Source organism: Sporosarcina sp. Y838 (assembly GCF_056786515.1).
Window position 1 is genome coordinate 1 of the sequence record NZ_JBXCJD010000007.1, and the last position, 112007, is coordinate 112007.

149 protein-coding genes, 5 pseudogenes and 2 riboswitches (1 of these 156 running past the window's edge) are annotated in these 112007 nt (G+C 38.6%); of the genes and pseudogenes, 138 read left to right on the forward strand and 16 right to left on the reverse strand.

The features are described 5' to 3' along the window. Positions 1–445: 445 nt before the first annotated feature. The gene (locus tag AC1TO4_RS11190) at positions 446–1336 is read right to left on the reverse strand and encodes a sulfurtransferase (RefSeq protein WP_482105370.1); all 891 of its coding nucleotides are present in this window, start codon (positions 1334–1336) and stop codon (positions 446–448) included. Positions 1337–1522: 186 nt separating this feature from the next. Here AC1TO4_RS11190 and AC1TO4_RS11195 point away from each other — a divergent pair. The 4 genes and pseudogenes from AC1TO4_RS11195 to AC1TO4_RS11210 all read left to right on the forward strand — a co-directional run bounded on the left by AC1TO4_RS11195 (position 1523) and on the right by AC1TO4_RS11210 (position 3971). Then, a pseudogene (locus AC1TO4_RS11195) lies at positions 1523–2016 on the forward strand (SDR family NAD(P)-dependent oxidoreductase). A gap of 325 nt (positions 2017–2341) precedes the next feature. Further along, complete coding sequence (locus AC1TO4_RS11200; protein WP_482105535.1) at positions 2342–2908, forward strand: recombinase family protein; 567 nt, start codon at positions 2342–2344, stop codon at positions 2906–2908. Then, positions 2908–3117, forward strand: a complete 210-nt coding sequence (locus AC1TO4_RS11205; protein ID WP_482105371.1) for a hypothetical protein — start codon at positions 2908–2910, stop codon at positions 3115–3117. Before AC1TO4_RS11200 ends, AC1TO4_RS11205 begins: the two co-directional genes overlap by 1 nt. A 182-nt stretch (positions 3118–3299) precedes the next feature. Further along, positions 3300–3971 carry a GntR family transcriptional regulator gene (locus tag AC1TO4_RS11210; protein ID WP_482105372.1) on the forward strand — a complete coding sequence of 224 codons (672 nt, stop codon included), beginning with the start codon at positions 3300–3302 and terminating at the stop codon, positions 3969–3971. Positions 3972–4036: 65 nt separating this feature from the next. On the opposite strand, the gene AC1TO4_RS11215 is transcribed toward AC1TO4_RS11210, so the two are convergent. Beyond that, positions 4037–4258, reverse strand: coding sequence for an IS66 family transposase (locus AC1TO4_RS11215; RefSeq protein WP_482105373.1), 222 nt, complete (start codon positions 4256–4258; stop codon positions 4037–4039). Between the two features lie 216 nt (positions 4259–4474). Between AC1TO4_RS11215 and AC1TO4_RS11220 the strand changes: the two are divergent. The 54 genes and pseudogenes from AC1TO4_RS11220 to AC1TO4_RS11485 form a co-directional block, all read left to right on the forward strand. Next, a pseudogene (locus AC1TO4_RS11220) lies at positions 4475–4692 on the forward strand (transposase); the annotation flags it as partial. Between the two features lie 1098 nt (positions 4693–5790). Continuing rightward, positions 5791–6657 (forward strand): alpha/beta fold hydrolase, encoded by an 867-nt coding sequence (locus tag AC1TO4_RS11225; protein WP_482105374.1) that lies wholly within the window; start codon positions 5791–5793, stop codon positions 6655–6657. After that, entirely contained in the window at positions 6657–8126 is a 1470-nt protein-coding gene (locus AC1TO4_RS11230) for a 4-hydroxyphenylacetate 3-hydroxylase family protein (protein WP_482105375.1), read from the forward strand. The genes AC1TO4_RS11225 and AC1TO4_RS11230 overlap by 1 nt, the downstream gene beginning before the upstream one ends. A gap of 229 nt (positions 8127–8355) precedes the next feature. Further along, complete coding sequence (locus AC1TO4_RS11235; protein WP_482105376.1) at positions 8356–9696, forward strand: MFS transporter; 1341 nt, start codon at positions 8356–8358, stop codon at positions 9694–9696. 26 nt (positions 9697–9722) lie between these two features. Continuing rightward, entirely contained in the window at positions 9723–10193 is a 471-nt protein-coding gene (locus AC1TO4_RS11240) for a flavin reductase family protein (RefSeq protein ID WP_482105377.1), read from the forward strand. A gap of 385 nt (positions 10194–10578) precedes the next feature. Beyond that, on the forward strand, positions 10579–11532 hold the full coding sequence (hpaD, locus tag AC1TO4_RS11245) for a 3,4-dihydroxyphenylacetate 2,3-dioxygenase (RefSeq protein ID WP_482105378.1): 954 nt from the start codon (positions 10579–10581) through the stop codon (positions 11530–11532). Positions 11533–11739: 207 nt separating this feature from the next. Then, positions 11740–11997, forward strand: a complete 258-nt coding sequence (locus AC1TO4_RS11250; protein ID WP_482105379.1) for a GntR family transcriptional regulator — start codon at positions 11740–11742, stop codon at positions 11995–11997. Positions 11998–12046: 49 nt separating this feature from the next. Then, a pseudogene (locus AC1TO4_RS11255) lies at positions 12047–12409 on the forward strand (FCD domain-containing protein); the annotation flags it as partial. An 81-nt stretch (positions 12410–12490) separates the two neighbouring features. Beyond that, positions 12491–13366 carry an acetaldehyde dehydrogenase (acetylating) gene (locus AC1TO4_RS11260; RefSeq protein WP_482105380.1) on the forward strand — a complete coding sequence of 292 codons (876 nt, stop codon included), beginning with the start codon at positions 12491–12493 and terminating at the stop codon, positions 13364–13366. Positions 13367–13383: 17 nt separating this feature from the next. Next, a complete protein-coding gene (gene dmpG / locus AC1TO4_RS11265) occupies positions 13384–14394 on the forward strand; it encodes a 4-hydroxy-2-oxovalerate aldolase (RefSeq protein WP_482105381.1) in 1011 nt (336 codons plus the stop codon). A gap of 427 nt (positions 14395–14821) precedes the next feature. Beyond that, positions 14822–15295: a flavin reductase family protein gene (locus AC1TO4_RS11270; RefSeq protein ID WP_482105382.1), complete on the forward strand. Its 474-nt coding sequence runs from the start codon at positions 14822–14824 to the stop codon at positions 15293–15295. Positions 15296–15319: 24 nt separating this feature from the next. Then, positions 15320–16135 (forward strand): FAD synthetase family protein, encoded by an 816-nt coding sequence (locus AC1TO4_RS11275; protein WP_482105383.1) that lies wholly within the window; start codon positions 15320–15322, stop codon positions 16133–16135. A 24-nt stretch (positions 16136–16159) separates the two neighbouring features. Further along, positions 16160–17011, forward strand: coding sequence for an alpha/beta fold hydrolase (locus AC1TO4_RS11280; protein ID WP_482105384.1), 852 nt, complete (start codon positions 16160–16162; stop codon positions 17009–17011). A gap of 115 nt (positions 17012–17126) precedes the next feature. After that, entirely contained in the window at positions 17127–17918 is a 792-nt protein-coding gene (locus tag AC1TO4_RS11285; protein WP_482105385.1) for a 2-keto-4-pentenoate hydratase, read from the forward strand. Positions 17919–18948: 1030 nt separating this feature from the next. Next, complete coding sequence (locus tag AC1TO4_RS11290; protein ID WP_482105386.1) at positions 18949–19182, forward strand: hypothetical protein; 234 nt, start codon at positions 18949–18951, stop codon at positions 19180–19182. Between the two features lie 95 nt (positions 19183–19277). Further along, positions 19278–19481, forward strand: coding sequence for a hypothetical protein (locus tag AC1TO4_RS11295; RefSeq protein WP_482105387.1), 204 nt, complete (start codon positions 19278–19280; stop codon positions 19479–19481). A gap of 263 nt (positions 19482–19744) precedes the next feature. Beyond that, entirely contained in the window at positions 19745–19969 is a 225-nt protein-coding gene (locus AC1TO4_RS11300; protein ID WP_482105388.1) for a hypothetical protein, read from the forward strand. Between the two features lie 572 nt (positions 19970–20541). Further along, positions 20542–20685 carry a hypothetical protein gene (locus tag AC1TO4_RS11305; RefSeq protein ID WP_482105389.1) on the forward strand — a complete coding sequence of 48 codons (144 nt, stop codon included), beginning with the start codon at positions 20542–20544 and terminating at the stop codon, positions 20683–20685. Positions 20686–20755: 70 nt separating this feature from the next. Then, the gene (locus tag AC1TO4_RS11310; protein ID WP_482105390.1) at positions 20756–21049 is read left to right on the forward strand and encodes a hypothetical protein; all 294 of its coding nucleotides are present in this window, start codon (positions 20756–20758) and stop codon (positions 21047–21049) included. 26 nt (positions 21050–21075) lie between these two features. Further along, a complete protein-coding gene (locus tag AC1TO4_RS11315) occupies positions 21076–21249 on the forward strand; it encodes a hypothetical protein (RefSeq protein WP_482105391.1) in 174 nt (57 codons plus the stop codon). Positions 21250–21302: 53 nt separating this feature from the next. After that, positions 21303–21470 (forward strand): annotated as a pseudogene (locus AC1TO4_RS11320) (hypothetical protein); the annotation flags it as partial. Between the two features lie 23 nt (positions 21471–21493). Further along, on the forward strand, positions 21494–21799 hold the full coding sequence (locus AC1TO4_RS11325) for a hypothetical protein (RefSeq protein ID WP_482105392.1): 306 nt from the start codon (positions 21494–21496) through the stop codon (positions 21797–21799). A gap of 604 nt (positions 21800–22403) precedes the next feature. Next, on the forward strand, positions 22404–22787 hold the full coding sequence (locus AC1TO4_RS11330) for a YhjD family protein (protein ID WP_482105393.1): 384 nt from the start codon (positions 22404–22406) through the stop codon (positions 22785–22787). Further along, a complete protein-coding gene (locus AC1TO4_RS11335; RefSeq protein ID WP_482105394.1) occupies positions 22787–22990 on the forward strand; it encodes a LexA family protein in 204 nt (67 codons plus the stop codon). Before AC1TO4_RS11330 ends, AC1TO4_RS11335 begins: the two co-directional genes overlap by 1 nt. Continuing rightward, on the forward strand, positions 22991–24253 hold the full coding sequence (locus AC1TO4_RS11340; RefSeq protein ID WP_482105395.1) for a Y-family DNA polymerase: 1263 nt from the start codon (positions 22991–22993) through the stop codon (positions 24251–24253). 12 nt (positions 24254–24265) lie between these two features. Then, positions 24266–24595, forward strand: coding sequence for a YolD-like family protein (locus tag AC1TO4_RS11345; RefSeq protein WP_482105396.1), 330 nt, complete (start codon positions 24266–24268; stop codon positions 24593–24595). A gap of 490 nt (positions 24596–25085) precedes the next feature. Further along, positions 25086–25979, forward strand: a complete 894-nt coding sequence (locus AC1TO4_RS11350; RefSeq protein WP_482105397.1) for a DUF6744 family protein — start codon at positions 25086–25088, stop codon at positions 25977–25979. Positions 25980–26004: 25 nt separating this feature from the next. Then, positions 26005–26199 carry a hypothetical protein gene (locus AC1TO4_RS11355; RefSeq protein WP_482105398.1) on the forward strand — a complete coding sequence of 65 codons (195 nt, stop codon included), beginning with the start codon at positions 26005–26007 and terminating at the stop codon, positions 26197–26199. Between the two features lie 85 nt (positions 26200–26284). After that, positions 26285–27451 (forward strand): AAA family ATPase, encoded by a 1167-nt coding sequence (locus AC1TO4_RS11360; RefSeq protein ID WP_482105399.1) that lies wholly within the window; start codon positions 26285–26287, stop codon positions 27449–27451. A 79-nt stretch (positions 27452–27530) separates the two neighbouring features. Continuing rightward, a complete protein-coding gene (locus AC1TO4_RS11365; RefSeq protein WP_482105400.1) occupies positions 27531–28973 on the forward strand; it encodes a VWA domain-containing protein in 1443 nt (480 codons plus the stop codon). A gap of 162 nt (positions 28974–29135) precedes the next feature. After that, positions 29136–29456: a hypothetical protein gene (locus tag AC1TO4_RS11370; protein ID WP_482105401.1), complete on the forward strand. Its 321-nt coding sequence runs from the start codon at positions 29136–29138 to the stop codon at positions 29454–29456. Positions 29457–30486: 1030 nt separating this feature from the next. Further along, the gene (locus tag AC1TO4_RS11375) at positions 30487–30717 is read left to right on the forward strand and encodes an indolepyruvate ferredoxin oxidoreductase subunit alpha (RefSeq protein ID WP_482105402.1); all 231 of its coding nucleotides are present in this window, start codon (positions 30487–30489) and stop codon (positions 30715–30717) included. A gap of 169 nt (positions 30718–30886) precedes the next feature. Then, on the forward strand, positions 30887–31852 hold the full coding sequence (locus tag AC1TO4_RS11380; RefSeq protein ID WP_482105403.1) for a ribonucleotide-diphosphate reductase subunit beta: 966 nt from the start codon (positions 30887–30889) through the stop codon (positions 31850–31852). 14 nt (positions 31853–31866) lie between these two features. Then, positions 31867–32028 carry a DUF1059 domain-containing protein gene (locus AC1TO4_RS11385; RefSeq protein ID WP_482105404.1) on the forward strand — a complete coding sequence of 54 codons (162 nt, stop codon included), beginning with the start codon at positions 31867–31869 and terminating at the stop codon, positions 32026–32028. Between the two features lie 297 nt (positions 32029–32325). Beyond that, positions 32326–33723 (forward strand): glutamine synthetase family protein, encoded by a 1398-nt coding sequence (locus AC1TO4_RS11390; protein WP_482105405.1) that lies wholly within the window; start codon positions 32326–32328, stop codon positions 33721–33723. A 22-nt stretch (positions 33724–33745) separates the two neighbouring features. Next, positions 33746–35602, forward strand: a complete 1857-nt coding sequence (locus tag AC1TO4_RS11395) for a helix-turn-helix domain-containing protein (RefSeq protein WP_482105406.1) — start codon at positions 33746–33748, stop codon at positions 35600–35602. Between the two features lie 14 nt (positions 35603–35616). Then, a complete protein-coding gene (locus AC1TO4_RS11400) occupies positions 35617–36357 on the forward strand; it encodes a gamma-glutamyl-gamma-aminobutyrate hydrolase family protein (RefSeq protein ID WP_482105407.1) in 741 nt (246 codons plus the stop codon). After that, complete coding sequence (locus AC1TO4_RS11405; protein WP_482105408.1) at positions 36347–37816, forward strand: aldehyde dehydrogenase family protein; 1470 nt, start codon at positions 36347–36349, stop codon at positions 37814–37816. Before AC1TO4_RS11400 ends, AC1TO4_RS11405 begins: the two co-directional genes overlap by 11 nt. A gap of 36 nt (positions 37817–37852) precedes the next feature. Continuing rightward, the gene (locus tag AC1TO4_RS11410) at positions 37853–39025 is read left to right on the forward strand and encodes an iron-containing alcohol dehydrogenase family protein (protein WP_482105409.1); all 1173 of its coding nucleotides are present in this window, start codon (positions 37853–37855) and stop codon (positions 39023–39025) included. Between the two features lie 108 nt (positions 39026–39133). Next, positions 39134–40618 carry an APC family permease gene (locus tag AC1TO4_RS11415; RefSeq protein WP_482105410.1) on the forward strand — a complete coding sequence of 495 codons (1485 nt, stop codon included), beginning with the start codon at positions 39134–39136 and terminating at the stop codon, positions 40616–40618. A gap of 28 nt (positions 40619–40646) precedes the next feature. Next, positions 40647–41750, forward strand: a complete 1104-nt coding sequence (locus tag AC1TO4_RS11420; protein WP_482105411.1) for a M20 family metallopeptidase — start codon at positions 40647–40649, stop codon at positions 41748–41750. Then, positions 41751–42782 (forward strand): NAD(P)/FAD-dependent oxidoreductase, encoded by a 1032-nt coding sequence (locus AC1TO4_RS11425; protein WP_482105412.1) that lies wholly within the window; start codon positions 41751–41753, stop codon positions 42780–42782. A gap of 365 nt (positions 42783–43147) precedes the next feature. Continuing rightward, positions 43148–44287: an alanine dehydrogenase gene (gene ald, locus AC1TO4_RS11430; protein ID WP_482105413.1), complete on the forward strand. Its 1140-nt coding sequence runs from the start codon at positions 43148–43150 to the stop codon at positions 44285–44287. A gap of 243 nt (positions 44288–44530) precedes the next feature. Then, positions 44531–44731: a hypothetical protein gene (locus AC1TO4_RS11435; protein WP_482105414.1), complete on the forward strand. Its 201-nt coding sequence runs from the start codon at positions 44531–44533 to the stop codon at positions 44729–44731. A gap of 308 nt (positions 44732–45039) precedes the next feature. Next, complete coding sequence (locus tag AC1TO4_RS11440; RefSeq protein ID WP_482105415.1) at positions 45040–45648, forward strand: hypothetical protein; 609 nt, start codon at positions 45040–45042, stop codon at positions 45646–45648. Between the two features lie 1063 nt (positions 45649–46711). Beyond that, entirely contained in the window at positions 46712–46927 is a 216-nt protein-coding gene (locus AC1TO4_RS11445) for a hypothetical protein (RefSeq protein ID WP_482105416.1), read from the forward strand. A gap of 58 nt (positions 46928–46985) precedes the next feature. Next, positions 46986–47183, forward strand: coding sequence for an XtrA/YqaO family protein (locus tag AC1TO4_RS11450; RefSeq protein ID WP_482105417.1), 198 nt, complete (start codon positions 46986–46988; stop codon positions 47181–47183). A 140-nt stretch (positions 47184–47323) separates the two neighbouring features. Then, positions 47324–47848, forward strand: a complete 525-nt coding sequence (locus AC1TO4_RS11455) for a hypothetical protein (RefSeq protein ID WP_482105418.1) — start codon at positions 47324–47326, stop codon at positions 47846–47848. A gap of 106 nt (positions 47849–47954) precedes the next feature. After that, positions 47955–48155, forward strand: a complete 201-nt coding sequence (locus AC1TO4_RS11460; protein ID WP_482105419.1) for a hypothetical protein — start codon at positions 47955–47957, stop codon at positions 48153–48155. Further along, entirely contained in the window at positions 48112–48471 is a 360-nt protein-coding gene (locus tag AC1TO4_RS11465) for a sigma factor-like helix-turn-helix DNA-binding protein (RefSeq protein ID WP_482105420.1), read from the forward strand. Before AC1TO4_RS11460 ends, AC1TO4_RS11465 begins: the two co-directional genes overlap by 44 nt. Before the next feature lie 262 nt (positions 48472–48733). Continuing rightward, the gene (locus AC1TO4_RS11470; RefSeq protein ID WP_482105421.1) at positions 48734–48991 is read left to right on the forward strand and encodes a hypothetical protein; all 258 of its coding nucleotides are present in this window, start codon (positions 48734–48736) and stop codon (positions 48989–48991) included. Between the two features lie 555 nt (positions 48992–49546). After that, a complete protein-coding gene (locus tag AC1TO4_RS11475; RefSeq protein WP_482105422.1) occupies positions 49547–49696 on the forward strand; it encodes a hypothetical protein in 150 nt (49 codons plus the stop codon). Positions 49697–50012: 316 nt separating this feature from the next. Next, positions 50013–50969 carry a hypothetical protein gene (locus AC1TO4_RS11480; protein ID WP_482105423.1) on the forward strand — a complete coding sequence of 319 codons (957 nt, stop codon included), beginning with the start codon at positions 50013–50015 and terminating at the stop codon, positions 50967–50969. Positions 50970–51070: 101 nt separating this feature from the next. Next, positions 51071–51424, forward strand: a complete 354-nt coding sequence (locus AC1TO4_RS11485; protein WP_482105424.1) for a hypothetical protein — start codon at positions 51071–51073, stop codon at positions 51422–51424. Positions 51425–51760: 336 nt separating this feature from the next. On the opposite strand, the gene AC1TO4_RS11490 is transcribed toward AC1TO4_RS11485, so the two are convergent. Together AC1TO4_RS11490 and AC1TO4_RS11495 are read right to left on the reverse strand one after the other, a co-directional pair. Further along, positions 51761–52915, reverse strand: a complete 1155-nt coding sequence (locus AC1TO4_RS11490) for a tyrosine-type recombinase/integrase (protein WP_482105425.1) — start codon at positions 52913–52915, stop codon at positions 51761–51763. 110 nt (positions 52916–53025) lie between these two features. Then, positions 53026–53226, reverse strand: coding sequence for a hypothetical protein (locus AC1TO4_RS11495; RefSeq protein ID WP_482105426.1), 201 nt, complete (start codon positions 53224–53226; stop codon positions 53026–53028). 154 nt (positions 53227–53380) lie between these two features. Here AC1TO4_RS11495 and AC1TO4_RS11500 point away from each other — a divergent pair, with 154 nt between their 5' ends. Then, complete coding sequence (locus tag AC1TO4_RS11500; protein WP_482105427.1) at positions 53381–53599, forward strand: hypothetical protein; 219 nt, start codon at positions 53381–53383, stop codon at positions 53597–53599. Here the strand turns inward: AC1TO4_RS11500 and AC1TO4_RS11505 are convergent. The 6 genes and pseudogenes from AC1TO4_RS11505 to AC1TO4_RS11530 all read right to left on the reverse strand — a co-directional run bounded on the left by AC1TO4_RS11505 (position 53591) and on the right by AC1TO4_RS11530 (position 57081). Beyond that, positions 53591–54010 (reverse strand): hypothetical protein, encoded by a 420-nt coding sequence (locus tag AC1TO4_RS11505; RefSeq protein ID WP_482105428.1) that lies wholly within the window; start codon positions 54008–54010, stop codon positions 53591–53593. The genes AC1TO4_RS11500 and AC1TO4_RS11505 overlap by 9 nt on opposite strands. Continuing rightward, positions 53970–54434, reverse strand: coding sequence for a hypothetical protein (locus AC1TO4_RS11510; RefSeq protein WP_482105429.1), 465 nt, complete (start codon positions 54432–54434; stop codon positions 53970–53972). Before AC1TO4_RS11510 ends, AC1TO4_RS11505 begins: the two co-directional genes overlap by 41 nt. A gap of 127 nt (positions 54435–54561) precedes the next feature. After that, a pseudogene (locus AC1TO4_RS11515) lies at positions 54562–54690 on the reverse strand (excalibur calcium-binding domain-containing protein); the annotation flags it as partial. A 619-nt stretch (positions 54691–55309) separates the two neighbouring features. Then, positions 55310–56131 (reverse strand): hypothetical protein, encoded by an 822-nt coding sequence (locus AC1TO4_RS11520; protein WP_482105430.1) that lies wholly within the window; start codon positions 56129–56131, stop codon positions 55310–55312. Positions 56132–56169: 38 nt separating this feature from the next. Next, entirely contained in the window at positions 56170–56613 is a 444-nt protein-coding gene (locus AC1TO4_RS11525) for an ImmA/IrrE family metallo-endopeptidase (RefSeq protein ID WP_482105431.1), read from the reverse strand. 18 nt (positions 56614–56631) lie between these two features. Continuing rightward, complete coding sequence (locus AC1TO4_RS11530; RefSeq protein WP_482105432.1) at positions 56632–57081, reverse strand: helix-turn-helix domain-containing protein; 450 nt, start codon at positions 57079–57081, stop codon at positions 56632–56634. A gap of 156 nt (positions 57082–57237) precedes the next feature. Here AC1TO4_RS11530 and AC1TO4_RS11535 point away from each other — a divergent pair, with 156 nt between their 5' ends. Continuing rightward, positions 57238–57471: a helix-turn-helix transcriptional regulator gene (locus tag AC1TO4_RS11535; RefSeq protein ID WP_482105433.1), complete on the forward strand. Its 234-nt coding sequence runs from the start codon at positions 57238–57240 to the stop codon at positions 57469–57471. Positions 57472–57617: 146 nt separating this feature from the next. After that, entirely contained in the window at positions 57618–57908 is a 291-nt protein-coding gene (locus AC1TO4_RS11540) for a helix-turn-helix transcriptional regulator (protein WP_482105434.1), read from the forward strand. Positions 57909–58098: 190 nt separating this feature from the next. Here the strand turns inward: AC1TO4_RS11540 and AC1TO4_RS11545 are convergent, their stop codons facing one another. Next, positions 58099–58263 (reverse strand): YjzC family protein, encoded by a 165-nt coding sequence (locus AC1TO4_RS11545; protein ID WP_482105435.1) that lies wholly within the window; start codon positions 58261–58263, stop codon positions 58099–58101. Between the two features lie 70 nt (positions 58264–58333). On the opposite strand from AC1TO4_RS11545, the gene AC1TO4_RS11550 reads away from it, so the two are divergent. The 21 genes from AC1TO4_RS11550 to AC1TO4_RS11650 all read left to right on the forward strand — a co-directional run bounded on the left by AC1TO4_RS11550 (position 58334) and on the right by AC1TO4_RS11650 (position 69412). Continuing rightward, positions 58334–59041, forward strand: coding sequence for an ORF6C domain-containing protein (locus AC1TO4_RS11550; protein ID WP_482105436.1), 708 nt, complete (start codon positions 58334–58336; stop codon positions 59039–59041). A 150-nt stretch (positions 59042–59191) separates the two neighbouring features. Continuing rightward, the gene (locus AC1TO4_RS11555) at positions 59192–59470 is read left to right on the forward strand and encodes a helix-turn-helix domain-containing protein (protein ID WP_482105437.1); all 279 of its coding nucleotides are present in this window, start codon (positions 59192–59194) and stop codon (positions 59468–59470) included. 10 nt (positions 59471–59480) lie between these two features. Then, entirely contained in the window at positions 59481–59645 is a 165-nt protein-coding gene (locus tag AC1TO4_RS11560; RefSeq protein ID WP_482105438.1) for a hypothetical protein, read from the forward strand. A gap of 190 nt (positions 59646–59835) precedes the next feature. Then, positions 59836–59961, forward strand: coding sequence for a hypothetical protein (locus AC1TO4_RS11565; RefSeq protein ID WP_482105439.1), 126 nt, complete (start codon positions 59836–59838; stop codon positions 59959–59961). Beyond that, the gene (locus tag AC1TO4_RS11570; protein ID WP_482105440.1) at positions 59958–60140 is read left to right on the forward strand and encodes a hypothetical protein; all 183 of its coding nucleotides are present in this window, start codon (positions 59958–59960) and stop codon (positions 60138–60140) included. The genes AC1TO4_RS11565 and AC1TO4_RS11570 overlap by 4 nt, the downstream gene beginning before the upstream one ends. A gap of 96 nt (positions 60141–60236) precedes the next feature. After that, positions 60237–62210: a hypothetical protein gene (locus tag AC1TO4_RS11575; RefSeq protein ID WP_482105441.1), complete on the forward strand. Its 1974-nt coding sequence runs from the start codon at positions 60237–60239 to the stop codon at positions 62208–62210. Beyond that, entirely contained in the window at positions 62211–63140 is a 930-nt protein-coding gene (locus AC1TO4_RS11580; RefSeq protein ID WP_482105442.1) for a recombinase RecT, read from the forward strand. Next, positions 63141–63842: an MBL fold metallo-hydrolase gene (locus AC1TO4_RS11585; RefSeq protein WP_482105443.1), complete on the forward strand. Its 702-nt coding sequence runs from the start codon at positions 63141–63143 to the stop codon at positions 63840–63842. A 30-nt stretch (positions 63843–63872) separates the two neighbouring features. Further along, positions 63873–64718: a hypothetical protein gene (locus AC1TO4_RS11590; protein ID WP_482105444.1), complete on the forward strand. Its 846-nt coding sequence runs from the start codon at positions 63873–63875 to the stop codon at positions 64716–64718. Further along, the gene (locus tag AC1TO4_RS11595; protein WP_482105445.1) at positions 64669–65541 is read left to right on the forward strand and encodes an ATP-binding protein; all 873 of its coding nucleotides are present in this window, start codon (positions 64669–64671) and stop codon (positions 65539–65541) included. Before AC1TO4_RS11590 ends, AC1TO4_RS11595 begins: the two co-directional genes overlap by 50 nt. After that, entirely contained in the window at positions 65538–65690 is a 153-nt protein-coding gene (locus AC1TO4_RS11600) for a hypothetical protein (RefSeq protein WP_482105446.1), read from the forward strand. Before AC1TO4_RS11595 ends, AC1TO4_RS11600 begins: the two co-directional genes overlap by 4 nt. After that, the gene (locus tag AC1TO4_RS11605; protein WP_482105447.1) at positions 65687–65830 is read left to right on the forward strand and encodes a hypothetical protein; all 144 of its coding nucleotides are present in this window, start codon (positions 65687–65689) and stop codon (positions 65828–65830) included. Before AC1TO4_RS11600 ends, AC1TO4_RS11605 begins: the two co-directional genes overlap by 4 nt. Beyond that, on the forward strand, positions 65827–66054 hold the full coding sequence (locus AC1TO4_RS11610; protein ID WP_482105448.1) for a hypothetical protein: 228 nt from the start codon (positions 65827–65829) through the stop codon (positions 66052–66054). Before AC1TO4_RS11605 ends, AC1TO4_RS11610 begins: the two co-directional genes overlap by 4 nt. After that, positions 66051–66545, forward strand: coding sequence for a single-stranded DNA-binding protein (gene ssb, locus AC1TO4_RS11615; protein ID WP_482105449.1), 495 nt, complete (start codon positions 66051–66053; stop codon positions 66543–66545). Before AC1TO4_RS11610 ends, ssb begins: the two co-directional genes overlap by 4 nt. Positions 66546–66574: 29 nt before the next feature. Beyond that, positions 66575–66832: a hypothetical protein gene (locus AC1TO4_RS11620; protein WP_482105450.1), complete on the forward strand. Its 258-nt coding sequence runs from the start codon at positions 66575–66577 to the stop codon at positions 66830–66832. Between the two features lie 21 nt (positions 66833–66853). Further along, positions 66854–67018: a hypothetical protein gene (locus AC1TO4_RS11625; protein ID WP_482105451.1), complete on the forward strand. Its 165-nt coding sequence runs from the start codon at positions 66854–66856 to the stop codon at positions 67016–67018. Next, positions 67015–67407, forward strand: a complete 393-nt coding sequence (locus AC1TO4_RS11630; RefSeq protein ID WP_482105452.1) for a replication terminator protein — start codon at positions 67015–67017, stop codon at positions 67405–67407. Before AC1TO4_RS11625 ends, AC1TO4_RS11630 begins: the two co-directional genes overlap by 4 nt. 30 nt (positions 67408–67437) lie before the next feature. Then, positions 67438–68148, forward strand: coding sequence for a hypothetical protein (locus AC1TO4_RS11635; protein WP_482105453.1), 711 nt, complete (start codon positions 67438–67440; stop codon positions 68146–68148). 51 nt (positions 68149–68199) lie between these two features. Continuing rightward, positions 68200–68712, forward strand: a complete 513-nt coding sequence (locus AC1TO4_RS11640) for a Holliday junction resolvase RecU (RefSeq protein WP_482105454.1) — start codon at positions 68200–68202, stop codon at positions 68710–68712. Between the two features lie 12 nt (positions 68713–68724). Next, complete coding sequence (locus AC1TO4_RS11645) at positions 68725–68853, forward strand: hypothetical protein (protein ID WP_482105455.1); 129 nt, start codon at positions 68725–68727, stop codon at positions 68851–68853. A 400-nt stretch (positions 68854–69253) separates the two neighbouring features. Then, a complete protein-coding gene (locus AC1TO4_RS11650) occupies positions 69254–69412 on the forward strand; it encodes a hypothetical protein (protein ID WP_482105456.1) in 159 nt (52 codons plus the stop codon). A gap of 45 nt (positions 69413–69457) precedes the next feature. On the opposite strand, the gene AC1TO4_RS11655 is transcribed toward AC1TO4_RS11650, so the two are convergent. After that, positions 69458–69673: a hypothetical protein gene (locus AC1TO4_RS11655; protein ID WP_482105457.1), complete on the reverse strand. Its 216-nt coding sequence runs from the start codon at positions 69671–69673 to the stop codon at positions 69458–69460. Between the two features lie 94 nt (positions 69674–69767). Between AC1TO4_RS11655 and AC1TO4_RS11660 the strand changes: the two genes are divergently transcribed. The 45 genes from AC1TO4_RS11660 (at position 69768) to AC1TO4_RS11880 (ending at position 104945) form a co-directional block, all read left to right on the forward strand. Then, a complete protein-coding gene (locus tag AC1TO4_RS11660) occupies positions 69768–69932 on the forward strand; it encodes a DUF6877 family protein (RefSeq protein WP_482105458.1) in 165 nt (54 codons plus the stop codon). Between the two features lie 14 nt (positions 69933–69946). Next, positions 69947–70162 carry a helix-turn-helix domain containing protein gene (locus tag AC1TO4_RS11665; RefSeq protein WP_482105459.1) on the forward strand — a complete coding sequence of 72 codons (216 nt, stop codon included), beginning with the start codon at positions 69947–69949 and terminating at the stop codon, positions 70160–70162. Between the two features lie 59 nt (positions 70163–70221). Continuing rightward, the gene (locus tag AC1TO4_RS11670; RefSeq protein ID WP_482105460.1) at positions 70222–70419 is read left to right on the forward strand and encodes an XtrA/YqaO family protein; all 198 of its coding nucleotides are present in this window, start codon (positions 70222–70224) and stop codon (positions 70417–70419) included. After that, positions 70416–71285: a DNA-processing protein DprA gene (locus tag AC1TO4_RS11675; RefSeq protein WP_482105461.1), complete on the forward strand. Its 870-nt coding sequence runs from the start codon at positions 70416–70418 to the stop codon at positions 71283–71285. Before AC1TO4_RS11670 ends, AC1TO4_RS11675 begins: the two co-directional genes overlap by 4 nt. Positions 71286–71287: 2 nt before the next feature. After that, positions 71288–72409: a phosphoribosyltransferase gene (locus tag AC1TO4_RS11680; protein ID WP_482105462.1), complete on the forward strand. Its 1122-nt coding sequence runs from the start codon at positions 71288–71290 to the stop codon at positions 72407–72409. A gap of 132 nt (positions 72410–72541) precedes the next feature. Further along, the gene (locus AC1TO4_RS11685) at positions 72542–73060 is read left to right on the forward strand and encodes a sigma factor-like helix-turn-helix DNA-binding protein (protein WP_482105463.1); all 519 of its coding nucleotides are present in this window, start codon (positions 72542–72544) and stop codon (positions 73058–73060) included. 156 nt (positions 73061–73216) lie between these two features. Further along, a complete protein-coding gene (locus AC1TO4_RS11690; protein ID WP_482105464.1) occupies positions 73217–73654 on the forward strand; it encodes a hypothetical protein in 438 nt (145 codons plus the stop codon). A gap of 72 nt (positions 73655–73726) precedes the next feature. After that, positions 73727–74557 (forward strand): terminase small subunit, encoded by an 831-nt coding sequence (locus AC1TO4_RS11695; protein ID WP_482105465.1) that lies wholly within the window; start codon positions 73727–73729, stop codon positions 74555–74557. Next, positions 74554–75858 carry a PBSX family phage terminase large subunit gene (locus tag AC1TO4_RS11700; RefSeq protein WP_482105466.1) on the forward strand — a complete coding sequence of 435 codons (1305 nt, stop codon included), beginning with the start codon at positions 74554–74556 and terminating at the stop codon, positions 75856–75858. The genes AC1TO4_RS11695 and AC1TO4_RS11700 overlap by 4 nt, the downstream gene beginning before the upstream one ends. A gap of 2 nt (positions 75859–75860) precedes the next feature. Beyond that, on the forward strand, positions 75861–77381 hold the full coding sequence (locus tag AC1TO4_RS11705; protein WP_482105467.1) for a phage portal protein: 1521 nt from the start codon (positions 75861–75863) through the stop codon (positions 77379–77381). Then, on the forward strand, positions 77378–78280 hold the full coding sequence (locus AC1TO4_RS11710) for a phage minor head protein (RefSeq protein ID WP_482105468.1): 903 nt from the start codon (positions 77378–77380) through the stop codon (positions 78278–78280). The genes AC1TO4_RS11705 and AC1TO4_RS11710 overlap by 4 nt, the downstream gene beginning before the upstream one ends. A gap of 58 nt (positions 78281–78338) precedes the next feature. Next, entirely contained in the window at positions 78339–79616 is a 1278-nt protein-coding gene (locus AC1TO4_RS11715) for a hypothetical protein (protein ID WP_482105469.1), read from the forward strand. Positions 79617–79737: 121 nt separating this feature from the next. Continuing rightward, entirely contained in the window at positions 79738–80853 is a 1116-nt protein-coding gene (locus AC1TO4_RS11720; RefSeq protein WP_482105470.1) for an XkdF-like putative serine protease domain-containing protein, read from the forward strand. Positions 80854–80869: 16 nt separating this feature from the next. Next, positions 80870–81790, forward strand: coding sequence for a phage major capsid protein (locus tag AC1TO4_RS11725; protein ID WP_482105471.1), 921 nt, complete (start codon positions 80870–80872; stop codon positions 81788–81790). A 14-nt stretch (positions 81791–81804) separates the two neighbouring features. After that, positions 81805–81978 (forward strand): hypothetical protein, encoded by a 174-nt coding sequence (locus AC1TO4_RS11730; protein ID WP_482105472.1) that lies wholly within the window; start codon positions 81805–81807, stop codon positions 81976–81978. A 6-nt stretch (positions 81979–81984) separates the two neighbouring features. After that, complete coding sequence (yqbG, locus tag AC1TO4_RS11735; RefSeq protein WP_482105473.1) at positions 81985–82371, forward strand: protein YqbG; 387 nt, start codon at positions 81985–81987, stop codon at positions 82369–82371. After that, the gene (locus tag AC1TO4_RS11740) at positions 82368–82712 is read left to right on the forward strand and encodes a DUF3599 family protein (RefSeq protein WP_482105474.1); all 345 of its coding nucleotides are present in this window, start codon (positions 82368–82370) and stop codon (positions 82710–82712) included. The genes yqbG and AC1TO4_RS11740 overlap by 4 nt, the downstream gene beginning before the upstream one ends. Next, positions 82709–83209 carry an HK97 gp10 family phage protein gene (locus tag AC1TO4_RS11745; protein WP_482105475.1) on the forward strand — a complete coding sequence of 167 codons (501 nt, stop codon included), beginning with the start codon at positions 82709–82711 and terminating at the stop codon, positions 83207–83209. Before AC1TO4_RS11740 ends, AC1TO4_RS11745 begins: the two co-directional genes overlap by 4 nt. 11 nt (positions 83210–83220) lie before the next feature. Continuing rightward, entirely contained in the window at positions 83221–83661 is a 441-nt protein-coding gene (locus tag AC1TO4_RS11750) for a phage portal protein (RefSeq protein WP_482105476.1), read from the forward strand. Beyond that, positions 83658–83864 (forward strand): YqzN/YkzM domain-containing protein, encoded by a 207-nt coding sequence (locus AC1TO4_RS11755; protein ID WP_482105477.1) that lies wholly within the window; start codon positions 83658–83660, stop codon positions 83862–83864. Before AC1TO4_RS11750 ends, AC1TO4_RS11755 begins: the two co-directional genes overlap by 4 nt. Beyond that, positions 83861–85210, forward strand: coding sequence for a phage tail sheath family protein (locus tag AC1TO4_RS11760; RefSeq protein WP_482105478.1), 1350 nt, complete (start codon positions 83861–83863; stop codon positions 85208–85210). Before AC1TO4_RS11755 ends, AC1TO4_RS11760 begins: the two co-directional genes overlap by 4 nt. 24 nt (positions 85211–85234) lie before the next feature. Further along, complete coding sequence (locus tag AC1TO4_RS11765) at positions 85235–85681, forward strand: phage tail tube protein (RefSeq protein WP_482105479.1); 447 nt, start codon at positions 85235–85237, stop codon at positions 85679–85681. Between the two features lie 148 nt (positions 85682–85829). After that, entirely contained in the window at positions 85830–86240 is a 411-nt protein-coding gene (locus AC1TO4_RS11770) for a phage tail assembly chaperone (RefSeq protein ID WP_482105536.1), read from the forward strand. A gap of 29 nt (positions 86241–86269) precedes the next feature. Next, a complete protein-coding gene (locus AC1TO4_RS11775) occupies positions 86270–86419 on the forward strand; it encodes a hypothetical protein (protein ID WP_482105480.1) in 150 nt (49 codons plus the stop codon). Between the two features lie 18 nt (positions 86420–86437). Continuing rightward, entirely contained in the window at positions 86438–89815 is a 3378-nt protein-coding gene (locus AC1TO4_RS11780) for a phage tail protein (protein WP_482105481.1), read from the forward strand. Beyond that, positions 89808–90452, forward strand: a complete 645-nt coding sequence (locus AC1TO4_RS11785) for a LysM peptidoglycan-binding domain-containing protein (RefSeq protein ID WP_482105482.1) — start codon at positions 89808–89810, stop codon at positions 90450–90452. The genes AC1TO4_RS11780 and AC1TO4_RS11785 overlap by 8 nt, the downstream gene beginning before the upstream one ends. Beyond that, positions 90449–91516 carry an XkdQ/YqbQ family protein gene (locus AC1TO4_RS11790; protein ID WP_482105483.1) on the forward strand — a complete coding sequence of 356 codons (1068 nt, stop codon included), beginning with the start codon at positions 90449–90451 and terminating at the stop codon, positions 91514–91516. The genes AC1TO4_RS11785 and AC1TO4_RS11790 overlap by 4 nt, the downstream gene beginning before the upstream one ends. Beyond that, the gene (locus AC1TO4_RS11795) at positions 91513–91914 is read left to right on the forward strand and encodes a DUF2577 domain-containing protein (protein ID WP_482105484.1); all 402 of its coding nucleotides are present in this window, start codon (positions 91513–91515) and stop codon (positions 91912–91914) included. Before AC1TO4_RS11790 ends, AC1TO4_RS11795 begins: the two co-directional genes overlap by 4 nt. Positions 91915–91927: 13 nt before the next feature. Next, on the forward strand, positions 91928–92329 hold the full coding sequence (locus AC1TO4_RS11800) for a DUF2634 domain-containing protein (RefSeq protein WP_482105485.1): 402 nt from the start codon (positions 91928–91930) through the stop codon (positions 92327–92329). A 1-nt stretch (position 92330) separates the two neighbouring features. Next, positions 92331–93344, forward strand: a complete 1014-nt coding sequence (locus AC1TO4_RS11805) for a baseplate J/gp47 family protein (RefSeq protein ID WP_482105486.1) — start codon at positions 92331–92333, stop codon at positions 93342–93344. Further along, the gene (locus tag AC1TO4_RS11810; RefSeq protein ID WP_482105487.1) at positions 93341–94297 is read left to right on the forward strand and encodes a hypothetical protein; all 957 of its coding nucleotides are present in this window, start codon (positions 93341–93343) and stop codon (positions 94295–94297) included. Before AC1TO4_RS11805 ends, AC1TO4_RS11810 begins: the two co-directional genes overlap by 4 nt. A gap of 11 nt (positions 94298–94308) precedes the next feature. Then, positions 94309–94830 (forward strand): hypothetical protein, encoded by a 522-nt coding sequence (locus AC1TO4_RS11815; RefSeq protein WP_482105488.1) that lies wholly within the window; start codon positions 94309–94311, stop codon positions 94828–94830. 16 nt (positions 94831–94846) lie between these two features. Next, positions 94847–96910, forward strand: a complete 2064-nt coding sequence (locus tag AC1TO4_RS11820) for a DUF4815 domain-containing protein (RefSeq protein WP_482105489.1) — start codon at positions 94847–94849, stop codon at positions 96908–96910. An 11-nt stretch (positions 96911–96921) separates the two neighbouring features. Next, positions 96922–98040, forward strand: a complete 1119-nt coding sequence (locus tag AC1TO4_RS11825) for a choice-of-anchor R domain-containing protein (RefSeq protein WP_482105490.1) — start codon at positions 96922–96924, stop codon at positions 98038–98040. Positions 98041–98054: 14 nt separating this feature from the next. Further along, positions 98055–99995, forward strand: a complete 1941-nt coding sequence (locus AC1TO4_RS11830) for a hypothetical protein (protein ID WP_482105491.1) — start codon at positions 98055–98057, stop codon at positions 99993–99995. A 169-nt stretch (positions 99996–100164) separates the two neighbouring features. Continuing rightward, positions 100165–100743, forward strand: coding sequence for a serine O-acetyltransferase (locus AC1TO4_RS11835; RefSeq protein ID WP_482105492.1), 579 nt, complete (start codon positions 100165–100167; stop codon positions 100741–100743). 313 nt (positions 100744–101056) lie between these two features. Continuing rightward, positions 101057–101563, forward strand: a complete 507-nt coding sequence (locus AC1TO4_RS11840; RefSeq protein ID WP_482105493.1) for a hypothetical protein — start codon at positions 101057–101059, stop codon at positions 101561–101563. 99 nt (positions 101564–101662) lie between these two features. Then, positions 101663–102172 (forward strand): hypothetical protein, encoded by a 510-nt coding sequence (locus tag AC1TO4_RS11845; protein ID WP_482105494.1) that lies wholly within the window; start codon positions 101663–101665, stop codon positions 102170–102172. 141 nt (positions 102173–102313) lie between these two features. Further along, on the forward strand, positions 102314–102517 hold the full coding sequence (locus AC1TO4_RS11850; protein ID WP_482105495.1) for a hypothetical protein: 204 nt from the start codon (positions 102314–102316) through the stop codon (positions 102515–102517). A 72-nt stretch (positions 102518–102589) separates the two neighbouring features. After that, entirely contained in the window at positions 102590–103003 is a 414-nt protein-coding gene (locus AC1TO4_RS11855; protein ID WP_482105496.1) for a hypothetical protein, read from the forward strand. Continuing rightward, positions 102979–103377 (forward strand): hypothetical protein, encoded by a 399-nt coding sequence (locus AC1TO4_RS11860; protein WP_482105497.1) that lies wholly within the window; start codon positions 102979–102981, stop codon positions 103375–103377. The genes AC1TO4_RS11855 and AC1TO4_RS11860 overlap by 25 nt, the downstream gene beginning before the upstream one ends. A gap of 18 nt (positions 103378–103395) precedes the next feature. After that, positions 103396–103644 carry a phage holin gene (locus AC1TO4_RS11865; RefSeq protein ID WP_482105498.1) on the forward strand — a complete coding sequence of 83 codons (249 nt, stop codon included), beginning with the start codon at positions 103396–103398 and terminating at the stop codon, positions 103642–103644. A 1-nt stretch (position 103645) separates the two neighbouring features. Next, positions 103646–103768 (forward strand): hypothetical protein, encoded by a 123-nt coding sequence (locus AC1TO4_RS11870; protein ID WP_482105499.1) that lies wholly within the window; start codon positions 103646–103648, stop codon positions 103766–103768. Continuing rightward, positions 103761–104531: an N-acetylmuramoyl-L-alanine amidase family protein gene (locus AC1TO4_RS11875; protein WP_482105500.1), complete on the forward strand. Its 771-nt coding sequence runs from the start codon at positions 103761–103763 to the stop codon at positions 104529–104531. Before AC1TO4_RS11870 ends, AC1TO4_RS11875 begins: the two co-directional genes overlap by 8 nt. A gap of 138 nt (positions 104532–104669) precedes the next feature. After that, positions 104670–104945 (forward strand): hypothetical protein, encoded by a 276-nt coding sequence (locus AC1TO4_RS11880; RefSeq protein WP_482105501.1) that lies wholly within the window; start codon positions 104670–104672, stop codon positions 104943–104945. 89 nt (positions 104946–105034) lie between these two features. Here the strand turns inward: AC1TO4_RS11880 and AC1TO4_RS11885 are convergent, their stop codons facing one another. From AC1TO4_RS11885 to AC1TO4_RS11895, 3 genes are read right to left on the reverse strand one after another with little or no spacing between them, the layout of a single operon-like run. Further along, entirely contained in the window at positions 105035–105394 is a 360-nt protein-coding gene (locus tag AC1TO4_RS11885; protein ID WP_482105502.1) for a hypothetical protein, read from the reverse strand. A 4-nt stretch (positions 105395–105398) separates the two neighbouring features. Continuing rightward, positions 105399–105950 carry a hypothetical protein gene (locus AC1TO4_RS11890; RefSeq protein ID WP_482105503.1) on the reverse strand — a complete coding sequence of 184 codons (552 nt, stop codon included), beginning with the start codon at positions 105948–105950 and terminating at the stop codon, positions 105399–105401. After that, the gene (locus AC1TO4_RS11895) at positions 105947–106258 is read right to left on the reverse strand and encodes a hypothetical protein (RefSeq protein ID WP_482105504.1); all 312 of its coding nucleotides are present in this window, start codon (positions 106256–106258) and stop codon (positions 105947–105949) included. Before AC1TO4_RS11895 ends, AC1TO4_RS11890 begins: the two co-directional genes overlap by 4 nt. Positions 106259–106437: 179 nt before the next feature. Between AC1TO4_RS11895 and AC1TO4_RS11900 the strand changes: the two genes are divergently transcribed. From AC1TO4_RS11900 to AC1TO4_RS11915, 4 genes are read left to right on the forward strand one after another with little or no spacing between them, the layout of a single operon-like run. Then, the gene (locus AC1TO4_RS11900; protein WP_482105505.1) at positions 106438–106659 is read left to right on the forward strand and encodes a transcriptional regulator; all 222 of its coding nucleotides are present in this window, start codon (positions 106438–106440) and stop codon (positions 106657–106659) included. Positions 106660–106662: 3 nt separating this feature from the next. Next, entirely contained in the window at positions 106663–107037 is a 375-nt protein-coding gene (locus AC1TO4_RS11905) for a YhjD family protein (RefSeq protein ID WP_482105506.1), read from the forward strand. 5 nt (positions 107038–107042) lie between these two features. Continuing rightward, positions 107043–107306, forward strand: coding sequence for a YolD-like family protein (locus AC1TO4_RS11910; RefSeq protein ID WP_482105507.1), 264 nt, complete (start codon positions 107043–107045; stop codon positions 107304–107306). A 1-nt stretch (position 107307) separates the two neighbouring features. Beyond that, positions 107308–107646: a YolD-like family protein gene (locus tag AC1TO4_RS11915; protein ID WP_482105508.1), complete on the forward strand. Its 339-nt coding sequence runs from the start codon at positions 107308–107310 to the stop codon at positions 107644–107646. A 53-nt stretch (positions 107647–107699) separates the two neighbouring features. On the opposite strand, the gene AC1TO4_RS11920 is transcribed toward AC1TO4_RS11915, so the two are convergent. Next, the gene (locus AC1TO4_RS11920; RefSeq protein ID WP_482105509.1) at positions 107700–108125 is read right to left on the reverse strand and encodes a stress protein; all 426 of its coding nucleotides are present in this window, start codon (positions 108123–108125) and stop codon (positions 107700–107702) included. Positions 108126–108626: 501 nt separating this feature from the next. On the opposite strand from AC1TO4_RS11920, the gene comGC reads away from it, so the two are divergent. The 7 genes from comGC to gcvT form a co-directional block, all read left to right on the forward strand. Further along, the gene (gene comGC / locus AC1TO4_RS11925; protein ID WP_482105510.1) at positions 108627–108926 is read left to right on the forward strand and encodes a competence type IV pilus major pilin ComGC; all 300 of its coding nucleotides are present in this window, start codon (positions 108627–108629) and stop codon (positions 108924–108926) included. After that, positions 108913–109350 (forward strand): prepilin-type N-terminal cleavage/methylation domain-containing protein, encoded by a 438-nt coding sequence (locus tag AC1TO4_RS11930; RefSeq protein WP_482105511.1) that lies wholly within the window; start codon positions 108913–108915, stop codon positions 109348–109350. The genes comGC and AC1TO4_RS11930 overlap by 14 nt, the downstream gene beginning before the upstream one ends. Further along, positions 109343–109642 (forward strand): hypothetical protein, encoded by a 300-nt coding sequence (locus tag AC1TO4_RS11935; RefSeq protein ID WP_482105512.1) that lies wholly within the window; start codon positions 109343–109345, stop codon positions 109640–109642. The genes AC1TO4_RS11930 and AC1TO4_RS11935 overlap by 8 nt, the downstream gene beginning before the upstream one ends. Further along, the gene (gene comGF / locus AC1TO4_RS11940; protein ID WP_482105513.1) at positions 109627–110076 is read left to right on the forward strand and encodes a competence type IV pilus minor pilin ComGF; all 450 of its coding nucleotides are present in this window, start codon (positions 109627–109629) and stop codon (positions 110074–110076) included. Before AC1TO4_RS11935 ends, comGF begins: the two co-directional genes overlap by 16 nt. Next, entirely contained in the window at positions 110057–110236 is a 180-nt protein-coding gene (locus AC1TO4_RS11945; RefSeq protein ID WP_482103061.1) for a hypothetical protein, read from the forward strand. The genes comGF and AC1TO4_RS11945 overlap by 20 nt, the downstream gene beginning before the upstream one ends. A 30-nt stretch (positions 110237–110266) precedes the next feature. After that, complete coding sequence (locus AC1TO4_RS11950) at positions 110267–110782, forward strand: shikimate kinase (RefSeq protein WP_482103062.1); 516 nt, start codon at positions 110267–110269, stop codon at positions 110780–110782. Positions 110783–111007: 225 nt separating this feature from the next. Beyond that, a riboswitch (glycine riboswitch) is annotated at positions 111008–111099 on the forward strand. Between the two features lies 1 nt (position 111100). Then, a riboswitch (glycine riboswitch) is annotated at positions 111101–111178 on the forward strand. Between the two features lie 56 nt (positions 111179–111234). Then, a protein-coding gene (gene gcvT, locus AC1TO4_RS11955) for a glycine cleavage system aminomethyltransferase GcvT (protein ID WP_482105514.1) crosses the window boundary here: on the forward strand, positions 111235–112007 show its 5' portion. 325 nt of this gene lie beyond the right edge of the window; the window shows 773 of its 1098 coding nt (coding positions 1–773); the start codon lies at positions 111235–111237; its stop codon lies beyond the right edge, outside the window.

Below are 112007 nucleotides of genomic sequence, written 5' to 3' on the forward strand. Positions count from 1 at the left end.
TTTGGAGGGCTATTTGTCATGCACAAAATAGTATATCATAAGATTAATAGTAATTTTAAAGAAAAATATTGACATCCTATTAGCTGGTTTAGTTGAAGAAGGACGAAGAAAAAGTTACTTAAAGAAACAAAAACGCTTAATTTTTCTCAGTGTTTTTTTGTTGAATAAGTACCATGTCTCCCATCTTCAATTCCCTTCAATTTGACTACTGAATTAGCAACAGTTTTAACACGATATTTTCACCTTACAATAATTATTGTAGGTCGTGTAATACGTGCGTCGAATTGGATGTTGAAATAGTTGTGCTTTGTGTTTAAAAGTTGATGCATAGGTATTTTAAAGACCGCTAATTCATATGCGAATTAGCGGTCTATTTCGAACTTTATTTTTTACCAGTGAACTGAACGGGTTACATTGACAGCTCCTAATGCTTTTTTGCGTTTATTTATTCTGTGACTAGCGGACAAGTTGTATCTAGTGCCCATTCATTCAAAGAACCGTCATAAATCGCTACATTTTCTTGACCTAGCTTATTCAATAGCAAGGCATTCCACGTTGCTGCAATCCCTCCACCACAATATGTAATAACGGTTTTGTTAGGATCTAATGCATCAATCGCAGAAAATGTTTTTCGTAATGTTTCATCATCGAACAGTAATCGTGTTTCAGGATTTGAATGGCTTCCGAAAAACACATTATGACTTGTTGGAATATGCCCTTTACGTCCATACGTATTGGTTTTTCCCGAAAAGCTGTCAGGTGATAGGCTATCGATTAAGACGACACGATTATCTTCAATGCCAGCACGAACCTGTTCTTTATTGACAACGAGTTCTGGACGGCGCGAATATGTGAATTTTCCATCTGGATAAGAAGTAGTTTCAGTCGATACTGGACGGCCTTCTTGTTTCCATTTCACAAGTCCACCATCTAAAACAGCAACGTTATCAAAACCTTCATATTTTAATTGCCAGCGAAGACGGGATGCCCAGTAAGACGCGATGACATCAGCATTCGCCAATGCACCACGGTCATAAATGACGACATACGTTCCTTCACCAACACCAAGTCTTTCGACTTCTTCTACAAATTGATCCCGACTTGCTAGTGTCATAGGGAGTGGATTTTCATGGTCTGAGAAATTCTTTAAAATATCCGCAAAAACGGCACCCTCAATATGCTCCTCATCAAACGCCTCTTGCCCGGACCATAATCCAGGTTGATCATTCTTATCTGGCACACTCAAAAAAGTAGATGCATCTATCAAACGTAAATGAGGATCATCCAAGCGTTCATGCAACCAATCGCTATCAACAATTAAAGGAACATTTGTCATAAAATCTCTCCTATACTTATCGTATTATTTTAATAGTTTAATTCTAACATGAGCAGATATACAGTTCAATTTATTGAAGAAAACCAATGTTGGTCTTTTGACGAAGTAATAAAAAACCATCCAAAACAAAATCGGATAAGCAGCTCTCATTTAAAAAACGACGGAAAATTTTAGTTATATGGGTCAATTAACGTTTTAGTGAACAACGCTGGAATTCCTGGACCAGCAAAAGATATTACCGAACTGGAAATTGATGAATATTTAACGACTATTAATGTTGATCAACACGGTGTATTTTATGGTTTGAAAGCTTTAATACCCCATATGCTTGAAACAGGTGGAGGATCAATAGTAAATATTTCTTCTGCTGCAGGCATTAGACATCCTGAGGGGACACCAAATGTTGCCTACACAACTGCTAAACATGCTGTAATTGGATTAACTAAAGCAGCAGCAGTAGAATTCGGAGGTAGAAATATTAGAATTAATGCTGTATGTCCTGGTTCAGTTTTAACTCCATTAATGAAGAACAGTTAAAACAACTAGGAAGTGCATCCCCAATGGGAAGATTTGGAGAAACCGAAGAAATATCAGATACTGTAGTTTTCTTAGCTTCAGATAAATCATCCTTTATTAATGGTGCTTCTCTGGTTATTGATGGTGGACAAACAGTCAAATAACAAAAATTTAACTAGTTAAATCGGATTTAGTTCCCAGGGATTGGCACAATTCATGACATTTCCGTTTTTCTACATAAACAACAAAGTGACCTCTGTATTAAAGTTACTGGTTTTTTTAGATTCTATGCAAAATAAAGCTTAAAATCGATGCAATTTATCTTTTAAAGTGACACTTTATCGGCTTCTTTTACATTATAAAAGGTGTCGTAACCTTTAAGTATTGACACCACTTTGTCGATGCAGTAGTATCAAGGTATCAAGCGGTGTCTCAACTGGGCGCCATAAGTAAACCGCAAAAAAGGGGCTAATACATATGAACAAGGCTATAAAATATGGATATGCAAGGGTTAGTACAGTGGCACAAGATTTAGAGGCACAGATTCAGACATTGGAAAGTGAAGGTTGCCACAAAATCTACTCTGAAAAGTTCACAGGAACAAAGGCAGACCGTCCTCAATTTGTAGAGTTACTTTCATTGCTGAAAAAAGGCGATACATTAGTGGTCACTAAACTAGACCGTTTTGCAAGATCTGCAGAAGATGGAGTAAATTTAATAAAGGAACTTCTTTCAAAAGGAATCAAGGTTCACATATTAAATATGGGGCTTGTAGAGGATACATCAATGGGCAGATTAATTTTAAGAATGCTATCAGCCATTGCGGAATTTGACCGTGATATGATTGTTGAACGATTAGCAGAGGGCAAAGCCATTGCGAAGCAGAATCCTGATTTCCGTGAAGGTAGACCGAAGAAATTTACTAAAAAGCAAGTAGCACACGCTTTACAGCTATTGGAAGTGAATTCCTATACACAAGTAGGAGAAATTACAGGGATTTCTAAAAGCACACTAATCCGTGCCAAAAGAGAAGTAGCTAGAGGGGGCAGATTGTGATGGCCAAGAAATCACTTTTAGATTATCAATGGGAGTATGAAAGAATCATCCATGCAGATCAACCAAGAAGAGATATTCTACTGGCTGGTTTAATGACTGAAATGGAGAAACAATTCAAGATCCCAGTGTTGAGGAATGAAATGTGGAAACAAGTGGATATAAAGGTAATAGCGATGTATCGCAAGTTAAGTATTACAAGATCATTGTGAAGGTCGGCGAAAACTGATCTTCTTTTTTTGTGCAGATTGTGTATCAAAGGGATCTGTACTCAGAACTAAACGTTCGCAATTTAGTAAATGGTATTGAAATATGCTAAGATATTAGATAGAAATAGGTATGAGTTATGTATTGAAAGTATTAAAAAAATCATACAATTAAAGAGGGCGTCGGAATGGAAGAATTATATAGAGCTTTTCAAAAAGCACCAGTTATGAAATCGATGCAAGTTTATGAACAATTTAAAAAAGAATTATATACAGGTAAATGGGATTTTGGAGAAGAAATATTTGTAAATGAATTAATTGAAAAGTTTAATGTTTCAAGAAGACCCGTAATGGATGCGTTGAAATTGTTGCAGACCGAAGGATTTATTGAAATAATTCCTCAGTCCGGTTGTAAGGTAGTAGATTATTCAAAAGAGGAAGTTTTAGATCAACTTTTACTCAGTTCTGCCCTTGAGGCACTGGGGGCCGAATTAGCTGCGAAAAACCATACTTCTGATGAAATCAATTCTCTTTATAATTTTCAGGAACAGGCCAAAGAAGATTTTGAAAAGTTTGATGAGAAGGCTTATTATTTTGAGTATAATCGAAAGTTTCATGTTTATGTAATATTAATGGCACGGTCTAGAAGAGTCCAAAGACAATGTGTACAATTATGGGATTTAAATGATTTTTATCTTTTGAACTCACTAGATAAATTCAAGTTTAATACTGTCGAATTGTTGAATGAACATGATCAAATCATTGCGGCTATACAAGAAAGAGATGCGATTAAGGCTAAAAACATAATGGAAAGGCATATTCGTTCCTATATGGAAAGAATGAACGAACAACTTCCTTAAATATACGTAAAACGTTGGATTGTACAAGAGTAATTCAACGTTTTAAGGTAACTACTTAGGTAGACTTAAAGAGAAGAGTTTCCGGATTGGTTTGAAATAAGGGAGGCAAGTACTTCGAAATTCTGTTTGCGGAGAGTTGAAACGAAGCCACGGATTCGCGCAAATCGCTCAGCACCTTCGATTGTGCGGAAGGATCCTGAAATCATTTGTTTTACTCTCATCATTCGAATATCTCGTTCTGCCAAACTGTTATCAAAAGGTACGCAATTATCTTGAATAAACCGCAAAATAGCGGTTTGGAGTCGGAAACAAGTGAAAGTGAAGTTTGTTCAGTGTTATAATTTGAATTAGTAATCTTTGGAGTGCACATAAAAAGTCGTCCCTTCTAAATGTTGGTGTGGTAACTTACATTTCACAAGAAGTGACGCTTTTTTTGTACCCATTTTTTAGAAACGAAAAAGGACTGTCCACAAAGTCATTCTTGATGACTTTTGGGACAACCCCCGCCTGCTTTGCTATGTACAGCCACAGCCACGGATTACAAGAAGTTCGCCAAAAAATAAAGGGATTCTAGCACGAGACGGTAAATGAACGTCAAAAACAACGTGTTAAGAAGGGTATCTACCACATCCAACATGCCAACAACTTCCACAATCGTTTAAAGGCTTGGATGATACGAATTCAAGGAGTCGCCACTAAGCATTTTGACAACTACCAATTCATTTTACTTAACTAGGTGAAGTATCTGTAAAATTTATAGAATAAGTTAAGTTTGGGATAAAATTGTTCAAGTACTATATCTAGAATTCTAAGAAATGTTTTCGATATCTATCCGTGAATATTGATATCAACTTGTAATCGAATCATTATATAATTAAAAAATTATGGCTGAAGGTTTCCAAAACATACAAAAGGAGCATCTTTCCAAATAGCGAAATGAGTAAGTGACGAAAAACCTCTGAGACAAAAGGGGACTCCCTCAAGTTGTTGAAATCTTATTATTATATTTTCACAATAGGCAACATAAAATCGGTATATGTTCAGATTATTAAGGAGAGATTGATTAATTAGTTTTAATAGTATAATATATGATTATTACAACTAATATATTAGTCGCGGGTAGTGTCTCGAAGCAAAATTGAAAAGAATTTTCGAAATCATTGATAAATTTAACGAAGATCGGACATCGATTTTGCTTGTTGAACAAAACGCCCACATGGCATTAGAAAAATTAGACTATGCTTATGTATCGGAAAATGGTTATGTAGCAGTAAAGGTAAAGTATAAGGAATTTAAAAATGAATTTGTTACTTTAGAAATGTTACTTTGAAAAAATGTTAAGGATTATTCACCTAGATAAGCTATTGTGAAAGCGTTGTCAATAGCTTTTACTATTGTTTTCCAAACTATAGATAGAATACTTTAAATTGATTGACATATCAAAACTAATATATTAGTATTTAAGTTATCCGATATTGCACTCAATAAGCAAAGTTGGAGTTTGCTATTAGAGAACAAAACTCATAGTTGTTTTGGGAACTAAATTTTCATTGAGCAAGGAGGTAATAAAATTGGCATAAATAAATTTATCTGATGATTAATACTAGTTTCGTATAATCATTTTAATCTTTGAATGTGAAAGATGGAGACCCTGGAAATCGTTAGGATCCACATTAAATTGAAATAGGGAATAGAATTTTAGAGGGCTCGTCAGTGATTTAATGCATAGGTAGAGTAGTAGCAGTCAATTCGTTTTATGAAAAAGTGACGATAATTTAATTCACATAACCAAAAATATAGACGAGAGAAGGAGAAGTTAATGTCTAAGTATGATGTGAGTATTTGGAATGAGTTAGCGGGGACAGAGTTTAAACAGTACTATATTGATGCGAATGGCGTAAGTACTAGAATTGTCGAGGCGGGAACAGGCGAACCACTGGTTTTATTACACGGTGTTGGAGGACATATTGAGGCATATGGTAGAAATATTAAAAGTTTAAGTGAACATTTCCGGGTTATTGTTTTGGACATGCTTGGACACGGATATACTGGAAAACCCGATTATCCATACACATTGAATGAGTATAGTGAGCATTTATTAGCAGTTTTTAAAGAACTTTCTTTTGATGAAGTCCATTTGTCTGGTGAATCCTTGGGAGGATGGGTATCTGCCTGGTTTGCAGCCCGTCATCCAGAATATATAAAGACGTTACTATTAACTACGCCGGGAAATATCAAAGCTAGACCGGAAGTTATGAAAAAGTTGAAGGAATCTACATTGAAAGCAGTATTAGAAGCGAACCATAATACAGTACGTGCAAGACTCGAATTTTTATTTCATGACACGAATTTTGTTACGAAAGAATTAGTGGAGTCTCGATATAAGATTTATACACAACCGGAACTTAAAGAAGCAATTCAGAATATTGTTGTGCTACAAGATTGGGAAGTTCGCAAAAACTTTATGTGGGAGCCTGAGTGGACACACAAAATTACTGCACCAACTTTAATCATAATGACTGATCACGATCCGACAGCTACCGTTGAAGATGCGGAATACCTTCAGGGACTTATTCCGAACTGCAAGATGCATGTAATTAAAGATGCTGGTCATTGGCCGCAATGGGAAAAACCAAAAGAGTTTAATGAGCTACATATTGAATTTGCTAAAGGAGTGCTTGTATAATGACTGCAATTAAAGGTATAGACTACTTGGAACGTTTAAAAAACAATCCACCTGAAACATGGATGGGTGATGAAAAAATTACCAACCCGACTACGCATCCGCTTGTTGCTCCACCGGCAATATCAATTTCAAAACTCTATGATTTACAATGGGAGCCTGATAAAAAGGATCACATGCTGTATACGAATCCAAATACGGGTGAATTGACTGGGACTCAATTTTTAGTTCCAAGATCAAAAGAAGATTTGAAAAAAAGAAGGTTAATGCATCAAGAGTGGGCTAAAGCAACATATGGTTTCATGGGTCGCTCAACCGATTTTATGAGTGCTATGCTATTGGGCTGGTACGCGAATGCAAATTTCTTTGGTGAATATGCAAACAACGTAAGAAATTATTTCGATTATATTCGGGAAAATGATTTATTTTTAACACATGTACTCATTAACCCACAAGTAGATCGTAGTCAACCGCCATCTAAGCAGCCAGACGAATTTACTTATCTCGGGGTGGTTAAAGAAACAGAAGAGGGAATTATTGTACAGGGTGCAAAAATGATGGCAACCGCAGGCCCTTATGCAGATGAAGTGCTCGTTTTCCCATTCGTTAATCAAAATGTAGGCTCTGAAGATTATAAATATGCTATTTCGTTTGCTGTGCCAATGTCTACTCCCGGCTTAAGAGTAATTGCTCGGGAATCCTACGTGAAAGAATCTAAAATCGATAATCCATTAGCGAGCCAGTTTGATGAACTTGATGGTATTTTAGTTTTTGATAATGTATTAGTACCATGGGATCGGGTGTTTATAAACCAAGATCCGGCAAGAATAAATGAAGTTCTAAGTTATACAAGTCTTTATACAGGTCATCAATCGACAATACGTTTAATGACAAAGCTACAATTTGTTGCTGGCCTAGCCATGAAGGCGACTGATATAGTTAAAACCAATGTTTTTCCTCAAGTGCAAGACCTAATGGGTGAAATAACAACGTATATAGAGCTATGTAGATCCGCAATTATATCTGCTGAAGAAAACGCGGAACCAAATGAACAAGGCATCTACATTCCTGATTTCAGACCTTTAAGTGCAATTCGAAACTCTGGAAATCGTTGGTATCCGCGTGTGAGAGAAATACTGCAATTAATTTTAGCCGGAGGACTAATGTATCAGCCAGCTTCACTGAGTGTATTAGATAGTCCAATTAAAGAAGATATTGAAAAATATTTTAGGGGTGCAGATGTTTCAGCAAGAGAGAAAATCCAAATTTTTAAAATAGCCTCTGAATTGACCGTATCTGCCTTTGGATCTCGTCATGAGTTGTACGAAAGATATTATGCTGGTGATCCATTCTTCCTAAGAATTAACTCACAATATAAAAACTATGATAAGTCGGAATGTTTATCTCTCATTGATGGTTTGCTTCATCAGATTAATACAGAAGATACTAAGGTAACAAGTAATATATTATGAGGTTAGCTCTTTTACACGGTGCATCCTGTTAAAAGAATGCGCATAAATACTTATATATCAAAGGTTTTGACTTGTAATTCTAGTTCGAAAGTTGATTTGTTATTTCATGAATACACCTTCTCAGATTGTTAATACTAAGATGCTAATGTATTAGAGTTCAATCTATATTCTTTATGTAAGCGCTTTTTCATCAGTTTAAGAATATAAGTTCAAACAAAGGGGTGCTTGAATGTATCAAATCGATGTAAGAAAAACTTTAAATGAATCAAAGTTTTCAAGGTTTCATTTAAATGTTCTGTTGTGGGGTTTAGTAATTCTAATATTCGATGGCTTCGATCTCGTTGTATTTGGAGCGGTTGTTAGCTCTATAATGGATGAGTGGTCTTTAACAGCGGTAGAAGCCGGAGCTTTAGGCAGTTATGCGACATTCGGTATGATGATTGGCGCAGCAGTCTTAGGGACTTTATCAGACAGGTTTAGCCGAAAAAAGGTAATTTTATTTTGTGTAATTTTATTTAGCTTGTTTACTCTTATTATTCCTTTCTCGACGACACCTACAATGTTCGGAATATTCAGGTTCATAGCAGGTTTAGGATTAGGTGGAGTTATGCCTAATATTATTACGCTAATGGGGGATTACGCACCTGCCAAGAAAAGAGCATTTCTAATCACAGCGATGTGTAGTGGATATGGTATTGGAGGGGTATTATCTTCAATATTATCAATAAATTTGATAGATAGTTTTGGATGGCAGTCTGTCTTTTATATTGGAGGTATACCACTTTTACTGGTACCTTTCATGATAAAGTTTTTACCGGACTCTCCGCAGTCTTATATGCGTGAAAATAAAGCCTTCAAGCTAGGAAAGCATTTAGAAAAAATAGAACCAGAATTTAAGTTCGAAAAAGAGTCACAGCTAGTATTTTCAAATTCCTATGAAAGAAAAGTACCTATATTAGATTTATTTAAAGATAAACGTGCAGTCAGTACAATAATGCTTTGGGCTAATACCTTTATGCTACTGGTAGTACTTTATGGATTAAACACTTGGTTGCCTAAATTGATGCAAAATGCAGGTTTTGCTTTAAATGCGGGAATATTACTACTTTTAGCAATGAACTTTGGAGGAATAGTAGGCTCACTTCTAGGAGGCTGGTTATCTGATAAATATAGTCCTAAAAACGTTTTAGCTTGTTTTTATTTTATGGGAATAATGTCGTTAGTTGTTTTAAGTTTTAATCCAAGCATTGTGATTACTTATATTTGTGTTGTTTTTGCTGGTGCAGCATCTATTGGATCTCAAATTATTGCTAATGCATTTGCGAATAGTTATTATCCAGCCCATATGAAATCAACAGGCTTGGGTTGGTCTCTAGGGGTAGGTCGCTTAGGTGCGGTAGTAGCACCAATATTGGGTGGGGTTTTAGTATCTTTAAATTTAAGTATGCAGTCTAACTTTTTAATGTTTACAATCCCAATGCTAATCGCAATGATTTGTATATTCTTTGTCAAAACTAAACAGGAAAAAACAGCTTTGGTTTCTAAATTGAAGGAAACAGAAGTTCTATAATAATAATAATAACAGGAGGTAAAATAATGAATGATCGTTTATATAGGGATGCAATGGGGAAGTTTGCAACAGGTGTGACAGTGATTTTAACAGAAACAAGTGAGGGTATTCACGGTATGACAGCTAATGCATTTATGTCAGTATCTTTAGATCCAAAATTAATTGTCATATCAGTGAAAAATAATGCTCGCATATTACCAAAAATTGAAGAGGCGGGATCTTTTTCAGTCAATATTTTAGTTGCGAATCAAGAAGAGGTGTCTAAAGCTTTCGCCGGGCAACTGAAGGATCAGACAGTTGAATTTGAACGTCTATCGAATCAACCTATTATCCCTGGAGCTTTAGCACAAATTGTGTGTGAAGTTGGAAATACTCATGTTGAAGGTGATCATACTTTATTTATTGGAAGAGTAAAAGATATTGTTTTAAACGAAGGAGAGCCATTGCTGTTCTTTAGTGGGAAATATCAGAAATTACTTGAATTAGAACAAGCATAAAAAGATAACACCCTAGAACGCTATATTTTTGTAGAAAAAGGTATGATTCGCACAGCTTTTAGACTAATAGTTCCTGCTGCAGATGTAGATATTGTATAGAAATATGCTTAAAGAAGTTAATTAAATGACAATTTGGACAGGTTTATCAAATTTAGAATTTCAATAATACTATGTTTAAATCGAAACTTATTAGTGAAAAAATTCAGAATTATAATGGACGAATTGTTTTGGTTTCATGTAAGATACAAATTAATTACTTGTAAACTAATATATCAGTTGATTGGAAAGCGATTACATTGTTTCAAAGGAACATATTACTTTCTATTTACTTTTTCTAATATACTAGTGCGCAATTGGATGATGAAAAATTGGGAGGATGAGATTGATGATTTTACGTTTAGGGTTCTCAGAATTATATGTAACAAGTTTAGAAAAGTCTAGACACTTCTATGTAGATACACTGGGTTTTATTGAAGTAAAACAGATTGGTAAAAGTCTATATTTAAGAGGTGTGGAAGAGTTTGATGAATATTCATTAATTCTTACAGAAAATTCTTACGCGGCACTAGCAAACTTTGGTTTACGCGTATCCTCACCGGAGTATTTAAAAGAATTGCAGACGTGGCATGATGAACAAGGAATTCCAAATGAGTATGTAGAAGAGGGGCTTCATGATGGTCTTGGCGCATGTTTAAAAGTTGCGGAGCCTAGTGGTCATCCAGTCGTATTTTACCATTCTATAAAGCAAATTGATTACCGAGATGAAAATGGAAAGCTTATATTGCCAATGCGAAATTTACAAAAATTTAATGGCATTCCACCTGTTAAAATTGATCACATGAACTTACGTGTAACAGATGTAGATAAGGCATTAGAATACTGGCAAGCATTAGATTTCAGTATTTCTGAATATGTACAAGATGAAAATGGTAAGTTTGCTGCATGGACACGTCGAGCTGCAACGACGCATGATGTTGCTTTGGTAAAATCCTCTAAACCTGCCCTTCATCACACGGCTTATCTCGTAGATGGTGTTATGGGTGTTGTTCGTACAGCGGATTTACTTGCCGATGCGGGTTATCGTGAATCAATTAACTATGGACCAGGTCGTCATGGCACAACGAATGCATTTTTCTTATATATTCGTGACCCAGATGGTCATCGTATGGAAATTTATTCGAATGACTATAGTCGAGATCTTGATGCGAAGCCAATTGGTTGGTCAAAAGAAGAATTTGATTCCTATGGCCGTTTGTGGTGGGGTTCGGCGGCGCCAGATAGCTTCTTTGAAACAACAGAACTAAATCGCGATTGGATTAAAAGCGCTGTGAAGCAATAATTCGTGAGAAATAGAGGTATGAACCAGTAAGATGGGGAGTACCTCCTTTCTATTTTAGAAAAAAACGATTTCAATGTGAAAATCCCACTAGAATCTACTGTCTGCATCTCATACTTTCCTCTATTGGGATTTTGCAATTTATTGAAATTTTCATTATTTAGTTAAAATTATGAATGAAAACAGATTGTATTTTGAAAGTAGACATAGATGGAGGAAGTATATAAACAATTAAAATCAAATTCGCATCTAAAATCTGTTCAAGTGTATGAGGAGTTAAAGGAAGTGCTCATTATGGGCCACTGGCGTTTTGATGAAAACATTAAAGTAGAAGAATTGAATGAAAATTATGACGTGTCGATACGGCCAGTAATGGAAGCTTTGAAAGTATTGGAAATGAAGGGTTTATCGAGATTGTGCCACAGCATTGATGTCGCGTTGTGGGTTACTCGAAGAAAGAGGCAATAGAAGTCATTATGCACGCTCTGCTGTTGAGATGTTTTGAGTTGAACTTGCAGCCTTAAATCATACAGAGTTTGAGATGAGACAGTTTAAAGTCTATCAACAAATTAGCGAATCACCACAGCTATTATATGATAAACACTTTTACTTAAACTATAATCGTGAATTTTATGAGCATATTCCCATGATGACTCACTCCAAAAAGATTAAAGATTATATTTTGCAAATCTGGGGTTTAAACGATTTTTACTTAGTAAATTTATTTGATCATTTCCCATGGGATTTACAGTCTTCTTTAAAGAATCATTCTCAATTACTAGAAGCGATGGAGTCGAGAGACGTTAATCGAGCGAAGAAAATATTGGCGGATCATTTTGATTCGTTCATAAGACAGCATTTAGAGGCATTGCCCGGCTAAATCTATTATTGGTGATATTTAACGAAACAAATCTTTATTGTCTACAGACGAAATTATAGGAAAAGAAGGGGGCGAAGGCTCGTGGGAAAAGTTAAAGTAGCAATTCTTGGATCAGGTAATATCGGTACCGACCTGATGTTTAAACTTGGACGTTCCAATCTCTTAGAACTGACAACAGTTATTGGCATTGATGAAAATTCTGACGGTCTACGCAAAGCGAAAGAACTAGGATATGAGGTAATATCTACGGGAATAGATGGTTTTTTAGAAAGGAAGGAGCTAGCGGAGTTTATCTTTGATGCAACCTCTGCAAAGGCGCATATTCATCATGCAAAGCTGTTGAAAGAAGCCGGCAAACGAGTGTTAGATTTGACACCGGCAGCTATTGGACCAGCCGTAATTCCAGCAGTAAATATTGGTGAGAATTTAGCTGCTGAAAATGTAAATCTAGTGACATGCGGTGGCCAAGCAACGATTCCAATGGTTCATGCGATCAATCGTGTTCAATCTGTTAAATACGCAGAAATTGTTGCGACTATTTCCAGTAAAAGTGCAGGTCCCGGTACACGTGCCAACATCGACGAATTCACACTAACCACTGCTAGAGCGATAGAAACAATTGGTGGAGCAACAAAAGGAAAGGCAATCATAATTTTAAATCCCGCAGAGCCACCGATTATGATGCGTGATACAATTCATTGCCTATTAGATGGAGAAATAAGCGAGGAATCGACCATCATCGATTCAATTCGTGAAATGGAGAAGCAGGTACAGAAGTATGTGCCAGGCTATCGCTTAAAACAAGATCCACTCATTGACGGAAATCAAGTGACCGTGTTTGTTGAAGTTGAAGGATCTGGCGATTATTTGCCCTCGTATTCTGGAAATCTAGATATCATGACAGCTGCAGCCGTGCAAGTGGCGGAAGAATGGGCGACAAAATTGGTGAAAAGTTAAGAGAGGGGGTAAGGACAATGAATAAAGATGTAATTATTACCGAAGTTGCACTACGCGATGGAAGTCATGCAGTTAAGCACCAATTTACAGTAGATCAAGTAGTAAACATCGTGAAAGGTCTTGATGATGCGAACGTACCCTATATAGAAGTAGCCCATGGAGATGGGTTAGCAGGTTCTTCTTTGCAGTATGGTCTATCATTAACAGATGAAATGGAACTAATTGAAGCAGCTGCTGCAACAGCGAAGAACGCCAAAATTGCTGTATTATCAATACCGGGAATCGGAACGCGAGCTGAGTTAAAACAAGCTGCAGAACTAGGGGCAAAGTTAGCGCGTATTGCTACGCATGTGACAGAAGCGGATGTTTCATTACAGCATCTAACATTTGCAAAAGAATTAGGCATGGAGGCAGTTGGGTTTTTGATGATGTCCCATATGGCATCAACCGAAAAACTAGTTGAGCAAGCCCGTTTGATGGAAAGTTACGGTGCAGATACTGTCTATGTGGTAGATTCCGCAGGCGCATTATTACCAAACCAAGTGGCAGATCGAATCAAGGCTTTAAAAGATACTTTACATGTAGAGGTAGGTTTCCATGCCCATAATAATTTATCTTTAGCATTAGCTAATACACTAGTAGCCATTGAACAGGGAGCTACTCGAATTGATGGAAGTATTCGTTGTTTAGGAGCAGGCGCAGGAAATACCCAAACAGAAGTATTGGCGGCTGTTCTCGACAAAATGAATATCCAGACGGGGATAGACATTTATAAATTAATGGATGTTGCAGAATACATTGTAGCGCCTATTTTACAGAAACCCCAAGAGATTACAAAAGATAGTTTAGTACTAGGGTATGCAGGTGTATACTCTAGCTTCATGTTACATGCGCAAAGAGCTGCAGAGAAATTTGGTGTGGACTCTCGGGATATTTTGATAGAACTTGGAAAACGAAAAGTAGTCGGCGGGCAAGAAGATATGATTTTAGAAGTAGCTGCAGAAATAAAACTATTGCAAAAGGCATAAACAACATAATAACTCGTTTAAAAAACTCTCCTTAGAAAATTCGGGTAAGAGGATTTTCAATCTATTCTATGTTGAATCAACAGGGAGTCTAATCTCTCCGTCGATTCAAATTTAGCCTCCGGTCGAGGTTACAAATTTTGAAAGAAGTTAGTTGCAAACAGATGAAGAGACTTTATGCTCAGAATTCTTTGCTATTCGTACACATATCATCAAAATCTGTACAGACATTGCAGTATGTTCATTATTAACATTGGGTGGCGGAGCGCTTACAAAGGCGGCAAGATTGAGTTATTCATCCGTGATATGTTATCAGTCGCAACACATAAGACAGTATTATACGAAGACTCAGTTGCTGCATACGGTTTAGAACTATTTAGATTAGGGCGGAATACGCGGCTAATAAAATCTCTGAAGGGAGGTTATTGAATTGGACAATCATAAATTTCGAGCAGCAATGGGGAAATTTGCAACAGGTGTAACAGTGATTGCAACCCAGCATGAAAATGAAGTACATGGCATGACAGCGAATGCATTTATGTCTGTCTCATTAGAACCAAAACTTGTTGTCATTTCAATTAAAGAAAATGCACGGATGTTAAGTAAAATTCAGGAGAGCAAAATGTTTTCAGTTAACATTTTGGCTGCTGATCAAGAAGAAATTTCAAAGGTTTTTGCAGGGCAAATAAAAGAGCGTCACGAGGTACCGTTTGACTTATTAGACGACAAACCAGTTATTCCTGGGGCTATTGCACAAGTTGCTTGTGATGTATCGGCGGTGCATGTAGAAGGAGATCACACGCTGTTCATCGGGAAGGTCACTGCCATTGAATTAGAAGATAAAGATCCATTATTATTCTACAACGGTAGCTATCAAACATTGGCAGAAGCAGTGAAAATCTAACTATCGAAAGTGAGGCGAGGCTGTATGGAAACAATCTATATAAACCAAGATAACCTAAATGAATGGCAGGGAAATTCGCCGCAGCAAATTATGGCGCTTGGTTATTTTGATGGACTTCATGCGGGACATTGTCAGGTGATTGAAACGGCGAAACTAGAAGCTATGCGCCAGAATAAAAGATTAGCGGTTATGAGCTTTACACCTCATCCAAAGTACGTATTATCAGATGGTAAGGTGCAAGTACCGCATTTAATGACACTCTGTGCAAAACAAAGCAAGCTAGAACAGCTTGGTGTAGATACTCTTTATATTGTGGATTTCACAAAAGAGTTTGCAGCCTTATCTCCTCAGCAATTCGTGCATGATTATCTCGTAAATCTAGGAGTTGTCCATGCAGTCGCTGGTTTTGATTTTTCGTATGGTTTTAAAGGTGCTGGTCATCTAGATCGATTAGCAGCTGATTCTGGAGGCAAGGTCACTGCCACCAAGGTACCTAAAGTAGAATATGCAGGTGAAAAAATAAGTTCGTCCTGTATTCGTGGTAAGATTTCTAATGGATTGGTGAATGAAATGCCACATTTATTAGGACATTATTACAAAATACGAGGTCATTGGGATGGTGTCGAACTGCAAGCAAATGCGTATTGTATGCTGCCTTCCGCTGGTCGGTATGAAGCCGTCATCAATGCAAACGGCAACACGATTCAAATGGAAATCATCGTGAAGGATGATGGGGATTTGATTACACCTAGAAGACTACCATTGAACTTTGTGGGAAACATTTTGATTGAGTGGCGACAACAAATCTATGTACATGAAAAAGTGGCACAATTAATTTAATTTTAAGTAGGAGGAGTTTAGTAAATGACAATCTGGACAGATTTAGCAAATATTGAGTTTAAATTACATTATGTAAATGCAAATGGTGTTAGAACACGTGTGTTAGAAGCGGGAGAAGGCACACCACTTATTCTCTTACATGGTACAGGTGGACATATTGAAGCTTATGCACGTAATATTCCTGAGTTGAGCAAACATTTCCGTGTGATTTGTATTGATATGCTTGGTCATGGCTACACAGATAAGCCAGACTATCCATATGGCATTGATAAATATAGTGAACACCTACTCGATTTGATTAAAGCGATGGATTTAGACCGGGTTTACTTATCTGGTGAGTCACTCGGCGGGTGGGTAGCTGCATGGTTTTCAGCTGAACATCCAGAATATGTGATTTCACAAGTGTTGAATACACCAGGAAATGTGAATAGTAAACCAGAAGTTATGGCGGCGCTAAAGGCTTCTACTTTAAAAGCAGTACTTGAAGCGAATTATGAGAATGTTAAAACGAGACTAGAATGGCTCATGTATGACAAGAGTCAAGTAACAGATGAGTTAATTAAAAGCCGTTATGATATTTATACACAGCCTGAGTACCAAAAATCTGTACACAATATCGTCTATTTACAAGAAGTTGAGCCACGTAAGAAATATATTTGGGATCCTTCTTGGTGTGGTGAAATCACAATTCCAACTTTACTTGCGTGGACCGATCATGACCCTACATCAACGGTAGAGGAAGCGCAGCCAATTAGAGATATGATTCCTAATTGCGAATTTACTGTTATTGAGAATGCTGGTCACTGGCCGCAATGGGAGCAAATTGAAGCTTTCAATAACGTTTTAATAGACTTTTTATTACAACCTGTAAAGTAATTAATAGTTTACGTATTATTTTCTATGAATAGATACATTTTTTATGAGTGAGGTGAAGATAGGGGATTTCCTAACCTTTATGTTCCCCTCCATTTTACTAAAGGGGGAATTATGCATGCTAATTAATACAAATACTATTGATCAAGCTTATCATCACCTAGTACAAGCGGAAAAGCTCCATCAATCGGTGTCTCCTATAACCGAACTCCTTCCAGAGTTTACAATTGATGACGCTTATCATACACAGCTCAAAGTAATCGATTATAAATTGGATCAGGGCGCTAAAATCTTAGGTAAGAAAATAGGATTAACTTCGTTAGCGATGCAACAACTATTAGGAGTCGATCAGCCAGATTATGGACATCTTCTTGATAATATGGAAGTAGAAAACAAAGGGGTGGTCAAGTTGAGCTCCTTGTTCGAACCGAAAATCGAAGGAGAAATTGCATTTGTTTTAAAAGAAGATTTATGTGGTCCAAATGTGACAGTTGAAGAAGTTTTTGCGGCGACAAATTATGTTGCACCCTCTATAGAAATTGTAGATAGTCGTATTAAGGATTGGAAGATAACGCTTGAAGATACAGTAGCTGATAATGCATCTTGTGGGTTGTATCTACTAGGAGATTCGAAAATAAATATTCAACAGATCGATTTACCAAGCGTTAGCATGCAACTGTTGAAAAATGGAGAAGTGATAAACGAAGGAACAGGTAAAGATGTGTTAGGGCATCCAGCAACTTGTGTAGCTTGGCTAGCGAATAAATTACATGAATACGGTGTCACATTGAAAAAAGGAGAAGTCATTTTATCCGGTGCTCTATCGGCAGCCGTTGTTGCGGAACCAGGCGATACATTTACTGCAAAATTTGCAGAGTTAGGAGAAGCAACAATTCATTTTGTAGAATAGATTAATTTGGGATGTTCAAGGTAGCATTTCATGCGAATGAAAATAAATGTAAAATAAAAAAGGGAGGTTCTCTCACACTTGTATTGGGTCCGGTCATTTTAGTGGGATTTTTTTCAAAAAACGATCATGGAAAAGTACAAGAGTGATTTATGACACTAATATCATTAGGTAGATTAGTAGGACCGAATGCCACTGGTGACTTTTCTGTTCAAAAAGAAACTTGAGTCAGTATTAAATAGGATCAACAAAAGGGGGATTACCGTACGAAATAACCCAGAAAACTTATAGTTTCAATGTATTGAAGGAATGATCGAGTTACTAGAAGCTAAATTCGGTGAGAAGGTGGAGGCCACGGTGTTCTGCCCATCATGGGGAAATGAAGATAAAATGTACATAAGCTTGTGAAAGCGACCCGTCCACAGATTCAATTGTGGGTAGGTCGCTTTTTTTATTTGCCTATTTTACGAATTGCACTTTAAATATGATAATCAACGTGTTTATGATTACTGGATGCTTCGTGATGTCAATTCCGTTCGGGAAGTCGCAAATAAACGAGTGAACGTTCGAAAAGTGGTTATATATATTTACGAACTATTTTTTGCACTGTATTTGAATAGAAACACATTGTTCGTTAATGTGTACTTTTGCGAACGGTAAGCCATATTCAAAATAAGTCTCTATTAATTTACGTGTTATCTTATATTTAAATGGTAAAGTAAAAAGAGAGTATTTAAAATTTTTAAAGCTTTGGACGCCTAAATTGTTATATGAGTAAATAACTTGAATTGTTTATTGAACAAAGAGAGATGATACTTTTGAGTGAAAGCAGAAAGTAAGATTTTAAAAAAAGACAGGTAGTGAATTAGCTCTTGATACCTTCCTAAACGTTGGAAGCGAGGCAGGAGCAAATATTGCAAAGGAATCTTTCGCTAGCGCAGCAGGAGATTTTGCTCTGGATGCCGTAAGCTCATTTATTCCAGGACTTTCAGGGGCAATTCAAAATTTTAAGCGAGCTCGTTTTGAGAGAAACATGAAAAAAGTAACCGAAGAATTGAATTCCAAGTTAGATGAAGTCCATTTGAATTTAGAATCCAAGACACTTAAACAAAGAGAACAAATTGATGAATTATTTCAATATATGTTGGATGCAGCAATGGACGCACAACAAGAAGAAAAAATTGAATATATGGTTAATGGATTCGTTAATATTACTGAAAATCATTTTATAACCGAAGATTTTTTTAAACTTATTTTGACGTTTTAAAAGAACTTAGAATGATTGATATTTCAGTATTAAGGTTAATGTATTCATCTCGTTATTTTTTTGATTAAGAATCAAGAGAGACATTTTATGATGTAATGGATAGACATGGTATTACTTATGAGCAATACGAAGCTGTGCGAAGCAATCTACTGAGAATTGGCTTGTTGACGACAAAAACAGACCTTCATGTCGCAGACGATATTAAAGAAATTTCGAAAACATTTAAAGACATATTCTCATATTTGGAAAAGTTAACAGCATCAAAACCAGGTCGTTTATCTAAATTAAAAGAACCATAACTTAAGTCAAAAGAACAACTAGAGATTTCTAAGTTCGGACTCAATTTCGTGAAATTATTCTTAGAGTTAGAACACTCAGTAACTGAATAAGAATTGAAAGTAAAGTAGAGGCGCATTTTTTTCTAACTGCAGTTTAGTTTAATAATTTTCGAAGGGCTTTTGTTTTATGTGAATCAGGGAGATTGCAGTAGGACTCAACTACGTAGTAAGGAGGAGTTCTTTTCCTTCTGTCGAATATTGGAAGATAGAGGGGAGGGGATTCTATGATTTTCGGTGAAGAGGATTTATCGCAATATAATTCAGCAAAATCGCCATGGTTCAATATAGCGACTAACGGTAAAGTTGATATCGGTATTGAACAAGGTTATATCCAAAAAGTCGGTTTGACTTCCGAAGGAATGTACAAAATGGTAGATGATTGGTTAAACAGCATCCACGGATTGTCAAGAGAACAGAGGGGAAATCTTATTAACAAACTTGAAAAGTAATAGGCAAGAACGTCCTCTACTGAGGACGTTCTTTTTTGTGAAGCATGTGGAATGAGATGGTGAGGACCGTGGTATGAGATTCATTGTTAGAAAAAGAAATTTTGAATCTTCATCATCATCATAAATATTGCTGTAGATAGGCTTTACATTACTGTCCTGGATAAATTAACAGAGATACTCAAGTGCAGAGCCGTGAAACTATCTCGCTATTGAAGAGAATGAATGAAGCTTAATGGAGTTTATGCAACGGAAAGAGGGTAAATAAACAATGTGTCTAAGAGTGCTTTATCTCGAATTACTAATCTGGAAGGTAGAAGAGGGAGTCGATGATAGGGCTGAGAAGGATCGTATTGGAGTTTTGACTGAATATGAATTAGAAGTCATTGTAGAGAAGGCGTGTATCAGGTAGCAAACTCAGCCTGTTCAAAGTTATATGACGGGTTAGCAAAACGCTTTATATGTGAATTTGAAGGAGATTTAGGAAGCAATCGATATGAGTTTGAACAATTGAACAGAAACTAACAACTAATATTAAAGGAGATTATTTCAAATGAAAAACTATGAGATGAAAATTGAACATCAAATTTAAATTGCTGAATTGGGTATATGAGCGTAAGGCTGATAATGGTAAACGTTTCGGAGGACGATGGTTGATGAGTGGCATAACGCTGAGTGTCGTAGGTATTTATGCAGTTATTGGATTGATGATGTGGTAATTGATGGTAGGGCAAACTTGAAGGTCAGGTGAGAAGTGAAAACTATAAAACTAAAAGGGGATTATTAAAAATGAATGTAAACTTAAAAAAGGTAGAAATGAAAGAGATATTGGATACGGTTGTTACCAGAATTGATAATCTAGAAAACTTAATGGTGGGAAGTGGATTAATGACAATGAATGAATTTAATCGAGATATATTGAAACCTATTATTGTCGGATTTGAAGATATGGAGAAAAATCTAATCGGCATTGAGTGCGATACGGAAGACACTCTTAAAGATATGAAAGAAACGTATGGTGATAGTGGGCTTGAAATGATGAAATTTGCGATGATGCTTAACAGATTAAAAGAAAATAATTGAATGATGCAGATAGGAAGGCATTGATTATGAATGCATTTGGAGCTGTTCATGAGGATTATGGGAATGTATTTAAGATGATTAAATCAGATAATGAAAAGGGGAATGGTGATATCTCTGATAAAAAAGAGAAGATCGTTGTCATGAATGAAAAAGAGGTTGAACATTCGGAAGGATTGGGATGTTATTTTTTGGTTATTTGATTTCATTAATTTGAGGGAATACAAAGGAGCAATCAGAAAAACACTTTAATCGACCAGTCTATCGTGAGATGAGAGCAAAAATGCGTTTTGGTGATGTATTAGTAGTTCATGACCTTAGTAGGTTTGGTAGAAATAGGTATAGATACGATGCACTTAAAATAATGGGGCAGGATTGTTTAATAGTGGGGGTTCCTGAAGAGAGGATTTTTTTAAAATTATGAAAAAAATTAGAGTGGAGGTAATTATGAAATATTTTAATAAAGTGGAAAATCCTGAACATCCATATCAAGTTTTTAAGCCTCAGAAATATGAAATACCATTACAGGAAATAATGCTCATTAAGAAACATCAAACGGAATGGGTAACCTATGCCTTATATAGTGAAGAAGGGATAGTCTATTTACTAACAAATGTTTCGGTTATGAATAATTGTTTATGCGGTGATGCCGACTATGGTGAACCATATTGTAAAATTGAAGAGATTAATAATTACTCTTTGGCTACATTAGATAAGGATGCTTACAACTGGTATATGACCCAAGCGAGATAATTGAAGTTTGTATTCATGTTGTATTAAAGCTAAATGGCCTATGATTTCTACGATTGTCTGGGTGACAATTATGGCTGTTACTAACGTGCTAACTTTGCAAAGCAATAATGGCATATCTGACGGGCAATTACGAATCGGCCAAAAAAGTGGAACTGGATTAACCGGAAACAGGAGTATGTAGTGTTAACCTCGCATCAACAAAACAAGAACAATCTTGCTGTAATGCAACATCTAGTTGTTAAGGATACTTTAATGGAATAACAAGGCGAATCCAACACTTAATAAAGAGCCCACTTCTGGTAACTCTTGTTAAGTGTTTATTTGCCGTTGCAATACGAACATACATTCCGTATACTAATTAAAAGAGGAGGGAACAGATGTGCGTGTTGAATTGATTAAGTCGATGGATCGGAATTATGTCTTAGATATGATGTATATATCAAAAGACGGTGAAATAAGCAAACGTAGAATCAAGGTGCTACAGGTGGGTGAGGTATCATTCCGAGCCTATTGTCATCTTCGCGGGTCCAGAAGAACTTTTACGATTGATAACGTGCTAGCGCTTGTTCCCATCGTATATAAAGAAAGCCTGGTGATTTAAGTCGTGCGATTCATTCCATCTGAGGCAATACCTTATTTCGAAAACATGATTTACTTACCGATAATAATTACTGTATTGGAGAAGGATCGTGGTGAAATCGAAATTGGTTCATTCAAATTGAAAAAACCTTATGTCGATATTATTGAAGGTGCACTAAAGGCTGCAAGGCATGAAATGAAAGAAACGAATATATATTTGAAGCGTAATAAAATGAAAGTAATTAAAAGGCTGAATGATGGAACGTTTACAGAGTACCTATTCATGCACGAAGGTCACGAAGAGCGACGGAAATATTTAAACATACGGTTACGAAACAGAACCGAGGAATTGATAAGCATTTATTTTACGAAGTCCGAAGAACACCATACCAAAGGAGCTGTTATTTAGTGAGCGAACGTCAAAGAAATATTTTAGAATACATTAAAAGATACACAGCAGAAAACCTATATCCACCAACGATTAGGGAAATTGCTACAGCAGTCGGACTCAAATCGCCATCCACAGTTCACGGTCATTTAGATAGGCTGAGGGAAAACGGGTATATAAACTTTGTTAATTCATCACCACGCACTTTGACAGTAGTTAGTTAAATGAATCCGATATATAAGGGGCAACCAAATAAACAAATCGCCTGTATTGATATGTTGAGCTTCTATGCGAGCTGCATGGCTACGTTGCACAATTTAGATGTTCGTACTGTGCCAATCGCGGTCGTCGGAAACCTACAACAAAAAGGTTCAGTCGTACTTGCGGCCAGTCCCGCTATGAAAAAGAAATTTCGTATAAAGACAGGTAATCGATTATTTGAAATCCCTAGCCATCCCGAAATCCGTTTGTTTGAACCAAAAATGTCGTATTTCCTCAAAATGTCGATGGCAATCACACATATCCTTCACAATTACGTGCCTGCAGAGGCTATACATGTCTACTCGGTCGATGAATCGTTTATTGACCTAACGGGAACCGAAAAGCTCTGGGGTGACCCGGTGGAAACAGTTAAGGATATACAAGCAGAAATACTGGAAACGCTAAATTTACCATCAACGGCTGGGATGGGGCCAAATATGTTATTGGCAAAATTGGCACTGGATTTGGAAGCAAAGAAAACAGGTTTTGCGAAGTGGGAATTTGGGGATATACCGTCGAGGCTATGGCCTGTTGCCCCGTTGAGTGAAATGTGGGGAATTGGTCGACAGACGGAGAAAACTCTAAATGATATGGGTATCTTCTCAGTTGGCGATCTCGCGCACACATCGCTTGAACGGCTCGAGAAAAAGTTTGGTGTAATGGGAAATCAATACTATCATCACGCCTGGGGGATTGACCTGTCCGAGTTGGGCGCACCTCTGTTGGAAGGTCAAACGAAGAGCTATGGCAAGGGTCAAACGCTTTACAGGGATTATGTAACCCGCGAATCTGTACTTGTGGTTATTCTAGAAATGTGTGAGGATGTTTCTCGGCGTGCGCGAGAAGCAAAAAAAGAGGGCAGGACCGTTCATCTCGGAATAGGATACAGCAAACATTCTTCAGGTGGTGGATTCAGTCGATCTATTTCAATAGAAGAAGCTACAAATGATACTATGAAAATTTACCGAACTTGCATGGCTCTATTCGATAAATTTCACGATGGCCGTCCAGTAAGGAAAGTCACGATCTCGATAACAAATTTAGAAGACGAAACATCAATGCAGCTAAGCTTATTCGACCATAATAAGTTGCGGAATCGAACATTAGGCACTGTGATGGATGATCTCCGGAATAGGTACGGCTCTACAGCAATACTAAGGGCCGTTTCACTCACTGAAGATGGTACGGCAATTGGACGTTCGAAGTTAGTTGGAGGACACAAGTAATGGAGGATTAGAATGATTCGTGATCGCGGAAATATCAAATGGACCGCTATGATGCTACCTGAGCATATAGTTGAATTGAGAAATTGGATGGATAAGGACCACTACATTGAACGTCCAGAATTAAGCGAGTGGGACCTTCAGTCAATACAAGAGGAAATCGAAGTGGCGACTAATCGTAAATGCCAAACGCTCGTAAAGACTTGGAAGGATGGAAAAGTCAATGAAATGGGCGGTGTAATAGAAGGAATTGATTTGCGGACTGAGTGTATTATATTTGACGATCCATTTGGGACGTACAAAATTCTGGTTTCGGATATCATCGGGGTGCAATGTGAGGAATAAAATTGAAATGATCAATCCTGTTCAGTGGTTTGTCTTTTATTCACATTAGGCAACAATGATTTTCCACAAGTTTGCGATGGGCAAACGGTTTTGTTAGTCTATATGTATATTCTTTAAATTATTAAGTCACTGCTTCCACTAGTGAAAGTCGTTACACTTTTTGCATTTGCGGAAAGAGACTCGGCACAAATGTTCAGCCTTTATATTCCTAATTTATAGGAAAAGTTAGGCAGACGTGTTACACGTCAATAAATTACATTGCATATCAAAAGTGATACTTACGCATATTGCGTGAACTATATTAAAACCGATTTTTCCTATTCAGGAGATGTCGGTTTTTTGCATTCAAAAAGGTATTGAAGGGAGATGGTAGAGGATCTATTGAAATATGAAAATAGGGTTATTTTAAAACGTATTTACTTAGCAATCGCTAGGTATAAATGCGTTTTTTTATTTATTTAAAATACAAAAATAGAAAGGGTTGTTAGGTATGTCGATTAATCTTGATAATATGACGGCTGTCCAAAACAAGCAACAAGACGGTATTCTAGGGCATTTAATGTGGTTCTCGGTTGGTAAGCAATTAATCAAAATGGATGATTTGGAGCGAGCACTTATTCAGTCAGGATTGCCTGTTGAATGGATGCCGAACGCGATTCGTCCAGCCGATGCTTTCCGAAGAAGTACTAAAGAGATAGTGACTAGAAAGTCTACTGGACATGCTGGGGTATTCAAGAACTTCCTTATACGTGAAGTGTTCTCGGACAAGAGCCATGTGCAAAGAAACATTGTAGTGGAAACAGTAAACCAGGCAGGTAAACGTCTTGATTACAACAGTGAGGCGGGCGTAATCACGCTAGATAAGCAGAATAGTTCTCTAACTTTTATTACGGAGAATGAAATTGCAAAAGAGTTGTGCTTTGAAGCAGAGCGTAATTTCAATATTTATAAAGACCATTATTCAGCCCAGCAAGTAAGAGTAATGGTTAGTAAAATACTTCAATCTCTAGCACCCACTCCGGTGCGACCAAACGGGGGTGTGTACTTCGTTCCTGATTCACATACGGAAGGGTTGAATCAGCTTGTAAGCTTCACGTCCTCTCTTGAGAACAGTGAGGGGTTCAAGATACCCGTTGTGAATACATTCGATAACCGACAAATGGTGAACACGAAGCTAAATGACCATTTAGAATCAATTTTACATGATTGTATGTCGAGTACAGGGCTGAAAAAGGGACAAGTGAAAGAGATTATTGAAAATGCGAAGTCTGTAATTGCGAACTATCGTAATTACAAAAGCATTGTCACCAATGAAGCAGATTTACTACAAAATAAAATCATGACAATCCGAGCTGCGGTTTCAAAAATGGTTGCGGATCTTTAAAAAGTATTGGAATGGAGAGATTAAAATGACTGAGTTTTATCAAACAATAATGGGGAGAAAATTCTACGAAAGAGATGTTGTTGATTGTGTGCAACATATTAAAAAGATTGCTCATCAGCTCGAACGCTTAAATGAATTAAAAGAACAGGAATTGCAGATGAAAATGCGTGAGCTTTCATTAAAAGAACAAGAATTGTTTATTCTTTCATCGAAATACTGAGGAGGATTCTTAATAGGGAAGTACGGTTGCAATTGGGGCCGGCTTCCTTTTCTATTTAAACTAAAAATCAAAGGGGTTATTTAAAATGACAAATACTAACTTTACAAAGCTAATGGAAATCAAAAATGCACTAAATGCAAAGTTTTTCGAGCGTGAGCAAGAAGTAGAAGGAATTCTTGTCGCTCTGCTCTCTAGGCAGCACATGCTGATGATTGGACCTGCTGGAACTGCGAAATCGGCATTGTCGGTTGAGTTGGCCAAAATCGTACAGGGAACAGAATATTTCCAGTGGTTGCTGACAAGGTTCAGTACACCTGAAGAGGTATTTGGTCCCCTATCGCTTAAAGACCTTGAACAAGGCGTGTACAAGCGAAATACAGCAACTAAAATGCCAGAAGCTAATCTGGTATTTCTAGATGAAATTTTCAAGGCGAATTCAGCTATTTTGAACAGCTTGCTAACGCTAATAAATGAAAGAATCTTCTATAATAATGGAACGCCAGTAAAGGTTCCTTTGATGTCAGTCATTGGAGCTTCAAATGAATACCCAGATGAAGGAGAGGGCCTTGAAGCTCTTTTTGATAGGTTTCTACTTCGGTTCGAGCTAGACTACATTGCTGATGAAACGAATTTTGTTTCTATGATGAAGGGGACTGGTCAAAATCAACCGATGCCATCTATGACAATGGAAGAATTGATTCAACTTCAGTTTTTTACTGATATGGTTACAATTCCTGATGAAGTCTATGAAACACTTTCAAAAATTCGTAATAAATTGCGCGATGAAGGAATCCGTCCTTCTGACAGACGTTTTAAACAGTCGCTTTCGGTGCTTCAAGCGAAGGCTTTGATTGACCAAAGGCAAGTTGTACAAGTAGATGATATTGTCATCTTAGAAAATGCACTATGGGAATCAGTTGATCAAAAGGATACCGTATCGCTCATTGTTCGTAGTCATGCACAAGATGTAGTGACTCGTGCCATTGATTCCATACAAAATGAAGCAAATGAAGTGTTCAATTCCATGCTGAAGGATAATTCGACTGATGCAGGAATGGAAGCTACCCAGAAAATGAAGGCATTGGTGAATGACTTGAATAAGCTTAAGAAACATAATCAAGGCCGATCTATGGATATCGAACCAATACTCGATAAAGTAAAATTGATGCAACAAGAAATCCTGGACAGCATTTTAGAGCCCATGGATTTTAAGAATTCAAATGAAAAGCAAACAGTAGAGATGCCGTTTTAAAAATTGATGAAATAAGAGTTGAAATGTCTAGGGACTTCCTTAGGCATTTCTTTTAAAATAAAGAAAGGAAGTGTTCTTCATGAGAAGAAATACAATTCAAAATGAAAATCGTTCTGTATTAAATACAGACGCATTCGATAAAAGGCGTTTTAGAGAAATTTATGAGATGTCACAAGGACTTCAGAAGATAAGTGATGAGGGAGAGTTACCGACGTTCGAGCCATTACTTGCTGACATTTGGGCTTCCTTATATAAGATGAAACCTGAAATGACGAAAGAGGAAGTTGCCGCGGATCTTCAAGTCAACAAATCACTGATGGAAAAAATCATGTCAGATGATTCCTTCGACAGTTATAGAAGCTTCACACGTTTGGATGATTTATCGTCAGCCATCGGCACTGTGAAATTCGGGGAGAAGACAAATCAATGGCTAGTTGACCAAAAAGAGCAGGATGAAGACCTACAAAAACAGATGCAGGAAATCCAGGTGATGCAAAGTCAACTTCAAAAGCAGGAACAACAAAATGGGGTTGGAAATGGTAGAGAGAAGCTACATGAGGAATTAAAAGAAGCAATGTCAGACTTAGATGGGCAACTTCAACAGACGTTGGAAAATAACAGCCATAGCTTCTCCCAAGCTATGGAACAAGCAATGCAGGAAACGAAACAGACGAAAGATAGCTTAAAATCATTACTTGGGGGCACGAGTGCTGGTAGTGGTGACGCAGAACTGAAAAAAGTTCCTTTACGGGACCAAATTTCATTAGCTGAAAAAATTGCATCTAATAAACAGATGAAAGAAATTGCAGATTGGGCTGGTCGATTTAAACAGATTGCCCGTAGAAAGCAGAAATCCAAGCATAGTGATTCAATGGAAAGAAGTGGGGTTACTTTAGGCAACGATATTGAGCGGCTGTTGCCGATGGAATTGGGCTTATACACACATCCCTTAACGAAGATCGACTTCCTACGTCGCTTTGTGGAAGGACAGACGATGATGTATGAACAGAAAGGGCATGAGGTATTGGGGAAAGGTCCAATCGTGCTTTGTCTAGATCAGTCAGGGAGTATGCACAAGCTAGATACCCAATCAAAAGGGTTTACGTTAGCTCTTATGTCGATTGCGAGAAAACAGAAAAGGGATTTTTGTTTAATCTTGTTCTCTACTCGGACAAAGATCATTAAATATGAGAAAGGGAAAATTAAAGGTTCAGATATGGTTAATCTTGCTCAAACCTTCTTAAGTGGAGGTACGAACTTTGCACTGCCTCTTGATAAGGCGATGAATGTCATAAACGAAAGTCGTTTTAAACAAGCAGATGTTTTGTTTGTTACGGACGGCGAAGACAGATTAAGGGATTCATTTTTAGAAGCATTCAATAAGAAGAAAAAAGAGAAAGCCTTCAATGTACTTTCCCTTGTAATAGGTAGTAGTACAAATACGGTGACACAGTTTTCCGATAAAGTTGTCCAAGTTATGGATTTCGATGATAAGGGAAGTTTTACTGCGTTTGAAATCTAAAGAATAAAACTTTATTCGCACTGCCCTTAGGGTAGTGCTTTTAATTTTTTATTAATCAAGAGATTCTAATATTTTATTAACTTTCATCGTAAAGAACATTTGGCATCATTAATAAGAGGGTTTTTAGTGCTAAATATAGAATAATCTGAATTAGGGGGAGTGATGAAGAACTTGAAAACCGTAGATCAAGCAAAAAAAGAAATTGAGATTCTACAAGGATTTGTTGATTTAGTTGAATCCTTCCATCCGAAGACGTTGGAAGAGCAAATTATTAAGGAGTACGCATACATAGGTAGTGTTGAAAAGGTTGCGAATAAAGTAAATGAATTGGGTTATTCGAATGATGGTCAACCTTTTGAGAAAGAAGATATATCGAACATTATCAAAAGTAGACCTACGGGTGATCTGCATAAATTGATTAGGTCAGGATACTTAAAAAAGACGAGACATTTACGAAGTAAAGTTGAAAAGTATAGTTGGTAGGATAAATCGAAAAGACTATCAAATAGTATAATCCCTGAATATCATCAGAAACAGCTCAATCCTATAAGGTCATCGAGGAACGACTTCTTACATAGATATTTGGGATAGGTCCAATAATGCTTTGTCTAGTCAGGTGGGGAACATAATACTATTCGAAACTAAACAAAAATTGAAAAAGAAAAGGCGTTGATAGTAATAGAGGAATGTGATTAGAATGTCAGCTACTTCTATTTCCTCTAAACAGACAGGAAAATAACACTTCTGTCTGTTTTTTTATGTGCGCCCAGCATGGGCGGAGTCCATAGGGTGCAATTCTTCAACTGTAATGGCATATGTAACAGTAAGCTTAACGTATGGGTGTCTATGGTCGTGGAATCGGAAAGTAGCAAGCCGGTTTGAGGAACACGAATTTCATGTAAGGCAGTGAATGATTGGGCGAGTTTGCATATCAAAAAAAAGCCCCTTCTGCCGAAGGGGAAAAGGAAGACTACGTTCTTACCTGTGGAGGTTTGAAAGATACGTAAAGTACACTAAGAACCTATTCAGTGATGGATTGCTGAACAATCAGAAGTCTGTAGAAACCATAGCACCATTCGAATGAGATGGGCCGAACAATAAAGAAAGAACAACCTCTTAGCATTCAGTAAAATTCGAAGAACATAGATAACCAATAGGGCATTCTTGAGAGGAAGTGGTGAGTTCCATGAGGGAGCTAGATGGTGGAGCAGCACTGGCATAAAGAAACGTAATTCGAGGAAAGAGGAGTAACGAATGTTTATGCGTTCTATATTCCATATCCTCGCTATTTGCCTAGTATTATAATTACAAATTAATCGGACTTATTACAATTGCACATTATATTGACGAAAGGAAGGGCATGGCGCACATTGAATAGATGGAAAAATCCGAATATAATAAAAGATGTTAACAGAAAACATATGAAAATATCAGAGAGGTGAGATAAACAAGTGCAGAGCATACATTCTTATATTAAATCTTTTTAAAATTTTTATAGGAAGGAAAGAGATTAATGGCCCACATAATTACTTCTCCATGTATTGAGGAAACTGCAGCAATTTGTGCAGAGGTTTGTCCTGTTGATGCTATTCATAAGGGGAATCGACAATTTTTTATTGATCCGAATACTTGCATTGATTGCGGAGCATGTGTAGTTCAGTGTCCTGTCTCGGCAATTTATTATGAAGAAGACGTGCCAGAACATGAAATGGGATACATTCAGGCTAACGCAGATTTTTTTTAAATCTGATTGATACAGGAACTTCTACAGGAAATGATAATGGCGACCAAGAAAGATGAGGATAAAGCAATTGGCACATTTAAAGGGCAAATTAATGGGCAGTGCGCACCTCGTCAACTTAATAGTGGTAATATATAATTAATTCATAATACTATGAGGGGGCTGAATATTCATGACTCAAAATGTACAGATGAAAGCAGAAGAATTATTTTTCTTTACTAGAGATATGATGAAGGGCGATATTTATCGCAAGTATGAAAAAGCAATCAAAAGTGTTTGGAATCCAAAAGATTGGGACTACTCTCAAGATAAGAAGGACTGGGAGACTCTGACCGAAAAACAGAGGACTGGGCTATTGAGTGTTACTGTCCGATTCCTTTCCGGTGAACAAGCCGTAACCAATGAATTAATTCCAATGCTTCAAGGAGCACAGGCGTTAAATAAATTTGACTGGGTTATGTATCTTTCGACATTCCTGATGGAAGAAGCGAAACATGCAGAATTTTTAGTGATTTGGCACGAGGAAATTGCAGGGATTTTGGAGCCTGAAGAGGTTGCACCATATTTTGTGACAAGAGATAAGGTTGAAGATCCGTCCGGACAGTTTGAAATTAAAGAAGTTATGCACGAAGGGCTTCCTTTTTACGCTGAGAAGTTGAAAAATGCAGTACATGAAAATAATCAGGAAGAAATCAAGAAGTCTATGATTCAATATATGACGCTTTACAATGCCTTTGTGGAAGGAGTTCTGTCAATGCCGTCGTATGAAATAGTAGTTGATACTTTAAAAATTTATGGAAACGTTTGCAGAACCCTTGACAAGGGCTTTAAGAGAATCCTCGCTGATGAAGGACGTCATATAACTTTTGGGACAACAGCTGTGAGACTGCTGTTAGAAGAAAATCCGGAATACGAATACTTGGTTCATGACATATTCGATGAGTTTAGGGGTACCGTGGTCGGTTTAGTTGAGTATCAAAAGGCAGTACCGGGATTAGATGTACAAAAGTATCAAACTCAGAAGGTAAGACATTACAGAAATAGATGTAGAGAGATGGGGATTACTCCGGAAGATAAGTTAATTGAACAAATACTTGATCCGGAAATTGATTTTGTAGTTGGCGTGACAGCAGGATAAGGGGGGACTTGTTAATGAAGGGATATGAATGTTTTGAAAGTGGTTGTAATTTTGTCGCAAAGGAACCAACGGAAGAAAAATTAATTGAGGCAGTGCAAGAACACATGAGTAATGCTCATGATAGCTTTGAAGTTGAAGAGTTCATTTTAGCAGGAGCTCATGATATATCCCACTGAAATAGCTAGTTTGTAACAGATAAAAAAGAGGTGGACTTCTAATTTACAATTAGTAAGACTTCCACCTCTTTTATCTATCTAATATATTGCATTATCTAGTTTAAAAGATGTGGTTGAATACTATTTTCATATTGATGGTACTAATTGTTATATCCACAATATATTCCAATTAGCAACTGTTTTTATTAGTATATTTTTCGGGATATTGACAATGTTGGATAAATTAAACGGTCAATCACATGTGTATTCACAGTGGAAATGGATTAATGTAGTTAGATGAGAAAGGGAGGGTTATACGTGTTATTAAAAACTAAAGTTACCGATAGTCAAGCGAAACTCCTAGAAATTAAAGAAGACATCCTTAAAAACGGTGTTAATATGATTAGTTTAGGAATCCCTGATATGGATGGTAGATACAAGGGGAAGTTTCTTAATACAGAATACTTTATGAAAAGTGTTGCAGAAAAAGGAACATTTATATGCGACATTTTATTTGGCTGGGACATAACTGACAAAATATACGATGGCCAGCAGGAATTGTTTTCTTCTTGGGACAAAGGGTTCCCAGACGTATTCTTAAAACCGGACTTGGATACTTATAGGTATAAGCCTTGGGGACGAAATTCTGCATCAATGATAGCTGACGTGTGTGACGCAAACGGTGAAATAGTGGAAGTTGCTCCGCGGAAGGTTCTTAAAAGAATGGTTGAGTATGCAGAAAAAATCGGATATGAATTTTCGTTTGGCTATGAACTTGAATTTTATTTATTAAAAGAAACACCACAATCAATTATTGAAAAGAATTATTCGAATCTAACTCCAGCTACTGCAAACATGAACACGTATGGGCTATGTGAACAGCCAGAAGTCCAAGAAACATTTGATGACATTGTTCACAATTTAAGAGAGTATGGAATCCCTGTAGAGTCATTTATATATGAAGCAGGGGCGGGACAGTTCGAAATGAGTGTCAATCATAGCACACCGCTAGACACTGCAGATAAAGTATTGCTATACAAAACAGCTATTAGAGAAATTGCAGCAAAGCATGGAATGACGGTAACTTTTATGGCTAAATATTCTGATCAGCTTTCAGGATCAAGCGGGCATATCCATCAGAGTATAAGGTCTATTGATAATCCAGACGTCAACCTCTTTTGGGATGAATCAAAACAAGGTATCTCATCTTTAATGGAAAATGTTATCGGTGGTGTCCTCCAAACTATACCCGAATTCACTCTGTTTTATTGCCCTACAATCAATTCCTATTCCAGATTAGTGACAGGTTCTTGGACAGGCGTAAACGCGACATGGGGAATTGATAACAGAACTACTGCATTAAGAGTGATGAACACAGATAAAAATTCTATACGAATTGAAAATAGACTTCCCGGAGCTGATGCAAATCCATATCTTGCATTAGCAGCTTACATGGCTGCTTCTTTATATGGTATTGAGAATCAAATTCCATTGCCTAAAGAAATAGAGGGAAATGCATACAATCAGGAGAATCTGACACCCATTCCTTTGACATTAGACAAGGCGATTGAAAATTTGGAGAAAAGCGAAATAGCTCAGAAATATTTTAACGATGGATTTTTGAAGCAGTATATTTATACAAGAAAGTGGGAATCCGAAAAATTTAGAATGTCAGTGACTGACTGGGAGAGAAAGAGATATTTAGAGAGAGTTTGATTGGAAAAGGGAGGGTGTGACTATGGTTATCTCTAATGGAAAAGTTTTGAATCACGAAAAGCGCATAGTAAAGAACCATCCACTAGTAAGTGAGATAAAGGCTCTCGAAGATATAATCATGACAGTCGGCTCTTCCTTAAATTTAGAGAACGTTTTAGAAAGAATTGTAGAAATCACGGCATCTGCAGTTGAAGCAGACGACTCCTTTATCTATTTATTAGATGAAGAGCACATGGAATTGGTATTATCTGCAGCTACAAAGAGTGTGGCGTATGCATACAAAAATACCCTCAAAATTGAAGTGGGACAAGGGGTAACTGGGTACGTTGCTCTGAGCCGTGAACCGTATTTAATAAAGGAAAAGCTACGGGAAGACCCAAAGTTTGTTTACACACGTTCGTTGGGTGAGAAAGACTATGAGTCTTTATTGTGTGTCCCTATTATTTCTAACCAAAACAAACTTATTGGCGTTGTGAGCATCTACTCTGCAAAGAAGAACCATTTCGGAAAGACTCATATAAAAATGGCAGAAAGAATAGGAATGCTTGTAGCTGGAGCAGTGGAAAATGCCAAAATATATGAAATGGCTAATAAAAAAGCTTATATATTAGAGAGGCTAACCACTTTATCTATTAGCAGCGCTTCTGACTTCTCGCCTTCTCATACATTGGAATTGATTAACGAATTGGTCAGGGACGTTTTAAATGCTCAACTATCAGTAACCGTCTTGTCTAATACTCTATTTACACATAAGCCCATCATAAAAAGCTGTTTCCGGGTCTTTAATCCGAGTATGGAAGATGTATCAAAGATTGCCCAAAAAAATATATTTTTACTAAACACCCAAGTGTTAAGCAAGAATATAACGGGCCAAGACTTGCAAAAAGAACTGGAAACTAACGTATATCGTTTGTATAAATATAAAATTTCTCTGGGTATATTTAGCGGCAATGACTATTTAGGGAATATTCAGTGTTTCAGTGATGAAAAATCCTTTTCGTTAGAAGATCAAACCATATTGCAAGTTGTTGCTAATCATACCGGGTTAGTTATAAAAAATAAAATTCTTGAAGAACAATTTGAAAAAAGAAACGAAATCAAGAATTTCTTCCTTGACCTGGAACGAGGCAGTCTGACGGATTCGAATTTAACCAACACTTTAAGGAAATATGGTTTAAACCCTGCAGGATCTCATGTTTTAATTGTGGGAAATATCGGTATAAGTAAAGGGTTGACGGATGAAAACAAAGATGCCTTTTTTAAGGACCTTACTCAAGTCATTGGTTCTTTCGAATCAAACTTACTCTTCGCTTATAGTGACTTGGAATTTAATATTTTATGCCCTGCCCCGGATAACTTTTTCATAAAAAATTTAAAGAAAGAGTTTATTAATATACAAAAAACCTATGAAAAAAATCATGGTTATAAAACAACTATGGGAATCTCCGAACTAATCACTAACATACAACACTATGAAATAGCGATGCAAGAAGCTCGTGAAGCACTTAAAATAGGGACTTCTTTGTACGAGGCTAGTGATATCTATATGTTAGAGGATATTTCCTACTATCTGTATTTGAGTAGGCTTGGCGAAGATATGAAATTAAGAGATCCCTATCGAACAAAAGTAAATCAATTAGTTAGTTATGATGCTGTAAATGAATCTGCGCTTTTAGAAACGTTAACAATTTATTTGGAATATGCGGGGAACATCAAAAAAATATCAGAACATTTATATGCCCATAGAAATACGGTGTATAAAAGACTAAAAAGAATTGAAGAAATTCTATCGATTGATTTAGCAAATGAAAAACAATGGTTCCCCTTACAATTAGCAATAAAAATCCGGGAGTTTAATAAAATTACAAATAACTATTAAAAGGGGTGGGTTTCATGCCAAGAATTGGGATGACAAGCTACAGGCTGCCTGTACTGATACCGACATGGAAGGAGGTTTCATCCACTACGATACCAGACACATATGTAAGCGCTATTTTTAAGGCTGGAGGCAGTCCAGTTGTTATTCCCTCTTCCAAGGAATACAAAGAAAACCCTAACGTCCTACTAAACACATTAGATGGTTTAGTAGTGGTTGGGGGGAATGATATAAATCCAAATTTATACAATCAAGAACTTCACCCGAATACTGATCAACTGGACGTCCTTAGAGACGAAACAGAATTAGCTCTTATTAAAGAAGCTCTTACCAACGGGATTCCTATACTAGGGATTTGCCGTGGAATGCAGCTTCTGAATATAGCTCTAGGAGGAACGCTTCACCAACACGTTCCTGATGTATATGGTACTGGAAATCCGCACACAGGAAAAGACAGAAAAAACGCTTTCCATAACCATAAAGTTTTCTTTAAAGAAGAAACTAAATTAATAAATATATACGGGAAAGAAACAGTTGTGCCATCCTCCCATCATCAAGCCATTGATCAGCTTGGTGTAGGATTGATTGTTTCAGGATCCGATGAGATTGGATTGATAGAAGCAGTAGAATATCCGGATCATCCATTCTGTGTAGGGATTCAATGGCATCCTGAAGAAGATTTAAAGACTAATATGCCTTTGTTTAAGGCTTTTGTTTTAGAGGCAAATAAAACAAAAGGTCGGAAAAATGTGGATTAACAAAAATAATGTAATGGATGTGTATAGAATGTATGAGTTAATCATTGATGGCAAATTAGAAAAGTCTACTTCCGGAAAATTGACAACTATAATGAACCCCGCAAATGGAGAATTGATAGCCACAGTTCCTGAGGGCGGGCTTGAAGAGATTGATACCGCTGTAGAGGCAGCAGCAAAAGCTTTGCCGAAATGGAGGAGCGTCAAGCCGAGGGATCGAGCTCGATTACTTAGGAAATTGGCCGAAGCGATTGAACGTAATTGTCATCGCTTGGCTCTGTTAGAAACACAAAATGTCGGTAAACCAATCAGAGATACTCTTGGAGAAGTACAATCCGTTGCAGAGGTATTTTATTACTATGCTGGAGCTATCGACAAACATATGGGCCACACAATACCTACACAAGCGAATGGGCAACTCTTAACATTCCGCGAGCCAATTGGAGTAGTGGGATTAATCACTCCTTGGAACTTCCCGCTCGCCATAGCTTCATGGAAAATCGCCCCAGCATTGGCTTGTGGAAACACGGTTGTGTTAAAACCAGCCAGCTTGACTCCGTTAACTGCTTTAGAACTTGGCAGGTTGGCTCTGGAAGTTGGCATTCCAGAGGGTGTATTCAATGTTGTGCCAGGAGCGGGTTCTGTTATAGGCAATCGGATGACGGAGCACCCTTTAATTGAAAAGATAAGTTTTACAGGATCCACAGAAATTGGAGCACAAATTATGAGGAAATCTGCTGATACTGTAAAAAATATTTCGCTAGAATTAGGAGGCAAATCTGCAAGCATCATTTTTGATGACGCGGATATTGAAAAAGCTGCATTCGAATCAGTAAATGGTGTTTTCGAAAATACCGGTCAAAACTGCTGCGCAAGATCACGGATTCTTGTACAAAAGAATATATACGATAAGTTCGTGAATTACTTTACCCAATATACCAAGGCCTTAGTTATAGGTGATCCAGAAAATAAAGATACTGTATTAGGACCTTTAGTAACAGACCAACAGAGAAAAACTTCATTAGATTACATCACTAAAGGCGTGGAGCAAGGTGCTGAACTTTTGTATGGAGGATGTATCCCTGAATATACGAACAAAAATGGTTTTTTTCTTGAACCAGCCATTTTAACGAATGTTACGAACGATATGACAGTCGCTAGAGAGGAAATTTTCGGCCCTGTAGCTTCCATTATTACGTTCGATGATGAAGAAGAGGCAGTGAGGCTGGCCAATGACAACCAATATGGACTTTCTGGTTCCATTTGGACAAATAATAACGCACGTATATTTAGATTGATTAGTAAGTTAAAAACAGGAGTTCTGTCAGTCAATTCTATATCATCTGTTCATTTAGAGGCTCCGTTTGGTGGAGTCAAAAAGTCTGGAATAGGAAGAGAACTCGGTCTCGCTGCTCTAGATAATTACAGTGAAATGAAAACTGTGTTTATTGCCTACGAGTAATTGTTCATACTATTCGATATAAAGGGGGTTTCATAGATGGAAAAAGTAGATAGCTATAAGAATCATTTACCTGTACACATTGAGTTCGGCGAAGGAAGGATCTGTAAATTAGAGGAAATAATGAAAGCGAATGGGCTGAGAAAGGCATTTCTTGTCATAGATAAGGGCCTTGAAGAGGTGATTCCTGAATTAAAGTCCGTCATTAATGAGTTGAATGTAGTGAAATTCGTAAAGGAACCAGGAGAACCAACCATCACGAATGTGGAGGAAATTGCTTCTGAATTGGAGAATTCAAATGCTGATGTGGTCATTGCTATCGGGGGAGGTTCAGTGATAGATTCCGCAAAGGCTGCAAGATTAAGTATTACTCAAAAACAAAAGTTATCTGCATTTATGCAATCAGATAAAATATATATAGAGCCGAGTATTCCTTTAATTACAGTGCCTACTACTGCTGGAACAGGCTCGGAAGTTTCAGGCGGAGCTGTTATCACTGATACATCCAATGATGTAAAAATAGGTCTAGCTCATCCTTTTATAAGAGCACAATATGCTATTGTTGACCCAGTTTTAACATATGGATTGCCCAAATCGATCACTGCATTTACGGGAATAGATGCGCTTGCTCAAGCAATTGCTGCTATTGTCGCAAAAGTTAGAACACCAATTGGAACAGCGATTGCTTTAGAGGCTATCCGACTTTCCGGTGAATCCCTGACGGCAGTCGTTAATAATGGCGGAGATAAGGTTGCCAGATCCAATATGGCTTGCGCAAGCTTAATGGCGGGATTGGCTATGAACATATCTGATTGTACAGCTGAGCATTCACTAGGACAGGCAATTGGAGGGGTGTACAATTTGCCGCATGGTCTTACCGTGGCACTTATATTAGCTGAGACAATGGAACGTGAAAGGAGGCATATTCCACATTTGATGGAGCGGATTGCAGACGCGCTTGGTGAAGAAGAAGACGCTTCAAAAGACGGATCAAGGGCTGTGAGGGCTATAAAAAGGATACTTGCAGAAATTGAAATACCTGTTCTAATGGAAGTAGGTATTAAGGAAGATGACTTTGAAACTTTAGCTGATAAATCAATGGATGACTTTTTTATTACTCAATCTCCTGTACCTTGGACAAAGGGGGAAGTATTAATCGTATTTGAATCAGCGTATAAACTAACAGAAAGAAGAAGTGCAGTAAAAATGTAAAGACTAACGCTTCTAAATAGTAGTATCCTTAGAATATTATGCTAATAATTGACAGAATGTTTTGAATAGTGTTTATGGAGAAAATTCAATTATTGAGAGGGTTATTATATGAAAGATGCCACTAGACCTACGGTTGGAGAAGTTAGGGTAGAAAGTCCTGAGGAGAAACATAGTAGTACTCTTTCTAAAGGATCTTTAAGTCAAATGCACATTGTCTTGATGGTTTTAGCCAGTGCTGCACCTATGGTGATTGTTCCAGGTTATATTCCATTATCTATTTCATTTGGAGCTGGGTTAGCCACGCCACTTGTCTACGGATTAGCAACACTGATTTTACTCGTTTTCTCAATTGGCTACGTGGAAATGACGAAGAGGATTACTGCAGCAGGGGCTTTTTATACCTTTGTTTCACAAGGTTTGGGGAAATCTCTAGGTCTGTCGGCAGGATTTGCCTCTCTTTTCTGTTACTCATTAATTGAGTCTGCGATTTTAGGTGGTGTTGGTTTTTTTTCAGCAGAATTATTTGGAAACTACTTTGGATTACAACTGCCTTGGTATTTTTATTCATTCTGCGCTTTGTTAATCATATTTGCACTAGCCTATTTTACAGTTACTTTAACTGCAAAGATACTTGGCTTTGCGTTAATAATGGAGCTACTAATCATATTAATTGTAGACCTTGCAATTTTAGGTCAGGGTGGAGCTGAAGGAGTTCAATTTTACGCATTCAATCCAATAGAATTGGCTACTGCCCCTTCACTTGGCATTGGATTTTTCCTCGCTTTTTGGTCATGGATCGGCTTTGAAGGAACGGCTATATATGGTGAGGAGACTGCAGATCCAAAGAAAAGCGTTCCCAGAGCAACATATACCGCTGTAATAGTACTAGGTGTTTTTTATACTTTTTCAGCTTTCATGTCTATTCTAGGATATGGTAGAGAAGCGCATGATATAGCTGTTCAAAACACAAGCTCATACTTTTTTGTCCTAGCGGAAACGTACGCAGGTTCATTATTCAGAACATTCATGGACTTCTTTGCTGTCACTGGTTTTTTTGCTTGTGCTTTTGCTTTTCATAATAATGCTTCAAGGTATTTTTACGTATTTGGTCGGGAAGGCATCTTGCCTAAATCCCTAGGAAAGACACATCCTGTTTACAAATCCCCTTATATTGCTTCTATAACCCAGTTAATTATTGCGACAGTAATTGTCGGCGCATTTGCTATGGCGGGATCAGAACCACTATTAGGGCTTGGAACATGGGTGGCCATTATTGCAACATTATCTATTCTGACAGTACAATTTTTTGTCTCCCTAGCTGTTATAGGCTATTTTAACCGAATCGGACGAAAGACTACGGGTGATTATCTCAGGACTCTAGTTGCACCGGTAATTGGAGGGATTACTCAGATGATAGTCATCGTTCTGCTAATTCAAAATATAACTTTTCTTGCTGAATCAGATAGTATCATTGTAAAGCTCATCCCCTTCTATGTATTGGCAGTATACATTGGGGCCTATATCTATTCATTATGGTTAAAAAAGAATTCTGTAGAAAAGTACAATAAAATAGGTGAGTTTTATAATGATTAATGCTAATTTATGAAAAAGTGGTGATCTTATGGTTGTAGAGGAAATTGAAATGCTAACTTCCAGATTAATTAAATTTGAAACATGTACTAAAGAAAATGTAAATGAGTGCATGGATTATATTTATAATTGGCTGCAAGAAAGTGGTTTGCAGCCCAAAATGGTCATAAATAATGACTATAAAATGGTAGTCGCAACAATTGGAGAAGGCGGTAAGACAGTAATCCTTAATGGACATGTCGATGTGGTAAGAGGTCAACCGTCACAATTTTCCCCATATAGGGAAGACGGTCGATTATATGGAAGGGGAACACTCGATATGCTTGGATCCATAGCTTGTATGATGGTCTTGGCAAAAACATTAGAAAGAGAGAATTTGGATGTCAGTGTAATGTTTCAATTTTGTCCTGATGAAGAAACAGGTGGTAACCATGGGACAGCTTTCCTAGTGGAAAACGGCTTTATTGGAGACTTTGCCATTTGCCTAGAGCCAACAGATTTAAATATCGCGATAGAGAGTAAAGGAGTAATTCAATTAGAAATTAATGTTTTAGGCAAGGCTGCTCACGGAAGTAGACCTTGGTTGGGAGAAAATGCCATAATTAAAGCTGTGGAAATGTTTAGGCAAATAAAAAATGCTAGTTTTACAAAATGTACAACAGAGTATTTTCCGAATTACTCCGTCAACCTGTCAAAAATACGTGGAGGTAATGTGATCAACTCAGTACCGGATAGTTGTACACTTGTATTAGACATTAGATATATGCCTGATCAGGACCCTAAAGATATTTTAAAGGAAATTGAAAAGATTGTTGGAGCTAACCAATATCACGTTTTAAATATATATACGCCAGTCAAAGTCAATAAAGAAAATATCTATGTACAACAATTATTTCAATTATTGAATTTAAAATATAATAAAAAACCAAAACTATTCGGTCAGGATGGGACAGCTGATACCCGATATTTTGCTAGACAAGGAATCCCGGCCGTGGAATTTGGTCCTTCTGGTCATGGACATCATGGGACGGAAGAATATGTTAGTCTTGAATCACTAGTAATGCTTGTTGATATACTAAAAGTTTTTATTAAAAGTATTAAATGCAGCGAGTTAACTGAAAGTGAGGTCAATTAAATGCCTGGAAAGTTTTACGACAATGAATTGTATGATGTGACAATAATAGGAGCTGGTCCTATAGGGTTATTTACTGCATTCTATGCTGGGATGAGGGAGATGTCCGTAAAAATCATTGAGAGTCTACCACAATTAGGGGGACAATTAAGTGCTTTGTATCCTGAAAAAAACATATATGATATAGCTGGTTTTCCTAAAATACAAGCAAGTGAATTCATTGAAAACTTAAAAACACAAGCTTTTCAATTTAACCCCAGCATTGTTTTGGATGAGACAATTATTAGTGTCCGAAAAATGGAGGATCAAACATTTTATATTGAGTCGGAAAAGGGGAATATTCACCGAAGTAAATCTATTGTCATCACTGCTGGTAGTGGAGCTTTTCGACCCAGAAAATTAGAAGAGGTTGACGCTGAACAATACGAGGGAAAGAACCTATTCTATTATATTGATAATTTGGATGCTTTTTCCAGAAAAAAAGTAGCCGTGTTTGGTGGGGGAGACTCAGCGGTTGATTGGTCTCTTATGTTGGAACCATTAGCAGAGCAAGTTACAATCATACACCGAAGAGATCAATTTAGGGCTCATGAACATAGTATAAAAAAATTATTAAAATCCTCAGTAAATATACTTGCTCCCTGTACTATAAATATGATTTTGGGGAATGAAAATATTGCAACGGAGTTAGTTTTAGAAAAAGAAGGTAAAGAGTTTTCTTTAGAAGTTGATGCGATAGTAGTGAATTATGGGTTCGTTTCTTCTTTAGGACACATCAAAAACTGGGGATTGGATATTGAGAAGAATTCTATCGTGGTTAATTCAAAGATGGAAACAAATATAGAGGGCATATACGCTGCTGGTGATATTGTAACTTATGATGGAAAAATAAAATTAATCATTAATGGATTTGGTGATGCAACTACTGCGATTAGTCATGCCAAAGCATATATAGACCCGACTACTCGCGTCCGAGCTCCTCATAGTACTAACGTTTTTGAGAAAGTGACGAAAGAGCTCAGCAAGAATTTTTAAATAAAAGAACTTAAAACAAACTTTATGTAAATATTAGCTGTAAAAACGCTTGTGTGGAAAATTTGACTCCTCAACTTTTTGCAGTATTGAATATGCAATTTATACAGTCATCTTGAGATCTGAAACAATGATTTTACGACTTACTCCTGTCGGGTTCCTTGGTTATTTACTTTAATAATCATGGTTTCTCCATCAAGGGCACTAGATTTAAGTAAGAGTATACATGAACATCGCCAGGGTGGTAAAAACTGGCGGAGAATAAAGGCAGATTCAGAAGTATTAAAAATCGGGATAGGGTGAGAAAATCTAATTAAATTTTAGGAGATATTAACCTGTCTTTATAACGAATTCTGGGAGGATATGGGATGATCATAGGAGTTCCAAAAGAAATTAAAAATAATGAAAATCGTGTTGCCTTGACCCCAAGCGGAGTTATTTCGTTCTTAAATGCTGGTCACAAAGTATTGGTTGAGAAAGATGCAGGGATCGGAAGCAGCTTCACAAACGAAGATTATACTAGTGCTGGTGCAGAAATCGTTAAAAATGTGAAGGATGTATGGTCTAGAGCTGAAATGATTATGAAGGTGAAGGAGCCCCTTTCTAGCGAGTATGGATACTTCCGCGAAGGGTTAATCCTATTCACTTACCTCCACTTAGCTGCTGAACCGTCTTTAGTACAGGCTCTTAAGGATAAAGGTGTTATTGCAATGGCGTATGAAACAGTAGCCACTGGTCCTACCCTCCCGCTCCTCACTCCAATGAGTGAAGTTGCTGGTCGTATGGCTGCGCAAATCGGCGCTCAGTTCCTACAAAAATCAAATGGGGGCAAAGGGATCCTTCTTGCGGGTGTTCCTGGTGTGAGCCGCGGCAAAGTGACAATTATTGGAGGTGGTGTTGTAGGTACAAATGCAGCAAAACTTGCAATTGGGTTAGGTGCTGTTGTTACACTCCTAGATTCAAGTGCTAATCGTTTACGCCAAATAGATGATATTTTTGGAAACCAAATCAAGACATTAATGTCAAATCCATTAAATATTGCAGAAGCTGTAGCGGAAGCTGACCTTTTAATTGGTGCGGTATTAATACCAGGTGCAAAAGCACCTAAACTTGTAACAGAAGAGATGGTAAAAGCAATGAAACCTGGTTCTGTTATTGTTGATGTTGCGATTGACCAAGGCGGTATTGTAGAGACGGTTGACCATATTACAACACATGATAAACCAACATATGAAAAACACGGTATTGTGCATTACGCAGTAGCAAATATGCCAGGAGCGGTTCCAAGAACCTCTACGATTGCATTAACGAATGTAACAGTTCCTTATGCATTAGAGATTGCTAACAAAGGTGTTTTCAAAGCAATCTCTGAAAATGAATCTTTGAAACTTGGATTAAATGTAGCATACGGTGAAATTACTTATGAGGCTGTCGCAAAAGATCTTGGCTATAGTTTCGTTCCGCCAGAAAAGGTTTTTGAAAAAGAGCTTACTAAGTTGAAGTTTTGAGCATAAATATGTGATTCAAGCGAAAGTGCCTTCTATACTGGGGAGCCGAAGTGGAGTTGATAGGATTCTTTATCTCATAAGCTAACGGGTGCGTTACTGAAAGAAGGAATAGAAATATATAAGAAACGAAAATTAGATGTGAAATCAAGATTGTCCAGACTAAAATAGTTTGGGCTTTTTTGATTCTTCGGGTTGAAACCTTTATTATTGAAGGAACATATTAAATCGGAAGAGGTGGTAAATATGGCGAAAATAATACCATTCCAAACTAGACAGCAATTAGAAACAGAAAATGCAGTTAAAGTAATGCGTGAGTGGGAAGCCCACTTAGAATGGGAAGAAGCAAATTGGCACAATGTAGTAGATAGAGAAACGAAGGAAGAACAGAGCCTGCAGCAAGAGGAAATTGAGTGGTTGGATAAATGGGTGAAGAAAAAAGATTAACATTGATGTTGATTTAAAATAAGCTAATAGAACTTTTCTTTCAGAAAACAGATGAATGTCTTTAGGAACTTGAGTAAGCATTGTTCTTCATGTAGGAAGAGGTATATGGATTATTGATGTTTGCCAATTATCAGCTACATAAATGAACACAATATTTCGCGATGTGTTTCTGTATTAATAAATGAGCTGAAATTGAACCAATGAGTACACTATTCAGATGTATGAGATGAAAATAAATTATGATTAATAATGTAATAAATATTATATTGTGATATTTTTATATATCTAATTTTCAGGAGATGATCATTTTGATTAAAAATTTATTTAAAAAGAAAGATCCAGTTATCGCATTTTGGGAATGGTTCGAGAGACATGAAGATGAACTTTATATATTTCGAGAACAGGATATCGAGAAATTGTTTGTAGAGTTGAATCGGATGATTATGAAGGTGAATCCACAATTAGTATTTTCATGTACTGTCGAACTAATTGATGGTAAACGGGAGTTCACAATTGGCGGGGCTGGTATAGAGGAAAATTTTTCGGATGTAATTCGGTTGGTGGATGCTGCACCACGTTTGGATAGGTTTTCTATCGTGGCATTCAATCAGTTGCAAGAATTTAATAATGGTGTAAAAATAAATGGAATTGAGTTGACTCGGGATGATGTCTTTTTCACCTATTATCAAGATAAGAAAAAGGGAGATTTCAGTCTTACTTTGTACATCAAAGGGTACAAAGCGGACAACGAAACTTATTTCGAAGCAGTGCTTGAGTTGCTTGAAATCGTCATTGGTGAGTATATGCTAGGCACGAAAATGACTGAAATAAATATGAGAATGTATGATAAAATAGAAGGCTTTTTACCGATAAGCGATTTGCCAAATGTCTTAGATGATGTAAAGAAAGTAACCTGAAGAATCCCGACCGAAACAAGATAAGCCATACGGCATGTTAATAATATATATCCCTTGTCATAAGAATTCCATTTGGAATGGAAAGACGTAAACTGGCACAATGTGATAAAAATAGAGAAAAAGGTAATTTATATTTCGAAAGGAGAAATTCTTAGTGATTGGTTAAAGCAGAATGATGGTTAATGTAGATGGTGTACTTGGATATTTGTCACGCATAATATTTTGTTGGTGATCTAGGTTCATAATTAAATACAACACAAATACAACACAAGATATTTGGGAATGTGATTACCACAGGGTTAATCGACACATTTATACGTCCTCCTGGGACATAATTCTAGTTAGAAGAAGTTAAGGAAATCAAAAACCGCTACAAACGTTGCACTAACAGCGTTTGTAGCGGTTTTTCATTTGTGATAATGATGGACCGACGTTCGGGAGGCTGTTGTATAGATGGTAAGAGGCTCACAAAGTCTGGTCTAATCAACCACTATGGAGTAAAGAGTTAACGCGGTATTAAAACAAGGATGGAAATTGGTACAAAAATGATGTTAATTACAATACCAGAAGATATCGCAGTAATAATCTCGGACGTGTTACTGTTACTGAGGCTGTCGCGGGATGCGTATGGGCGATTGAGTAGGTGAGCAGATGACTTGTTATGTATGTATGTTTATATTCTATATTTTGATTTAACTCCTGGTCCGCACCAAGTCGATATGGCTTGGTTTGGATTGTTCTTTAAAGGATTTGTTAATGCATCAAATTTAATAACACTTCGATGATTAATAGGATTAATCTAATTAAAAAACCCTTCATTTTTTCACCTCCTTAATCAGGAGTCTTTAGCTTTTAGTATTTACTACAAGATGTTTTCTATACCCGGGAGGTACAACTTGAATCCAATAAAAGAAATAGCAAAGGTAGCTGAATAAATACCCCTCGAAGCGTTGCAGGACATTCACATACGAATTGCGGATTGGAGGCAAGCACGATGATCCGTATGTTTGGTAGCAGTTACGGTATCCGAAGAGATTTGTGAGGGAGTGAACGGAGGAAGGGCATGTATTATCTATTCGATGACGAGCGGATCAAACTGAATCCGATATTTAAGGAACGGGAATTGGACAAGTTCTATGCGATGTGGGAGGACGGGGCAAGTCTTTCTAAGATTGCTAGGGCGATGAATCGAAGGAATTTGGACATTGCATTACTAATCATTGACCGCGCAGAAGTGGGTGTGATTAAGAATAGAGGTACGGGTATTTTCAGGAAATAAAAAAAGACAGGATTCCTCCCGTCGTAGCTGACTTAATATTAACACAAGGAGGGGTCCTGTGAACAAAGATATTACTTTTAATACGGATGCATTATTGTTAGGAATTGGTATAATGGAACTACCAATGAACTGTGTGGTGGTTATTTCGGAGGGTATCGCTAAAGTGAGGGAGCTACCGGAGCACGGTGAATATAGGATTGTTACGCATCAGGGGAAAGTTCGAAGGATGCGGAGGGAAGAAGGGGAAGAGTTCTGAAAGATAAATCGTACGTGAGGGAAGTAGTTATCGGGGTGTTGATTCTGATAGTTACTTCACTAATACTTAAGCTTCTATCTTTGGAAGTAGATTTCTTGCCAGTTTGGTTTTTTGATAATTTATTTCTAGGGGCTTTTACTTTGGCAGGAGCATATTTTGGAGCATCCATCGCAGGTAAATCCACATTGGAAGCTACGGAAAAACAACTGGGTTACCAGAAAGCGGAATGGCTTAGAACAGAAATGGAAAAGACGTTAAAGATTGAAGCTTCATTAACGAGACACGTAAAAACGATAGCAAACGGTCCAGAGAAGATTCGTTTTTTAGTTAAAGAAAACTTTAACAGCTTTCTTAGTAATGGAACATATGATTTTGGATTTGAACTCCAACAAGAAAATGATTTTCTTTTTAATAAAATGGGGAATTTGGACAAATTACCACCAGATTATGTTCCTCCTCATATATTTAAGGATATACAAAAAATTATGTTCTTTATAGAGAATTTGCATCAAGACATCGTTTTATTCCTGTCAAGCGCTGGCGATAAGGGGCTTCAATCGAGAAATATCCATAGTAGTTTAACTGAGTTAGAAATGGAAATAACAAAGGTGAAAAGGAAATTGAATATATTAAGTCATCCTGGCAATCCAGAGGACAACGATTGATTACAGCATTGTGCTGTGTCATTTGTTGTCCTCTTTTTTGTTGCCTTTTAATGATTACAACTTTTGTACCTAAATAGCGAGAATTTCACTACCAGGAGGGGATTTCATGTTGAGTTGGGTGGATAAAATGGTTCCGGAGTATATCGAGGGCAGGCAGGAAATGAAAAAACGCGCGGATCAAGTGGACGGGGATAATCCGATTGAAATGAATGATTTGAAGCAGTTCAACAGCATGATTGACAGCATGACTTTCGCTCGAATGGATGACTACTGGACGGCAACCGGGTACGTTTCGAGGGGTAGATGAAAAGGCTGTTTATCAACGAAGGTCGTATGAAAATATTGATTCGATTCCGGATATTGCAGAGCAACTTGAAGAAGAAAGCATTAATAAAAAGCATCTGTTTATGACACGAGAAGAAAAGGTTATTTTAGGGGATATTCTTTCCTCTTTTTCGTTAAGAGAACGGCAGTGCTACATTCTCCATATTGGGCAAAAAAAGAGTATTTCAGAAATAGCATACGAGCTAGGCGTCAGTAAAAGCATGGTCCAACAGTCCATACGTAGAGCCAAAAACAAGGTTGAAGATAGATTGGATAAAAAGTCTATGATATACGCTTGATATACGAAGTCTGCATATCGATGAACACCTCCTATCAGCCCCGCATACATACGAGTGATATTTACGATAGGCACCATACATAGAGGAGGATGGCGTTGGATACGATATATAGTCATCCGTGGGTTACATCTTGGTTCATCTACTGGATTTTTTTTTTTGGAAGGTAGTGCCTGTTATATTCACTGGTCCGAACGGTGATAAAAAAATATTGATAGAGGATTTTCAGCCACTGGGACGAATAGTGTCAGTGGGAGGTGAGAATATGCATATTAACCTACTGGATAAAGAAAAGCTGGTTCAGAAAGTTTTGCTTGGGCCATTGCTTGCCAATAAGGTAGATGTAGAATTAAAGACAGTTTACAAAAGTTATATTCAAGTCGAAGAGGGCGATGTCGAAGGTCAATTTGTTAAAGATTTATTTATGCTTAAAAGGGCGGAAATGATTGATAAGTGGTATGGCGGCGATGAAGGCGCTGCAGATATTTTATTTAAGACTAAGCGTAGTATGTTTGCTGAATGAGGCATCTCTTCGGAGGTGCATTTTTCTATGCCTAAAAATAACGGAGGTGGCGGTGATGTGATGTGCATAACTGGAACGAGATTCAGAAAGAGTGGGAAACAACAAAAATAACGCTTGCTGCATTAGCTGAAAAACATGATGTGAAACTTGGGACTTTGAAGAGTAGATAAAGCCGTGATATATGGTCCGTCCAAGATAGATGCTACTATATTTCAATATGGTTCTCAGTTTTTAGCTATATACTTTTTTGATTATTACTATTGAAACAACTAATTTGGAAGGAACATATTAGGTTGATGTGGTGGAAACTATGACGATGATTTATCGAATGAGAAATTGAATGGCTGAATGTTAAAGCAGGATGATGATTAACAGGAGATAATGCAATTCAATTTCTTTCCCGCATAATAGATTATTGGATATCTGTTATTAATCAAACACAACACAAATACAATACCTGGTATCTAGAAATGTGATAACTACAAGGTTTATCGACACATTTACACGTCCTCCTGACGAGCGGATTAGTTTGAATCCGATATCAAGGAGCGGGAATTGGACAAGCTTTATGAAATGTGGGAGGAAGGGGCAAGTCTGGAAAGCGTCGAATGGCAAGTAACGCTTTTCGATTTCATGCACTCATTACCAATGAAAGATGAATTGAAAGATGAGCTGCACAAAGTTATATTAGCTTCAAAAAAATGATGCACGTGATTTTGTACGCGCTAAAGATGTACTGCTCAATATTATTAGTGATGTTAGTGGGGTTGTGCTAACGATATCCAGTACATTACGAGCAGTGTTTAAAGGGGCGCAGTATAAAGCTGTGCGGTATCATATTAAGAAGAAAGTCAATGCGTCATCTGTGGAGGACAAGCCTACAAATGTGCGTCCAGTACCTTTCTATAATTGGCTAGTTAACGTGATAGTTGATCATAAACTAAAAGTAGGAATTAGTATTTAAAATTAGTATATAGAAGTTACCAATCAGTTTATTAAAAATCGTGGAGGTACTAGATTAATGAATATGATGGATATTTATTATTTAATTCAAAGTAAATTAGAAGATATCACTGAAGAACATTTTTTTAAATATTTCTTTTTCAAAGATATTCGACACCAAGATCCTGTAGCATTTTCACTGTGTCATACGTTAGCAAAGATTGATGAACATTCCCCTGGATATGCTGCAGAAATGATAAAAAGAAACTTGTCCTTAAAAGGTAAAGATAAGAAAGTATTGGAAACAATTATTACAAATCTTTCAGAAATAGCGGTAGCGGCTCATGCTATTGATATTGCAAATGTAGGTACGGATGGGCGTAAATATTTTGATGCAGAACCTGGAGCTAAACAAAAAAGGAAGAATCCTGAATTTCGCTCTAGATTAAATAATATTCATTACTGTATTGAGGTGAAATCACCTTCGTTGATAACACATATGCAAAATCGTAAACAAGCTACACAGATTCCAGCTAGAGGTATCCCATTTGATAATAAGGAGAATACAACTTTACCAAAAGATAATCCTATAAAAGACTATTTGATAAGTGCCCAAGAAAAATTCACAGATTATATAAAGGAATACCCAGAAGATTATAGATTACTAGTAATTGTATGGGACAACTATATGTATGAGCCGATTTCAGCACTAACAAATAATTTCAGTGGTTTATTAACTGACCAATCTTATTATAAAAAAGAGAATGCAGGAGCAGTTAATTTTGATTTAATTGATGGGATTATAATTGTTCGACATTTACACAATTTTTATAAAACGCTTGTTGAACAACCTACAATAGATAAAGTTAATCATATGATGGATTTAAAAAGGTCCTATAATTCACATGCATTTATTCAGAATCCCCACGGTAGAAAAGTACCAATAGAGATTATTGAAGCTTATCAATGTATGGAAGAAAAAGATTTTAGTCAGTTTGCAGATTATACACCAACAGATATTATTTTTTGGTTATAAAATTAAATTTAGTTTATTAAATCAAAAGACCACTCCGTGATGCGTGATCCTGGTCTTTAAAATGTGCTGATTTAGTCTATTTTGTGATGGAGGGATGAAGAATGGAAATTCTTAAATTAATGAATTCAGAAGGTCAATTAAAAAGTTTTCAAGGTTTTGAGATAAAGCCAGAAATGAAAGGTTTAATTAGGCTTCTGCAGATCCCTACAGATATAAATACAATGCCGATTAATAGAATGAACACATTTAACAATTTATCAATGGAAAAGGTCTACACAGTATATAGAGTGGCTAATATCAATCAGGTACTAATTAAAGATGATCAGGGGGATATCGCTCATCTTACTCAGAGTCAATACCAAGTTGTTGAGGAAATATCGGATAAAGAGATTGAACTGCTTAAGCAGAATACTGATATTTTAGTAGCTATTAATAATATGATGAAAAGTAAATAATTAGAAAAGGCGACTATTCACGATGGTGAGGGTTGTCTTTTTTTATTTATCAGACGATTATAAGAAGGATTTCACAAGGAAGTTGGTCTCCCAACTATCTAAATTGAGAAACCGAGGATACTGAACACGTCGTTAAGATTTCTGAATATTAACAAAAACAACCACCTTCTATTGTAAAGGGATGGCTGATTATGTAGACGTTCACACCTCTATTCATTGAAATGATGATTATTTCAAACATATAAAAGCCGAAAGGGCACAACCGCAGTGTTTGCAAGCGTTCAAAGGCGGTTGGGCTAGACGGAAAATCACATTAAAACCACATTTATTTTCATTTTAGATAAATTGGAGGAAATACTCATTAATTTTATCGTCGCTTTGTTGCTGCATCTTTTTAGTGACGTGAGTGTAAATTTCTAATGTGATGTTTATATTCGAGTGTCCGACACGTTCCATAATGACAGGCAAGTCCACACCAGCTTCAACAAGCATCGTAATGTGTGTATGCCGTAATATATGCGTGCCATTCACATCTTTAATGTCATAGGCCTTGTATATCTTATTAAACACGCTGCTAATCGTCACAGCCCGCAGCGGCTGCTGGTATCGACCAGTAAACACTAAATCACGCCATTGTGATTTAGGATCGCGTAGACCAATCAACTTTTCTTTGTTGTACTGTACTTTCATCCTCTTCAATTCTTCTGCTAACTCCCGGTTAAACGATACAGTCCGATTTGAGTCCTCTGTTTTCGGTGGAGCAAACTCAAATCCACCTTCATCCGCAGGCTTTTCAAACAACGTCTTACTGACCACTAGGACACGCTTTTCCAGGTCGATATCATTCCAAGTGAGCGATAACACCTCCCCGATGCGTAAGCCTGTAGAAATCATTGTGAGCGCCACAGAGTGGGCATTTCTTCTACCAGACGACTTTGTACCATTTAAAAAGTTTTGGATTTCATCTTTTTCGAGATATTTCTTTTTTGCGTTTACAAGAAGTTGCGATTTTTTGTTGGCTTTTGGTATCACTGTATCTTTCACACTATTATTTTCAACATATCCATTTTTCAAAGCAAAATCAAACATTAAATTCAAGGCGGTCCGAGTGCCGGCAATGTGATGTTTCGATATTCCGGTATCACGTCTTTCAATCAGGAACTTTTGCAAGTCATTTATTTGTAGTTTACTAATCAAATGTTTGCCGTGCTTGTCGATAAAAGGGCGCATAGCTACCATTCTAGTTTTCACCGACGACGCTTTCACGGTTTCTTTATATACATTCAACCACTCGTCATAGACTTCCTGCACGATTCTTTTCGTCGTTTGACGCTCTTTCGATAATTCGTCAGCCGCAAGTTGCGCCCTGCGCACAGCTTCCTTTTTAGTATCTCCACGGCGTGTCACTTGCCGGCGTTGTCCAGTTAGTGGGTCCGGCGTAGCGTCTGTAGTGCATGACCACTTACCATTTTTCAATGTTCGACAATACATATTTATTTCCCCTTTCAAATAGAAGGTATGTTCGGTTTAGTGATTAAAAGAAAAGCCCTTGGTAGGGAACAGAGGGTAAGGTATCACCTCCATTAAATAAGCGGGTCATTCTAATTAAAATTCATGTGGCTGTAGTCCTTCCATTTCCGCGGAGTAGGATCACCTTGAATTTCGTAATACAACTCACCGTCAATTTCATACATCCTATCAAGGATAGGGATGCGGACTGTTTTAGTCGAATCCACTCTCGTTACGTTTGGAGGTAGCTCTCTTTCTCCTCGTTTTTCGGATAGATTAATGTTTTTTTTCATCTGGACGACTCCTTTTGGGAATGTATGTTCTTTTATTGGTTAAAAGAAAAGCCCTGGGTAGGGCGGAACAAAGATTCGATTTATTCTCTTCGTTATCTTATAATGAACTTATAGGTATCAAAAATACATTCCTGATATGAAAGGAGTTTTTGAGATGAGCGTTCTAAACATGCTCCAAGAAAATATTTTCCGTGGCGATGCTGAGGTTAGACCGATTGAAGTAGATAAGTTATTAAATGATTATCAAGATTTGTCTACAGAAAATAAAAAAGAATTTATCAATTTGTTTTTTAATGAAAAAGTTTATAATATTACGAAACTAGAAGATGCAGGAGCGCTTCTTATCATATTAAGGGACAAAGAGTTAGCTTGATAAGGCGATTCGTGCGGTGTCACCGATACGAATTGTTTTATCCGCAGTTTTCCTTCCAGTCATTTCTTTTTCATCGATTATTATCTTCTTTTTAACTTGTCTATGAATCGATTCACCAAGCCCTAACGGATTCATCATTCTTTCGATGCTTGAGGATTTATATTCCTCAATCTCCTTAATCTTCGTACAAACAGCAAATTCTCGATAAATCTCAGTCACCTTTAACGTTTCTTTGATAAAATCTAATGTACCCAAGGATTTGCTCTCATTATAAGGATCTGTAATTTCGTCGCCAACTACAAATATTTCGATATCATCATCCAATGAAATGCTATGATTTAATCCACCATTAATGACTATGCTGTATTCGTCAATTATCTTTATTGCCTTGAAGGTTGTATAGTTGTTCATCAAAATCCCTCATTTCTTTGTCTATTATCTTTTCAATTTCCATGTTCGAAGTTCTTATTTCCGAAATGATCGGAGAAAATAAACTACCTCTATATTTATCTCTAAGGTACCCATGTTGTTCAGTCGAAATTTTTATTATTTTAGGCAAATCATGTGATTTGAATAACTTTCTCTTGTTACAAAAATCTGCATACAAAGAATTTCTCATTTCTAGATCTTTTAACAGCCTTTGTTGTTCTTCGAATTCTTCTTTGGCAGAATTGTATTTATTATTAAGATAAATAGAAAGTCCAATATAATATACAGTTGCCATCGATAAAAATAGTATTATTCTATATTCGATTGTTAAATTTGTAAACAAGAAGGCTACCATAGTTATTAGTCCGAATAAAAAATTAGAATATTGATCAAACACTTTTTTCATGGTAAAACCACACGAATCACGCCTCCCTTTACCAGTATTTATCTCACTCATTAATTCAGTAAATAATAACTCCTCAACCCTTTAATAAATTAAAAGAAAAGCCCTGTGTAGGGCATTCAATCGTTAGTTATCTCTCACATGCCCAATTATCCTTATCGCGATCCATTTTGGACTGATAGGCGGGATGTGTGGATGCAACGCCTTTAGGGTACTTCGTGCGAAGTTCTGTGCAGTTTTGGAACCACTCAGAGCCACCGGAAGCAGCTGGTGCGGTGACTGGTGTTTTAGCTGGGGTAGAAGAGCTACCCGAACTTGTCCTGGATGAACTCGCGGTTGAATTTGTGCTCTTGTTTGCCAGTTGCGTTTTTAAGCTTTCGACTTCCGTTTTTAAAGTCGAATTAGATGACTCTAACTCGGTAACTGCTTTCACCGAAGCTTCTTTTTCTTCCTCATGTACTACTTGCTGATCCTTTAACTCTTGTTCAGATTTAGCAATGGCAGCTACTTTTAAGGTTAAATCTTCAATTTCTTTTTCTAGTTTTGAATTTGCCGATTTCGCTTCTTTGTTTTCTGCAACCAATGTAGCATTTGTTTCAAGCGTCTCGTCCAATTGCGCTTGAACTCCCGTATCAGTAAAAGCGAGACCGATAACAAGGAGCAGAAAGCCTCCTGTTAGAACTGGATAGAATTTTTTTTTGTTCAGTACACGTTCTTTGTTTTTTATTTTTCTTATAAAATGGTAAACAAGATAGAACAAAGCTCCTAAAAACACTAGAAAGCCAAAAAACCCGATTACTGCCATTTCTGCACCTCATTTTAATTTATTTTTCCTATCTTTATAAAAAATCTAAGCCCGGGGAAGTGGGCGTTTCGCTTTATTGCACAAATTGCGGATATATTCTTTTGCCATCGACAACATCCAAGAGGTCTTGATAATTAAAGCTATTCCACTCAATATTGTCCATTGTCTCTTTAGACATCCAAGTACCCATTACCTCTTCATTCTCAACGTTACCGTAGCTGTCCTTCATCGGGAAGGTGATTGTCAGCCACACCTCGCCAATACGTTCATCTTTAGCCAACTCGCGATAGACAGCAGTAGCATCCTCGTAAAATCCAAGTCCGATTGAATTGTCGGACAATCCATCTTTACCTTTAACGATTACCGTAAGAACTTTTTCATCTTCATCAAAATCGATTGATGTTATCGTTTCTTCTATTTTGTTGTCACCACTTTTGAATACTTCGTAAACAATTTTTTCCGAATTCAAAGGAACGGTGTCACTCTTGTCTTCGTTGACTATCTTCTCTACAGTGACTTTTGCTGATTTTTCTTCCTCAGTTTGTTCCTCAGCCTTATTTTTTTGTTCTAACTCTTCTTTTTCCAGGATTAGTTTCTCTTCAGCTTCAACCTCATCGGCATTTTCCCTATCTGCTAACTTTTCCTCTTCTTTCCTAATCCGTTTCTCTTCAAGTTTTGCTTCATTTTCTGCTAATACTTCTTCCTTAATTGCTAATTTCTCTTCTGGACTCATTTTCGACATTCCTATTGCGGGACCAGCGACCAAAAACACTAATCCGACAGCGAGTAATATCAGCATCCTCTTTTTCGGTTCTCTGGTAAACAACTTTATAACCAATAATCCGATAGCAATGAGAATAATGACAACGCCCACTATAAATAGAAATACATCCATCAGCAACCCTCCTACAACTTTAATCTCACCAACATAACTTAGTGAACATTCCGTAAATTCTTTAGGTGCGTAACCTCTTTTGGTACGCAATATAAACTAGCTAACTCGTTAAGAGTCATATTTGCACCTTCGTGCTCATAAATCGCTTGATCGGGTAGTAATAGTTCAACCGCAAATCTATTAGCTTCATTTTCTATTTTATCGATAGAGAACAAGGTCTTTCTCTTTAAAAAAGGAGTGCTAAGTCTAGAATGGATTTCTGAATGGCCTAATTCATGAGAAAGCGTGAAGATTTTATCTTTATTTCTTAAATCGGAATTTATGTAAATGAATTTGTTCCTTCTTATATATTTATAAAATCCAAATATTTCTTCATGTAAATCCATCTCGATAACATAAATATTCTTAGCTGCTGCAATTTTAAACGGATCGTTAGTGCCGTGTTTTTTTACTAAGTCTACTACAATTTCCTTAATCCACATCAACTGACCCCCTCAGGATTATTCCTTGCCTTTAAACTTATTAGGGGTATATTTTTTGTTCGCTAAAGTTGCTATGCGCTCGGCGTGTTCAAGAGCTTCCAAAAGAGACTCAATAGCTTCTTCGCTCATAGGTTCACCCATAAAGTTTAGGGCTTCTCCATCAGCACTTCCTTCTATTAAATCTTTTTTCATTTTCCCCATGCGTTTCGCTATATCGAGTTCATCTTTCGGAGTTAATTCCAGGATTTTAGAATCCTGGCCCGGTGTTAAGCTGTTCGTTTTCCCTAATAAGTAGTCAGTTGTAATTTCAAGAGCATCAGATAACAGAATTAACATATCGTTTGACGGGGTACTATGCCCGTTTTCATAATTACTAATCGTGCTTTTAGTAGTATTAACCTTAGTTGCAAGCTCTTCTTGTGTTAGTTTTGCTTTGGTTCTGGATTTTTTTAATCTATGGGTCAACATCATGACTCCCCCTAACATCAACATGTACAAGGATATTGTACATCATGTGAATATGAAATAATTAAAAGTACAAGATAATTGTATTTAGTTGTTGACGTACAAGAATCTTGTATGTATACTCAAGGTACAAGTTATTCACACACAGGAGGTGACGACATGAAAAATGTAAACTTGATTAAGTCTCGTGAGAAGAAAAAACTAACCCAAGAACAACTGGCGAAAACGCTTGGATATAAAGGAAAGCAATCAGTCGCTAACTGGGAGAATGGTTATATATCTCCACCACTTGAAACGGCGCTCCGAATATCGAAAATTTTAGAAGAGGATATCTTCTTTTTATTTGACAACAAAGTACAAGAAACTCACACAAGTAACTCGGAAGTCATTTAAAAATATGTACCTCACATCCATCAATCAGCGTTTGAACGAGCGGAGTACGCCACGAGCCTTCAATAGAAGGGGAGCGACAGCAATAGCCAACGCCAAGACTTCGAACTTTGATTGATGGGTGTGGAGAAGAGAAGGGAGGAAGAAGGATGTCAGAAGTCACTTTAGTAAATGCGAAAGACTTAAAAGAAATCATTGGCGACGAAGTAAGAAAAGCTGTCGGAGAAGCGATGCGAGAACGTCAACTACCAATCTTACTATCATTGCAAGATGCGGCGGACTTGTTAGGAGTTAGTCATACGACAGTGTATCGAGCGACGAAGATTCAAGGTTTCCCAGTCACTCATGATTTTGGACATGCAAAGATTGTGACGGATCAGTTGCTTCAATGGATTAAAAGCAGGAGCAATTATGATTTGGTTTACAACTTTGGTAGTTAGTATTTTTGTGAGTCTTCTAGATAGGAGGTGAGAGGGATGTTACGTCACTTCATTACAAAATACGAAGAGTCTGGAGTTAAATATGCAGAGGCTTGGATTCAGCTAAATTTATTCGGTCTATGCTGGTGCCTTTTCAAGAAGAAAATTCAAATATAGAAGCCGTTGCGCGAACAACGACTTTTATAAGGAACTACTGTTTTTTCCACTTGCGACCTGGTTCTTGTGTAGGGGGAAGGCGGTCGCCTTGATCGATTTTCACGACTCGCGGTTTTGGGACTTGACCACCTTTAGGACCAACTTCTTTGTATGTGCCAGCTTGTTTGTTATCGGTGCCAGGTTTAATTAAATCACTCATGTCATCACCTCCCTCCATTGTCACTATTCGACAAGAGGGAACAAGAAACCTATCAAAAGGAGGAATTTCAATGAATCAAATACAAAATCTTTTCAACTATGAAAATCATGGATTGAGAACGGTGGTACAAGATAACGAGCCATGGTTTGTCGCATTAGATGTTTGTGACATTTTAGGAATCATGAATGCGACGCAGGCGGTGTCTCGATTAGATGACGATGAACGGTCTATGTTCAACATAGGGCGTCAAGGTTCAGTAAATGTTGTAAGCGAAAGTGGCCTTTATGAAATGGTCTTTGCTAGCCGGAAGAAAGAAGCAAAAGATTTCAGGCGTTGGATTAGAAAAGAAGTGCTTCCTTCTATTAGAAAGACGGGTTCATATCAAGTCGAGCATCCAAATAACACGAAACTTCTATTACAAGCAGCACTCGAACAAGAAGGGCGTATCGAAGTAGTTGAAACGGACGTGAAGTTTTTGAAAGATCATATGCGGATTAATGGAGCGCAGGAATACAGAATCAACAAGAATGGTCGCGGTAAAGTCGTTGATTGCTTAGGTGGTAAAGATTCCAAAGCTTACAAGGAAATCAGTAAGGTGATTTTCTCGCATTTTTGGAATGAATTCAAGAAACACTTTGAGATTCCTAGATACGGAGAGTTACCGAAGGTTCGATTCGAAGAAGCAATCCAGTACATCGAAGAGTGGTCACCAGATACTAGCGCAAGGCTTGAAATTAAAACGTTGAACAGTCAACAACATTTAAAACTAGCTGAGTAAAACGGAGAGGGGCGGGCAAGCCCCTTGCGTATCGGAGCTTGTAGGGCGAAGTGTTTTAAGGATGTAGGAGGGGTCTTACCTACAAGTTAACTATACAACTAGATAAAGAGATTCCCTATGTCAATTTGACATAAAAGGGAGGTGAGGGAAATGGAATACGGAACTATTTTAAGGGCTTGTCGAGAAAGAGCTGGTTTGAATCAGGAGGAATTGGCACATGAACTACATATTCAACAAGCGGATGTGTCTAGGTTCGAAAACAGTAAAAAAGAACCTTCGATGGGACTATTTCAAAAATGGGCAACACTGACCCATTCGCAAGATGTTCTAGTCGCTTTTATATGCGGCATAGACGGTTTGACAATCTTAACTAACGTATTAAGCACGACGGGTGGCGTGATAGCAGGATTCATAAATTTCTTAATCTAGGAGGGACAACATGAATGTATTTTCGGAGGAAGTACACGAACGACATGCTGCCGAATTTTGTTTGAGGGTTGCATTCAAGAAGTTGATAGAAGATGACGTAGATTTGGCGCTATTCCGAGCAGAAGAAGCAGTTAGGTCGCCGAAAGCTTTACAACAAATAAAAAAAGCCAACTGACATGGCTGTGTCAGTCGGCGAACTTTGAAACTATCTAGTAACAACATTATAACACAGATACGGAGCCTTGGCTCCTATCAAGAAGTCCGGGATCCATTGAATAATTTCCTCCCAATCGAGCTGGTTACTCGTATCCTTTCCCGGGCTTCTTGATGGGATTCAACCATCTACAACAGAAAGGAGAATCAACATGCTGACATTAGCCGAAAAAGGTCAAATCGTTTTGTACTTTGCACCGTTCCTGGCATTTGGACTTGGAGTGATGTGGCAGTATGCGACATGGCAACTGGAGCAAGAAGGCGGTGAAAACGAATGAAGAACAGAACATGGGAATGGGAAGTCAAATCAATGGAGGAAGAAGATCCATTCATCATCCATACCGAAGATGATAGCGCACTACAAGCTATGAAGAAGTTCGAAGAGGCATGGGGCGAGAAAAGTATCTACTCACTTCGCAAGACCGCTGAAATCATACGGTATGAAGAAATAATATAAAAAACCCGCTGTTAGAGCAGCGAGTTCGGGGTTCTGAGAAATTCTATTACCGCTATTTTAGCGCAGAACCCCATAAATGACAAGGAGGAGAACGTATTGAAAGAAGTAAAACTGATGAATCTAACGCTTAAAAACTTCAAAGGAATCAAGAAGTTTGAACTCGGTGCCGATGGACAGGACCTGAAAGTGTTCGGTGACAATTCTACTGGCAAGACCTCATTATTCGACTCGTTTGTTTGGTTACTTTTTAACAAGGACAGTAACAATCGTGCAGACTTTGCCATCAAGACGTTAAAAGAAGGCAAGGAGATTAACAACCTGGACCATGAAGTTGAAGCTATTTTCCGTGTAGACGGCAGTCCTCTCACCTTAAAAAAAGTATATGCGGAGGAATGGAAGAAAAGACGTGGTGCACCGGTCGCTGAATTTACTGGACACAAAACGAACTATTTCATTGATGGTGTTCCATCCAAAAAAGGTGAATACCAATCGAAAGTTGATTCCATTGTAAAAGAAGACGTATTCAAACTCCTCACATCACCAACATTCTTTAACGAAAATCTTAAATGGCAGGACCGCAGAGCAACATTGCTTGAAGTGTGCGGAGACATCGACGAAGAAGATGTCCTGGCATTCAACAGCGCACTGAAAAACCTACCTACCATCTTGAAAGGTCGCACGATTGAAGATCATCGGAAAGTCATTGCTGCACGTCGGGCTGAAATCAATAAAGAACTGGACCGTATACCGGTTCGGATTGATGAAATAAATAACTCATTACCAGAACTAAATTTAGATGTTCCTTCTATAGAAAAAGAAGTTGCGGAGATTGAAAAGGAACTCGATGCAAACGCTACTCAAATTAACAACATTAAAAACGGTTCGGCCATTACTACTAAGCAACAGGATTTAAAACAAATTGAAATGGATCTTGAATCCATCAAACGTGGCCTTGAATCAGATTCGGTTGAAAAAGGATTCCAGGTACAAGCGAAAATCCAAGAAGAGCAATCTAATATCGCTAACTTGAACCGTAAAAAAGATGACGCAGCGCATCGAATTGACGTATTAGAAAAAGATGTTGTTGCGTTTGACGGAAAGCTAGTAGAACTTCGTGAGCGTTGGACAAAAGAAAATGCGCTTGAATATGTTCATAAAGCTGAGTGTGAATGTCCGACATGTGGACAAGCACTTCCAGAACAAGAACTTGAAGCGGCTAAGGGAAAAGCGGTTGCTGCATTTAATCTAAATAAGGCAACTGAATTAGAAAAAATCAATAGTCACGGGAAAGCTATTTCAGAAGATAAAGCGAAAACAGTGGAGCAAATTGAGAAATCAAAAGAAATCGGGTCTTCACTGTCCTTGCAAATCGTGGAGAAAGAAAAAGTAGTATCCAAGTTAACAACTGAACTAGACACGCTCAGAGAAGCCGTTAAAGACGCACGTCAAGATCCGAAATATCAATCCAAATTACAAGAGCAAGCAAAAGTAAATGATGAAATTAAATCGCTAAAAGAAAACGCAGAGAGTGCTGTTATAGGCGTTGAGAAAGAAGTAGCTGACCTACGTACTAAACGCACTGAACTCAATGCACAAATTGCACAGCAAGCTCATGTAGTTGCATCAGAAAAGCGTATTGCCGAACTCGAAGAACAGCAAAAAGAGTTGGCAACAGAATTCGAAAAACTGGAAGGTGAATTATTCCTTACAGAAGAATTTATCCGCTCGAAAGTCGAATTGCTTACTGAAAAGATTAACTCCAAATTCAAATATGCGCGGTTCAATCTCTTTAAAACAAACATCAATGGCGGTATTGAAGAAATCTGTGAGACTACTTTTAATGGAATTCCATATTCAAGCGGCCTGAACAATGCAGCACGCATCAACGTCGGCATCGACATCATCAATACATTGACGGAGCATTTCGGAATTAGAGCCCCTATCTTCGTCGACAACAGCGAAGCGGTGACTCAATTGGCAGACACTGATTCACAGTTAATCAGCTTGATTGTTTCCGAGCAGGATAAGCAATTACGGATTGAAAAAAACGAACGCCAGGAGGCTATTTAAATGACTAAACAACTACAACAAAACCAAAGCAATTTACCAGCCGAATCGAATAAGCAAAATGCAATCGTAACTAGGGTTGCCGAAAAGGTTCAAAGCATGGTTGAAAACAATCAAATCAACATTCCGGAAAATTATTCAATCGTTAACGCGGTTCAAGCGGCTTACTTCAAATTAACAGAGATAGATTTCAAAAAGAAGACATCGTTAATCGACAGCGCAACAATGGAGAGTGTCGCATTCTCATTGCAAGACATGGCAATTCAAGCGCTGAGTGTAGCGAAGAATCAAGGTTACTTCATTGTTTATGGCGACAAGATGCAATTCACACGATCTTATCACGGTACGCAAGCGGTAGTTAAACGTATGAGTGGCGTTAAGGATATTTGGGCCAATGTTATCTGGAAAGGTGAAACATTCGATGTCGAATATAACGACCGCGGACAACTAGCTTTTAAAGCGCACAAAGTCGATTGGAAGGCTGCAACAGGAAATAAAGACGACATTGAAGGTGCTTATTGCATCATCGAGCGTGATGACGGCGTTCAGTTTTTGACGGTTATGACAATGGATGAAATCAAAACATCATGGTCGCAATCAAGCATGGCAACAGTGCAAAACAAATACCCGCAAGAGATGTCGAAGCGAACAGTTATCAATCGTGCTGCTAAAGCGTTTATCAATACTTCGGATGATAGCGACTTATTCATTGGAACAGTTAATCGCACCACTGAAAATGAGTTTGATAATGAGAGAAAAGAGATCAATCCAGAATATGAAATTAAGAAAAATGCAAACACCGAAACACTGGATATTCAGCCAGAGGTTATCGAAACGCCGAAAGTTGATATCGATTTAGATACAGGAGAAATCTTTTCGGAACCTCTAGTGCATCCCGAAGCAGAGGCAGTCACAAATGGACCCGGTTTCTAAATGATTGAAATCAAAACGCTCGCAACAGGAAGTACGGGGAATTGCTATTGGATTACGGACGGCAAAACCCCCCTCCTCTTGGAGTGTGGGATATCGTTCAAAAACATACAGAGGGCACTGGATTTCAAAACTTCAGACATTCAAGGCGTATTGGTTACACATGAACACAAAGACCATTGTAAAGCCGTCAATGAGGTTGCAGACCGTGGATTGAATATCTACATGTCGCCCGGAACAAAAGAAGCAATTGGGATCAATCATCATCGAATCAAAGCAGTCGAGAACAAGAAGCAATTCAAGCTCGGCACGTGGACGGTGTTGCCGTTTGACGTTCAGCACGATGTCAGTGAACCATTCGGCTTTCTACTCGCTAACGAGGCAGGGGATAAGCTTCTGTTTGCTACAGACACCTATTACATCAAATACAAGTTTCAAGGGCTCACTCATTTAATGGTCGAGTGCAATTACTCTCAAAAAATACTTAATGAAAATGTAGATAGCGGACGGATCCATGAGTTTATACGAAAACGAGTAGTGAAGAGTCATTTTTCATTGGAAAACATGCTCGTGTTTTTGAAAGCCAATGATCTATCGAAGGTTCAAGAGATTCATCTGCTGCATTTGTCAGATTCGAATTCAGATGAAGCGGTGTTCAAGAAAGCAGTGCAGGAACAGACAGGGAAGCTTGTGTTCGTACCTTAAATAAACAGTAGGTGAAGGAGGGAAAGTCGAGTGGCAGGATGGATAAGCTTACACAGAAAATTAATGGACAACCCCATATATTCAAATGCCAATATGCTGAAACTCTGGATCCACTGTTTGATGAAAGCATCACATTCTGGGCATGACCAGTTAGTTGGAAATCAGATGGTGAAACTTGAAATTGGAGAGTTTGTGACTGGTCGAAATGCGCTGGCGGACGAGTTTAATAAGGGTGCAAAGAAGGACGATGCCGTTTCAGCGATAACGCTATGGCGATGGTTGAAGAATTTTGAAGAATGGCAAATGTTGAACATCAAATCAACGACGAAATACAGCGTGGTTACTGTGTCTAACTGGGCTGAACATCAAGGTGTTGAACAACAAGTGAACAGCAAGCGATCAACAGATGAACAACAAGTGAACACAATCAATAAGGTTAATAATGTTAATAATGAAAACAATGATAATAAAAAAGAATTAAGTCCTAAACAAGTTTACGACGAAAAATCACCACCATTTATTTTAGCTGATTTCTTCTACAAGGAAATCTTGAAGAATGATCCGAAACGAAAAGAACCTAACTTACAAACTTGGTCCGATGACATTCGAAAAATGATTGACCTTGATAAGCGAGATAAAAAAGAAATTGGCGAATTGATGCGTTGGGTGCAGCAAGACGAATTCGAAAAAGCGAATGTGTTGTCACCTTCTAAATTGCGAACTCGGTATACTTCATTGCTTCTGAAAATGAATAAACCGAAATTCCCAAGCATCGTGAAAAGCGTTGCACCACCAATTTACAAAGGAGTGGAGTCTGATCGAAAAAATGATGGCAAACATACTTCGGAATTCGGGAATGTCCGACTCTTTAAGTAAACCTAGTCCGATACAATGCGAGATTTGCGGAAAGGACAAGCCTCAAACACAAGTTGAGCATCCATTTAAAAAAGATATGCGCTGGGTGCATTGTGCTTGCCCTTGTGAAGTTGCTAAGAACAAAGAGTTTTGGGATGACCAGAAGAAAACGGAGAAGCGTATCAGGATTAACCGGGCGTTGAAACTAAGTAGCGCGATGGAAGATATCAAGTCGATGACTTTTGATAACTTTCAAATGCGCAACGGAACGGCACCGGCATATCAAGAGATTGCTTCAGCTGTTGAGAACTTTGAAGAACGTGGGAAATTAGGAGTTTTCATCTTCGGCGAAACCGGAAACGGCAAAAGTCACATAACGGCGAGCGGTGGTAATGCATTAATCAAGTGTGGCTATGCAGTCATCTACATTACCGAAAAGGATTTGTTTAGTAGATTGCAAGCGACTCGGAATTTTAACAACAAAGAATCGTTCGGTGAAATCATGAGTGCGTGCTTAGAGGCGGACCTACTTATCTGGGACGACTTTATGAGTAGTCAAAAGCTTTCCAATATCGAAAAGGATTGGATCTTCCAAATCATAAACGGCAGGGAACGAGCGAATAAGCCTATATGGATGACCTCGAATATCACACCGGAAGAGTTTGAGAGTGGTGAAATAGCTTACAAACTAGATGACAAGGGTCGTACGTGGTGGCGAATCATAGGCAACATGAATTGCGTGTTGAATTTGGCACCTAACTATCGGAAGAGTAAAGCAATGGCAAGAGCATTGGGAATAAGCGTTGAGGAATACGAAAAGCGTATACAGGGGGAATCGGAATGAATGATTGGATAAACGGCGGTGGATTTTACCTAGTGCAAGCGACAGGCAATCATTCACCAGAAGAATTAAAACGCGAAATGAATGAGCTCGAAGTGAAAATCCGGATGGCTGAACGCTATTGGGAAGAACAGAAGGAGATGACGGCATGAGAAAAATGCAGAGGAAATATGTCATTCAGCAGCTGCATGATATGAGAATTGCAAGCGGTCGGAACGGTGAACTGTTGTCTGAAATGGACTATCAATCTCTTGTTAGGTTATTAGCGATTAAAAGGGCGGTGGCATCGTGAGCTTTTATGTTTATGAAACTCAAGCAGAAATTAAACCATCCAGAAGCTGTGACGAATGTAACGCGCCGATGATTGACGGTTACCTGCATGATATCGGCGGCAATACGTATTGTTCTAGCGATTGTTTGGATAAGGCGATTCCGAACGAAGAACAACTTGATTTGTTGATAGCTGGCATCTTGTTTTGGACGACTTGGTATGACGAGTTGGAGGTGGCTGAATGATTAACCGAGTCGTATTAGTTGGCAGGCTTACAAAGGATCCTGAACTCAAATACACGCAAACAGGAATCGGGGTTACACGCTTCACTCTTGCTGTGAATAGGGCATTCAAAAATGCGGTCGGAGAACAGGAAGCAGATTTTATAAGTTGTGTTGCTTGGAGAAAACAGGCTGAAAACGTAGCGAACTTCTTGAAAAAGGGAAGTCTGGTTGGTTTGGATGGGAGAATTCAAACTGGAAGTTTTGAAGGGCAAGACGGAAAGCGGGTTTATACAACGGAAATTGTTGCAGATTCTGTTCAATTTCTCGAACCTCGTAACAGTAATGCAGAAAACACGCACAGCAGTTCGTCAGAGCGTGGACAAGCGCCAAGACAGACGAATACTCCAGATGATACGCCAAACACTCAAAATCGACCGGAAACATCCCAGAGTGACCCGTTTTCGACTGACGGAGGACCGATAGAAGTAAGCGACGACGATCTTCCTTTTTGAATCTATGAAACTTGGAAAGGGTGAGTACTGTGAATCACGAATGGAAATGGCAGCAGGAAAACGCAAAGTTACGATTGGAAAATCAAGAGTTGCAGAAAACGCTCAGTTTTTACGCTGACAAAAACAATTACAAATACAAACTCGGTGAATTCAGAGGTGTACGAAGGATTGTGAAAATCGAAATGGACGGCGGCGAAACAGCTAGGAAAACATTGGAGGGATTACGTAGTGGAAACAGTAACGACAACGACAATCATGAGAAAAGTGAACTCGGATGTGCTAATTGAACGTGAACGACAAAATGAAAAGTGGGGCTTGCAACGTCACGATGCCAGGCCATTCAACAGGGCAGCATTGCTAGTAAAGATTCGGATGCGGATGATTTATATACGGAATTGATCCATGTTGCAGCGGTAGCATCCGCAATCGCGGAGCAAGTGAAGGAAAAAACGGAAGGTGGAGAAATAATATGAAAAAAGTAGTGAATTTATCGACATTCGCAAATGGAGCAATCGAGGAACGGTTCGATATCGCTTTGCGTGAAATCCTTGAAAACATAGCGGACCCGAACACAGACCCTAAGAAAGCACGCAAGATTACGCTGACAGTGACGCTAAAAGGAAATGAAAACCGAAGTCTAGCAGGTGTATCTGTTCAAGCTAAATCAACGATAGTGCCTGCTAACGCAATCGAAACTTCGATTCTCATTGATTACGACACGAACGGTAAAGTTACAGGTGCCGAATTGAAAAGTGGGATTCCAGGACAAATATTTCTCGATGAAGATGGAGAAGTTAAAGATGATCGCGGTCAACAAATCAACGATAAATCCGGGAATTCTAAAGTTGTTAACTTTAAATAAAAAAACCAAAAACAGAAAAGAGGAAACTATATGTTAAAAGAATTTACTCAGTACCTACTTGGATTGAAACGCCCTGAACTTGTGGAAGCAAACGGGAAAACTTACTCAACTATTAATCTCACGGAACTCGATAAGGAGCAACCTGTCGAGCCCATCAGCATACGCAGTCTTTCCGGTTTAGTAGATTATGTGAGATCAAACTTTGACCACGAACGCCCGGTAATGATTCATGTGGAATCTCCGACGAGCGTTAGTGTGTTCGATGCACTAAATGACGTGAACGACCGTCGTACTTATGTAAGGGCAAAAGCGTTGCTTCCAGATGTCACATTCGAGCGTTATATGTCTCGTGAAAGTTTCAACGTTATGCTGCAAGCGTGCTTTGTAAGTAACGTCGATAAAGAACGTGTTTTGAAAGTAATTAGTTCCATCATGGAGGAAAATTCAGTGACACAGAGTGATGACGGTATAACGCAACGTGTCACGGCGAAAACGGGTATTGCAACCGTCGGAGTTGAAAGTGTGCCTAATCCAGTGGAATTAAAACCATTCAGAACGTTTGTCGAGGTAGCACAACCCGAATCTGAATTCATTCTGAGATTAAAAGAGGGTGCGCAAGTCGGTTTGTTTGAAGCGGATGGCGGGGCTTGGGAGCTCAATGCAATGGCTAACATCGCGGAATATCTTGAAACGAATCTTGCTTCGGAAATTAAAGATAAAAAAGTACACATTATTGATTAACAGGTGGGGGCTAGTCCCCCTCTGTTTCTTTAACAGGAAGAAGGTGGCCCGATGAGGAAAGCATACAGTTCTTCTTATGCGAACCGTGGTGCAGTTCTTGAGAGATTGGTAGACATGACGAATCAACAGTATCGCAATAAGGGCGTTGCGGACATTCGTAAAATCCCGACGCCCGTGCAAATACAAAGTAACGTTCGGGGGAAAGTCACTGGGTACACACAAAAGCCGGAGTGGGTTGATTACTCAGGTGTTAGCGACGGTAGGGCGATTGTATTTGATGCTAAGGAAACATCTATACGGACAAGTTTTCCGCTAGGCAACATTTCGGAGCATCAATATGAATTGCTTAAATCATGGCATCAAAAAGGCGCACAGTCATTCCTGCTCGTTTCATTTACGAAGTTAGACGAAGTATATCTGTTGCCGTTCAAGATCCTTCAAATCTACTGGGAGGATGCTAGAGACGGTGGCAGGAAGTCAATTCCTCATGTTGCTTTTGAAATTGAGTGTGACTTGGTCAAATCAGGGAACGGGTACGTGCTGCATTATCTTAAATCACTTTAAGGGGATGAAGGTATGAATCAACAACCATGGCAGTTACTGACACGCTTAGAAGGTATTCAACGTGCTTGGGTGTTTGACCAATTTGGGGGAAAAGAGCTGAAACGAATGTTGAAGGCAGGTTGGAAGGTGGTTCCAAAATGACGTTAATCACGTTTTCGGAAGGGATTGTCGTAGTTGTTATTGCTGTGACATTAATGGTGACAGGCTATGCGTATGGGCGATTGAGTAAGTGACTTTTTATGTATGTTTATATTCCATATTATGATTTAATTCCTAGTCCGAACCATACCTATCGGCGGGGTTCTTCTTGTTGCTAGACGTTTTGAAAATCACGTAGAAAATCAACAACCAAACAACTCTTTGAAAATGGCTAGAGCTATTCTGAAAATGGTTTCTTCCATGGTGTATCACCTCCCTCCCTGAAAAAGAAGGGTCACCTGTAATATGCCTGAAAAATCGTATTTTATTCAGCTGATTAGTGATAATCGAATTGTCTTATTGGTAATACACAGTAGACACATAAAGAGTAGGAGTGAAAAATTTGAAAAAGCATTTATTCAGTATAGCGATTACTTTTGCGGCAGGCGTTAAGTTCGAGGAAATTGTTGAATTACCAAGTGATTACACGGAAGAAGACGAGGAGGAAGAATTCAAAGAATGGGTTTGGAATCAGATTGACGCCTACAAAACCGAGCTTTAAAAGTACACAGTACGAAAATAAGGCGCAAGAGCCGGGAATCCCTGCTCAGTCGTCCAACCACTTGCTGTCCTTGAGAACCGACGGAACGATTCCAAAATGCAAACGAATAGATCGAATCCTGCCTGCTTCTTTTTGATACCTCAAATTGTTGCGTAACCTGCTCGCCACGAGACTTGGTTTACAACCTAAAATTTCAGCAACTTGTTTCACGGGGTATTTTTCTTCGTGGTACAGGCGCTTCATATCTTTTGTGGAATACATGGTATTACCCCCTTTGCTGAATAATCTACCAGACATATTTCTGGGTGTGAAGGAGCAAGTAAAAAAGTGGCGAGCAACTAGAGGAGTGAACAAAATGAATCCAATAAATGAAATAGCAAAGATAGCAGAACATATACCACTTGAAGCATTGCAGGACATTCATGCGCGCATTACAGATTGGTTGGCTGATGGCGGTAATCATGATGATCCGTATGTTTGGCAGCAATTGCAGTATGCGAAGAGATTTGTGAAGGAGTGAATGGAGGTAGGGGTATGTATTATCTTTTTGATGACGAGCGAATCAATTTAAATCCGATATTTAAGGAACGGGAATTGGACAAGTTCTATGCGATGTGGGAGGACGGGGCAAGTCTTTCTAACATTGCTAGAAAGTTAGGTCGCAAGAATTTGGACATTGCATTACTAATCATTGATCGCGCAGAAGCAGGGGTTATTAAAAGTAGAGGGACGGGTATTTTCGGGCAATAAAAAAAGACAGGACTTCTCCCGTCGTAGCTGACTTAATATTATCACAAGGAGGGGTCCTGGTGAACAAAGACATTACTTTTAATACAGATGCATTATTGTTGGGAATTGGTATAATGGAGCTACCAATGAACTGTGTGGTAGTAATTTCAGAGGGTGTTGCGAAAGTGAGAGAACTACCTGAACACGGTGAATATCGGATTGTGACGCATTCCGGGAAGGTGAAGCGGATGCGAAGGGAAGAAGGTGAGGAGTTTTGAGTAATAATACTAGAAATTCTCTTTTGTTACTAAAACAATTCGGCTTTACAGATAAAACTTTAGAAACCATTTATAAAAATGAAGAATTAATAATAGAGATAATTTACGGTAAGAGTCATCCATTTCATAATAAGTACTATGATATTTATTCGGAAAAAGAGAGAAAGTTGTCTTTGGATATAAATTTATTAATAAAATTCATGGATAAATTCACAACGAAAATGAATGAATATAAAAGGAAAGGTATTAAAATATTATACAAATATGATGACGACTACCCTAATTATTTATTTCCACTAGGTAAAGAACCGTTATTTTTATATTGTCACGGAAATTTGGCTCTCTTACAAGAAAATCAAGAAAAAGTCGCGGTTATTGGTACGAGGAATTCAACTGAATACGCTGAAGAAAAAACAAGGGTATTTGTGAAGGAATATGTAGAGTCTGGCTGGGTAACGATTAGTGGTTTGGCAAAAGGGATTGATACTATTGTTCACGAGGAAACAATCAAGAGTTCAGGGATGACGGTAGCTGTTTTGCCTTCTTCTTTTGATAAGATTTATCCGGCAGAGAATGAAGGGTTGTTCAACCAGATAATAAAAAATAATGGACTAGCTTTAACTACTATCGGACCTTTTGAAAACACATATAAATCTAGTTTTTTAGACAGAAATACAATTGTAGCAAAAATGAGCGATGAAATTGTAATTATCGAAGCGAAAATAAAAAGTGGGACACTCAATACAGTGCGGCAAGGATTTAATTTTAAGAAGAAAATTTATTATGACGAATCTTTGCTAGATAAAGAAGTTGTGAATTATATCCAAAAATTTAATGCAGTTGAGTTTAATAAAAGGGAGGGTTAAAAATGGCATTTAATATTCTAATATCAAGAAATGTTTTCTTTGATAAATCTGATGAAATACGGGATGAAATATATGAACTAATTGATTCTGTCAAAAATCTTGATATCAATTTAGTTCTTATAACAAGAACTAAATTGAAGTATGAAAAAATTATAGATGAAGTATTACCAGAAGGTCACGGAATAAGATATGGGAATAGGGCCGTCCTTTCGAAGAAATTCACTAATAATAACAAAGGTCTGCTAATATTGGGGGCTGTAAAAGAAGATGTTTGGATTGCGGCAAATAATAAAATATTATTAATTAATCCTCAGTGGGTAAATAGCGTAGATAAAGAAATCGAGACTTATGGATTTAAGTTGAAGAGTCACACCCAAGTAATACAATGTATTGATATATTAAATATAAAGACACAACTTTTTTATGATTTTCCCATTGATGAAAACACAAGGTTAATAGCGGTATCGAACGCTAACAAATATTATACAGTTAAAAAAGAGGAGGAAATGATTCACAAATATAGAGGTGTTTTAAAGCATGGAGCGGAGAATTATAAGTACGCTGTTTATTTTCATTATCTAACGATGATCATCGGGTCGGAATACTTTAATGATGTAGATTATTGGATGACAGTGCCTTCTTCAACGGGGGCGAATGACAACAACATATATGAGATTGCAAGACAGACTAGATATCTAGTGAAAAACAACAAACGGGACGAATTATTCATCCGACATAGCCGATCTAAAAAATCTACGAGTATGTCACGTGACGAAAGGGTTAAAATCGGATGTAAAAGACATTTTGATTCCATAACTTTGAATCCGAAGTATATAGGAAAGCTGAGAGGGAAAAAAGTATGTGTTTTAGATGATTATGTTACAAACGGAACATCTTTTGAGACTGTTAGAAACATTTTAAAGCATGAAGGAGTAAGTGAAATTGTACTAATTGCAATTGGGACTTTTAAACAACCTTATCGCAAAGAAGACTATGAATTATCCGGCGATTTATATCAACCAGGTTATGGCTATTCTTTAGTAGGAAGTGAGATTTTATACGGAAGTGCAAACAATAAATCTCTCGAGGTAATAGAGAGAATACATGACATTATAAAGGATTAAGTCGTCCCCCTGGCCAACCAGAGGACATTGAAGCAGCATTTCGCTGTTTTGATGTCCTCTTTTTTGTTGCCTTTTAATGATTACAACTTTTGTACCTAGATATCAAGAATTTCACAACCAGGAGGGGATTTCATGTTGAGTTGGGTGGATAAAATGGTTCCGGAGTATATCGAGGGCAGGCAGGATTTGAGGAAGCGTGCGGATCAAGTTGACAGAGAAAACCCTATTGAGATGAATGATTTGAAACAGCTCAACAGCATGATTGAAAGTATGACATATTCACTCGAATGGATGACTACTGGACGGCAACCAGGAACTTTTCGAGGGGTCGATGAAAAGGCAGTTTATCAGAGGCGTTCATATGAAAATATTGATTTGATTCCGGATATTGCGGAGCAACTTGAAGAAGAAAGCATTAATAAAAAGCATCTGTTTATGACTCGGGAAGAAAAGGTTATTTTAGCGGATATTCTTTCTTCTTTTTCCTTGAGAGAGAGGCAGTGTTATATTCTCCACATCGGACAAAAAAAGAGTATGTCAGAAATTGCATACGAGCTAGGAGTTAGTAAAAGCATGGTCCAACAATCCATACGCAGAGCCAAAAATAAGATTGAAGAAAGAATGGATAAAAAAACTATGATATACGCTTGATATACGAAGTCTGCATATATGAGGGGGAGAATTAAAGAGGGGGTGCGTGCGAGCGACATGACCCCTCTTACCAGCCCCATACATACGTGTGATATTTATGAGATTTAGAGGATTTACACCTTTCTTGGCGAATAATGTCAATGGGAGGTGAAAAATATGAAATTTGAAGATTACTTAAATTCTATGATTGGATTTGACAGATATAAAGGATCTTATTTAAGGGAATTTATTAGTGATTTAAAAGATGATCACAAAGTAGAAGTTAATGATGAGAACTCCGTGTTTTATGCCAAAGGTTTTTATGCTGAAGAGTTAACTGATAAACTTTACTACATTGGAAAAGAGAAAATCAAGATTGTTAAATTAAACAAAGATGAAGATGGTAAACTTGAATGCGTGACAATAGTAAATAAGAAAACATCCAGCATTATGGATGTGGAATTGACGTTAGGTAAAGACAAAGAAGTTGAAATTCAAATCAAATTTAAAGATGGTGCTGATATAGTGTTTCATAACAAAAAAGATTCAAATGGAAAGAATACTAGTAATGCAGGAGAACAAATCAAAGCGATTTACAGTCTATTAACAGAATAAAAATTATTTAAGAGCATCCTTCGGGTTGCTTTTTCTATTCCTGAAAATAAAGGAGGCGGACGGTGATGTGATGTGCCTAATTGGGAAGAGATACAGAAAGAGTGGGAAACAACAAAAATAACCCTTGCTGCATTATCTGAAAAGCATGATGTGAAACTTGGAACTTTGAAGAGTAGGAAAAGTCGCGAAGCTTGGGTAAGAGGTCCATCTAATAAAGATGCAACTAAAAAGAAAAAGGATGCAACCATTTCGAAAAGGATGCAACCGAAAGAAGTCTTTGTAGAGTCGGATGATTTAACCGATAAGCAGAGGCTTTTTTGTATTTACTACATTAAGAGCTTTAACCAGACAATGGCAGCAATCAAGGCAGGATACAGCAGGAACAGTGCTCATGTAGAAGGTAGCAGGTTGATAAGAATTCCTAAGGTTGCTGCAGAAATCAGACGACTCAAAGGTGAAATGCAACAGGGTATCTTCATTGATGCGATGGACGTGTTGAATAAATACATTCAGATTGCCTTTGCTGATATCACAGACTTCGTGGAATTCGGAAGCATAGAGAAGTCTGAAAGAAATCCAGAAACAGGCGCAATAATGCTCGATGACAACTTCAATCCAATCACCTACAAACAAGGATTCGTTGACTTTAAAGAATCTGACGTAGTAGATGGTGGAATCATATCAGAAGTGAAGCTTGGCCGTGATGGCGTGGTCGTTAAATTGGCAGACAGAATGAAAGCGATGGAGTTCCTAACCAAACACTTCGATATGGTGCCGGACCACTTCAAGCGTCGTATTGAAGAAGAGAAATTGAAGTTGGCTCAACAGAAGGCGAATCAGGGCGATGATGATAATCCAATCGAAATCCTAATCAGACGTAAAGAAAAAGGTGAGGATTCATGATTGTAAAAGAGGTCTCCCCTCACTTTGAAGACTTTCTGTTTGATTGGGACCAATACTTTCAATTCCTTGTTGGTGGTTATGGTAGTGGTAAAAGCTATCATGTTGCACTCAAAATCATCCTAAAGCTTATTGAGGAGAAACGGACAGCGCTCGTCGTTCGTGAAGTCTATGATACGCACAGGGACTCAACGTTTTCGTTGTTCGAGGAAATCATAGCCGATATGGAACTAGACCATAAGATTAAATGCGTCAGTTCCCCAATGCAGATTCGGTTTCCTAACGGCAGCAAGATCATTTTCAAAGGGATGGATAAACCAGCCAAGCTAAAGTCTATTAATAATGTTTCTATTGTTTGGATTGAGGAAGGCAGTGAGGTTAAGTATTCAGGCTTCAAGGAATTAATCGGACGATTGCGGCATCCTACTCTAGACTTGCACATGATTGTTTCTACAAACCCTGTAGCCGAGGATAACTGGACGTTCACCCATTTCTTTATCGATGAACAGAACAATAAGCACGTCTTGGATGACAGTGAATTATATGAACAGCGTACAGTTGTGGTTAATAACACTCTTTACCATCATTCAATGGCGGACGACAACGTATTCCTCCCACAAAGTTACATCGACCAACTGGAAGACATGAAGAACTACGACCCAGACCTTTACCGTGTTGCTCGGAAAGGTCAATTTGGCGTTAGTGGAACTAAGGTGCTCCCTCAATTCGAAGAGGTGGCGCACGATGATGTGATGACTGCAATCGCGGCAATCAACAAGCCAATGAACAGAGTCGGTATGGACTTTGGTTTCTCTGATTCATTCAATGCCGTGTTAAGGATGGTTGTTGATCTTGAAAAACAATATCTCTATATCTATTGGGAGTATTATAAAAACGGAAAGACTGATGATGCAACAGTAGAAGACTTGAAAGAATTTAAGGAAAGCGGCGAGAAGATTATTGCTGACTCTGCTGAACCGAAAACAATTCAGTATTTTAGGCAGCAAGGATTTAATATGTTCGGTGCTGTGAAATACGGCGGCTCCCGTCTGGCGAACACGAAGAAAATGAAGAGATTCAAAAAAATCATCTGTTCCGACGCATGTGAAAACACAGTTCGTGAATGGAAGAACCTCACTTATAAGATGAATAAATTAGACAAAATCATTCCAGATGAGTTCAAAATTGACCCACATACATTTTCCGCAGGATGGTATGGCCTTGACGGCTACGAAGTCGCGGACCTCAAAGAAGTAGCGCAAGGGCGTACTAAAACAGAACGACCAAAAGGAAGGAGGAGATGACTTTGGCGGAACAAACAGTGAGAGCAAGGGTCATAAAGGCGTCAGTGTCTCCTACGACCAACCAAATCTATAATGATGACTTTGCTAACACGTATGGCGATATTCTTGAACCCCCGTACAATTTGAAAGAGTTAAAGCTAATTGCTGAATACTCATCTATCTTGCAACAATGCGTGGATGCTTACAAAACGAATATCGTTGGGTTTGGTGTAGAAGCTGAACATAAGATGGACGTAAATTCAGATGAAATTGCTAATGAGGTAAAAACTAAAGCTGAAACTGAATGGACCCGTTTAGATGAATTCATTCGTTATCTCAATTTAGATGAGTCTCCCGAGATTGTCCTTGGCTATGTCATCGATGACAAAGAGAAAACAGGGAACGGTTACTTGGAGATTCTGAGGGACGGCAAGAATGACCCCGTGGGCATTGAATACGTTGATTCTCAAAACATGAGGGTGTGTAAAAAGACAGTCCCAGAAGAAGTCGAATACACCATCTATGAAAATGGTATCGAAAAGAAAGTGAAGCGGTGGAAACGATTCAGGAAGTACGTTCAACTCGTTGATGAAAAGAAAGTATTCTTCAAAGAGTATGGCGATCCCCGAATTATGAATCTTGCTACTGGGAAGTTTGATGAGAACGTACCTGAACATTTGGCAGCAACCGAAATATTTCATTTCAAGATTGGTTCTGAGACATACGGGAAGCCTCGGTGGATTGGGAATCTTATCAGTTTATATGGCGCTCGTAAAGCTGAAGAATTGAATCTTATGTATTTCAAGAATGGAAGACATATCCCTGCTGCTATCACAGTAAGTAACGGCAAGTTGGATGATACGTCATACGAAGCATTACAAGGATATATGAACGACCTGCAAGGCACTGACAATGCTCATAAATTTCTGTTGCTAGAAGCGATGGGTACTGTCGAGGAAAAGATGATTAACGGTGATGAAAAGGTTACTCCTGTAAAGGTTGAAATCAAATCGTTAGCTGAAGTGCTGCAGCAAGATGCATTGTTCCTTGAATACGATGAAAATACAAGAAAGAAAATCCGTTCATCTTTCCGATTGCCACCACTTTATACAGGAGAGGCGCAAGAATTTAGTAGAGCCACGGCTGATACTGCCCGCAAAGTGACAGAAGAACAGGTATTTCAACCTGAGAGAAAGACATTGGCCCGTACATTGAATGCATTGTTCTTGGAGCCATTGGGCTTTAAGTTCGTCAAACTGTCCATAAAGGGTGCTGACTTTCATGATCCAGTGGAGATATCGAAGGTTCTTGCACCGTTTATTCAAGCGGGGGCTGTTGCTCCTAATGATTTACGTGGACTATTGGGACAAGTTCTCGGTAAGAGAATTGAGCCATTCGGTGATGAATACAACGTTCCGATTCAAATGCTAATGCAAAATCAAACTGCTACATTGGGTGGATTTCAAGTCGCGAAATCGGATGATCAAGCTGAGCTTATAAATCTTTTAAAGGACCTCAGAGATGTATTGGAGATGCAGTCATGAATAAGGTTGAGAGACTCCTTAAGAATATCAATCTGCTAATCCAAAAAGCAGAAGATAGCGAAGAATCCTTTATAGATGATCTTCCTGACGCTCCTGAGTTAGAAGAAATACCTGGTCTGGTCGAAGGGTTCGAAAAAATGACTGCAAAACTACTCAGGCAACAACGTAAGCTGTTCCTTGATGAACTTAAAGCATTCGTATCAAAGGATGATAACGAGACGCTAGGCTCAATGCTGAACTACTTTCAGAATGATATATTTGCGGCGGATGAGTTTGCTATTCTCTTTGGGGCTGAGGCGGCAGTATTCTTAACGAACACGACTGAAAGCCTGTCGAAGATTATCATGGAGTCGATTGACAAAGATGTTGCGTTCAATGTCCTTTCAAAGCGTACAACTGACTGGATCGAATCATGGTCCGAAGAATTAGCAGAAATCATGAAGTTGAATACGCATAAGGCGATTGAAACCCAGTTGATTGAAGCTATTAATGCAGGTGAGTCTATCGCTCAGGTTGAATTAAGACTGAAAGATATGCCGGAATTTGATAGGAAGCGTGCTAGGGCTACGGCAAGAACTGAAGTACTTACTGCATCGAGTCGAGCCAACTTTGAGTCATTCTCCCAGAGTCCTGCGGTTGTCGGCAAGAAGTGGAAACATAGCGGCTTCGCAAAGACTAGTCCAAGAATGACGCACGTTGCAATGGATGGTGTTGAAGTTGGGGTGGATGAATACTTCGACGTTGATGGAGAAGAGGGGTTATATCCTCGCGATACATCTTTTTCGGCGTTCAACAGAGTTAATTGCGGTTGTACAATTGGGCCTGTTGTCGATGAGAAGATAATTGGGTTGTCGCAAGAAGAAAAGGAAGCGATACGGCAGGAAGTTTTGAAGGGATAAAATAAATAAAACTATGAATATTTAATCTGGTACACTAATCACCATAAAGATAGAAGGTATGGTGATTAATTTGAGATTACAATTTCATGATTGGATTGAAAGTCAAGGTGTTGATTCGGAAGCGAAAGAACTTTTCTTAGAAAGTATCGAGTGCTACAAAGCGAATGCTTATAGGGCCTCGTTGTTGTTTTCCTATTTAGGTTTACAAACCGAAATAAAAAAACGTGTTCAGGCATCAAAAACTCCTTCTGGGTATGCCGAACAAGAATGGCTAAAAAGACAAAAAGATTTAAATAAAGATGACAGTTGGGATGTTAGCGTTTTCGAACTGACGAAAATTAAAGCTGCTGATAAAAGCGTATTTAATCTAACTGAAGATACAATTGACCAATATGTTTATTGGAAAAATCGTAGGAACGATTGTGCACACGCTAAAGGAAATTTGATAAGTTATTCCCACGTTGAAAGTTTTTGGTTATATTTACAATCTAACATGCAAAAATTTGTAGTAAATGGTGGAGCGGCCTATCTTGTAGAGCAAATTAAGGATCACTTTAATCCCATGATAACTCCGCCGGGAGCTGATATTGTTCCCATAGTACAAAGTATAGTATCCGCAATTGAATTGGAAGAATTCCGTGGCTTGCTAGAAAAACTGCTTAAATTAACTGAAGATGAAAAAAGAGTCAGACTAGGTTTTGCTATATCAGTTGAAACGATATCACTTTGGGAAGAGTTGTTTAAATTACCAGAAGATTATAATGAAATATTAATTAAATTCTTAGTAGACGATGAAAATAATTTGTTTCTAAGAAGTTTTTTAATATATAAGCCTGAGAGTATTAGATATTTTACAGGACAAGATCGATTTCTCAGGAAGCTTTGGAAAGGATTCTCACTCCCGCGGAGTTATTACACATTTATCGCAATGGTTAGAAATAATTTAATAACAGAGAATCAATTGAACGAGGCTTATGAACACATGTTTAATTCGGTAGATTCTGATGTGTTTGGTGATAGTATGTTTTTTGAAACTGTAAATGAACTGGACTCCATGCATTTAAAAGATAAAAAGTTTTTTGATTACTTTTATAAACGTGCTTTTAAGGATAAAGAAATAGCACATGATTTTAAATGGGGAAATAGAAATAAAGAGTTGGTTCTATATTATATCAAAAACTATGGGTTTGATAATGTAATTGCAGAAGCTGTAAAAAAAGCAGTTGAAACGAGTTATCCTCCAATACATTTAAGGTCTGAATTGGCATCATTTTTCAGAGGGAATCCCGACCAAGAGGAAATTTATAAAAGCATATGTGAAAGTGAAGGGTTTTGATTGAGGATATGAACAAAATATGAATATTAAAAAGCACAATCAATTATTGATTGTGCTTTTTAATTGCGGGTTTGTATGTAGGGTTCTAATAAAAATACATTTTGAAAGGGGGTGAAAATGAATGGCAAGAGAACTAGTCAACGCAAGCGTTACACACGTTTCGTACGTCGGTAAGGCAGCCAACAAAAAGCAATTCTTCCTCACTAAATCAGCTGATAAACCAACATTTCAAAAAGAAGTGAAGGTATTCGTCAATAAAGATGAAGCTGAACAGCAACTCGTATATGGGATTGTGTACTCACCTGGTAGCGCTGACGATGAATCGACGCATGATACTGATGGGGATTTCATGACTGCTGCTGAAATTGAAAAGGCGGCGCATGGATTTGTAAAAGATGCCCGTAACATTGATACCCAGCATGATTTTGAATCTGGTGTCGGTGAAGTAGTTGAATCCTACATTGCCCCTGCTGATTTCACGATTGGCGAAGAAGAAATCACCAAAGGTTCATGGGTTTTGGTTACAAAAGCGTCCGATGAAATTTGGGAAGCAATTCAAAAAGGCAATTACACTGGTTATTCTTTAGCTGGTACCGCTGAAACAATCGAAAAAGAACAAGATGAAAAGCCTGTTTCGAAGTCTGAATACGAAGACGACGAAGCGAAGGGCTTTTTTAATTTGGTGAAAAGCTTCTTCACGGGTAAAACGGATGTTGAAAAAGGCGTGGTTGCTGATAAGTACAACGAAAATCGCAGGCGCCGAGAGTTTTGGGCGATAAAGGATGCTTTGGACACTGCGATTTTTAATTGGGACAGTTATGACAGCAAAATGGAAACAGATCCAGTTAAAATCCGTGAAGCGCTTCAAGATTTTGTTGATATTGCGCAAGAAGTATTAATCGAAGAAGACATATTAAAAGCGGTGGGTAAGCCACCTGAGGGAGATGAAGACAGTATGAAAGCAGAAGACATTACAAAAGCCGTTACAGATGCACTAGCACCTATTGCAGAACGTCTTGATGCGGTTGAGAAAGAAATTAAAAAAGAAGCACCTGAACCAGAAGTGGTAGAGAAGGATGCAGTACTTGAGCAATTTAAAGATGTTTTAAAGGATGCTCTTGCTCCACTCGCTGAACGACTTGATTCGGTGGAAAAGGCTCGCGGTGTATCGAAACAAGCGGACGAAGAACCAGGTCAAACAGAAATTAAAAAACATTACTTAAATGGATTTATCTAAAAGGGGGAAATCAATAATGCCAACGAATCAACAGATTATGAAAACAATCACAACAGGTGATGTCACATCCGGTCTATTAGCACCGGAGCAAGCAAGTAAGTTTATTCAACAGACTTTTGAAAACACTGCACTAGGTGGATTAATCCGCACAGAAATGCGTACTGCTAAAACAGGTGAGATTGACAAAATCGGTATCGATTCTCGCATTCTTCGTGAAAAAACAGAGAATACGGATGATGGAAAACGTCAAAAACCTAAGTTCGCAGAAATTAAGTATTCAACAACTGCGGTACGTTTGCCTTGGGAAATTTCAGAAGAAACATTACGCGAAAATATTGAAGGTCAAGGATTCGAGGATATTGTATCGAAGCTTATGACGACTCAACTAGGTATCGACCTTGAAGATCTTTATTTGAACGGGAATGAAGCGACACCAGTAGAGGATGCAGATTATGACTTCCTCAAAATCAATGACGGATGGTTGAAACAGCTACAAACTGGTTCTCATATCGAAGACCGTGCAGCCAAAGAAGCTGGGGCGTTATCTCTTAATGTGTTTTATGATGCACTTGGTCAAATGCCCGACAAGTACAACAACGGCACGCTACGTTGGTTGATGGCTCCATCCATGAAGCAGAAGTGGGAGCATTATCTATTGAATGAGAACATCAAAAACGGTGGCGGGCTTTCTGAATCAATCATGAATGCGCCGGGTAGTATCCCATCTATCGCTGTTCCACGTATGCCGAAAGATCAAATCATGCTTGTTAATCCGAAAAACCTAGCTGTTGTTAACTCATACGGCGTTAAGATTCGTAAAACGGTTGAAGGGCAAGAGGCAATCATGCAGGACAAGCGTTTCTATGTTGTTCACCTTGATTTCGACCCAATCATCGAAGAAAAAGACGCGGCTGTCCTTATCAAAGGCCTTGTATAAGGAGGAGGTTTATTGTGTACAAATTGAAGTTGAAAAACACCTTATCTTATAGCGGAAAAGTATCTGCTGATGAAAAGAATCCCCTTGTTGAAGTGAAATCAAAGGGAGAGGCGGATGAAGTGGTTGCTACTGGTTACTTCGACATTGTTGAGGAACCAAAACAGGCAACCAAGAAAGAAAAGGAGTGATGGACAATGTCTATTACTCCTGCTGATTTAAAGGCGTATTCGGTCTTTGAAGATGTTGTTAATCGTGCTGATGAATTGTTGGAAAAGGATATTCTCGAAGCCGAAACTTACATTGGAAAGAAGATTAAAAACCCACTTAACGAATATGTGCCATTACCCCCTGCCTTGGAACTTGCGCTATTAAAGGTAGCTCAATATTTCGCACTGGTTAATGGAGATGAATCAATCGTTAAAGGCTATAAGTCGGAAAAGATGGGGGATTACTCGTATACCATGGCTGACGGCTCCTCCATGTCGATGCCGGACGTTTTGGATTTACTGGATGAATACATCGATAAGGATAAACCGAGCGGTAGTAATGGCGATGTGTTCCTAAGGATGCGAGCGCTATGAGTTACAAGAAACTATTAACCCATCGATGCGACATCTATAACCTGAAAGGTCGTATGACTGGTGGTGGTTTTGGTGTTCCTTCTAAAAAAGAGTTCTATTACGATGATGAACCGGATGTTTCTGATGTACGGTGTTACTTCACAGAGAAGAATCAATCTATCATCCAGTTGGACCCGAATAACACGATATTCCAATCGTTTCTTGTTCATTTCTTGCCTGCAGCCGACATAAAGACCAACTGCAAGGTTGTTTGGGATGGCGTCATTTACAAGATGCAGAAACCACGAAATATAAAGAATCATCATCAAGAAGTCACTGTCGTAAGGGATGATAATCTATGAAGTTTAGCATCGATGGGTTAGAGGCGTTTGCGAAAGCGTTGGATGATGCAACTAACGGTGAACTACAAGCTGAATACACCCTATGGCTTGAAGCGATGGGTATGGAATTTCTCGATTTAATACAGGACGAGATCATTAGTACTGGAACGGTTGATACCAGAAGGCTTTTAAACTCGTTTGGCAAAGGTGACGGTGATGGCGTATGGGAAATGCATGAAGGTGGTTTGTCTTTGTTAATCGGGACGAACGTGAATTATGCTTGGTACGTTAATGATGGTCATTGGACCAATCCAAAAGGTGTCGCTACTCGATGGGTGCCTGGTATTTGGAAGGGCGAGCGATTTGAATATACACCTGGAGCAGAAACTGGAATGATGCTCAAACAAAAGTGGGTCGAAGGCTCTCATTACTGGGATAACGCACTGGCCATCTTCGAAAAGATATTCTCAAAAAGTCTTGACCGTCGATTGCAAGAGTGGATTGACAGAACGTTCTAGGAGGTGTGCCATTGAATTCAGAAGTCGGCTCAATAATGGGCTTCTTTTATAGTTTATTTCCTGTTACGGTCTATACGGAAGAGGTACCCCAGAACTTTGCGGTGCCTTCTATGTATTTCCCGGAACCCTTCACTTTTGATGGAAATGACACGAATACAACTTTTGAGAAGACATATAGTTTGCCAGTTAAGTTGTTTCACAAAGATTCAACACAAGCTCATACAGAAGCAGAGTGTATCGCTGATACAGTTCGGAGAAAGAGAAGTGTTGTCCCTCTACTTAATCCCGATGGCAGTGCTACGGGAGATTACATCCGTATTAATCGCATCGAAACAAGGATTACAGACGGTGTTGCTTCAATTGTCGTGAACTGGAACAGCAGATATCACTATGACCGCGAAGTATGGAGAGCTGCAGAGAAATTCGAATTCAAATATGGGGTGAAAAAATGACGAAAGAAAAAGTGAATAAGACCGTGAGTGAAGTGGAATCAAAATTCTACTTGCACGAACTTCGAGAACACAGTCAAAAACTATTTGGTGTAAAAACAGAAGTTTTAGACGGTGTTTTTTTAAATACAAAAGAACTTCAATTCACGAAAACAGAAGTTCAAAAGCGCATTGACGCGTTTTTGAAGAAGGGGGTTAAACAATGAATGGTGGCACATTTACACCTGGTATCGAGAAGGAACGTGCCGGTATTTATTTCCGATTCACTTCGGCAGCTAATGAACGGCTGGCACCAGGAGAACGCGGAACAGCGATGATTCCTCTCGTATTACCATGGGGACCGTCAAAAGAAACGATTGAAATCGGATCCGGCGGAGAAATCAAGGCGAAAATCGGTTTAGAGCATGACGATCCTGCACTATTGCTTCTTAAAGAAGCACGTAAACGTGCCAAGGTTGTTAAGGTATTCAGGATTAACGGTGGTGCCGAGGCGACAGCGGAAATCAGCACTGGGGTTACGGCTACCGCGAAGTATAGCGGTACAAAAGGAAATGAACTAATTGTCCGCATTTCTGAAAACGTAATGGACCCGACAAAGATGGATGTTGTCACTTACTTAAAAAACAACAGAGTTAGTAGTCAGATTGTGAAAGATGCTACTGGCCTGAAGAGCAATAATTATCTGGATTTCAGCGGTGAAGGTGAGTTGGCTTTGAGTGCCGGAATATCACTGACCGGCGGAACTGACGTTGAACCGACAAACAGCGATTACATGGACTTTTTAGCGGCTGCTGAACTTGAATATTTCGACACAATTGGTTTGCCAGTTGATGGGGAAGAGGTTGAGGAGTTAAAGCAAACGTTCGTCAGTTTCATCAAAAGAGTTCGGGATTCACAAGGCGTGAAGATTGGCGGAGTCGTTGCGAACTTCCCTGGTGATCACGAAGGAATCATTAATGTGACCAATGGTGCAACTCTTAATGAGAAGCAACTCACTGCAGCAGAAACGGTTGCTTGGGTAACAGGTGCTAGTTCTAGCGCAACGGTGAATCAATCCCTTACATTCGTCGAATACGAGGGTGCAATCGATGTTTATCCGAAATTCGATAACGATGAAATTATTGAGCGCTTAGGAAATGGCGAATTCATGCTCACTTACGATGCTCGCGACAAAACAGCGTCTGTCGAAAAAGACATCAATTCCTTGACGACATTCACGAAAGAAAAGAACAAAAAGTTTAGCAAAAACAAATTCGTGCGTACCATTGATGCGATTAATAACGATATTACCCGCGAACTTAAGAAGACGATTAAAGGGCTAAAGGATGTCGGCAAGGATATCCCTGCCAATGACGATGGTAAGCAGATTGTAAGAACGCTCATAACCATTTATATGAACGTATTGCAAGATGGGGGCGCCATTCAGAACTTCGATTCGAATGAAGATATCCAGATTGATATTAACGAAGAAGGCGATGGATTCTATATCACTATCGGCGTTGAAGATGTTGATTCTGCAGAAAAATTCTATTTCAGTGTCGAAGCGCAATGACAAAGGGAAAAGGAGTGACAATTTATGTCGTTTAGAGCAAGAAATACGATTAGTGGTAAAGAAGGACGCTTGTTTCTTGATGGGGAGGAACTGGCTTACATCAAGACATTTGAAGCGACAATCGAAAAGAATAAATCCGAAGTCAATATTATGGGGCGGCGGATGACTGGCCATAAGTCCACTGGAGCAAACGGTACTGGTACGGCGACATTCTATAAGGTTACATCCCGATTCGTTCGTCTAATGGTGAACTACGTGAAAACGGGAGAGGATCCTTACTTCACATTCCAAGGAGTTCTTGACGATAAGGCATCTGGTCGTGGTACGGAGCGCGTTACACTGTTCGACGTGAACTTTGACAGTGCAAAGGTTGCTGGTCTCGATGTAGATTCAGAAGCACTTGAAGAAGAAGTGCCATTTACTTTTGAAGACATCGATATGCCGGAAGAATTGAACGAAACATTTGGTTAAGGGCGATTCATTTCGCTCTTTTTCTTTGCAAAAAATATAGAAGTTGAAAAGGGGATTTACACAAATGACAAGTAAAAACGAAGAAGTAGAAGCAATTGAAAATGAAGAATTAGAGATTTCGGAAATCATTAATGACCTATCCTTTTTCATGCCTGGTGCAGCGGAAGAGGTTGCAGAAATTGAGCGTCCTGTTTCTAAACGATTTAAGGACAAAAAAGGAAAGATTATTCCATTTAGATTTAAACCCATAACCACAACAAGAATCGATGAATTGGAGAAATTCCACACAGAACCAATTTATAGCGGATCACGAAAACGGAAAACAGGTGAAAAAGTAAACCAAGGACGATTTATGGCAGCGATTGCCGTTGAGTCTACGATATATCCGAACTTCAAGTCTGCTGAATTGCGCAAGGCATACGGTGAGCAAGACGCTATTGAAATTGCGAAAAAAATGCTTCATGTCGGCGGAGAATACGCTGAATGGCTTGGAATCGCTAATGAAATCAACGGATTCGATGACTCAATTGATGAATTAGAGGAAGCAGCAAAAAACTAATAGCAGATGGAAATAAAGAAGCGGTATATATGTATTACGCAATGACAGAGCTTCATTATTCCCCGTCTGAATTAAAAGAAATGTACGAAGCGCCACGCCGTTTTAAAGCGTTACTATATGGAAACATCGGCTACAAGCTAGAACAACTCGAGATAGAAGCGAAGAAAGCTGAAAAATAGAGGGGAGGTACATAAACCATGGCGAAACTGACGGCTCGATTTGATATTCAAGATAAAATATCGAAGAAGCTACGGGCAATCCGAGGAGAAATCGAATCACTCGAAAGGGCACGCGAAAGAGTAAACCGTCCGATCACGATGATGATGAGGGTAAGGGATAACGCTACAAAAATCTTGAGAAAGCTCCATATGTTTGTTTTGAAAGACATTGCCAAAACTCACACAGTCGCCATTAAAGTGAAAGACGGGGCAACAAAAGCTTTGACTACTCTATCCAATTTTATGAAACGAAGGATGCCAAGAACTCATGCGCTTTTCGTTTCGGCGAGAGATCGAGCGACTCCCGTCTTGCAAAGAATCAGTAGGTTCACGCAAAGAAACATAGGTAGAACCCAATTAATGACGATTCTTGCGATGGACAGGGCAATCCCCGTAATCCGAAGAGTTAGCACATTTGCTCGCACGGCACTTTCGAGAGGTTATGACTTTTCTATTCGTGCCACGGATATGGCAAGCAGAATCATTGGCCGTGTGTCCTCATATGCGATTACTGCTATTCCAAGAGTACGAACGTTCACCATTCAAGCAATAAATATGGCATCCAATGTGATCGGTTCCATTAAAAATGCAATATTTTCTATACCAACTCTAATCACGGTGACACTTGCGGCAGTTGGATTAGGACAGTTAAAAGATGCCACTGTCGGAGCGGCTATGAGGTTTGAGGACTACGGAGTGGCTATGAATCACTGGCTAGAAGGTGATAAAAAAGCGTCGGCTGAATTAATGGATTGGATGGGAAAGAAAGCGGATAAAACGCCGTTTAGTTCTCCCGATATATTTCCTGCTATGACAGGAGCGGTTGCACTAGCTGGAAACGATTCAGAAAGTATCAAGCGCTTAACGAGTACAGCCATAGACATGGCAGCGTTATCCGGTGGCAGAAGCTCCGTTGAGGAAGCAATGCAGGCGTTGACGATGGCGAAAATGGGTAACTTTGTGATGATGAAAGGCTTCGGAATGCAGATAACCAAAAAAGATTATGACAAAATGGGCTGGGAAGGATTTCAAACTCATGTCGAAAATGTCTTTGAGGGCGGAGCTGAAGCGCTATCTAAAACCTCAAGTGGTATTCTCGCTACGTTAAAAGGTTATCGCGGCTCTTTATTAAGAACTATTGGAGACGGCTTTTTAGGTCCGATGAAACCACGTCTCGACTCTATCAATAAATGGCTTGAAAACAACCAAGAGACTTGGGGACGTTGGAAGAGCGTAGTCAACAAACATGGCGAAGAAGCTTCCGAATTCGTTTTTTCTAAGTTGGAAAACGGTTTCAACCACATAAGGTCTCGCTATTTAGACAATAAAGATTTTATGGGCCTTGATTTTGAAGGGAAAATCGCATTCGTAATGGATGATATTGGTGCTTGGTGGTCCAGTAAAGGTAAACCTGCACTTGATGGATGGTGGGAATCATCGGGTAAACCCTGGGCGGCGAAAGTCGGCTTATTTATGGGAATAAGCATATTCGACGGAATAGTCCTTGGCGTCAAGGAAGGCGGTAAAGCACTTGCAAGTATGTGGGGCGATGCCATTAAAAATCCTAGTTTAGAAAGTTTGGGTGGTGCAGGTATAGCTACCTTACTCGCGGTATCAATAGCGAGTCTGGTTTTAAGTCCATTAATAACTGCCGTCAGCATGATGTCGAAAGGTGTTCGAGGTGCAGTGAGTGCTGGGAAGAAGATATCAGGGTTTTTTAAAAAGGCTCCAACATCGACTCCTGTGGTTCCCGCATCTGGCAAAACTCCTAAACCGGCACGAGCGCCTAAACAAGTATACAGGATGCCTTGGACGAACAAAGGTGAACAGCCAAGGTTAAACGTTCCAAATGCTGCCAGAGATAAAGGATTCAAGATGCCAAAAGGGCTTTCTAGCATTGGAAATTTCGCGAAGAGAATTCCTGTGCTCGGAACGGCATTAGGAGCATTGGCGATTGCAACTTCAAGTAAGAAAGATAAAGCCGGTACTGTTGGCGCGGTCGGCGGCGGTCTAGCTGGTGCAGCTACAGGAGCGGCGCTCGGATCGGTTGTCCCGGTTGTTGGTACGGCTATCGGTGGAATTATCGGTGGTATCGTGGGATCGCTTGGCGGACAAGCCATTGGTGATTGGTTAAGTGACAATTGGTCGGCAATTAAAGAAGGAGCCACTTCGACCGGTCAATGGATTAGTCAAAAGTTCGGCGATGCTGTCGGCTGGGTTAGCGATAAGTGGAGCGGGATGACAAGTTGGTTCTCGGAAACTATCTGGAATCCCCTATCAAGTGGTTTCGACACTGCTATCAGCTTCATTGTCGGCTTATATGATATCGCGGAACAGGGAATCAAGTTAGTTTGGGGTGTTCTCTCATCTTGGTTTACAGAAACCGTTTGGACACCGCTATCAATTGCTGCATCTATTGCGTGGGATTGGATATCTTCGAAGGTGTCAGGCGCTTGGTTAATTATTCAAACGCTTTGGGGCATGGCGGTCTCATGGTTCCAAGAAACAATCTGGACTCCGCTTATGACGGCTGTCGGGATAGTCGGTACCTGGATTGGTGATAAGTTAACAGCAGGTTGGGTTATTGTCACTGCTATTTGGGGTGTTGCTACAGCTTGGTTCGAGGAGATTGTTTGGGCACCTTTAAGTACTAGAGTAAGTGCTTTAGCTACTTTAATTGGTGGAAGGTTCACTGATGGTTGGAATGTCGTTTCCGCGATATGGGGAGTGGCTTCTTCATACTTCGAAGAAAATATATGGACGCCTATTAAAATAGGTGCTGGTTTAGTTAAAGATGCAATTATTACCCCATTTGAGTCAGCTTGGAAGGTAGTTTCAGCTATATTCACTAAATTGGGGGATACCTGGGACACCATTAAGGAATGGGGCGGTAAAGCGGTTGATTGGGGCGGTAAGGCAGTCGATTATGTCGTTGAACGTGGAGAAAAAAGGCGCGGCATTACTCCTGAAAAGAATGCTACTGGCGGACATATTACAAAACCGACATTAAGCTGGGTCGGTGAGGCGGGAAATGAGTACGTAATACCGACGCAAAACAACCTTGGTCGCGGTAGGATGCTACTTTCTAAAGCGGCAAACGACCTCGGGATGAGTGTGCACGATAATGGCGGTCCAACAGTATCGAAAGAACAACTGGCTGCCGTATCCTCTTCTGGTAGCGGCGGAAGAGGATCGGTTGGAAGTAAAGTCCGTGACATCGTCGTTCAGATTACAGGAGAGAATCACTATAGTGACGATATGGATGCAGAACGGGTTGGAAGAGTTGCTTTTGAATACGTAAAAAGTCAATTGGAACACGAATTATTCACGGGGGGAGAGGGGGTCTACGATGTATGAGTTCTGGCTGAGTTTCAATAATAATGCAGAAATGTTGCAGCTTCCTGTTAATCCCTCTGAGTTGAATATAGGTAACGGTTCAGCGAATGAACGAATTTTCGTGCAAAACTTGGGCGAGGCAACAATTCTCCAAGATCCTGTACTGAAGTCATTTGATTTTAGTAGTTTTTTCCCTAAACATGAAGGAGCTTATCTATGTATCACATGGGGAGATTTAAAGGACCCGTGGGACTACATAGAAACAATTGAACGGTGGAAAAATTCTGGTATGCCTATTCGTTTTGTGGTAACAGAAACACCTATTAACTTTACTGTCTCAATCGAAAACTTCGGTTACCGTGAAATAGGTGGGGATGTCGGCACGCAATACTTCGATATGCATTTGCTTGAATACAAGTTTATCAAAGCAAGACAAATACAGACTAAGACGGATAATACGGGCAATAAATCAGTTACGGTCAGTAATAAAGGAAAAAGACCGTCTACAAAAGTAAAACCGAAAACCCACACAGTGAAAAAAGGTGACAGCCTGTTTCAAATCGGCAAACTGCACAAGGTAGATTGGAAAGAAATTGCTAAGAAAAATAACATCAAATCTCCTTATACCATCTTCCCGAATCAGGCGTTGAAGCTATGAATGAGATATTTCTAATACAAGACGGAAATACAGTGGACATCACTAATTTGGTGGAAGGTTTTTCTTGGTCTGGCGCAAAAGGCTCGGCTCCTCGATCGCTTGCTATCAATATGATTTTTACGGATAGGGGTAACCATTCTAAAGTTGACGCGAAGGAAGGTCAAGGTATTCTCTTTAGGGAGAATGATGTCGAGTTGTTCCAAGGAATCATTTTCAAACAAGGTGTTAGTCATGGCGCGAAGACGCTGACTGTCCACGACCAATTGATCTATTCGACGAGAAATAAAGAAGCCGATTTATTCATTGGAAAAACTGCTGACCAGATAGCGAAAAAAGTGTTTACCGAATTTGGTATCCCGATAGGAAGCATAACAAGTACTGGATACGTCATTCCCTACCTGTTATTCGATGGTGATTCACCATACGACATGGTGATGAAAGCATTAAAACTCACTCATGAAAATACAGGTAAGCGATTTGCCTTGTTTTCCAAGGATGGCAAGGTGAACATTGCAGCGAAGAAGGATCAGCTTAAGCAATGGGTGATTGAAAGTGGTGTAAATCTTGTTGAATACAGTTATGAATCCTCTATAGAAGATACGGTTACTAAGGTCAAGATGATTGCTGAGTTCGATAAAAAGACCATCACGGCAGTTGCTGATGACGGTGGATTGCAAAAGTCGTATGGAACCATGCAACATTTTGAGAAATCTAGCGAAAAGACAACGCAAGGCGAGCTGAATGCAAAAGCAAAAGCTGTTTTGAAAGAACAGGGCAAGGTTAAAAGAAGTTTTTCCTTAAGTAATATCCCTGGAATCTCAGACATTATCACCGGAGTCGCAATATACGTCATTGTTGAAGAGCTCAACATTGCGCGTCCTTATTATGTAGAAAGTGACACGCATACCTTTAAGGGCAAAAATCACACAATGACATTAAAATTGACCGAAACAGATGAATTACCTGAAATCACAGCAGGAACGACAGAAAAACCGAAGCCGAAAGCGGCTCCTGAAACTAAAAAGAAAGCTGTCCCCAAAAGCGAAGGGGGTCCTAAGAAGTGAGAGCTTTAATACAAGAAGCTGCCTCTCGAACAATCAATAGTCAAAAGCCTGTGGAATATATGGAAGCCGAAGTTGTGCAAAATCCACCTGATTTGAAAATCAAGATAAACGGAAATGACAAAATGATTATTCCTAAAGAATTGATCGTCCTCTCTGAATACGTAACTAATCACAAAAGGGAAATAAAGTTGACAGGGAAATTAGATTTCAGCGGTGGGACTGCAGGCGGAAATACAACACACGATACCATTGTAAGTGTCTCTTTAGATAAAGGGGACGCTTTTTTTGAGGGTGAAATTGAATTTATGAATGAATTAAAAGTGGGAGAAAAAATTATTGTTTCGCGGCTTCAAGGTGGGCAGAAATATATCATCTTGGACCGACAAAAATCCTATTAAGGGGGCGTGATGAATGGCGCTTACTCCCGAAGTTAGTTTTCCAAGCATTTTTAGTCAGGAACCATTGCCCTCTAAGACTTATCACTTGGATATAGAAACGGGTGATATCTCGCGGAGAATTGATGGTATGGAAGCAATCGAACAGTTTATAGTGAAGGCGATTTCGACAATTCGATATGTCTTTACGATTTATTCTGATGAATATGGAAGTGAAGTACTTAGTTTATTCGGAAAAGGGTTTTCAGAACACTTTATTCGTTCTGAAATTAAACGAATGGTAACTGAAGCACTTATCTACGATGACAGAATTGAAAAGGTTTATGATTTCTATATGAAACAAGATGGCGATTCGATGTATATTGAATTTCAGGTAGATACAGTTGAAGGCACTTACACGTTTAAGGGAGTGCTGTGAGATGGAATTATCATTAGTACAAACAGAAGAAGAGATTTTACAATCTATGATTGACGAAGTAGACCCTTCCCTCGATACACGGGAAGGGTCTATTATTTATGATTCATTAGCACCGACCGCATTTGAACTGTGGCGGCAAAAAACATTGTTTTACGAAATGTTATTACAAGCATTCGCTCATAAAGCAGAAGGTATTTTCCTTGATTATATTGCTACTGACCACCATATGAGCCGGTATTTAGCTGCACCTTCAAAGGTGATGCTAGAAGTTGTCGCTAAAGAAGGCGTCGTAATCCCTAGAGCAACAAAAATTGGTTGTGAAGATACCGATTTCATTTTTACGACCGATGAAACGCTTGAAATTAACGCCACTGGTAGAGGTTTTGTGATTGCTACTTGTACGACGACAGGTATTGTCACAAATGTCGAACCAAATACAGTCTCTTTGTTGCTGGATCCGATTCAATATGTAGAATCAATTCGTAATCCAGATTCCGCATATGACGGCGGCGACCAAGAATCAGATGACTCGCTCCGTGAACGAATTTTGTACCAAAAACGGAATCCTGAACACGGCGGCCATGAATTCGACTATATCCGTTGGGCATTGTCTGTTACAGGTGTTACGTATGCTAAATGCTTGGATAAGCCAAGAGGAATCGGCACGGTTGATTTAATCATTGGGGCGAACGAGGCGTTCATTGATGAGGTGTATGAGGATGTTATTGAATTTGTGGACTCAAAAAAGCCGTGGGGCATCGACTTAGTCTACCGTAAAACAGAGAAACAACCTGTGACGATTACCGTCAGAGTCGAAGGTATTGATGAAGCGGCGGCACGAATAGCGATATTATCCTACACAAACGTTATTGGTGTTGGAGGTATCGTGAAAAAATCGTTAATTAACCATTACTTAATCAGTGCGGGTGCAACGGATGTTGACATTATTTCTCCGTCCGAAAATATCCAACTAGAAAGCGGAAATATAGTGGAAGCTGCGGTGACAATCCTATGATCAAATGGTTCGAATACATTCCAGAATACTATGAGCAGTCACCGCAAATGCAAGCGATTTATAAAGTACTCCGAGAACGCATGCCAGATGTTGAAGACGACATGTGGAAGGCGTTCTTTTTGCATATGAATTCGCCTCATTCGAAAGATTTGTGGATGAAAGAATTAGATGTAAAGAATGAAAATGAATTGCAAGCGAAGTTGCAAGCTCGCGGCGTGATGAACAAAGAACAGACGGATACACAGAATTTCCTTGTCAAAGAGTTTTGGAGGGAGATGCCGGAAGACGGACTGATGCCCTCCGAATTCGGCGTGATGGCTGATGGGCATGAATACTCTCCGATGACGTCACTGATTTACACCACACCAGAAACGATTGGTAACGCAAAGCATTTGGTGGAAATGATGCGATTGGCGGGCTTTGAATATTTTTTCGCCGTCATGATGGAAAACTTCGTGAAAAGTGAAAGTGCTCAACAGCCCGAATACACCAGGACGCTCTATTTGGGCGATACACGACCGCACTTTATAGATGATGGTGCGAGCGGAACAAAGCTACTGACAACTAGCCCGGCTAATCTCTATACATTTACAGAAGTGGATGCGCAAAAGGAAACATCCTTTTCACCTTTTACTCTATTCAATGATGAATCCGTGTTTTTTACAGATGTTTATTCAAGACGCGAAATTTCCGAAGTGTCCTTGCATTACACGTCAAAAGTGTATGCGAAGCCTTCTGAAGCAACATTGAAAAGTCAATTGGAACTGAAACATAGAGTGGCAGCGGATGAACTGCAAGTGAAAAATACAATGCAGCTCACGCTTCCACCTGAACGTATATACACAGAAAGAAAAGCGAGTTGGTCAGAAATTATCTTGTTTTCAGATTCAGAGATCACGTTTTTACATGACATCCAAAGGACTCAAGTATCACTTGTGAATATTTCAAATTAGGAGGACGTTAAATGGCTTCTATTACGAATGACGTAAAAGGATTCAAGACTTATCAAGCAAAGAAAATAATAGATGATAAAACGAATATTTGGGTTGCTGTAGGAAAAACCACGCCATGGAACGCTACAAATCCAGAAGAAGTACCGGATGTCTCTTATAGCGAAACAATCAAAGAATTAGCAGGGATGAAACGGGCTGACCTTGTTCATTACGTTGTACCAGATGTGAACGGGACGATAGAGCAACTTGGTCAAACATGGCGCATTGTAGATGAAGCTGAAGCGATTGCCGAGGATTGCAAATGGGCGTATGTGCAGGCCTGGTTAAGTTATGACAAATTTCCTGTAGTGACGTATCGACAAACAGGCGTTTATATCGGCAGCACAATGATACCGGGCACACCGGTAAACAAGCAAGTTGTATTGCCAAATGAAATTGAGAATCTAGCATTCCTCACCGTGGTTAACAATCGTTCACCGATTTATCGGGATGCAACGCAAAAGGAATCTATTGAATTTATTATCGAACTTTAAAAGGCGGTGAACAGTAATGGCAAAGACGCACAACAGATTTGATCCGAAAGATAGATGGGCATCCCTAGATTTTGTGGGCGGTAGACGTGTACAAACTGCGGAATTGAATGAAATGCAGTCGGTCGCTTTGGACCGTGACAAACAGATAGGGGATGCCTTGTTTGGCTCCGGTCACATTGTTGAGGGTGGTCAAGCACTGATTAACAAAGAGACTAACGAAGCGACCATCTCACCAACCAGATTGTATTTGGATGGTATCTTTCATGATTTACCAGAAACGATCTTATCCATCAATGGAGTTGGAATAGAAGTAATTGGCTTCAAGATCAACTACAGAAAAGAAACGTTTGAAGAGAATAGGAATTTACTGGACCCAGCTATCGGCATTTCGAATTACGGTTACCCGGGAGCGGACAGAACCATTGCAGATGCAAAGTGGGTAGCGAATGACCCAGACGCAATTCCCATGTTCAACATTAATGATGGGGATATCGTAAATGCAAAAGTACCACCGGAATATGAAGGGATTACCCCCATTCTCGCAAGACGTACGAATGACGCGAGCGGCTCTTTCCTCGTAAGTGGTATGGGTAGCTATATCGAATCGAAAGACGACGAAAACCTAACACTTGTCATTGATGCAGGAAAAGCATACGTCCTAGGGTTTGAAATATTAAAGCCTGTTCCGGTGCGAGTGGATATTCCGAAATCAAAAGAGTTTCTGCAAGTCCTGAATGAAACAAAAACATATAGATCTGAAAATAGTAAATACACCTTGAATTCTAAACCAGTCAAGAGAATCAATACTGTTACAGCAACCGTTGAGGTCACCAAAACAATAACGCGAGGGAATACACAAGGCACAAGTGATCTATTGCCGAATACTCCCGTAGTGGACATCGTAGAGGTGAGAGCAGGAGCTACAACTTATGTAAAAGGTTCGGATTATCAACAAACCGGCAATACCGTGGATTGGTCATTAAACGGTTCAGAGCCATCGGGTGGTACATCCTTTACTGCGAAATTCCGGTATACGAAGACGATGGTTGCAGGGGTTGACTACAAACAGACCGGGGATGACTTAGAGTTTCTCGCGGGTGATAGACCGGTTGAACAAACCACATTCCAAGCAACATATGAATTTTATTTAGCGCGGAAAGATGTATATTATCTTACTGAAAACGGCTCGTTACGAGTGACCCATGGACAACCAAGCACATTCCCGACCACATCTTTATCTCCCATTAACGTTTTAGAGTTAGGTGAACTACATATACCACCTAACTCTGAAGATGTAGTAGTGACTAATTACAAACCAAAACGACTAACGATGCTTGATTTGCGCTCCTTGCTAGATCGATTGGAAAGAGCTGAATACAATCAGGCACTAACTGAATTAGATACACAAGCGAAAATCTATGACCCGATGCTTATTAAGAAGGGTATTTTCACGGACAACTTCACGAACTTCGAGAGAACGGACGTAACGCATCCGTTATTCAGTGCATCCATTGACCCTCAGCATAAAGAATTAACGTTGCCTGTTGACCAAACCTTTGTTGATTTGGTCTTTGATAAAGCGAATTCAACGGTGAAATTCCATGATCGACTTGTAACTATGGATTACACAGAGGAAGCCTTAGAACAACAAAGTTACGCTACGGAAACGATGAATGTGAATCCGTACATGGTGTTTGGAAACGTCGGTACAATCCGTTTAAATCCTTCTACAGATATTTGGGTGGAAGAATCTACAGTCACTCGTTCCGTCACAGAGTGGTGGAACAATTGGTGGGCAGATAGCCGAACTGAAACGAAGGTCATTTTAGATGAAACGGTTCAATTCTTGCGTCAACGAACAGTCGAAGTGACAGGCGAAGGATTCGAACCAGTGTCCGATAATATTAAGGCCACATTCGACGGCGTCCGCGTGACTTTAACGCCGATTGGAGGAACAGAGAGAGGTACAGAAGCTGGCACTATTAAAGCTGATGGCTACGGTAAGTTCAAATGTAGTTTCACGGTACCAGGCAACGTGCGAACAGGTACTAGAGAAGCTAGATTTTACAATGAAGTTTAAGGGGTGAACGTATGGCTATTCAAAATGATTCAGTCGCATCATATACAGGTCACGGTAACAGGAAAATCATTCAACAAACATTTTTCCAGACAATCCCGTGGCCGAGAAGTATAGATCCACTAGCACAGACTTTTCTTTTAGCGGAAGACAAATACCTTACAAGTATTGATTTGTTCTTTGCGACAAAAGAAGCAGGCAAAGATATCACCGTACAAATACGTGAGGTATCCAATGGCTATCCAACAATTAACGTGATTGCTTCGGTTGTTCTAAGTTCTAGTCAAATTAAGATTTCTCCAGACAGTTCAGTGCCTACAAAAGCTACATTTACTGACCCTGTTTTATTAAATGCAAATACTGATTATTGTTTTGTTGTATTAACAACATCTGCAGGATATCGACTATGGGTTGCAAAAATGGGTGGTACGGATCAAATGTCGAAGCAAAAGGTGTCGCAGCAGCCTTATGTTGTTGGCGTACTGTTCTCTTCATCTAACGCTACAACGTGGACTGCACATCAAGATATGGATATTAAATTCAAGTTGTATGGCGCGAAATTCAAAAATAGTTCCGTGTTGGCATTTAAGCCGATGACAGTTGATAAAGCGACCAGGCTTGTGTTGGCAACCAATCAATTAGTTCCTAGGGGCGGGAACATAATCTGGCAGTGGTCAAAAGACGGGCTATCATGGTACGCGCTAGGCGATAGCGAAGTAACGAGACTTGGAGAAGAACTAGATCAGATTCACTTACAAGCGGTGCTTACTTCCAATGGTTCATCGGCCGTTATTGAAAACGGGGCAGGAGCAGTCGCTTTATCTTACAAGGATCAAGGTACTTATGTATCCCGTGAAATCACGTCAAACGAATCGTTCAAGACAGTGACCGTGTATGCCGATTTCCACATACCGTCAGGAACGAATCAATTCTTAGAGTATTCACTTGATAATGAAACATGGATTGGTTTTGGTTCGGAAATAGCAAAACAACCCGTTGATTCGGAATTTAACCAATATAAGTTTGAAGCAACTGTTGAGAGCTCTATAAAAATCCGAGTTCGAATCAACCAAAGTAGTAACTTGCCGATTTTAACGCCGAAAGCCAGACGGTTAATGGTACACCTAACATAAGGAGGGCAATCTAAATGCTGAAAAATAAAAAAATATCACTAGATCCTAATGCACCCGATAATCTTTACTCGGGTGCATTAAAAATTAATGAGGCTTTTGATGACATTGAGGAAAAGTTAGATGTAGCGGAGCAACTGGCTGGGCAATTAGAAAATGTGGCTTCGTCTTTGATAAACAAGGTTGAGACTGTGGCTTTCAATCAATTTAAAAATGACACTACTACCGCGTTGCTGGATACAGTTCTGAAGTCGGAGGTTAATTCTTTAGCAACAAAAAAGGCAGATAAAACATATGTTGACTCTACTGTTTCAACTCTTGATACAAAAATTAATAGTCAAGCTAGTGGTGGTCCAAAAGGCACTTATGCCACCTTAGTAGCTCTACAAACTGCTTTCCCAACAGGAAACGCGAATATATATGTAGTTACCGCTGACGGTAATTGGTATTACTGGAATAGTACTGCATGGACATCGGGTGGGGTGTTTCAAAGTACAGGGATTGCTGATTCTGGTGTTTCATATAAAAAGACCGATTTTCTAAAACTAGATACAGATGTCAATATGTTCGATGGTACGTACAAAAATAATGTATCTATTGATTTGGGTATCGGTTTACTAGCGAACAATTCAGATAGAAGAGTAGCGTTTATAACGGTTGAACCGAACACGGCATACTCAGTTATTAGAAATCCGTCCTCTTTATTTAGAATAGCTACTCATACTTCACCAAGCATTAGTGTCGGTCAAGTATTTAATGGAAGTATAAAATTTGATGGTGCATCTGGAGGTAATAAACACACGCTTACAACTGGACCTAGTGATGTTTTATTGGCGATACAACCAACTTACACGGGCGAAAATGTATTTATACAAGTAGTTAAAGGTTCACAAACAAGCTTTACTACAAATGAGTATCCAGTTATTCCTAAAAATCTATCGGTATATAGCAAGAAGGAAACATATAGTAAGAGCGAAGTGTACAGTAAAAAGGAAACTTATAATAAGAGCGAAGTGTACAGTCAATCGGAAACTTATAATAAGAGCGAAGTGTACAGTCAATCGGAAGTTGATGCTATATTAGATGCTCATCATGTTGATACCGACATAACAAGAAAAATTAAGGCAATTAAAACAGGGACAACGCTGGATATATATATTCCGTCTAAGAAAAATGATCGTTATCTACATTATTCTTACCAATATATATCAAATATTAACGCAAATATGCATCAGTGGAAAGTATTTACCATTAATATCACGGATAAAGACTTGAACGTTATTATCCCATTTATTAATAACATTGAATGGGAGGGTGTAATAAATGAAGTAGGGAAAACCGACTTTGTAGGAGGTTTTCATGGGGATGAAACGAACACATTTTTGAACATTTTGATAGATGGCAATGTGGTTAATATAAATGGTGAGGATTTTGACACAGAAGTAGATAATGAAATCCGAATTGTAAATAAATCTATTTTAAATAGTTGTAATGCACCGAGCGACAACATATTTACTCGATATAAAGTATCAACATGGAACAAAGATACTTATACCGTTGAAAATAAATTAACTGCTTTACGAGTTATAGATTTAAAAAGCGTGTATCTCACAATGCTTTCTGTACCTATGGATGTGAATGGCGCTGATTTAATCAGCTATGTAAGGTCTGATTATGATTACGTTACCACTGATGTCAAAGGTGCTAGAACCGAGGGCGCTTTTGTTGGTAAAAAAGATGTTACAATGTTTGAAATGTGGGGTGCTACAAGTGGTATTTATGTAAAAGTAGAAAGCATCGCAGATTATTCTAAATATCCAAAAAGAACTCAATTCGCGGACAGCTACCAAGCCAACACGATTAAAGTATATTTTGACTTCTTAGAAGCGTATTCAACTTATACTACAACAGTTGGCGAAGTATTTAAATGTAAGTCAATTTATACTCTTGAAGTATAGAACTTGTTATAGAAACCTGTTATGTAGATGGTAAAGATTAGATAGATGGAATTATCTACATTTCTACCATAAGTAACAGGCAAATCTCCTATTTTCGACAAAACATACCCGATATATATAGAGATGGTATAATTAGTGTATTATTCTTTATATACTAGGGGGAAATTAAATGATTCAAAGTAAAGAAGATTTAAAATTTTACTTAAAAGAGGATAAACGAGCTTTAGGTATGTCAAAAAGGGCGCGTCCAAGGATAGTTGGTGACGAGATTTGGAAATTCGAAATTGTTTTAAGGAAACGTGAGTATTACGAAAATGTACAAAAGAAAAGTATTTGTCATAAATTAATGAAGAATTTTTATAAATATTTACATTATAAATCAGGAGTTAAATTAGGTTTTACAATTCCAATAAACACTTTTGGATTCGGTTTAAAAATTAATCACTACGGTTTAATTATTGTGAATGGCGATGCAAGAATAGGAAATAATTGTGATATACATCAAGGAGTTAACATTGGTCAAAATGCATTTAAAGGAGATGTCCCAACGTTAGGTGATAACATTTGGATAGGACCTGGTGCAAAATTATTTAGTAAAATTTATATTGCTGATAATATCGCTATTGGAGCCAATGCAATCGTAAATAAATCTTTTAACGAAAAAGATATTACTATAGCCGGTACGCCTGCAAAAAAAGTAAAGGAAGTAGGTACAAGCAAGATGGCAACTGCGAAAGATTTTAAGTGAGCAGTTGGAACAAGCTGCGTACTAATGGATAATGAAAAAAGCGACAAATTAAGGTTGCTTTTTTCAATAATATATAACTATAAAGTCACGGTGGCATCCAGTGCACAGCTTCATAAAATCTGAACCAAGAACAAACATGACAGTTAGGGCATTTCATTATTTTTTACCTCCAAAATAATCCGTAATTAAGTAATATCGTAAATAATCGGAAATACTATTATGGGATGCGAAAATAATTATTTGCTAAAAACAAGTATGCGTTATGAAGGAATCCCACCTCTTTTGTTGAATAGGGGATTAAGGAGTGAGTAGAATGCCTGAAATTCTTTTTGAATACAAAATGAGGATGAAGTTTAATCTTTACGCAACTAGAAAAGCACAACAAAGGTTAAAAGAAGCAATTAAAAATAATGATGACAATGAAATTTATTCCTCGACAGGCGAACTACTTCTGTGGGTAGTAACGACTGATCAATGGCATAAAGATAACGGTAGAGGTGACTATGAAGCGCAAAGAAATTTGGACGAGGATGGGGTCTTAATGAAAGGGATGATACATGCTTTTAACTCAGTGAAACATAACATGAACTTCCTTACAATTCACCGGAAGCAAGGTGGCATGACATTCCCATTCTCTTTTCCTTTAGTTATTCCACCACCGACTGTCCAGTGGATACCGGCTGGTGAGATTTTAAATGGATTACACCCAAATCAGAAGCGAAATTACATCACCTATCTCGAAGGTAGAGAGATCCTAGAAACGCTTGAAAAAGTACTTGCTTTTTTAAACAAAGAAAATTCTTTATATATTTTTGAATAAGGTTGCAAGTGTTTTAGAGCGTCCATCCCGGGCGTTCTTTTCAATTAAAGGAATCCTTCCTCTTTTGTCGAATGATGAATCAAAAGGATGGGGTTAATTATGAGCAAGGAAAACACACAATTGATAGAAAGGTTAAGAATGAACGAACTTGCGATGGATAAATCAATGGTACGGTTATTTGAGGCCATGAAGACTTTGGATGATACAGAAATTTATATTGCATTAAGCGAGTTATTATCATGGATTGCGAATACACACGAATGGCATGATGGAGAAACCGGTCGAAAATTTAGCGAACAAATAAAACAAGATGAAGACAGCGCGACATTACTTGGGTTGAGACACGCTAATAACATGATCAAGCATAACTTCAATTTCATTCATGAACATCAACTCAATCATACAGCTATGATTCCGCAGATGATTCCTTTTTACGCTACCGCTGAATACTGTTGGATGGAAGCGGGTGAAGAATTTATAGGGAAATTCCCTAACCAAAAAGAAAATTACGACCGTTCTATTTCTGGCAAAGGGATTCTATCTACCTGTCAAAATGCTATCAACTTTTTAAAACAAGAAAACGAAAAAATCTTCTCAATGAAGCTTTAGGATGCTAAAACTCAGGAAACTAAATGAAGGTTAACTACCAAGGTGTGTGAAAGATGTATTCTTTATAGAATGCGTCTTTTTGTTTAAAGGATTCCTTTCCTCTTTTGTCGAATGATGGATGAGAGAGGTGGTGTAAATTCTATGCAAGAAATGAAAATTGATGTAGAAGGCAGAAAGTTAGTGAATACTGTTGTCGAAGAAATGGAAGCCGATAAAGTTGTTACGACTTCTTACTATGATGATGGTACTGAAATCCACATCACAATGCAGGCGGATGATATATCCGTTAATTGTAATAAACAATTGGTTATTCAAGCGGATGGTAAAACAGTGAAAATAGTATAAACTTTTAATTTTTGAACGTCCAAATCGGGCGTTCTTTTTGTTTACCCATAATCAGAGAAAGGACGGTGTCAAATGTTTAAAAAACAATCAGAAGAACGCTTCTTGGCGAACATGTTGCTCGTATCACAAGCATTATTTTTAGCGATATCGGGTGCATTCTTTATTTCGTCTCCTGTCCAGGAAGCGACATCCCCCACATATCAACTGATGACAAGCATAATGTCGCTTGACGCTTGGGGCGTCGTACTACTAATCGGAGGGCTATTTTTACTGACAGCCGCACTCCAAACAGGACGGACACGGTATATGTCGATGCTAATCGGCGGACTTCTCGGCGCATTTTTAATCGGGTTATATGCATCAGCGGCAGCGGAGGGCACGATCAATTTCCTTTTGCCGGCTCGCTACGCATTATTTGCAGTATTTAATTTGGTCATTGGGGCAGTAGGGGGGATGGGATTGTGGACAACCAAACGACTTTTGTAACAAGACTTGATTTAATCGAGTCACAGCAAGCTCTCAAACTCGATGTTACACGCAAAATTGACACAGTGGACGATAAGGTTGATAACTTACGTGACATGGTATTGCCATTGCTAGAGTCGTCTAAACAGACAGCAGATAACACTCGTAAAATTGCCGAATCTATGGATAAATTTACGGGAGAGCAGAGGGCGACGAACGGCAAAATTTATAGCAGACTTAATAGTCACGACATCTCACTTACGGAGTACGGTGTCCAGTCACGTGCGCAGTCAGATGTAAAAAAAGCAAACGCAAGCGTTATCGTGGCGGTAATCGCACTTGTTGGGATTTTAATTACCGGAATGTTTGGCTTTGCTCCATATATATTTAATTGAAAAAAGGAGGAATTTTAGATGGATGACAAATTAAAACAATATATCGGATTTATCGGGGGTGCTCTTGGGGGCATCCTTTTATATTTGCAATCGATAGGAATTGAGTTGGCGCATTTTAATAATGGTTCAATCAATGCATTTACGGAAATGTTGCTGACATTCGTGCCATTAATTTTAATCGGGTACGGGGTTTGGAAGAATCAATATATCGTTACAAACAAAGCGAAGCAGCAGGAGAGAACATTGAAGCAAAGGGGGTTGAAATAATATGGCTAAAACAGAATGTGTTATCTGTACCAAGGAAATCAAAGTCCTTGAAGAATTTAATGGTGAAATGATGTGTGAAGAATGTTATAACAATCCAGACAACGAGGTGTTTACTGATGAGTAAAATTTTTATTGATCCTGGACATGGCGGTCACGACCCAGGAGCTGTCGGTAGATACTCAAAAGAAAAGGATAATGTTTTAAAAGTCGCTAATCGCTTGAAGACAATACTAGAAGGTTATGGTCATACCGTAAGAATGTCGCGGTCAACAGATGTATTTGTGGCGCTATCAGAACGAGCGAGACAAGCGAATAGTTGGGGTGCTGATTACTTTGTTAGTCTACATGACAATGCAGCTACGTCAAATGCTACAGGGTTCGAGACATTCGTTTTTAATGGAGAAGTAAAGAGTAAGACCGTCGGATTCCAAAGTTCCGTACATGATGCAATCATTAAAAGTATCGGTATCAAAGACCGCGGGAAAAAGCGTGCAAACTTTGCAGTAGTCCGACAAACTGCAATGCCATCTGTTTTGATTGAATATGGTTTTATCTCAAATTTGAATGATGAAAGAATTTTAATTAACGAAGTGGAGAAGTTAGCGCAGTTAACGGCTAATGGAATAGTTAATTTCGTAGGGGGAGTTAAGACCTCTAAGCCTACACCTACAGCCACACCAAAAAAGGAGGAAATCTACTTGAAACTATCGACAACGCAAAAAGTGGAACTTGCAGGGATTTATAAACAAGCGCGGGAGAAAAGTGTGTTCTCATCACAGGAACATGAAAAAGATGTGTTGAACGATAAGATGACGCAGGATAAGGCGATCTATTTAACAGCATTGATTGCTGGTGCTGCATTAAATGGCGGTAAGCGGATTAAATAAGTAATAGCTAAATATGAGTGAAGTAAAAGCGGGCGGTCCTCCACAGAGTAAATTGTGGAAGGCCGCTTTTTTTTACCTGAAAATTAAAGGGTTTCCAATTAAATTGTCGAATAATCAGATATTGAGGAGGATGATGAATTGAAATCTAAACTTGAAGAGTTATTTGACGACGAAGCTTTTGGCACCGATGTTATAAACCGCGATGTCGGCATCATGATTAGTAGTTTTGGGATTCCGGTGGATTGCTTGGTTATGGAGTACGAAGATCGATGTGATGTGTACCTAAATTTATTCGACGAGGATGAAGCACCGTACAGAAATATACTGGTTAAGGGTTCTTCTAAAAGTAGAGAAGTCGCTCAAAGAATAGCGGCAAGAAAACTAAACAAAGAATACGAGAATCTTGTTCATTAAAAGGTATTTTCATTTCGCTTGAATTACGAACGCGTAAAGGCGACCCATCCACAGATTATATTGTGGGTAGGTCGCTTCCTAAAATCAAACTATACATTCAATTCTTTTTCGATGTCGACTAAATATCTTAATGATTCTTCTCTTGATTTGTCAGTAATTTTAATACAATCATATCGAGACTTTCTGCTATTCATAGATAAAGCTTTATACTGTGTTCTAACGTTTTTAAAATTAGAGTATAATCCCACGCTCTGATCTCTACTAAAGTGATTCGTTGGTTTAAATTCATACCCCGCAAGTTCGATAATTGTTTTATCCACTAGGTGCAGGGCTGAGTAAAATGCTGCGGTGACAATCCAGTCGTTTTTAGGAGTAGGAGCAGCTAACATCTCAGTAATAAATGCTCTGTTACTATTATACTTTTCTTTGTGCTTAGTTGAGGGCGTCATTAAATCAAATCCCCCTTACGAACACTTTTCTCATTCTTTCAGTGTGTACTGATAGTTCGTCGGCATTATAGTATTCAAAGTCGAACGAATAGGAAGATGTGTTTTCTTGCAGGTAGTCAAAAAGTTCCCAATAAACTTCTGCAAGCTCCAACGCAAAGTCCTCATAATCCTTATCAGTGATAACAATATAGATATCTTCGTCTGATTGTTGATTTAATAATACCTCTTTTACTTTAGTCATCATCGACAAACGTTTTACCACGTATCTCTGTGACTCTCGATTAATATAATCACCGCCTGTATACATTCTACTTCTTATAGGTGTATGTAAGACAGACTCTCCATATGCACGAGGAGTTATTCGTTCTGGTCGTTTAAGTGAAGTATGAACAAGATACTCAAAAATGCTTTCGGTACTATCACTAAATTCATCAAACAATTTTGTATCAACCTTGCTTAGCCATTTATCAGCGGAATCTACAGGAGTCGTTCTTGTTCTTAAATGAGCCTTGTTTCGGGACTCAGACCTTCGGGATGAAACTACAGAATAACTCATTCATCCTCATCTCCTTCTACTTCTTCATACTCCGAATCAATCTTAAATCTTTCTAATATTCGATTGGCCAATTCTAGAGCTTCATCTTTAGGGATTACAACAGAAATCTTTTTTTCTCTTGAAACAAAGATGTCATCGGTTTCTTTGTTTGCATCTTCAAATTCAAGCATACTCAGTGTATCAACATATTCTTCATAGAAATCAATTACCATCTCATCTGAAATTGATTGAGATAAGTATGTGTTATTAGAGAAAATTCGAGAATGATTTTTCCCTGCGAAACTTTTAAATATTACTTTTCCTTCCATAAATACCATCTCCCTTTTGATAAATTTGTATTATGAAATATATGGTACTAATTCCTATTGTAATAGTTTATAAGTATTTTACAATGTTTAAGAAAATGTGATTCATTTTAAATTACAGTAATTTTTTGCTTGTGATACGAACATTCATTCTGTATACTGAATCAAAAGGAGGGAACAGTGTGCGTAATCAATTAACGAAGTCAGAGGCTCATGGTGAACTTCTGGATATGATGTACATCGCGAAAGATGGCTCAGTCAGCAAACGAAGAATCAAAGTCCTACAGGTCGGCGAGGTGTCATTTCGTGCATACTGTTTCTTACGTAAATCCAAGCGTACTTTTACAATTGATAACGTATTGGCACTTGTTCCCGTCATAACGAAAGAAAGTCTGGTGATTTAAGTCGTGGCGTTACTCCCGGGAGAAGCATTACCACATTTCGAGAATTTGATTTATTTACCGATGATTATAAGCATTTTAGAGAGAGACCGGCAAGTGATTGAAATAAGTTCATTCAAATTAAAAGGACCGTATATCAATATCGTTGAAAGTGCGCTAAAGACCGTACGAGCCGAATTAAAAGAAACAAATATGTATGCACGAGGAAAAAATATGAAGGTAATTAAGAAGGGGAAAGATGGCTCTTTCACCGAGTATGCATTTGTCCATGGCGGATACGAAGATCTTCGTCGTTATTTAAACGTCAGGCTGCGTAATCGAACTGAAGAATTAATAAGTGTGTACTTTGCCAAAGTAGAAATTCCAATTCTGAAAGGATGATGAAATTGACAGCAATTCCGAAACCACCAAAATCAAAGGTTGTGGCAGGACCGAAACTAACAGAAACCGACTTTCTTGAAATTGGCGAGAGAATCGGTGAATCAAAAGAATTCGGCGTAGAGGTTGAAATTACAATTTATGCCCAAAAGCGGTACGAGTCAGTTACAGGGATCGTTAAAGAAGTTGATGGCCAACAAGGTAAATTGTCTCTGCAAGTAGGCAACGAAAACATAAAAATCAACATGAATAATATTGCGAGCGTGAATTGAGATGTTAGATAGAAATCGGGATAGAGGAACACAGAAATGGACTGCTATGATGCTACCAGAGCATATAGTTGCATTGAGAAATTGGATGGATACGGACCATTATGAAGAGCGACCAGAACTCAGCGAGTGGGACCTGCAATCGATTCAAGAGGAAATTGAAGTAGCGTATAAACGCAAATGCCAAACGTTGATCAAGACCTGGAAGGACGGCAAGATTATGACGCGCGGAGCCATAGTGGAAGTAATTGATGTGCGATCCGGGTGTATAGTGCTTGATAACCCCTTTGGACCCGAGAGGATTCCATTTTCAGAAATAGTCAGCGCTCAATGTATGGAATGAAAAAAACGACCAAACCACAGATTCGATAGTGGGTAGGTCGCTATTTTATTTACTTATTTAATTACGCCATCCATAGCTTTCACATATTTTTCGAATTCGGCATCTTCCATTTCACCATTCATTTGTAACAGGAATAGCCCACTCTGATGTGTATGCGAGAAGAACATCGGGCCAGATTTACCTAATTCAACGTAATATGCCTTGGTTGTTTCTAAGTCCTTTTCTTTATCGAAAGACATCAGACGACCTCCGGCATCATCTCCCAATGATGGAATCAATACTCGCTTACCTTCTTTGCGGGCATCTCCGAATTCCTTTTTGTCCATTTCTGTGACTTCGCCCACTTCTAAGTCTGCATCCTTAAAAGCTTGAACTATATCATCTACAGTCGGTTCTTTCCCTTTACTAGTCCCTGTTCCACTGCATCCCGCTAAAATAAGTACTATTGATATCGTTAGTAATCCTATGAGTTTCTTCAATTTACATACCTCCAATATTTTCTAATAGCTCAATCGTACTGCATTGTGGATATAGTGGCAATATGTGGATTGAGTTGAAATGGATTAATCACACAGCTTTCCCAATCTCTTACAGTATCTTCAAAAAAATAAGGGTGACATCTGAACCAATAGCGGCCCATCCACAGATTAGATTGTGGGTAGGTCGCTTTTTTCTATTACCTGTAAAGTACGGATTACTTCAATAGAAGGAACATCCATCAACTCGATTGAGAAAGTGACTGTTTTTATTATCCTTTCCCGTACCTATACATAGAAGATTTTCAATAAATGTGGTCTTTTTTCGTGAAACCACATTTCCATCCACGTTAATGTGGTCTATTTTGTGGTCCGCTCACAATTAAATCACAAAAATAAACTAGCAAGGAAAAGCGCAGAAAAGAAAGGTGATGTAAAAACGCTCTACACCGGATTTTGATAACCAAATTCATGATGTGAAAATGACGGGAAAAGATGCTTTAAATGATGATTGTATTATTAATCATCTCGGTTCTCATTCTCATTGCCATTCCAAATGTCACAAAACATTCTAAGTCAATTGATGAAAAAGGCTGCGCAGCTTACATCAAAATGGTACAAGGCCAGGTTGAGGCTTATAAAATGGACAAAAAACACGTGCCAACTATGAGTAATTTAGAAGATGAACAATATTTACCGGGAACTGCGCAGTGTCCAGACGGAACCCTTTTAGTAATAGTGGACGGCAAAGTGGATAAAGTGGGTGGGACGGCAGGTTCAGGAGCAGACGGTGGAGGAAACTAGGGAAAGTGGATTCACGTTCCTTGAAATGATTCTTGTATTAGCTGTCCTGTCAATTATGACAGCAATCATTTTACCTATCGGGGATCAATGGATTCGAGTGAAATCAGAAGATGATGCCCTTCAAGTATTTATTGCGTCCGTGCAAGACATGCAAGCCTATTCCATGGCGAATTCTGTCATAACCCAATTGGAGTTCAAACATTCCGGATCTGAATTTACTACTTCTGAACTAAGTGGAAAAGTAATTGCAAGGAATGTATTTCCTGAAGGCATGCATTATCTAAGCAGTAGTACATCATCGAAAGTGGGGTTTCATGCAAACGGAGATATTATTAAAGCTGGCACACTTGCATTCTCGACAAGTTCAGGTGTGATTGAAATACGGTTACAATTTCAGCGTGGAAGGATGATTATTTATGAATGAAGGGGGCTATTCGTGGCCGGAAACGATACTGACATTGACTATAGTAATTGTGATATTTGGCACACTACTTCCTTTCTCCACTTTCGCGACTTCCAAACTACAGTTAAAAAAGGCGGCAATGTATGCTTCGGAAACCGCATTACAAGGCGCTATCTATTTTAAAGCATATGGATTATCGGAAGGTGTCCGGAAGATTGAAGAAATCGATTATAAGTGGTCCATTCATGGACAAGCTGTCTGTGTGTCATATGAAATTATTGATAAGGTGTACGATAAATGCGTAAATACCTAAAGGTACGTGACGAAAAGGGCTATACGTTCCTAGAAAGCATTTTCCAACTAACTGTATTGTCTATTTTTCTTCATTTATTTATTTTGTTCTTTTTTTGGAAAGAGCCAATAGAGGAAAAGTTCTTTGACACCTCCTCCACAGAGTGGGAACTGTTTTCACTGGATATGCAAAAACTGCTTTCAGATGTTAGTGAAATTCAATTGCTTTATGAAGGAACTACTTTTCGTCTTGTCACAAGCCGTGGGAGGATAAACATAGGACAAAGTGGGACTGTCATTAGAAAACTAGTTAACGGAGAAGGACATGTCCCATTGATTACGGGAGTTCAGTCAGTGAGATTCACTTATGACGGTATGACTTTAACTGCTCATGTATTGCTGCTTAATGGTTCAGTAAAAGTAAGGGGGTTTGCGGTTGGATTGTATCCGGAATGAAAATGGAGCCATGCTTGCAGCAACAATTATTTTATTATTTTTCGTTAGTCTCTTTCTTTTCTCCCTCGTTTCATGGCATGATAGTCTACAAAGGAATTACGATTCGCTTGAGACGTATTATGAGAACGAAACGGTGAGGACAATGAAACGGAGCGGATAAGCATATTCGTTCTGCCAAATGGGTGATGAGATGAAGAAAGTATATTTAGTTGGTTTTATGGGATGTGGAAAAAGTGCAATCGGCAAACGACTTAGTTATGCAACAAGAATGCCCTTTTACGATATGGATAATGAAATCGTAAAGATGACAGGTTTGTCGATTCCACAAATATTTGAACTGCACGGCGAGGAGTATTTCCGTAATTTGGAAACGGATTTTCTCCGCTCATTTCGTGATGAATATTGTATCATTGCAACGGGCGGAGGTGTGGCGATGAGAAAGGAAAATAGGGAAGTCATGCGTGAGACGGGACTTGTCTTTTTCCTTAATGCTCCATTTCGTGACATATGGCGGCGAATATCAACCGACCGGAATCGTCCAATTGTGCAAAGGTCTAGCCGAAGCGACCTTGAAGGTTTATTTAATGCGCGAAAACCTTTTTACTTACAAAGTGCCCATTTTAAAGTGGAAACTGAAAAGCGTTCGTTAAGAGATATTGTAGATTATATTGCTTTTCAAATTGGCCGTCTTAAAGGGGAAAAGTAATAAGTGGAAATCAGCTGTTGATTAGATTTTTAAAACTATAGTTAGCAGAAAGTTTAATTTTCAAAGATATACACGAACGTTTTGGGTTATAAAGGCATCAATGTTCGTTAAAACGACAGTCAATTAAAAAGCATTGCACTTACATGGATGAAATGTTAAGATATAAGGCGAAAGGGCAATAGTTGTCCGAATCTTATTCATTTTCATTTCAATTGAATAGCGCGAATGATTGTATGAGGAGAGCACGCAAAGGCGTCGCCGAAGGAGCAAGTAACTTATGTTATGAATCTCTCAGGTAACAAGACTCATACAGGACGCATCTCTGGAGAGTGCCGGATAATCGGCCACCAACGAGGAAAGCCGTAAGGTCAAACTTTCAGGTACAAGGACAGAGGTTCTCTTCTTAGGGGACCTCTGTCCTTTTTTATCAATTTTCCAAGGGGGAATGAATTATGTCAGAAACTTTACAACGTACCGTCCTTTTTGATAGCTATGCTGAGTATGGCGGGAAAACAATCGATTTTGGTGGTTGGGAATTGCCTGTTCAATTCTCGAGTATAAAAGCGGAACACGAAGCTGTACGTACGAAAGCAGGATTATTTGATGTATCCCATATGGGTGAAGTGCTTGTAAGTGGGGAAGGTTCTCTTCCTTATTTGCAAAAAATGGTTACTAACGATGTTTCGAAACTTAAAGATGGACAAGCGCAGTATACCGCTATGTGTTATGAAGATGGCGGAACTGTAGACGACCTTCTAATTTACAAACGTGGTGAAAACGACTATCTACTTGTTGTCAACGCGTCAAATATCGACAAAGATCTCGAGTGGATGAACAGTTACGTGACTGATGATGTTAAAATTGAAAATGTATCATCTTCCTATGCACTTCTAGCTTTGCAAGGACCAATAGCGCAGGAAGTCCTTCAGAAGTTGACAAACGAGTCGCTTGAAGACATTAAGTTTTTCCGTTTCAAGGAAAATGTCGAGATTTCAGGTCAGAAAGTGCTTGTATCCCGTACAGGATACACTGGAGAAGATGGTTTTGAAATTTATGGATCACCGGAAGCGATTGTTGAACTATGGTCTGCTATCCTGAAAGCAGGCGAAAGTGAAGGCGTCGTACCAGCGGGTCTTGGAGCACGTGATACACTTCGTTTCGAAGCGGGTTTACCGTTATATGGACAAGAATTGTCAAAAGATATCTCACCACTTGAAGCGGGTGT

Excerpts from the sequence above, each read along its gene's own strand:
- AC1TO4_RS11850 (WP_482105495.1), top strand. The coding sequence starts at position 102,314 with ATGCAAGAAATGAAAATTGATGTAGAAGGCAGAAAGTTAGTGAATACT.
- AC1TO4_RS11415 (WP_482105410.1), top strand. The coding sequence starts at position 39,134 with ATGAAAGATGCCACTAGACCTACGGTTGGAGAAGTTAGGGTAGAAAGT.
- AC1TO4_RS11805 (WP_482105486.1), top strand. The coding sequence starts at position 92,331 with ATGGAATTATCATTAGTACAAACAGAAGAAGAGATTTTACAATCTATG.
- AC1TO4_RS11710 (WP_482105468.1), top strand. The coding sequence starts at position 77,378 with ATGAATAAGGTTGAGAGACTCCTTAAGAATATCAATCTGCTAATCCAA.
- AC1TO4_RS11635 (WP_482105453.1), top strand. The coding sequence starts at position 67,438 with ATGTTAAAAGAATTTACTCAGTACCTACTTGGATTGAAACGCCCTGAA.
- AC1TO4_RS11250 (WP_482105379.1), top strand. The coding sequence starts at position 11,740 with ATGGAGGAAGTATATAAACAATTAAAATCAAATTCGCATCTAAAATCT.
- AC1TO4_RS11665 (WP_482105459.1), top strand. The coding sequence starts at position 69,947 with ATGTATTATCTTTTTGATGACGAGCGAATCAATTTAAATCCGATATTT.
- AC1TO4_RS11895 (WP_482105504.1), bottom strand. The coding sequence starts at position 106,258 with ATGGAAGGAAAAGTAATATTTAAAAGTTTCGCAGGGAAAAATCATTCT.
- AC1TO4_RS11755 (WP_482105477.1), top strand. The coding sequence starts at position 83,658 with ATGACGAAAGAAAAAGTGAATAAGACCGTGAGTGAAGTGGAATCAAAA.
- AC1TO4_RS11780 (WP_482105481.1), top strand. The coding sequence starts at position 86,438 with ATGGCGAAACTGACGGCTCGATTTGATATTCAAGATAAAATATCGAAG.
- AC1TO4_RS11690 (WP_482105464.1), top strand. The coding sequence starts at position 73,217 with ATGAAATTTGAAGATTACTTAAATTCTATGATTGGATTTGACAGATAT.
- AC1TO4_RS11495 (WP_482105426.1), bottom strand. The coding sequence starts at position 53,226 with ATGAAAAAAAACATTAATCTATCCGAAAAACGAGGAGAAAGAGAGCTA.
- AC1TO4_RS11640 (WP_482105454.1), top strand. The coding sequence starts at position 68,200 with ATGAGGAAAGCATACAGTTCTTCTTATGCGAACCGTGGTGCAGTTCTT.
- AC1TO4_RS11360 (WP_482105399.1), top strand. The coding sequence starts at position 26,285 with ATGACAAATACTAACTTTACAAAGCTAATGGAAATCAAAAATGCACTA.
- AC1TO4_RS11460 (WP_482105419.1), top strand. The coding sequence starts at position 47,955 with ATGTTGAGTTGGGTGGATAAAATGGTTCCGGAGTATATCGAGGGCAGG.
- AC1TO4_RS11290 (WP_482105386.1), top strand. The coding sequence starts at position 18,949 with ATGAAAAAAGTAACCGAAGAATTGAATTCCAAGTTAGATGAAGTCCAT.
- AC1TO4_RS11445 (WP_482105416.1), top strand. The coding sequence starts at position 46,712 with ATGTATTATCTATTCGATGACGAGCGGATCAAACTGAATCCGATATTT.
- AC1TO4_RS11810 (WP_482105487.1), top strand. The coding sequence starts at position 93,341 with ATGATCAAATGGTTCGAATACATTCCAGAATACTATGAGCAGTCACCG.
- AC1TO4_RS11280 (WP_482105384.1), top strand. The coding sequence starts at position 16,160 with ATGACAATCTGGACAGATTTAGCAAATATTGAGTTTAAATTACATTAT.
- AC1TO4_RS11435 (WP_482105414.1), top strand. The coding sequence starts at position 44,531 with ATGGCGAAAATAATACCATTCCAAACTAGACAGCAATTAGAAACAGAA.
- AC1TO4_RS11485 (WP_482105424.1), top strand. The coding sequence starts at position 51,071 with ATGGAAATTCTTAAATTAATGAATTCAGAAGGTCAATTAAAAAGTTTT.
- AC1TO4_RS11870 (WP_482105499.1), top strand. The coding sequence starts at position 103,646 with ATGGCTAAAACAGAATGTGTTATCTGTACCAAGGAAATCAAAGTCCTT.
- AC1TO4_RS11580 (WP_482105442.1), top strand. The coding sequence starts at position 62,211 with ATGACTAAACAACTACAACAAAACCAAAGCAATTTACCAGCCGAATCG.
- AC1TO4_RS11890 (WP_482105503.1), bottom strand. The coding sequence starts at position 105,950 with ATGAGTTATTCTGTAGTTTCATCCCGAAGGTCTGAGTCCCGAAACAAG.
- AC1TO4_RS11285 (WP_482105385.1), top strand. The coding sequence starts at position 17,127 with ATGCTAATTAATACAAATACTATTGATCAAGCTTATCATCACCTAGTA.
- AC1TO4_RS11915 (WP_482105508.1), top strand. The coding sequence starts at position 107,308 with ATGTTAGATAGAAATCGGGATAGAGGAACACAGAAATGGACTGCTATG.
- AC1TO4_RS11655 (WP_482105457.1), bottom strand. The coding sequence starts at position 69,673 with ATGTATTCCACAAAAGATATGAAGCGCCTGTACCACGAAGAAAAATAC.
- AC1TO4_RS11565 (WP_482105439.1), top strand. The coding sequence starts at position 59,836 with ATGCTGACATTAGCCGAAAAAGGTCAAATCGTTTTGTACTTTGCACCG.
- AC1TO4_RS11825 (WP_482105490.1), top strand. The coding sequence starts at position 96,922 with ATGGCTATTCAAAATGATTCAGTCGCATCATATACAGGTCACGGTAAC.
- AC1TO4_RS11865 (WP_482105498.1), top strand. The coding sequence starts at position 103,396 with ATGGATGACAAATTAAAACAATATATCGGATTTATCGGGGGTGCTCTT.
- AC1TO4_RS11505 (WP_482105428.1), bottom strand. The coding sequence starts at position 54,010 with ATGAACAACTATACAACCTTCAAGGCAATAAAGATAATTGACGAATAC.
- AC1TO4_RS11745 (WP_482105475.1), top strand. The coding sequence starts at position 82,709 with ATGAAGTTTAGCATCGATGGGTTAGAGGCGTTTGCGAAAGCGTTGGAT.
- AC1TO4_RS11770 (WP_482105536.1), top strand. The coding sequence starts at position 85,830 with ATGCCTGGTGCAGCGGAAGAGGTTGCAGAAATTGAGCGTCCTGTTTCT.
- AC1TO4_RS11295 (WP_482105387.1), top strand. The coding sequence starts at position 19,278 with ATGGATAGACATGGTATTACTTATGAGCAATACGAAGCTGTGCGAAGC.
- AC1TO4_RS11240 (WP_482105377.1), top strand. The coding sequence starts at position 9,723 with ATGAATGATCGTTTATATAGGGATGCAATGGGGAAGTTTGCAACAGGT.
- AC1TO4_RS11875 (WP_482105500.1), top strand. The coding sequence starts at position 103,761 with ATGAGTAAAATTTTTATTGATCCTGGACATGGCGGTCACGACCCAGGA.
- AC1TO4_RS11345 (WP_482105396.1), top strand. The coding sequence starts at position 24,266 with ATGATTCGTGATCGCGGAAATATCAAATGGACCGCTATGATGCTACCT.
- AC1TO4_RS11725 (WP_482105471.1), top strand. The coding sequence starts at position 80,870 with ATGCCAACGAATCAACAGATTATGAAAACAATCACAACAGGTGATGTC.
- AC1TO4_RS11835 (WP_482105492.1), top strand. The coding sequence starts at position 100,165 with ATGATTCAAAGTAAAGAAGATTTAAAATTTTACTTAAAAGAGGATAAA.
- AC1TO4_RS11560 (WP_482105438.1), top strand. The coding sequence starts at position 59,481 with ATGAATGTATTTTCGGAGGAAGTACACGAACGACATGCTGCCGAATTT.
- AC1TO4_RS11555 (WP_482105437.1), top strand. The coding sequence starts at position 59,192 with ATGGAATACGGAACTATTTTAAGGGCTTGTCGAGAAAGAGCTGGTTTG.
- AC1TO4_RS11605 (WP_482105447.1), top strand. The coding sequence starts at position 65,687 with ATGAGAAAAATGCAGAGGAAATATGTCATTCAGCAGCTGCATGATATG.
- AC1TO4_RS11545 (WP_482105435.1), bottom strand. The coding sequence starts at position 58,263 with ATGAGTGATTTAATTAAACCTGGCACCGATAACAAACAAGCTGGCACA.
- AC1TO4_RS11935 (WP_482105512.1), top strand. The coding sequence starts at position 109,343 with ATGAATGAAGGGGGCTATTCGTGGCCGGAAACGATACTGACATTGACT.
- AC1TO4_RS11410 (WP_482105409.1), top strand. The coding sequence starts at position 37,853 with ATGGAAAAAGTAGATAGCTATAAGAATCATTTACCTGTACACATTGAG.
- AC1TO4_RS11405 (WP_482105408.1), top strand. The coding sequence starts at position 36,347 with ATGTGGATTAACAAAAATAATGTAATGGATGTGTATAGAATGTATGAG.
- AC1TO4_RS11365 (WP_482105400.1), top strand. The coding sequence starts at position 27,531 with ATGAGAAGAAATACAATTCAAAATGAAAATCGTTCTGTATTAAATACA.
- AC1TO4_RS11385 (WP_482105404.1), top strand. The coding sequence starts at position 31,867 with ATGAAGGGATATGAATGTTTTGAAAGTGGTTGTAATTTTGTCGCAAAG.
- AC1TO4_RS11720 (WP_482105470.1), top strand. The coding sequence starts at position 79,738 with ATGGCAAGAGAACTAGTCAACGCAAGCGTTACACACGTTTCGTACGTC.
- comGC (WP_482105510.1), top strand. The coding sequence starts at position 108,627 with ATGATGATTGTATTATTAATCATCTCGGTTCTCATTCTCATTGCCATT.
- AC1TO4_RS11680 (WP_482105462.1), top strand. The coding sequence starts at position 71,288 with ATGGCATTTAATATTCTAATATCAAGAAATGTTTTCTTTGATAAATCT.
- AC1TO4_RS11765 (WP_482105479.1), top strand. The coding sequence starts at position 85,235 with ATGTCGTTTAGAGCAAGAAATACGATTAGTGGTAAAGAAGGACGCTTG.
- AC1TO4_RS11845 (WP_482105494.1), top strand. The coding sequence starts at position 101,663 with ATGAGCAAGGAAAACACACAATTGATAGAAAGGTTAAGAATGAACGAA.
- AC1TO4_RS11470 (WP_482105421.1), top strand. The coding sequence starts at position 48,734 with ATGCATATTAACCTACTGGATAAAGAAAAGCTGGTTCAGAAAGTTTTG.
- AC1TO4_RS11830 (WP_482105491.1), top strand. The coding sequence starts at position 98,055 with ATGCTGAAAAATAAAAAAATATCACTAGATCCTAATGCACCCGATAAT.
- AC1TO4_RS11325 (WP_482105392.1), top strand. The coding sequence starts at position 21,494 with ATGAAATATTTTAATAAAGTGGAAAATCCTGAACATCCATATCAAGTT.
- AC1TO4_RS11800 (WP_482105485.1), top strand. The coding sequence starts at position 91,928 with ATGGCGCTTACTCCCGAAGTTAGTTTTCCAAGCATTTTTAGTCAGGAA.
- AC1TO4_RS11420 (WP_482105411.1), top strand. The coding sequence starts at position 40,647 with ATGGTTGTAGAGGAAATTGAAATGCTAACTTCCAGATTAATTAAATTT.
- AC1TO4_RS11535 (WP_482105433.1), top strand. The coding sequence starts at position 57,238 with ATGAAAAATGTAAACTTGATTAAGTCTCGTGAGAAGAAAAAACTAACC.
- ssb (WP_482105449.1), top strand. The coding sequence starts at position 66,051 with ATGATTAACCGAGTCGTATTAGTTGGCAGGCTTACAAAGGATCCTGAA.
- AC1TO4_RS11210 (WP_482105372.1), top strand. The coding sequence starts at position 3,300 with ATGGAAGAATTATATAGAGCTTTTCAAAAAGCACCAGTTATGAAATCG.
- AC1TO4_RS11550 (WP_482105436.1), top strand. The coding sequence starts at position 58,334 with ATGAATCAAATACAAAATCTTTTCAACTATGAAAATCATGGATTGAGA.
- dmpG (WP_482105381.1), top strand. The coding sequence starts at position 13,384 with ATGAATAAAGATGTAATTATTACCGAAGTTGCACTACGCGATGGAAGT.
- AC1TO4_RS11315 (WP_482105391.1), top strand. The coding sequence starts at position 21,076 with ATGAATGCATTTGGAGCTGTTCATGAGGATTATGGGAATGTATTTAAG.
- AC1TO4_RS11235 (WP_482105376.1), top strand. The coding sequence starts at position 8,356 with ATGTATCAAATCGATGTAAGAAAAACTTTAAATGAATCAAAGTTTTCA.
- AC1TO4_RS11380 (WP_482105403.1), top strand. The coding sequence starts at position 30,887 with ATGACTCAAAATGTACAGATGAAAGCAGAAGAATTATTTTTCTTTACT.
- comGF (WP_482105513.1), top strand. The coding sequence starts at position 109,627 with ATGCGTAAATACCTAAAGGTACGTGACGAAAAGGGCTATACGTTCCTA.
- AC1TO4_RS11340 (WP_482105395.1), top strand. The coding sequence starts at position 22,991 with ATGAATCCGATATATAAGGGGCAACCAAATAAACAAATCGCCTGTATT.
- AC1TO4_RS11660 (WP_482105458.1), top strand. The coding sequence starts at position 69,768 with ATGAATCCAATAAATGAAATAGCAAAGATAGCAGAACATATACCACTT.
- AC1TO4_RS11510 (WP_482105429.1), bottom strand. The coding sequence starts at position 54,434 with ATGAAAAAAGTGTTTGATCAATATTCTAATTTTTTATTCGGACTAATA.
- AC1TO4_RS11685 (WP_482105463.1), top strand. The coding sequence starts at position 72,542 with ATGTTGAGTTGGGTGGATAAAATGGTTCCGGAGTATATCGAGGGCAGG.
- AC1TO4_RS11465 (WP_482105420.1), top strand. The coding sequence starts at position 48,112 with ATGACTACTGGACGGCAACCGGGTACGTTTCGAGGGGTAGATGAAAAG.
- AC1TO4_RS11820 (WP_482105489.1), top strand. The coding sequence starts at position 94,847 with ATGGCAAAGACGCACAACAGATTTGATCCGAAAGATAGATGGGCATCC.
- AC1TO4_RS11310 (WP_482105390.1), top strand. The coding sequence starts at position 20,756 with ATGAATGTAAACTTAAAAAAGGTAGAAATGAAAGAGATATTGGATACG.
- AC1TO4_RS11630 (WP_482105452.1), top strand. The coding sequence starts at position 67,015 with ATGAAAAAAGTAGTGAATTTATCGACATTCGCAAATGGAGCAATCGAG.
- AC1TO4_RS11785 (WP_482105482.1), top strand. The coding sequence starts at position 89,808 with ATGTATGAGTTCTGGCTGAGTTTCAATAATAATGCAGAAATGTTGCAG.
- AC1TO4_RS11425 (WP_482105412.1), top strand. The coding sequence starts at position 41,751 with ATGCCTGGAAAGTTTTACGACAATGAATTGTATGATGTGACAATAATA.
- AC1TO4_RS11225 (WP_482105374.1), top strand. The coding sequence starts at position 5,791 with ATGTCTAAGTATGATGTGAGTATTTGGAATGAGTTAGCGGGGACAGAG.
- AC1TO4_RS11600 (WP_482105446.1), top strand. The coding sequence starts at position 65,538 with ATGAATGATTGGATAAACGGCGGTGGATTTTACCTAGTGCAAGCGACA.
- AC1TO4_RS11540 (WP_482105434.1), top strand. The coding sequence starts at position 57,618 with ATGTCAGAAGTCACTTTAGTAAATGCGAAAGACTTAAAAGAAATCATT.
- AC1TO4_RS11350 (WP_482105397.1), top strand. The coding sequence starts at position 25,086 with ATGTCGATTAATCTTGATAATATGACGGCTGTCCAAAACAAGCAACAA.
- AC1TO4_RS11190 (WP_482105370.1), bottom strand. The coding sequence starts at position 1,336 with ATGACAAATGTTCCTTTAATTGTTGATAGCGATTGGTTGCATGAACGC.
- AC1TO4_RS11885 (WP_482105502.1), bottom strand. The coding sequence starts at position 105,394 with ATGACGCCCTCAACTAAGCACAAAGAAAAGTATAATAGTAACAGAGCA.
- AC1TO4_RS11375 (WP_482105402.1), top strand. The coding sequence starts at position 30,487 with ATGGCCCACATAATTACTTCTCCATGTATTGAGGAAACTGCAGCAATT.
- AC1TO4_RS11950 (WP_482103062.1), top strand. The coding sequence starts at position 110,267 with ATGAAGAAAGTATATTTAGTTGGTTTTATGGGATGTGGAAAAAGTGCA.
- AC1TO4_RS11700 (WP_482105466.1), top strand. The coding sequence starts at position 74,554 with ATGATTGTAAAAGAGGTCTCCCCTCACTTTGAAGACTTTCTGTTTGAT.
- AC1TO4_RS11645 (WP_482105455.1), top strand. The coding sequence starts at position 68,725 with ATGAATCAACAACCATGGCAGTTACTGACACGCTTAGAAGGTATTCAA.
- AC1TO4_RS11400 (WP_482105407.1), top strand. The coding sequence starts at position 35,617 with ATGCCAAGAATTGGGATGACAAGCTACAGGCTGCCTGTACTGATACCG.
- AC1TO4_RS11740 (WP_482105474.1), top strand. The coding sequence starts at position 82,368 with ATGAGTTACAAGAAACTATTAACCCATCGATGCGACATCTATAACCTG.
- AC1TO4_RS11525 (WP_482105431.1), bottom strand. The coding sequence starts at position 56,613 with ATGTGGATTAAGGAAATTGTAGTAGACTTAGTAAAAAAACACGGCACT.
- AC1TO4_RS11275 (WP_482105383.1), top strand. The coding sequence starts at position 15,320 with ATGGAAACAATCTATATAAACCAAGATAACCTAAATGAATGGCAGGGA.
- AC1TO4_RS11300 (WP_482105388.1), top strand. The coding sequence starts at position 19,745 with ATGATTTTCGGTGAAGAGGATTTATCGCAATATAATTCAGCAAAATCG.
- AC1TO4_RS11595 (WP_482105445.1), top strand. The coding sequence starts at position 64,669 with ATGATGGCAAACATACTTCGGAATTCGGGAATGTCCGACTCTTTAAGT.
- AC1TO4_RS11480 (WP_482105423.1), top strand. The coding sequence starts at position 50,013 with ATGAATATGATGGATATTTATTATTTAATTCAAAGTAAATTAGAAGAT.
- hpaD (WP_482105378.1), top strand. The coding sequence starts at position 10,579 with ATGATTTTACGTTTAGGGTTCTCAGAATTATATGTAACAAGTTTAGAA.
- AC1TO4_RS11815 (WP_482105488.1), top strand. The coding sequence starts at position 94,309 with ATGGCTTCTATTACGAATGACGTAAAAGGATTCAAGACTTATCAAGCA.
- AC1TO4_RS11395 (WP_482105406.1), top strand. The coding sequence starts at position 33,746 with ATGGTTATCTCTAATGGAAAAGTTTTGAATCACGAAAAGCGCATAGTA.
- AC1TO4_RS11530 (WP_482105432.1), bottom strand. The coding sequence starts at position 57,081 with ATGTTGACCCATAGATTAAAAAAATCCAGAACCAAAGCAAAACTAACA.
- AC1TO4_RS11585 (WP_482105443.1), top strand. The coding sequence starts at position 63,141 with ATGATTGAAATCAAAACGCTCGCAACAGGAAGTACGGGGAATTGCTAT.
- yqbG (WP_482105473.1), top strand. The coding sequence starts at position 81,985 with ATGTCTATTACTCCTGCTGATTTAAAGGCGTATTCGGTCTTTGAAGAT.
- AC1TO4_RS11855 (WP_482105496.1), top strand. The coding sequence starts at position 102,590 with ATGTTTAAAAAACAATCAGAAGAACGCTTCTTGGCGAACATGTTGCTC.
- AC1TO4_RS11775 (WP_482105480.1), top strand. The coding sequence starts at position 86,270 with ATGTATTACGCAATGACAGAGCTTCATTATTCCCCGTCTGAATTAAAA.
- AC1TO4_RS11790 (WP_482105483.1), top strand. The coding sequence starts at position 90,449 with ATGAATGAGATATTTCTAATACAAGACGGAAATACAGTGGACATCACT.
- AC1TO4_RS11715 (WP_482105469.1), top strand. The coding sequence starts at position 78,339 with ATGGTGATTAATTTGAGATTACAATTTCATGATTGGATTGAAAGTCAA.
- AC1TO4_RS11205 (WP_482105371.1), top strand. The coding sequence starts at position 2,908 with ATGGCCAAGAAATCACTTTTAGATTATCAATGGGAGTATGAAAGAATC.
- AC1TO4_RS11490 (WP_482105425.1), bottom strand. The coding sequence starts at position 52,915 with ATGTATTGTCGAACATTGAAAAATGGTAAGTGGTCATGCACTACAGAC.
- AC1TO4_RS11230 (WP_482105375.1), top strand. The coding sequence starts at position 6,657 with ATGACTGCAATTAAAGGTATAGACTACTTGGAACGTTTAAAAAACAAT.
- AC1TO4_RS11760 (WP_482105478.1), top strand. The coding sequence starts at position 83,861 with ATGAATGGTGGCACATTTACACCTGGTATCGAGAAGGAACGTGCCGGT.
- AC1TO4_RS11840 (WP_482105493.1), top strand. The coding sequence starts at position 101,057 with ATGCCTGAAATTCTTTTTGAATACAAAATGAGGATGAAGTTTAATCTT.
- AC1TO4_RS11355 (WP_482105398.1), top strand. The coding sequence starts at position 26,005 with ATGACTGAGTTTTATCAAACAATAATGGGGAGAAAATTCTACGAAAGA.
- AC1TO4_RS11520 (WP_482105430.1), bottom strand. The coding sequence starts at position 56,131 with ATGGATGTATTTCTATTTATAGTGGGCGTTGTCATTATTCTCATTGCT.
- AC1TO4_RS11370 (WP_482105401.1), top strand. The coding sequence starts at position 29,136 with ATGAAGAACTTGAAAACCGTAGATCAAGCAAAAAAAGAAATTGAGATT.
- AC1TO4_RS11570 (WP_482105440.1), top strand. The coding sequence starts at position 59,958 with ATGAAGAACAGAACATGGGAATGGGAAGTCAAATCAATGGAGGAAGAA.
- AC1TO4_RS11500 (WP_482105427.1), top strand. The coding sequence starts at position 53,381 with ATGAGCGTTCTAAACATGCTCCAAGAAAATATTTTCCGTGGCGATGCT.
- ald (WP_482105413.1), top strand. The coding sequence starts at position 43,148 with ATGATCATAGGAGTTCCAAAAGAAATTAAAAATAATGAAAATCGTGTT.